110 protein-coding genes and 2 pseudogenes (1 of these 112 only partly in view) are annotated in these 111,153 nt (G+C 63.8%); 63 read left to right on the top strand and 49 right to left on the bottom strand.

The window, feature by feature from the left end:
- Positions 1-193: 193 nt before the first annotated feature.
- Complete coding sequence (locus EG244_RS05925) at positions 194-781, bottom strand: hypothetical protein (RefSeq protein ID WP_124964089.1); 588 nt, start codon at positions 779-781, stop codon at positions 194-196.
- A gap of 192 nt (positions 782-973) precedes the next feature.
- Between EG244_RS05925 and EG244_RS05920 the strand changes: the two genes are divergently transcribed.
- The 3 genes from EG244_RS05920 (at position 974) to trpE (ending at position 5,623) form a co-directional block, all read left to right on the top strand.
- Positions 974-2,161 carry an aminotransferase gene (locus EG244_RS05920; protein WP_124964088.1) on the top strand — a complete coding sequence of 396 codons (1,188 nt, stop codon included), beginning with the start codon at positions 974-976 and terminating at the stop codon, positions 2,159-2,161.
- 82 nt (positions 2,162-2,243) lie between these two features.
- Positions 2,244-4,088, top strand: a complete 1,845-nt coding sequence (locus tag EG244_RS05915) for a peptidylprolyl isomerase (protein WP_124964087.1) — start codon at positions 2,244-2,246, stop codon at positions 4,086-4,088.
- Between the two features lie 26 nt (positions 4,089-4,114).
- Positions 4,115-5,623 carry an anthranilate synthase component I gene (gene trpE, locus EG244_RS05910; RefSeq protein ID WP_124964086.1) on the top strand — a complete coding sequence of 503 codons (1,509 nt, stop codon included), beginning with the start codon at positions 4,115-4,117 and terminating at the stop codon, positions 5,621-5,623.
- A gap of 6 nt (positions 5,624-5,629) precedes the next feature.
- On the opposite strand, the pseudogene EG244_RS20850 reads toward trpE, so the two are convergent.
- The 4 genes and pseudogenes from EG244_RS20850 to EG244_RS05895 all read right to left on the bottom strand — a co-directional run.
- Positions 5,630-6,032: pseudogene (locus EG244_RS20850) on the bottom strand (IS5/IS1182 family transposase); the annotation flags it as partial.
- 140 nt (positions 6,033-6,172) lie between these two features.
- On the bottom strand, positions 6,173-6,571 hold the full coding sequence (mutT, locus tag EG244_RS05905; RefSeq protein ID WP_124964085.1) for an 8-oxo-dGTP diphosphatase MutT: 399 nt from the start codon (positions 6,569-6,571) through the stop codon (positions 6,173-6,175).
- A gap of 85 nt (positions 6,572-6,656) precedes the next feature.
- Complete coding sequence (gene argJ, locus EG244_RS05900; RefSeq protein WP_124964084.1) at positions 6,657-8,033, bottom strand: bifunctional glutamate N-acetyltransferase/amino-acid acetyltransferase ArgJ; 1,377 nt, start codon at positions 8,031-8,033, stop codon at positions 6,657-6,659.
- A gap of 7 nt (positions 8,034-8,040) precedes the next feature.
- Positions 8,041-8,877 (bottom strand): peptidylprolyl isomerase, encoded by an 837-nt coding sequence (locus EG244_RS05895; RefSeq protein WP_124964083.1) that lies wholly within the window; start codon positions 8,875-8,877, stop codon positions 8,041-8,043.
- A 193-nt stretch (positions 8,878-9,070) separates the two neighbouring features.
- On the opposite strand from EG244_RS05895, the gene secA reads away from it, so the two are divergent.
- The 8 genes and pseudogenes from secA to EG244_RS21435 all read left to right on the top strand — a co-directional run.
- Positions 9,071-11,755, top strand: coding sequence for a preprotein translocase subunit SecA (secA, locus tag EG244_RS05890; RefSeq protein ID WP_124964082.1), 2,685 nt, complete (start codon positions 9,071-9,073; stop codon positions 11,753-11,755).
- Positions 11,756-11,885: 130 nt separating this feature from the next.
- The gene (locus EG244_RS05885) at positions 11,886-12,839 is read left to right on the top strand and encodes a hypothetical protein (RefSeq protein WP_124964081.1); all 954 of its coding nucleotides are present in this window, start codon (positions 11,886-11,888) and stop codon (positions 12,837-12,839) included.
- A gap of 20 nt (positions 12,840-12,859) precedes the next feature.
- Positions 12,860-14,311: an OmpA family protein gene (locus EG244_RS05880; RefSeq protein WP_124964080.1), complete on the top strand. Its 1,452-nt coding sequence runs from the start codon at positions 12,860-12,862 to the stop codon at positions 14,309-14,311.
- A 336-nt stretch (positions 14,312-14,647) separates the two neighbouring features.
- Positions 14,648-15,151, top strand: a complete 504-nt coding sequence (locus tag EG244_RS05875) for a type III secretion system chaperone family protein (protein ID WP_124964079.1) — start codon at positions 14,648-14,650, stop codon at positions 15,149-15,151.
- 60 nt (positions 15,152-15,211) lie between these two features.
- Positions 15,212-16,024: a pyrroline-5-carboxylate reductase gene (proC, locus tag EG244_RS05870; protein ID WP_124964078.1), complete on the top strand. Its 813-nt coding sequence runs from the start codon at positions 15,212-15,214 to the stop codon at positions 16,022-16,024.
- Positions 16,021-16,356 (top strand): tRNA-binding protein, encoded by a 336-nt coding sequence (locus EG244_RS05865; RefSeq protein ID WP_124964077.1) that lies wholly within the window; start codon positions 16,021-16,023, stop codon positions 16,354-16,356. The genes proC and EG244_RS05865 overlap by 4 nt, the downstream gene beginning before the upstream one ends.
- 2 nt (positions 16,357-16,358) lie before the next feature.
- Entirely contained in the window at positions 16,359-17,312 is a 954-nt protein-coding gene (locus EG244_RS05860) for a 2-hydroxyacid dehydrogenase (RefSeq protein WP_124964099.1), read from the top strand.
- Positions 17,313-17,473: 161 nt separating this feature from the next.
- A pseudogene (locus EG244_RS21435) lies at positions 17,474-17,663 on the top strand (IS5/IS1182 family transposase); the annotation flags it as partial.
- Positions 17,664-18,086: 423 nt separating this feature from the next.
- Here EG244_RS21435 and EG244_RS05855 read toward each other — a convergent pair.
- Together EG244_RS05855 and rpsU are read right to left on the bottom strand one after the other, a co-directional pair.
- On the bottom strand, positions 18,087-19,655 hold the full coding sequence (locus EG244_RS05855; protein ID WP_124964076.1) for a 2-isopropylmalate synthase: 1,569 nt from the start codon (positions 19,653-19,655) through the stop codon (positions 18,087-18,089).
- Positions 19,656-20,465: 810 nt separating this feature from the next.
- Positions 20,466-20,672 carry a 30S ribosomal protein S21 gene (gene rpsU / locus EG244_RS05850; RefSeq protein ID WP_124964075.1) on the bottom strand — a complete coding sequence of 69 codons (207 nt, stop codon included), beginning with the start codon at positions 20,670-20,672 and terminating at the stop codon, positions 20,466-20,468.
- 112 nt (positions 20,673-20,784) lie between these two features.
- Here rpsU and EG244_RS05845 point away from each other — a divergent pair, with 112 nt between their 5' ends.
- On the top strand, positions 20,785-21,417 hold the full coding sequence (locus EG244_RS05845; protein WP_124964074.1) for a COQ9 family protein: 633 nt from the start codon (positions 20,785-20,787) through the stop codon (positions 21,415-21,417).
- Here the strand turns inward: EG244_RS05845 and EG244_RS05840 are convergent.
- Together EG244_RS05840 and EG244_RS05835 are read right to left on the bottom strand one after the other, a co-directional pair.
- Entirely contained in the window at positions 21,411-21,908 is a 498-nt protein-coding gene (locus tag EG244_RS05840; protein WP_124964073.1) for a MarR family winged helix-turn-helix transcriptional regulator, read from the bottom strand. The two genes, EG244_RS05845 and EG244_RS05840, sit on opposite strands and share 7 nt — an antisense overlap.
- 71 nt (positions 21,909-21,979) lie before the next feature.
- Positions 21,980-22,255, bottom strand: coding sequence for an FAD assembly factor SdhE (locus EG244_RS05835; protein WP_124964072.1), 276 nt, complete (start codon positions 22,253-22,255; stop codon positions 21,980-21,982).
- A 160-nt stretch (positions 22,256-22,415) separates the two neighbouring features.
- On the opposite strand from EG244_RS05835, the gene EG244_RS05830 reads away from it, so the two are divergent.
- Positions 22,416-23,618, top strand: a complete 1,203-nt coding sequence (locus EG244_RS05830) for a pyridoxal phosphate-dependent aminotransferase (RefSeq protein WP_124964071.1) — start codon at positions 22,416-22,418, stop codon at positions 23,616-23,618.
- Between the two features lie 103 nt (positions 23,619-23,721).
- Positions 23,722-24,129, top strand: coding sequence for a hypothetical protein (locus EG244_RS05825; RefSeq protein WP_124964070.1), 408 nt, complete (start codon positions 23,722-23,724; stop codon positions 24,127-24,129).
- Here EG244_RS05825 and EG244_RS05820 read toward each other — a convergent pair.
- Complete coding sequence (locus EG244_RS05820; RefSeq protein ID WP_124964069.1) at positions 24,120-24,911, bottom strand: enoyl-CoA hydratase; 792 nt, start codon at positions 24,909-24,911, stop codon at positions 24,120-24,122. The genes EG244_RS05825 and EG244_RS05820 overlap by 10 nt on opposite strands.
- Before the next feature lie 64 nt (positions 24,912-24,975).
- On the opposite strand from EG244_RS05820, the gene EG244_RS05815 reads away from it, so the two are divergent.
- Positions 24,976-25,395 carry a PaaI family thioesterase gene (locus EG244_RS05815; RefSeq protein ID WP_124964098.1) on the top strand — a complete coding sequence of 140 codons (420 nt, stop codon included), beginning with the start codon at positions 24,976-24,978 and terminating at the stop codon, positions 25,393-25,395.
- Between the two features lie 57 nt (positions 25,396-25,452).
- Here EG244_RS05815 and EG244_RS05810 read toward each other — a convergent pair whose 3' ends face one another.
- The 3 genes from EG244_RS05810 to EG244_RS05800 form a co-directional block, all read right to left on the bottom strand.
- Complete coding sequence (locus tag EG244_RS05810; protein ID WP_124964068.1) at positions 25,453-25,914, bottom strand: bactofilin family protein; 462 nt, start codon at positions 25,912-25,914, stop codon at positions 25,453-25,455.
- Between the two features lie 126 nt (positions 25,915-26,040).
- Positions 26,041-27,465: a protein adenylyltransferase SelO gene (locus EG244_RS05805; protein WP_124964067.1), complete on the bottom strand. Its 1,425-nt coding sequence runs from the start codon at positions 27,463-27,465 to the stop codon at positions 26,041-26,043.
- 62 nt (positions 27,466-27,527) lie between these two features.
- Complete coding sequence (locus EG244_RS05800; protein WP_124964066.1) at positions 27,528-28,148, bottom strand: thiamine phosphate synthase; 621 nt, start codon at positions 28,146-28,148, stop codon at positions 27,528-27,530.
- Positions 28,149-28,318: 170 nt separating this feature from the next.
- Between EG244_RS05800 and EG244_RS05795 the strand changes: the two genes are divergently transcribed.
- A complete protein-coding gene (locus EG244_RS05795; RefSeq protein ID WP_124964065.1) occupies positions 28,319-29,032 on the top strand; it encodes an RNA methyltransferase in 714 nt (237 codons plus the stop codon).
- A 3-nt stretch (positions 29,033-29,035) separates the two neighbouring features.
- On the opposite strand, the gene EG244_RS05790 is transcribed toward EG244_RS05795, so the two are convergent.
- The 9 genes from EG244_RS05790 to EG244_RS05750 all read right to left on the bottom strand — a co-directional run bounded on the left by EG244_RS05790 (position 29,036) and on the right by EG244_RS05750 (position 37,225).
- Positions 29,036-29,959, bottom strand: a complete 924-nt coding sequence (locus tag EG244_RS05790; protein WP_124964064.1) for a bifunctional riboflavin kinase/FAD synthetase — start codon at positions 29,957-29,959, stop codon at positions 29,036-29,038.
- A 29-nt stretch (positions 29,960-29,988) separates the two neighbouring features.
- Positions 29,989-30,432, bottom strand: coding sequence for a MaoC family dehydratase (locus EG244_RS05785; protein ID WP_124964063.1), 444 nt, complete (start codon positions 30,430-30,432; stop codon positions 29,989-29,991).
- Between the two features lie 122 nt (positions 30,433-30,554).
- Positions 30,555-31,433: a TIGR01459 family HAD-type hydrolase gene (locus tag EG244_RS05780; RefSeq protein ID WP_124964062.1), complete on the bottom strand. Its 879-nt coding sequence runs from the start codon at positions 31,431-31,433 to the stop codon at positions 30,555-30,557.
- A gap of 66 nt (positions 31,434-31,499) precedes the next feature.
- Positions 31,500-32,420: a manganese-dependent inorganic pyrophosphatase gene (locus EG244_RS05775; RefSeq protein ID WP_124964061.1), complete on the bottom strand. Its 921-nt coding sequence runs from the start codon at positions 32,418-32,420 to the stop codon at positions 31,500-31,502.
- A gap of 131 nt (positions 32,421-32,551) precedes the next feature.
- On the bottom strand, positions 32,552-33,955 hold the full coding sequence (dnaA, locus tag EG244_RS05770) for a chromosomal replication initiator protein DnaA (protein WP_124964060.1): 1,404 nt from the start codon (positions 33,953-33,955) through the stop codon (positions 32,552-32,554).
- A 425-nt stretch (positions 33,956-34,380) separates the two neighbouring features.
- Positions 34,381-34,653: a 30S ribosomal protein S20 gene (gene rpsT / locus EG244_RS05765; protein ID WP_124964059.1), complete on the bottom strand. Its 273-nt coding sequence runs from the start codon at positions 34,651-34,653 to the stop codon at positions 34,381-34,383.
- Positions 34,654-34,906: 253 nt separating this feature from the next.
- On the bottom strand, positions 34,907-35,683 hold the full coding sequence (locus tag EG244_RS05760; protein WP_124964058.1) for an enoyl-CoA hydratase: 777 nt from the start codon (positions 35,681-35,683) through the stop codon (positions 34,907-34,909).
- Between the two features lie 53 nt (positions 35,684-35,736).
- The gene (gene mutM, locus EG244_RS05755) at positions 35,737-36,660 is read right to left on the bottom strand and encodes a bifunctional DNA-formamidopyrimidine glycosylase/DNA-(apurinic or apyrimidinic site) lyase (RefSeq protein ID WP_124964057.1); all 924 of its coding nucleotides are present in this window, start codon (positions 36,658-36,660) and stop codon (positions 35,737-35,739) included.
- Positions 36,638-37,225: a hypothetical protein gene (locus EG244_RS05750; RefSeq protein WP_124964056.1), complete on the bottom strand. Its 588-nt coding sequence runs from the start codon at positions 37,223-37,225 to the stop codon at positions 36,638-36,640. Before EG244_RS05750 ends, mutM begins: the two co-directional genes overlap by 23 nt.
- A gap of 88 nt (positions 37,226-37,313) precedes the next feature.
- Between EG244_RS05750 and ubiE the strand changes: the two genes are divergently transcribed.
- Both ubiE and ubiB read left to right on the top strand, forming a co-directional pair.
- Positions 37,314-38,066 (top strand): bifunctional demethylmenaquinone methyltransferase/2-methoxy-6-polyprenyl-1,4-benzoquinol methylase UbiE, encoded by a 753-nt coding sequence (gene ubiE / locus EG244_RS05745; RefSeq protein ID WP_124964055.1) that lies wholly within the window; start codon positions 37,314-37,316, stop codon positions 38,064-38,066.
- Positions 38,067-38,069: 3 nt separating this feature from the next.
- Positions 38,070-39,620, top strand: a complete 1,551-nt coding sequence (ubiB, locus tag EG244_RS05740; protein ID WP_124964054.1) for a 2-polyprenylphenol 6-hydroxylase — start codon at positions 38,070-38,072, stop codon at positions 39,618-39,620.
- A gap of 3 nt (positions 39,621-39,623) precedes the next feature.
- Here the strand turns inward: ubiB and EG244_RS05735 are convergent, their stop codons facing one another.
- Positions 39,624-40,073, bottom strand: coding sequence for an NUDIX domain-containing protein (locus EG244_RS05735; RefSeq protein ID WP_124964053.1), 450 nt, complete (start codon positions 40,071-40,073; stop codon positions 39,624-39,626).
- 82 nt (positions 40,074-40,155) lie between these two features.
- On the opposite strand from EG244_RS05735, the gene EG244_RS05730 reads away from it, so the two are divergent.
- Positions 40,156-40,932, top strand: coding sequence for an esterase/lipase family protein (locus EG244_RS05730; protein WP_233588916.1), 777 nt, complete (start codon positions 40,156-40,158; stop codon positions 40,930-40,932).
- 36 nt (positions 40,933-40,968) lie between these two features.
- On the opposite strand, the gene EG244_RS05725 is transcribed toward EG244_RS05730, so the two are convergent.
- Positions 40,969-41,196, bottom strand: coding sequence for a DUF1150 family protein (locus tag EG244_RS05725; protein ID WP_124964052.1), 228 nt, complete (start codon positions 41,194-41,196; stop codon positions 40,969-40,971).
- A gap of 53 nt (positions 41,197-41,249) precedes the next feature.
- Positions 41,250-41,663 carry an Hsp20 family protein gene (locus EG244_RS05720; RefSeq protein WP_124964051.1) on the bottom strand — a complete coding sequence of 138 codons (414 nt, stop codon included), beginning with the start codon at positions 41,661-41,663 and terminating at the stop codon, positions 41,250-41,252.
- Between the two features lie 197 nt (positions 41,664-41,860).
- Here EG244_RS05720 and EG244_RS05715 point away from each other — a divergent pair, with 197 nt between their 5' ends.
- From EG244_RS05715 to EG244_RS05705, 3 genes are all read left to right on the top strand, one after another.
- Positions 41,861-42,079 (top strand): YdcH family protein, encoded by a 219-nt coding sequence (locus EG244_RS05715; RefSeq protein ID WP_124964050.1) that lies wholly within the window; start codon positions 41,861-41,863, stop codon positions 42,077-42,079.
- 78 nt (positions 42,080-42,157) lie between these two features.
- On the top strand, positions 42,158-42,658 hold the full coding sequence (gene purE / locus EG244_RS05710) for a 5-(carboxyamino)imidazole ribonucleotide mutase (RefSeq protein ID WP_199737811.1): 501 nt from the start codon (positions 42,158-42,160) through the stop codon (positions 42,656-42,658).
- Between the two features lie 51 nt (positions 42,659-42,709).
- Positions 42,710-43,783 (top strand): 5-(carboxyamino)imidazole ribonucleotide synthase, encoded by a 1,074-nt coding sequence (locus EG244_RS05705; protein WP_124964049.1) that lies wholly within the window; start codon positions 42,710-42,712, stop codon positions 43,781-43,783.
- Positions 43,784-43,930: 147 nt separating this feature from the next.
- Here the strand turns inward: EG244_RS05705 and EG244_RS05700 are convergent, their stop codons facing one another.
- Complete coding sequence (locus EG244_RS05700) at positions 43,931-45,292, bottom strand: ammonium transporter family protein (RefSeq protein WP_124964048.1); 1,362 nt, start codon at positions 45,290-45,292, stop codon at positions 43,931-43,933.
- A 29-nt stretch (positions 45,293-45,321) separates the two neighbouring features.
- Entirely contained in the window at positions 45,322-45,660 is a 339-nt protein-coding gene (locus EG244_RS05695) for a P-II family nitrogen regulator (RefSeq protein ID WP_124964047.1), read from the bottom strand.
- A gap of 277 nt (positions 45,661-45,937) precedes the next feature.
- Between EG244_RS05695 and EG244_RS05690 the strand changes: the two genes are divergently transcribed.
- Positions 45,938-48,196: a transglycosylase domain-containing protein gene (locus EG244_RS05690; protein WP_124964046.1), complete on the top strand. Its 2,259-nt coding sequence runs from the start codon at positions 45,938-45,940 to the stop codon at positions 48,194-48,196.
- An 11-nt stretch (positions 48,197-48,207) separates the two neighbouring features.
- On the top strand, positions 48,208-49,587 hold the full coding sequence (locus EG244_RS05685; RefSeq protein WP_124964045.1) for an L-serine ammonia-lyase: 1,380 nt from the start codon (positions 48,208-48,210) through the stop codon (positions 49,585-49,587).
- A gap of 84 nt (positions 49,588-49,671) precedes the next feature.
- Here the strand turns inward: EG244_RS05685 and murJ are convergent, their stop codons facing one another.
- From murJ to EG244_RS05670, 3 genes are read right to left on the bottom strand one after another with little or no spacing between them, the layout of a single operon-like run.
- Complete coding sequence (murJ, locus tag EG244_RS05680) at positions 49,672-51,216, bottom strand: murein biosynthesis integral membrane protein MurJ (RefSeq protein WP_124964044.1); 1,545 nt, start codon at positions 51,214-51,216, stop codon at positions 49,672-49,674.
- Positions 51,213-54,032: a [protein-PII] uridylyltransferase gene (locus tag EG244_RS05675; protein ID WP_124964043.1), complete on the bottom strand. Its 2,820-nt coding sequence runs from the start codon at positions 54,030-54,032 to the stop codon at positions 51,213-51,215. The genes murJ and EG244_RS05675 overlap by 4 nt, the downstream gene beginning before the upstream one ends.
- Positions 53,992-55,167, bottom strand: a complete 1,176-nt coding sequence (locus EG244_RS05670) for a penicillin-binding protein activator (RefSeq protein WP_124964096.1) — start codon at positions 55,165-55,167, stop codon at positions 53,992-53,994. The genes EG244_RS05675 and EG244_RS05670 overlap by 41 nt, the downstream gene beginning before the upstream one ends.
- Positions 55,168-55,251: 84 nt before the next feature.
- Between EG244_RS05670 and rsmI the strand changes: the two genes are divergently transcribed.
- From rsmI to gshB, 3 genes are all read left to right on the top strand, one after another.
- Positions 55,252-56,154 carry a 16S rRNA (cytidine(1402)-2'-O)-methyltransferase gene (gene rsmI / locus EG244_RS05665; RefSeq protein ID WP_124964042.1) on the top strand — a complete coding sequence of 301 codons (903 nt, stop codon included), beginning with the start codon at positions 55,252-55,254 and terminating at the stop codon, positions 56,152-56,154.
- The gene (locus tag EG244_RS05660) at positions 56,154-56,507 is read left to right on the top strand and encodes a YraN family protein (RefSeq protein ID WP_124964041.1); all 354 of its coding nucleotides are present in this window, start codon (positions 56,154-56,156) and stop codon (positions 56,505-56,507) included. The genes rsmI and EG244_RS05660 overlap by 1 nt, the downstream gene beginning before the upstream one ends.
- 75 nt (positions 56,508-56,582) lie before the next feature.
- Positions 56,583-57,518 carry a glutathione synthase gene (gene gshB, locus EG244_RS05655; protein WP_124964040.1) on the top strand — a complete coding sequence of 312 codons (936 nt, stop codon included), beginning with the start codon at positions 56,583-56,585 and terminating at the stop codon, positions 57,516-57,518.
- Here the strand turns inward: gshB and EG244_RS05650 are convergent, their stop codons facing one another.
- Positions 57,519-59,036, bottom strand: a complete 1,518-nt coding sequence (locus EG244_RS05650) for a YifB family Mg chelatase-like AAA ATPase (RefSeq protein WP_124964039.1) — start codon at positions 59,034-59,036, stop codon at positions 57,519-57,521.
- A gap of 83 nt (positions 59,037-59,119) precedes the next feature.
- Entirely contained in the window at positions 59,120-59,995 is an 876-nt protein-coding gene (locus tag EG244_RS05645; RefSeq protein ID WP_124964038.1) for a glutathione S-transferase, read from the bottom strand.
- A gap of 93 nt (positions 59,996-60,088) precedes the next feature.
- On the opposite strand from EG244_RS05645, the gene coaBC reads away from it, so the two are divergent.
- The 7 genes from coaBC (at position 60,089) to ccoS (ending at position 67,344) form a co-directional block, all read left to right on the top strand.
- Positions 60,089-61,303: a bifunctional phosphopantothenoylcysteine decarboxylase/phosphopantothenate--cysteine ligase CoaBC gene (coaBC, locus tag EG244_RS05640; protein ID WP_124964037.1), complete on the top strand. Its 1,215-nt coding sequence runs from the start codon at positions 60,089-60,091 to the stop codon at positions 61,301-61,303.
- Between the two features lie 3 nt (positions 61,304-61,306).
- Positions 61,307-61,774 carry a dUTP diphosphatase gene (dut, locus tag EG244_RS05635; protein ID WP_407644034.1) on the top strand — a complete coding sequence of 156 codons (468 nt, stop codon included), beginning with the start codon at positions 61,307-61,309 and terminating at the stop codon, positions 61,772-61,774.
- Positions 61,774-62,829, top strand: a complete 1,056-nt coding sequence (locus tag EG244_RS05630; RefSeq protein ID WP_124964035.1) for a HesA/MoeB/ThiF family protein — start codon at positions 61,774-61,776, stop codon at positions 62,827-62,829. Before dut ends, EG244_RS05630 begins: the two co-directional genes overlap by 1 nt.
- 254 nt (positions 62,830-63,083) lie before the next feature.
- Positions 63,084-64,514 (top strand): cytochrome c oxidase accessory protein CcoG, encoded by a 1,431-nt coding sequence (ccoG, locus tag EG244_RS05625; protein ID WP_124964034.1) that lies wholly within the window; start codon positions 63,084-63,086, stop codon positions 64,512-64,514.
- A gap of 3 nt (positions 64,515-64,517) precedes the next feature.
- Entirely contained in the window at positions 64,518-64,976 is a 459-nt protein-coding gene (locus EG244_RS05620) for a FixH family protein (protein ID WP_124964033.1), read from the top strand.
- Between the two features lie 3 nt (positions 64,977-64,979).
- Positions 64,980-67,181 (top strand): heavy metal translocating P-type ATPase, encoded by a 2,202-nt coding sequence (locus tag EG244_RS05615; protein ID WP_124964032.1) that lies wholly within the window; start codon positions 64,980-64,982, stop codon positions 67,179-67,181.
- A 4-nt stretch (positions 67,182-67,185) separates the two neighbouring features.
- The gene (gene ccoS, locus EG244_RS05610; RefSeq protein ID WP_124964031.1) at positions 67,186-67,344 is read left to right on the top strand and encodes a cbb3-type cytochrome oxidase assembly protein CcoS; all 159 of its coding nucleotides are present in this window, start codon (positions 67,186-67,188) and stop codon (positions 67,342-67,344) included.
- A 195-nt stretch (positions 67,345-67,539) separates the two neighbouring features.
- Here ccoS and EG244_RS05605 read toward each other — a convergent pair whose 3' ends face one another.
- Positions 67,540-68,391: a universal stress protein gene (locus tag EG244_RS05605; protein WP_124964030.1), complete on the bottom strand. Its 852-nt coding sequence runs from the start codon at positions 68,389-68,391 to the stop codon at positions 67,540-67,542.
- A 260-nt stretch (positions 68,392-68,651) separates the two neighbouring features.
- Here EG244_RS05605 and ccoN point away from each other — a divergent pair, with 260 nt between their 5' ends.
- The 7 genes from ccoN (at position 68,652) to EG244_RS05570 (ending at position 75,199) form a co-directional block, all read left to right on the top strand.
- Complete coding sequence (ccoN, locus tag EG244_RS05600; protein WP_124964029.1) at positions 68,652-70,259, top strand: cytochrome-c oxidase, cbb3-type subunit I; 1,608 nt, start codon at positions 68,652-68,654, stop codon at positions 70,257-70,259.
- A gap of 15 nt (positions 70,260-70,274) precedes the next feature.
- Positions 70,275-71,018 (top strand): cytochrome-c oxidase, cbb3-type subunit II, encoded by a 744-nt coding sequence (ccoO, locus tag EG244_RS05595; protein WP_124964028.1) that lies wholly within the window; start codon positions 70,275-70,277, stop codon positions 71,016-71,018.
- A gap of 11 nt (positions 71,019-71,029) precedes the next feature.
- Complete coding sequence (locus EG244_RS05590; RefSeq protein ID WP_124964027.1) at positions 71,030-71,224, top strand: cbb3-type cytochrome c oxidase subunit 3; 195 nt, start codon at positions 71,030-71,032, stop codon at positions 71,222-71,224.
- A gap of 3 nt (positions 71,225-71,227) precedes the next feature.
- Positions 71,228-72,100, top strand: a complete 873-nt coding sequence (ccoP, locus tag EG244_RS05585; protein WP_124964026.1) for a cytochrome-c oxidase, cbb3-type subunit III — start codon at positions 71,228-71,230, stop codon at positions 72,098-72,100.
- A 171-nt stretch (positions 72,101-72,271) separates the two neighbouring features.
- Positions 72,272-73,501, top strand: coding sequence for a DNA (cytosine-5-)-methyltransferase (dcm, locus tag EG244_RS05580; RefSeq protein WP_124964025.1), 1,230 nt, complete (start codon positions 72,272-72,274; stop codon positions 73,499-73,501).
- Positions 73,494-73,955, top strand: coding sequence for a very short patch repair endonuclease (locus EG244_RS05575; protein WP_124964024.1), 462 nt, complete (start codon positions 73,494-73,496; stop codon positions 73,953-73,955). Before dcm ends, EG244_RS05575 begins: the two co-directional genes overlap by 8 nt.
- Complete coding sequence (locus EG244_RS05570) at positions 73,952-75,199, top strand: type II restriction endonuclease (protein WP_124964023.1); 1,248 nt, start codon at positions 73,952-73,954, stop codon at positions 75,197-75,199. Before EG244_RS05575 ends, EG244_RS05570 begins: the two co-directional genes overlap by 4 nt.
- Here the strand turns inward: EG244_RS05570 and EG244_RS05565 are convergent.
- The gene (locus tag EG244_RS05565; protein ID WP_124964022.1) at positions 75,178-76,314 is read right to left on the bottom strand and encodes an alpha-D-ribose 1-methylphosphonate 5-triphosphate diphosphatase; all 1,137 of its coding nucleotides are present in this window, start codon (positions 76,312-76,314) and stop codon (positions 75,178-75,180) included. The genes EG244_RS05570 and EG244_RS05565 overlap by 22 nt on opposite strands.
- A 64-nt stretch (positions 76,315-76,378) precedes the next feature.
- On the opposite strand from EG244_RS05565, the gene EG244_RS05560 reads away from it, so the two are divergent.
- On the top strand, positions 76,379-77,074 hold the full coding sequence (locus tag EG244_RS05560; RefSeq protein WP_124964021.1) for a DUF1045 domain-containing protein: 696 nt from the start codon (positions 76,379-76,381) through the stop codon (positions 77,072-77,074).
- On the opposite strand, the gene phnN is transcribed toward EG244_RS05560, so the two are convergent.
- From phnN to phnG, 8 genes are read right to left on the bottom strand one after another with little or no spacing between them, the layout of a single operon-like run.
- Positions 77,035-77,568 (bottom strand): phosphonate metabolism protein/1,5-bisphosphokinase (PRPP-forming) PhnN, encoded by a 534-nt coding sequence (gene phnN, locus EG244_RS05555; RefSeq protein WP_124964020.1) that lies wholly within the window; start codon positions 77,566-77,568, stop codon positions 77,035-77,037. The two genes, EG244_RS05560 and phnN, sit on opposite strands and share 40 nt — an antisense overlap.
- A complete protein-coding gene (phnL, locus tag EG244_RS05550; RefSeq protein ID WP_124964019.1) occupies positions 77,558-78,247 on the bottom strand; it encodes a phosphonate C-P lyase system protein PhnL in 690 nt (229 codons plus the stop codon). The genes phnN and phnL overlap by 11 nt, the downstream gene beginning before the upstream one ends.
- Before the next feature lie 4 nt (positions 78,248-78,251).
- Positions 78,252-79,028 (bottom strand): phosphonate C-P lyase system protein PhnK, encoded by a 777-nt coding sequence (phnK, locus tag EG244_RS05545; RefSeq protein WP_124964018.1) that lies wholly within the window; start codon positions 79,026-79,028, stop codon positions 78,252-78,254.
- A gap of 2 nt (positions 79,029-79,030) precedes the next feature.
- Positions 79,031-79,873: an alpha-D-ribose 1-methylphosphonate 5-phosphate C-P-lyase PhnJ gene (locus EG244_RS05540; RefSeq protein WP_124964017.1), complete on the bottom strand. Its 843-nt coding sequence runs from the start codon at positions 79,871-79,873 to the stop codon at positions 79,031-79,033.
- The gene (locus tag EG244_RS05535; RefSeq protein WP_124964016.1) at positions 79,870-80,463 is read right to left on the bottom strand and encodes an HAD family hydrolase; all 594 of its coding nucleotides are present in this window, start codon (positions 80,461-80,463) and stop codon (positions 79,870-79,872) included. The genes EG244_RS05540 and EG244_RS05535 overlap by 4 nt, the downstream gene beginning before the upstream one ends.
- Complete coding sequence (locus EG244_RS05530; protein ID WP_124964015.1) at positions 80,460-81,548, bottom strand: carbon-phosphorus lyase complex subunit PhnI; 1,089 nt, start codon at positions 81,546-81,548, stop codon at positions 80,460-80,462. The genes EG244_RS05535 and EG244_RS05530 overlap by 4 nt, the downstream gene beginning before the upstream one ends.
- A complete protein-coding gene (gene phnH / locus EG244_RS05525; RefSeq protein WP_124964014.1) occupies positions 81,548-82,111 on the bottom strand; it encodes a phosphonate C-P lyase system protein PhnH in 564 nt (187 codons plus the stop codon). Before phnH ends, EG244_RS05530 begins: the two co-directional genes overlap by 1 nt.
- Complete coding sequence (phnG, locus tag EG244_RS05520; protein ID WP_124964013.1) at positions 82,108-82,542, bottom strand: phosphonate C-P lyase system protein PhnG; 435 nt, start codon at positions 82,540-82,542, stop codon at positions 82,108-82,110. The genes phnH and phnG overlap by 4 nt, the downstream gene beginning before the upstream one ends.
- A 103-nt stretch (positions 82,543-82,645) precedes the next feature.
- Here phnG and phnF point away from each other — a divergent pair, with 103 nt between their 5' ends.
- Entirely contained in the window at positions 82,646-83,359 is a 714-nt protein-coding gene (gene phnF, locus EG244_RS05515; RefSeq protein WP_124964012.1) for a phosphonate metabolism transcriptional regulator PhnF, read from the top strand.
- A gap of 29 nt (positions 83,360-83,388) precedes the next feature.
- Here the strand turns inward: phnF and EG244_RS05510 are convergent, their stop codons facing one another.
- Positions 83,389-84,723: an aspartate aminotransferase family protein gene (locus EG244_RS05510; protein ID WP_124964095.1), complete on the bottom strand. Its 1,335-nt coding sequence runs from the start codon at positions 84,721-84,723 to the stop codon at positions 83,389-83,391.
- A gap of 162 nt (positions 84,724-84,885) precedes the next feature.
- Between EG244_RS05510 and EG244_RS05505 the strand changes: the two genes are divergently transcribed.
- The 6 genes from EG244_RS05505 (at position 84,886) to EG244_RS05480 (ending at position 90,436) form a co-directional block, all read left to right on the top strand.
- The gene (locus EG244_RS05505; RefSeq protein ID WP_124964011.1) at positions 84,886-85,812 is read left to right on the top strand and encodes a 3-hydroxyacyl-CoA dehydrogenase family protein; all 927 of its coding nucleotides are present in this window, start codon (positions 84,886-84,888) and stop codon (positions 85,810-85,812) included.
- A 48-nt stretch (positions 85,813-85,860) separates the two neighbouring features.
- Entirely contained in the window at positions 85,861-86,778 is a 918-nt protein-coding gene (locus EG244_RS05500; RefSeq protein WP_124964010.1) for a LysR family transcriptional regulator, read from the top strand.
- A 127-nt stretch (positions 86,779-86,905) separates the two neighbouring features.
- Positions 86,906-87,805, top strand: a complete 900-nt coding sequence (locus tag EG244_RS05495) for a metal ABC transporter substrate-binding protein (RefSeq protein WP_124964009.1) — start codon at positions 86,906-86,908, stop codon at positions 87,803-87,805.
- 41 nt (positions 87,806-87,846) lie between these two features.
- Complete coding sequence (locus EG244_RS05490) at positions 87,847-88,746, top strand: manganese/iron ABC transporter ATP-binding protein (RefSeq protein WP_124964008.1); 900 nt, start codon at positions 87,847-87,849, stop codon at positions 88,744-88,746.
- Entirely contained in the window at positions 88,743-89,606 is an 864-nt protein-coding gene (locus EG244_RS05485) for a metal ABC transporter permease (protein WP_124964007.1), read from the top strand. The genes EG244_RS05490 and EG244_RS05485 overlap by 4 nt, the downstream gene beginning before the upstream one ends.
- Positions 89,603-90,436, top strand: coding sequence for a metal ABC transporter permease (locus tag EG244_RS05480; protein ID WP_124964006.1), 834 nt, complete (start codon positions 89,603-89,605; stop codon positions 90,434-90,436). Before EG244_RS05485 ends, EG244_RS05480 begins: the two co-directional genes overlap by 4 nt.
- On the opposite strand, the gene EG244_RS05475 is transcribed toward EG244_RS05480, so the two are convergent.
- Positions 90,427-91,296 carry an SMP-30/gluconolactonase/LRE family protein gene (locus tag EG244_RS05475; protein WP_199737808.1) on the bottom strand — a complete coding sequence of 290 codons (870 nt, stop codon included), beginning with the start codon at positions 91,294-91,296 and terminating at the stop codon, positions 90,427-90,429. The two genes, EG244_RS05480 and EG244_RS05475, sit on opposite strands and share 10 nt — an antisense overlap.
- Before the next feature lie 80 nt (positions 91,297-91,376).
- Between EG244_RS05475 and EG244_RS05470 the strand changes: the two genes are divergently transcribed.
- Positions 91,377-91,973 carry a TetR/AcrR family transcriptional regulator gene (locus EG244_RS05470; RefSeq protein WP_158617245.1) on the top strand — a complete coding sequence of 199 codons (597 nt, stop codon included), beginning with the start codon at positions 91,377-91,379 and terminating at the stop codon, positions 91,971-91,973.
- Positions 91,974-92,105: 132 nt separating this feature from the next.
- Here the strand turns inward: EG244_RS05470 and EG244_RS05465 are convergent, their stop codons facing one another.
- The gene (locus tag EG244_RS05465) at positions 92,106-93,080 is read right to left on the bottom strand and encodes a tripartite tricarboxylate transporter substrate binding protein (RefSeq protein ID WP_199737805.1); all 975 of its coding nucleotides are present in this window, start codon (positions 93,078-93,080) and stop codon (positions 92,106-92,108) included.
- A 316-nt stretch (positions 93,081-93,396) separates the two neighbouring features.
- Here EG244_RS05465 and EG244_RS05460 point away from each other — a divergent pair, with 316 nt between their 5' ends.
- From EG244_RS05460 to EG244_RS05420, 9 genes are all read left to right on the top strand, one after another.
- Entirely contained in the window at positions 93,397-94,167 is a 771-nt protein-coding gene (locus EG244_RS05460; protein ID WP_124964004.1) for an enoyl-CoA hydratase/isomerase family protein, read from the top strand.
- A gap of 127 nt (positions 94,168-94,294) precedes the next feature.
- Entirely contained in the window at positions 94,295-95,506 is a 1,212-nt protein-coding gene (locus EG244_RS05455) for an acyl-CoA dehydrogenase family protein (RefSeq protein WP_124964003.1), read from the top strand.
- Complete coding sequence (locus EG244_RS05450; protein ID WP_124964002.1) at positions 95,503-96,453, top strand: acyl-CoA dehydrogenase family protein; 951 nt, start codon at positions 95,503-95,505, stop codon at positions 96,451-96,453. Before EG244_RS05455 ends, EG244_RS05450 begins: the two co-directional genes overlap by 4 nt.
- Positions 96,454-96,465: 12 nt before the next feature.
- Entirely contained in the window at positions 96,466-97,233 is a 768-nt protein-coding gene (locus EG244_RS05445) for an SDR family NAD(P)-dependent oxidoreductase (RefSeq protein ID WP_124964001.1), read from the top strand.
- Positions 97,234-97,255: 22 nt separating this feature from the next.
- The gene (locus tag EG244_RS05440; protein ID WP_124964000.1) at positions 97,256-98,440 is read left to right on the top strand and encodes an SDR family oxidoreductase; all 1,185 of its coding nucleotides are present in this window, start codon (positions 97,256-97,258) and stop codon (positions 98,438-98,440) included.
- Positions 98,437-99,225, top strand: coding sequence for a carboxymuconolactone decarboxylase family protein (locus tag EG244_RS05435; protein ID WP_124963999.1), 789 nt, complete (start codon positions 98,437-98,439; stop codon positions 99,223-99,225). Before EG244_RS05440 ends, EG244_RS05435 begins: the two co-directional genes overlap by 4 nt.
- Positions 99,222-99,680 (top strand): tripartite tricarboxylate transporter TctB family protein, encoded by a 459-nt coding sequence (locus tag EG244_RS05430; RefSeq protein ID WP_124963998.1) that lies wholly within the window; start codon positions 99,222-99,224, stop codon positions 99,678-99,680. Before EG244_RS05435 ends, EG244_RS05430 begins: the two co-directional genes overlap by 4 nt.
- Entirely contained in the window at positions 99,677-101,176 is a 1,500-nt protein-coding gene (locus tag EG244_RS05425; RefSeq protein WP_199737802.1) for a tripartite tricarboxylate transporter permease, read from the top strand. The genes EG244_RS05430 and EG244_RS05425 overlap by 4 nt, the downstream gene beginning before the upstream one ends.
- A 99-nt stretch (positions 101,177-101,275) precedes the next feature.
- Entirely contained in the window at positions 101,276-102,052 is a 777-nt protein-coding gene (locus tag EG244_RS05420; RefSeq protein ID WP_124963997.1) for an enoyl-CoA hydratase/isomerase family protein, read from the top strand.
- Between the two features lie 55 nt (positions 102,053-102,107).
- Here EG244_RS05420 and EG244_RS05415 read toward each other — a convergent pair whose 3' ends face one another.
- The 4 genes from EG244_RS05415 to EG244_RS05400 all read right to left on the bottom strand — a co-directional run bounded on the left by EG244_RS05415 (position 102,108) and on the right by EG244_RS05400 (position 107,273).
- Complete coding sequence (locus tag EG244_RS05415) at positions 102,108-104,162, bottom strand: 3-hydroxyacyl-CoA dehydrogenase NAD-binding domain-containing protein (protein ID WP_124963996.1); 2,055 nt, start codon at positions 104,160-104,162, stop codon at positions 102,108-102,110.
- 63 nt (positions 104,163-104,225) lie between these two features.
- Positions 104,226-105,404, bottom strand: a complete 1,179-nt coding sequence (locus tag EG244_RS05410; RefSeq protein ID WP_124963995.1) for a CaiB/BaiF CoA transferase family protein — start codon at positions 105,402-105,404, stop codon at positions 104,226-104,228.
- 3 nt (positions 105,405-105,407) lie between these two features.
- A complete protein-coding gene (locus EG244_RS05405) occupies positions 105,408-106,199 on the bottom strand; it encodes a flavin reductase family protein (protein WP_124963994.1) in 792 nt (263 codons plus the stop codon).
- Between the two features lie 12 nt (positions 106,200-106,211).
- On the bottom strand, positions 106,212-107,273 hold the full coding sequence (locus EG244_RS05400) for an LLM class flavin-dependent oxidoreductase (RefSeq protein ID WP_124963993.1): 1,062 nt from the start codon (positions 107,271-107,273) through the stop codon (positions 106,212-106,214).
- 102 nt (positions 107,274-107,375) lie between these two features.
- Between EG244_RS05400 and EG244_RS05395 the strand changes: the two genes are divergently transcribed.
- The 4 genes from EG244_RS05395 to EG244_RS05380 form a co-directional block, all read left to right on the top strand.
- A complete protein-coding gene (locus EG244_RS05395) occupies positions 107,376-108,332 on the top strand; it encodes a LysR family transcriptional regulator (protein WP_124963992.1) in 957 nt (318 codons plus the stop codon).
- An 88-nt stretch (positions 108,333-108,420) separates the two neighbouring features.
- Positions 108,421-109,242 carry a CoA transferase subunit A gene (locus EG244_RS05390; protein ID WP_124963991.1) on the top strand — a complete coding sequence of 274 codons (822 nt, stop codon included), beginning with the start codon at positions 108,421-108,423 and terminating at the stop codon, positions 109,240-109,242.
- A complete protein-coding gene (locus tag EG244_RS05385; protein WP_124963990.1) occupies positions 109,239-110,000 on the top strand; it encodes a CoA-transferase in 762 nt (253 codons plus the stop codon). Before EG244_RS05390 ends, EG244_RS05385 begins: the two co-directional genes overlap by 4 nt.
- 106 nt (positions 110,001-110,106) lie before the next feature.
- Positions 110,107-111,153, top strand: partial view of an acetolactate synthase large subunit gene (locus EG244_RS05380; RefSeq protein ID WP_124963989.1) — the 5' portion only. 507 nt of this gene lie beyond the right edge of the window; only the first 1,047 of its 1,554 coding nucleotides appear in the window; it begins with the start codon at positions 110,107-110,109; its stop codon lies off the right edge, out of view.

The following is a 111,153-nucleotide window of genomic DNA, read 5'->3' as shown; positions in this document are numbered from 1 at the left end:
GCCGATGGTGCCGATGTTGACGTGCGGTTTGTTCCGTTCAAACTTGGACTTCGCCATATTGCGGCCATCCCCATTCAAGGGGGCCGCCGCAAGAAACGGACGGCCCGATTCAATACCACGGCGCATTTATCCCTGCCGCCGCGGATTTTCAAGGCGTTGTGGAAAAAACTGACGTGATTCAGCCGCGTTATGCTTACTGAGCCGCAGCGCCGGCTTCCCGGACGAGGGGTTTTGCGCTCGGATCGAAGAACTGCGGGTTTTTACCGAGCCAGTCTTCGATCGCCAGCGCGGTGTTGAAGGCGAGGTTCTCAAGCTGCTCTTCGGCGGATTTCGTCAGGCCCGAGCCGATGGCCGTGCCCGCAGAAAGCGTCTCAAAAACGGTGAGCTGTTCGGGCTTTTCGTTCAGCTTTTTGCCGCCCGCGGTGTCCGACATCAGCGTGACCGAGACGATCATCACCGATTTCGGCGAGACGACCAGCGGCACACCGGGGGGCGCCAGGGCATAGCCGTCAACATTGATGCCCAGGTGATAGAAGGCATTGCCATCGAGGCGGGTGAAGCGGTCTTTCACCGCTTTGCTGACCGCGGCCTCAAGCTGCGCGGAAGTGGCATCGCGTGAGATCGGCGCTTTGGTCGCGTTTTCGGCGATCACCACCGCGTGGCCGAGCTTGAAATGCTGGGTCAGCATGGCCGGCGGCGGGGTCAGCCCGGTGCGGGTTTCGCAGGCCGAGAGGGCCAGGGCTGCGATCATCAGGGCGGCGGGCAGACGAAAACGGGTCATGTAACTCTCCGGCAGACAGCTTTGGGATAGCGGATGCCCGGGCTTCGGGCAACGAAGTTGCGCAAAGGCACGGCGATTTCCGCCCCCTGCGACAAGCCTTCGACCCGCAGGGTGGTTCCGGAAGGGGTGCAGATCGCTCTTGCAGAGACGCGGGTCCGGGGGCAATTTGCCCTGATACAGGAGACCTGACTGATGATCCGTCCGCTGAATCCCGCCATGGCCGCCACTTTTGCCCCGCCGGTGATGGAGGCGCACCGCTGGCGGGCGTCCACGGTGCTGCCCGCCGGGCTGTCGCTGATCAATGTCTCGCAGGCGGCGCCCACGGATGTGCCGCCGCTGCCGCTGCGCCAGGCGATTGCGGATGCGGCCCTGAACCTGCCGGCGGCGCATCTTTATGGTGCGGTTCTGGGCATGGATGAGTTGCGCGCAGAGATCGCGCAGCAGTGGTCGCAGGCCTATGCGGGGCAGATCACCGCCGCGCAGGTGGCGATCACCCAGGGGTGCAATCAGGCCTTCTGCGCCGTCCTGGCCACCCTGGCCGCCCCCGGCGATGAGGTGATCCTGACCGTGCCGTGGTATTTCAACCACAAGATGTGGCTCGATATGCAGGGCGTGAAGGCCGTTCCGCTGACCCCTGGTGCGGGGCTGATCCCTGAGGCAGAGGCCGCCGCGCGGCTGATCACCGATCGCACCCGCGCGATTGTTCTGGTCTCGCCCAATAATCCGGGCGGCGCGGAATATCCCGCTGAGACGATGGCTGCGTTTCGCGATCTCTGCCGCGCGCGCGGCATCACGCTGATCGTCGATGAGACCTACCGCGATTTCGACAGCCGTGACGGTCGGGTGCATGATCTTTTCATGGATCCGGACTGGTCGGATGTTCTGGTGCAGCTTTACAGCTTTTCAAAGGCATATCGCCTGACCGGGCACCGCGTGGGGGCCATCGTCGCCTCAGAGGCGCGGATGGCTGAGGTGGAGAAATTCCTTGATACCGTGGCGATCTGCCCGGGGCAGCTGGGCCAGATCGCAGCGCTTTGGGGGATGCGGAACCTTGGGCCCTGGGTTGAGGGCGAGCGTCAGGAAATCCTGAACCGCCGCCGTGCCGTGGAAGCTGCCATGGCCGATCTGCCGGGCTGGGAGCTGATGGGGGCCGGGGCATTCTTTGCCTATGCGCGCCATCCCTTTGCGGGCAGGGGGCCGGAGATCGCCAGGGCGATCCTTGCACAGCAGGGCATCCTGATGCTGCCGGGCACGATGTTTAACCCCGAAGGCGCGGCAGAGGCCCATGGACAGATGCGGATCGCCTTCGCCAATTGCGATGCTGCGGGGCTGCAGGAGATGGCCTCGCGCCTCGCGCGGCTGACGCTGACGCGCCGTTGAACCGGCGCTGACATGGCTAAGGGATTGCTCCGGCAGGCTGCAACCCTTAGACAAACGGAAAGTTTTCAGACCGGAGGGGTTGATGGCGAAGGGTGGCAAGGCGGGACAGCTGTTCGTCTGGGTTCTGATGGCATTGCTCATCATTGGCCTCAGCGGGTTTGGCGTCAGCAATTTCGGCGGCAATGTGCGCAACATCGGCTCGGTCTCGGGCGAGGATATCTCGACCACTGAGTATTTCCGGGCTTTGCGCTCGGATCTGAATGCGCTTTCTGCGCAGACGGGCAAGCCGCTGAGCTTCAATGAAGCTGCGGCCTTTGGCTTTGACGGTGCGGTGCGCCAGCGTCTGGTGACGCAGGGCGTGCTTGATGCCGAAGCGAAGCGCATCGGGATTTCGGCCGGCGATCAGCGTCTTGCGACGGAGATCCGCCTGACCCCCTCGTTTGCCGGGGCCAATGGCCAGTTCGACCGCGGGGCCTACAGCGGTATGCTGCGCGACAACGGCTGGTCGGAAGCTGAGTTTGAAGGCCGGATGCGCCGGGATCTGGCCCGGGGCCTTCTGCAGACCGCTGTGGTCGCGGGGATGCCCGGCTCGGATGTCGCGGCCTCGACTTTCCTTGATTACATCGAAGAGCGCCGCAGCTTCAGCCTGCTGCGTCTGAGCGCCGAAAACCTGCCCGCGCCGGTGGCGACCCCGGATGCGGCTGCAGTGAAGGCCTGGTATGACGCGCATCCCGCGGAGTTCACCAAGCCGGAAACCCGCCGCATCACCTATATCACCCTGATGACCGATGATGTGGCCAGGACCACTGAGGTGGATGAGGCTGAACTGCGCCGGCTCTATGAGCAGCGTCTGTCCGACTACGTCCAGCCCGAGCGTCGTCTGGTTGAGCGGCTGATCTATCCCGATCAGGCTGCCGCAGAGGCCGCAAAGGCCCGTCTTGATGCGGGCAGCGTGACGTTTGATGACCTGGTGACCGAGCGTGGCCTGACGCTGAACGACATCGATCTGGGCGATCTGAGCCGCGACGATCTGGGCGAAGCGGCCGAGGGCGTGTTTGCTCTCACCGCGCCTGGCGTGGCAGGCCCGCTGCCGACCCCGCTGGGCCCGGCACTCTTCCGGATGAACGCGGTTCTTGCGGCCGAAGAAGTGACCTTTGAGCAGGCGAAAGCCGATCTGGTCTCGGAGTTTGCGCAGGATGCGGCCCGCCGCGCCATTGCCACCCGCGTCAACGAGCTGGAAGACATTCTGGCCGGTGGCGTGACCCTGGAGGATGCCGCAAAAGAAGCCGGCATGACCCTCGGCAGCATGCAATTGACCGCCGACAGCGATGAAGGTCTGGCCGCCTATCCCGCCTTCCGCGCCAAGGCGCTGGAGGCAGGCGAGCGTGACTTTGCGCATGGCTTCCTTCTGGAAGACGGCAGCCTTGTGGCGCTGCGCCTCGACGGCATCGACGCGCCCGCGCTTCAGCCGCTGGACGCGGTGAGCGAGCAGGCGAAAGCCGCGGCCTTTGCCGCTGCCGAGCGTGAGGCGCTCGCGGCGCGCGCCGCTGAGCTGCAAAAAGCGATCACCGAAGGTGCCGATCCGGCCAGCCTCGGCGTTGTTGAGGTGCACAGCGATATGCCGCGCGGCGGTCGTGTTGACGGCGCCCCTGCCTCGCTGCTGGCGGATGTCTTCGCGCTGCAGGCCGAAGGGGATCTGACCACCGTCAGCGCCGGCGATTTCACCGCCGTTCTGCGCCTCGACACCATCCGCAAGGCGGATCACGACAGCGAAGAGGCCCGTCTGCTGGTCTCGACCGTCTCGTCGCAGATCGGCCAGGACATGGGGCAGGATGCCTTTGCGCTGCTGGCAGCGGCACTGGAAACAGGGGCGGATATCTCGCTCGATCAGGCGGCGATTGAAGCCGTCCATGCGCAGATGCGCTGAAATCTGACTGTAGAAGGCTGACCGACATGACACTGGTTCCTGGTTTCGACGCTTTTGAAAAAGGCTGGAATGAGGGCAGGAACCAGGTCGTCTGGACCCGGCTTGCGGCAGATCTCGACACGCCGGTCTCGCTGATGCTGAAGCTCGCGGAAGCGCGCTCGGATACTTTCATGCTGGAATCGGTGACCGGCGGGGAGATCCGCGGCCGCTATTCGGTGGTCGGCATGAAGCCCGATCTGATCTGGCAGTGCCACGGCGCGCAGAGCCGCATCAACCGCCAGGCCCGCTATGAGGCCAATGCCTTTGAGGATCTGGAGGGTCATCCCCTTGAGACCCTGCGCGCGCTGATCGCGGATTGCGCCATTGATATGCCGCCGGCACTGCCGCCGATCGCGGCGGGGCTCTTTGGCTATCTGGGCTATGATATGATCCGTCTGGTCGAGCATCTGCCGAATGTGCCGCAAGACACCCTGGGCCTGCCCGATGCGGTGCTGATGCGGCCTTCGGTGATTGCGGTTCTCGACGGGGTGAAGGGTGAGGTGACTCTGGTCGCCCCGGCCTGGGTGGCCTCGGGCCTTTCGGCGCGGGCGGCCTATGCCCAGGCGGCAGAGCGGGTGATGGATGCGCTGAAGGATCTCGACCGCGCACCGGCGGCGCCGCGCGATCTGGGCGAAGTGGCGCAGGTTGGTGAGCTGCGGTCGAACTTCACGCCCGAGGGCTATAAGGCCGCTGTGCTGAAGGCCAAGGATTACATTAAAGCGGGCGATATCTTCCAATGCGTGCCGAGCCAGCGCTGGTCGCTGGATTTCCCGCTGCCGCCCTTCGCGCTTTACCGCTCGCTGCGCCGGACCAATCCGTCGCCCTTCATGTTCTTCTTCAACTTCGGCGGCTTCCAGGTGGTCGGGGCCAGCCCCGAGATTCTGGTGCGTCTGCGCGAGGGGGAGGTGACGGTCCGCCCGATCGCCGGAACCCGCAAGCGGGGGGCCAATGAGGCAGAGGACAAGGCTTTGGAGGCCGATCTGCTGTCGGATCCCAAAGAGCTGGCCGAACATCTGATGCTGCTGGATCTGGGGCGCAATGACGTAGGCCGGGTGGCAAAGATTGGCACGGTGCGTCCGACCGAGAAGTTCATCATCGAGCGCTATTCCCACGTCATGCATATCGTCTCCAACGTTGTGGGCGAGATTGCCGAGGGTGAGGATGCGCTTTCGGCGCTGCTGGCGGGGCTTCCGGCAGGGACGGTCTCCGGCGCGCCCAAGGTGCGGGCCATGGAGATCATCGACGAGCTGGAGCCGGAAAAGCGCGGCGTTTATGGCGGCGGCGTCGGCTATTTCGCCGCCAATGGTGAGATGGACTTCTGCATCGCGCTGCGCACGGCGGTGGTGAAAGACGAGACCATGTATATCCAGGCCGGGGGCGGTGTTGTTTACGACAGCGACCCGGAAGCGGAATTTGAAGAGACGGTGAATAAATCCGGAGCCCTCCGGCGCGCGGCGCAGGATGCGGGGCTTTTTGTTCGGCGCGGCAATCACTGAGACGGTGAGCGCGCCGCGCGCCTGCCCCGCACGAAGAGTCTGTGTCAGCAGCCACTCAACGCCCTTCTCCCCAATCCGACCGCGCCAGCGGGTCAGAGAGGCGGGCTCAATCGAAGGGCGGTGCTGAAGAAAACCTCTCCGGTGAAATGCTGATCGCAGGGGGGGCTCAACCTGGCGGGCCACCACCGCCTCATCCGAGGCGTGCTGCAGATAAAGCAACCCGCCAACAGCCGCGGTGACGTCGCAGGACGGCCGCAGTGGGGCGGGAAGAAGCCGGAGCATTCCGGCTCGAACAGATCCCGGTCGATCATACCGGCCAGTTTCACCCGCTCATGCCGCGGATTGATCAGATCGACCAGGCGGGGATGAAAAGATCATCCTGTTCTTCGGCGCGAGGACCATGCTTCATGGTCGGAGCCCTGCAATGAAATGTGAGAAAAATCGCGCTGATTGTACATAAATACAAACACTTACGGATTGTTCAGGACGACCTGAATACTCTCGGGTGGGGTCCGGGGAGGGCAGACAGCCCTCCCCCGGCTTTATCACTCAGAGCCAGTCGCGCAGAATGGGGATCAGCGGGATATCCGCCGGCGGCATCGGATAGTCCTTCAGTGCCGTCGGGGCCACCCATTTCAGCACCTGCCCTTCGCGCGGCTCAGGGGTGCCCTGCCAGCGGCGGCAGACGAAAAGCGGCATCAGCAGATGGAAGTTTTCATAATGATGTGAGGCAAAGGTCAGCGGAGCGAGGCAGGAGGACCAGGTATCGATCCCCAGTTCTTCCTTCAGCTCGCGGATCAGAGCCTCTTCCGGGGTCTCTCCCTTTTCGACCTTGCCGCCGGGGAACTCCCAGAGCCCGGCGAGGGATTTCCCTTCGGGACGCTGCGCCAGCAGCACGCGGCCATCTGTATCGATCAGCGCAACGGCCGAGACCAGAACCAGTTTCATCTTATCGCTGTCCCTGAAATGCGAAGGCCGGGGGCGCTGCCCCCGGACCCCCGGAGTATTTTTAAAAGCCAAAGCCGCGGTGGCGTCAGGAGCGGTAATCGGCGTTGATGTCGATGTAGCCATGGGTCAGGTCACAGGTCCAGACGGTACGCGATGCACTGCCGAGGCCCAGATCAACGCTGAGGACAAGGTCATCATTTTTCATATAGGCAGAGGTTTCTGCCTCGGAGTACTTCGGGTTCCGCCAGCCTTTTTCGGCCACGAGAATATCGCCAAAACGGATGGAAAGAAGATCGCGGTCGGCCTTTGCGCCGGATTTACCGACGGCCATCACGACGCGGCCCCAGTTTGCATCCTCGCCCGCGATTGCGGTTTTCACGAGGGGTGAATTCGCAATCGCCATGGCGACCCGGTGGGCATCCTGTGCATCCGCAGCACCGGTGACGCGGATTTCGATGAATTTTGACGCACCTTCACCGTCGCGCACGACCTGTTTTGCCAGATCGAGCATGACTGATTTCAGCGCGGCATCGAAATCCTTTGCCACTTTTGAGCGCATATCGGTGATCGGAGCTGCCGGCGATTTGCCGGTGGCTGCAAGGATCAGCGCGTCGGAGGTGGAGGTGTCACTGTCGACCGTGATGCAGTTGAAGGTCTCATCCACCTGGCGGCTGAGCATCTTTTGCAAAAGCGCCGGCGCGATTTTCGCATCCGTAAAGATATAGACCAGCATCGTCGCCATATCGGGCGCGATCATCCCCGAGCCTTTGGCGATGCCGGAGATTCGGATTTCGCCGCCTTCGCCCTGCAGGGTGGCTGAGGCGCCCTTGGGGAAGGTGTCGGTGGTCATGATGGCGCGCGCCGCGGCGGTGATGCCTTTGGCGTCGAGGGTCGTACTGAGGCCGTCCAGCGCTTCGACGATTTTTTCATGTGGCAGCGGCTCGCCGATCACCCCGGTGGAGGAGGTGAAGACGCGCGCGGCGGGAAGGCCGAGCTTTTCGCTGACGGCTTTGGCGATGGCATCCACGGAGGCCTGGCCCGCAGCGCCGGTGAAGGCATTGGCATTCCCGGAGTTCACGAGGATCGCTGCGCCCTCAGTGCTGTCTTTGGGCGAGAGCTTCGCCTGGGCGTCGAGCACGCAGGCGGCGCGGGTTGAGGAGCGCGTAAAGGCGCCCGCAATTGCCGTGCCGGGGGCGAGGCGCGCCAGCATCACATCGGTGCGGCCCTTGTAGCGCACGCCTGCTGCTGCGGCGGCGAAGTCCACTCCGGCGATTTCCGGCAGATCGGGGAAAGCGGCCGGGGCAAGCGGCGAGACCGGGTGGGCCTTTTTCGCTGCCGCTGCAGGTGCGCAGACCGCGCCCGCAGCGACCGGGGGGGAGGCCTGAGCCTCCACCTGGTCTTTGAGTTTTTTAAGTTTTTTCTTCAGAGCCTTCGCCCGCGACTTCCAGTCTTTGCCGGCCATGGCGCCCTCAGTTCTTGAAGAGGTCAGATTTAAGGATCGCAGGATCGATCCCGTCCGACTTCCGCTCAATCTTCGCAGCCGCTTCGGCCGCTTTGATTTTGTCATCCACGGCGGCCTGTTCCAGCTCCATGGTCAGCTCGGCTTTGACGTCTTCGAGCTTTGGGGTTTCGGCCTGACGGGTCTCATTCAGTTTGACGATATGCCAGCCGAACTGGGTCTGCACCGGAGCCGAGATTTCGCCCGCCTTGAGGGCCAGCACCGCGTCTTCAAAGGGCTTTACCATCATTCCAAGGCCAAACCAACCCAGCGAGCCGCCGCCCTGAGCCGAGCCGTCGGTCGAATGGGCACGGGCGAGTTCCGCGAAATCGGCACCATTGTCGAGCTCGGCCTTCAGCTTCTTCGCCTCTTCTTCCTCGGCCACGAGGATATGCGAGGCGTTATACTCAGTCGCCGGTGCCGCATCTTTATAACGGGCGTCCCAGGCTTTTTGCAGTTCCTCATCGGTCACTGCGGCTTTCACGGCGGTCTGCAGCGCGAGGCCCGCCAGATAAGCGCGGCGGTCGTTCTCAAGGGTCAGCTCATCGCGTTTGGCGATCAGGCTCTCGCCTTCGGTGGCCAGCGCGGTCTGCTGGATCACCTGATCAAGCAGGCCTTTGAAAAGAACATCGTCGGGCAGCTGGCGATATTGCTCGGAGAGCTGGTCGCGAAGCACGGAAAGGTGACCCAGCGTAATTTCCTGACCATTCACCGTAGCAACAACGGTCGAGGCGTCCTGCGCCAGGGCCGGAAGGGCGGCTGTGGTGGCCAGAAGGGCCAGTGCGAAGCCGCATGCGCGCATTTTCATCGGTCTTTTCTCCCCAAACCGCACAGGTCGGCGGCGTTGACACCTTGCAGACGGCCACTTACATCGCGAAGGTCGCAATGCCGGACCGCGTGCCCTTTGTGCTTCTTCTAGGCAAGGGCGGGAAGCGGAGCAAGTCCGGCGTCGTGGCGGACGCATCACGAACGGCTCAGCCGTTCAGAGGAGACGAGATAATATGCTGGGATTCGGAGCACTGGCGCGCAAAATGTTCGGCTCGCCGAATGACCGCCTGGTGAAGTCAGTTCGCCCGCTGGTCGCACAGATCAACGCGCTTGAGCCCGAGTTTAAGGCGTTGTCGGATCAGGGGCTGATCGACAAAACCGAAGAGCTGAAAGCCCGCGTGGCCAAGGGTGCCTCGCTGGATGAGATTTTGCCGGAAGCCTTTGCAAACTGCCGTGAAGGCGCACGCCGGGCCATTGGCCTGCGCGCCTTTGACACCCAGCTGATGGGCGGCGTTTTCCTGCATCAGGGCAATATTGCTGAGATGAAGACCGGTGAGGGCAAGACCCTTGTCGCGACCTTCCCGGCCTATCTGAACGCGCTTGCGGGCAAGGGCGTTCATGTCGTCACCGTCAACGATTATCTGGCAAAGCGTGACGCGGAATGGATGAGCAAGGTTTACGGCGCTCTGGGTCTTTCGACCGGTGTGGTCGTGCCCTGGCAGCCCGAGGATGAGAAGCGCGCGGCCTATGCCTGCGATATCACCTATGCCACCAACAACGAGCTGGGCTTCGATTATCTGCGCGACAATATGAAGATGCGCGTTGAAGAAATGGCCCAGCGTGGTCACTTCTTTGCGATCGTCGATGAGGTCGACTCGATCCTGATCGATGAGGCGCGCACGCCGCTGATCATCTCGGGCCCCTCGCAGGACCGCTCGGATCTTTATAAGGCCGTGGATGTTCTGATCCCGCTGGTCGTGGAAGAGCATTACAAGCTTGATGAGAAACAGCGCTCGGTGACCTGGACCGAAGAGGGCAATGAGTTCGTTGAGAACAAACTGCTGGAAATCGGCCTGCTGCCCGAGGGGCAGTCGCTTTATGATCCCGAAAGCACCTCGCTGGTTCACCATATGACCCAGGCGCTGCGGTCGCATAAACTTTACCTCAAAGACCAGCATTACATCGTCCGTGACGGTGAGGTCATGCTGATCGACGAATTCACCGGTCGGATGATGAAGGGCCGCCGTCTGTCGGAAGGTCTGCATCAGGCGATTGAGGCCAAAGAGAACGTGCAGATCCAGCCGGAGAACACGACCCTCGCCTCGGTGACCTTCCAGAACTACTTCCGCCTTTACGACAAACTCTCGGGCATGACCGGGACGGCGGCGACGGAAGCTGAGGAATTTGCCGAGATTTATCGACTCGGCGTGGTCGAAGTGCCGACCAACCGCCCCGTGCAGCGCAAAGATGAGCATGATGCCGTCTACCGCTCGGCGGCGGAGAAATACAAAGCCATCGTCGAAGAGATCAAAAAGGGCCATGCCACCGGCCAGCCGATGCTGGTGGGCACCACCTCGATCGAAAAATCCGAGATGCTCTCGGCCATGCTGACCGAAGCCGGGGTTCCGCATAACGTGCTGAACGCGCGTCAGCACGAGCAGGAGGCCCAGATTGTGGCCGATGCCGGTAAACTCGGCGCGGTGACGATTGCGACCAATATGGCCGGTCGCGGCACCGATATTAAACTCGGCGGCAATGTTGAGTTCAAAGTGATGGAAGCCATCGCCGCGAACCCCGAAGCCGATCCCGATGCGATCCGCGCGCAGATTGAGGCTGAGCATGAAGCCGCTGAGGCGGAAGTCAAAGCCGCAGGCGGTCTCTTCGTTCTGGCGACCGAGCGTCACGAATCGCGCCGGATCGACAACCAGCTGCGCGGCCGTTCGGGCCGTCAGGGGGATCCGGGCCGCTCGGCGTTCTATCTGTCGCTTGATGACGATCTGATGCGCATCTTCGGCTCGGAGCGTCTCGATAAGATGCTCTCGACGCTGGGCATGAAAGAAGGCGAGGCGATCGTTCACCCCTGGGTCAACAAATCGCTGGAGAAGGCGCAGGCCAAGGTTGAGGCCCGCAACTTCGACATCCGCAAGCAGCTGCTGAAATACGACGATGTGATGAACGATCAGCGTAAAGCGATCTTCAGCCAGCGTCTCGATATCATGCAGGCCGAAGATCTGGGCGAGATCGTTGAGGATATGCGCGTTCAGGTCATCGAAGATCTGGTCGATCAGTATATGCCGCCGAAGACCTTCCCCGATCAGTGGAACATGGATGGTCTGGCCGAAGCTCTGCGCGAAAAGCTGACCATGGATCCGCCGATTGCGGACTGGGCCCGCGAAGACGGCGTTGATCAGCAGGCCATGACGGACCGCCTGATCGAGGCCTCGGAAAGCATGATGGCTGAAAAAGTCGCGGCTTTCGGCGCGGAGACCATGCGCGATATTCAAAAGCAGGTTCTGCTCCAGGCGATTGACGCGAAATGGCGTGAGCATATTCTGCGCCTCGATCATCTGCGCTCGGTCATTCACTTCCGCGGCTATGCACAGCGCGATCCGCTGAACGAATATAAGACCGAAGCCTTTGCTCTCTTTGAGACGATGCTTGAGGCGCTGCGCGGTGATGTCACCCAGCACCTCTCGCGCATCCGCCCGCTCTCGGATGAAGAGCGCGAGCAGATGATGCGTCAGATGCTGGCCCAGCAGCAGGGTCTTGCCGCCCCCGCTCCGGAGCCGGAAGCCCCCGCCGCTGCACCGGGTTTTGATGAGGCCGATCCCGCGACCTGGGGTAACCCCAGCCGCAACGATCTCTGCCCCTGCGGTTCGGGAGAGAAGTTCAAGCACTGCCACGGCCGTCTCGACTGAGACAACTGCGGCGGCATTGTGAAGCTTTCAGGCGGGCCGGGCGGAATCTTTCCCCCGGCCCGCCATTGTCTTGCCGCTTTCGCGGCTCAGAAGGTTGAGAGATCGTAAAGGGAGCGGGAGAGGTCGGGCCATGACGAAGCAACAGATGATCCGCGTAGGGGCCATTGTCACCGTAACGGCGGTGTCCTTCGTCGCGCTGCAGATGGCAGGTGATAAAGGCGGGCCCGCCGCCCCTGTGCAGATGGCGGCCGCGGCTGTCCCCGCCGCAGACCCGGCCCCCGCAGCCGCCGCCCGCGTTGAACCCGCCCGCGCTGAACCCGCCGCCCCGGCTGCGGTGGTCACCTCTGCTCCGGTCATCATAGAGCAGACAGCAGACAGCAGTCTCGACGCGCCTCTCGCGGACAGCCCTGTCATCGCCGACTGCCGCGAAGATATGGCGCTGATCCCTCAGGCCGGTGCGATGCTGGATCTGGGGCTGCTGGCCCCCTGCCGCCCGAATGAGCGCGTGGTGATCCGCCACGGCGGTCTGGTCATCACCGGCCAAACCTCGCAGGCGGGCACGCTGATCGCCTCTGTCCCGGCCTTTACCGCCCCGGCAGAGGTGCGGATGGACTTTGCCGACGGCACCTCGATTTCGCAATCCGTTGAGATCGAAGGCCTGGATGATTTCGACCGCTTTGCCGTGCAATGGATGGAGGGCGATGCCTTCTCGCTGCACGCCCTGACGCCGGGTGCGGATTACGACAGCGTCTGGCATCTTTCCGCGATCAACCCCGGTCGTGGCTCGGAAGAGGGGCATTTCATCTCGGTGCTGGGCGATCCCTCAGCCGAGCGTCCGCTGATGGCAGAGGTTTACACCTGGCCCAAAGGGCAGGCCGCCGCCGACAGCGCGATTGCCTTTTCGCTGGAGGCCGCCGTCACGCCGCAAAGCTGTGGCCGTGAGATGCCCGCCGAAACCCTGCAATTCAGCGGCGGCAAGCTTCTGGTGCGCGAGCTGTCGATCTCGATGCCGGACTGCACCGCGACCGGGGAATTCCTGGTCTTGCCAAATCCCGTCAGCCCGGAGAAACTTGCCGCCAACTGACCCGGCGTGCTGGATATCTTATGGCTTCCCTGTTTCGCGCGGCGGTAATTTCCGCCGCGTTTTTCGTATCCGCTCCGGGTCCTGCCCTTGCTGACGATGTGACGCTCCGCGCCCGCTCCGGCCCGATGGAGGTCTCCGGCACGCTGGTCTCTTTTGATGGTGAGACCTACCGCCTTGACAGCCGCTGGGGCCGCCTGACGCTGGAGGCCGCCGCCGTAGACTGCGAGGGACCTGGCTGCCCGGAACTACAAAGCTTTGCCCCCGAGCTGCGCGTGATGGCGGATGAGACCCTTGGCGATCACCTGCTCCTGCCGCTCCTCACAGCCTGGGGCGAGCAGGAGGGGCTGACGCTCAGCTCTGCCGGTCCCCGTCACACCCTGGCAGGCCCGGACGGCACAGCGCGGCTGCATCTGCGCCGCCTTGCGCCCGCGACTGATCTCACAGCGGCTCTGGCCGCGGGAGAGGCCGATGCCGCCCTGGTGCTGCCGCCTGCGGGCGGCGGGCGCGCCACGGGTCGCCCGGTTGCCCGCCTGCCGCTGGTGCTGGCCTCGGCCCCCGATGCGCCCCAGGGCATTCTGACCCGCGAGGCGCTGCGCAAAGCCCGCAGCACGGACGGCAACTGGAGCGCCCTGACCGGCAGCGGGCACCCCCTGGTCTGGCACAGCGCGGGCCGCTTTGCCGATCTCGCGGCCCTCGACCGCTTTGGTCCTACCCGCTTTGCCCCGCAAACCTCCGCGGATACGGCGGCGGTGGTTGCGGCGCTGAAGCGGGATCCCTGGGGTCTGGCCCTGCTGCCCGCCCCCCTGCCTGAGGGGCTGGTCGAGCGCGCGGTGGCCGACAGTTGCGGGCTGATCCGCGATGCCTCGCCCTTCGCCCTGGCCGCCGGAGAGCACCCCCTCGCGGTCACGCTGCTCTGGCAGGGCGCGGGCCGCCGTCTGCCCGCTGAGGCGCGCCGCTTCGCAGATTTCGCGACCAGCCGCGTCGTGACCGGGGCCCCGATGGCTGAAGCGCTGCCCCTGACAGGCCAGGGCACCCGGCTCAGTAATGCGCTGCGCGTGCGCAACCCCGATGTCAGCCTTCAGGATCTGCAGGAGGCGGTGGAGCTGTTGTCCCCCGGTCGCCGTCTTCCGCTGACCATCCGCTATGACAGCAGCGGCGCCCCCGACAGCGATGGCCGCGCCGCCATGGAGGCGCTGATCGCGCTCAGCGATGCCGGAGCCTTCCGGGGCCACAGCCTTCTCTTCGCGGGCTTCACCCCCTCGGCGGGCAAGGGCCCGGCCAATCGCAAAGCCTCCGCCGCCATGGCCGCAGCACAGCGCCGCCTCTTTGAAGCGGGCCTGCCCGAGGGTCGCCCGCGCCCCGAAACCGCTGAGGCGGGCTTGGGCGAAGCTCTGCCCATCGCCTGCGACGACAGCCCCGAGGGCCGCGCCCTGAACCGGCGTGTTGAGATCTGGCTGCTGCCCGCGCCGTAAAGTTATCCCCGTTTTCCCCAGGGGCTCACTTTCCTGGGGACAGTTCTCACCTTCGACTCTGCCCCCCTCACCGGACGCGGTACAAGCGGTTCCGGCCCCGGATTCGCGCCATTTCGGCGGGTTTTCGCGGGCTGGGACCGCTTTTTTTCACTCCCGGGGTTATCCGAAGTCTTGTCCACAGAATTCTGGAAACTGTCCCCCGATGTTTTGCTTTACAGGGTTTCCACCGACTGCCACCATATCTAGTAATATCCCACATGATGTTGCGGATCGCGGCGGCTGAGAGCCTGGTAGTATGGGTGGTCGGCGCGATTCTTTTCAGGGGAAGGACCTCCCGTGGCGATTGCCGAAGACTTCGACTTCCACGATGACCTGCACCCGATCGACATGGTTGAGTCGCTGGCCGCGCATCACGCCTGGGATTTCGACCGGGTGACGGATGATCAGATCGCCATGACGGTGGACGGGCAGTGGCGCAGCTATGCGCTGACCCTGGCCTGGTCAGAGCGCGATGAGACGCTGCGCCTTCTGTGCACCTTCGAGATGGAGCCTCCTGAGGGCCGCGAGGCGGAACTCCTCAACATGCTCAACCGCGTGAATGATGACTGCTGGACGGGCTCGTTCAACTGGTGGTCGGACCAGAAGATGATGGTCTGGCGGTATGGGCTGATCCTCAGCCCCGGCCATGGTGCCAGCATGGATCAGCTTGACCGTATGATCCGCTCGGCGGTGGGTGCGGCAGAGCGTTTCTACCCGGCCTTCCAGCTTGTCTCCTGGGGCGGTCAGTCGCCCGATGACGCGCTGAAGATCGCCATGGCCGACGCCTGGGGCCGCGCCTGAGCCCTTGCCCCTCGCCGGTCGCGCGCTTAGGCTGAGCCCGTGCGACCAGAGGGGCAAGAGATGGATTTCTCAGAGATTTCGCAACGCGGCCTCGTGCTGCTTGGCGCGGGTAAAATGGGCTCGGCCCTGCTGCAGGGCTGGCTGGCCCGGGGCCTTGCCCCGGATGCTGTCTACGCCGTCGATCCCCATCCCTCTGACTGGCTGAAGGCCCAGGGCGTGCAGATCAACGCGCCTCTGCCTGCCGATCCCGCCGTGGTCCTGGTGGCGGTCAAGCCGCAGATGATGGGCGCGGCACTGCCGCAACTGCAAAGCTATGGCGGCGGGCGCACGCTCTTTGTCTCCGTGGCCGCAGGCACCACCATCGCCGCCTATGAGGCCGTGCTGGGCGGCGCCACCCCCATCGTGCGCTCGATGCCCAATACGCCTGCTGCGGTGGGCCGTGGCATCACCGCCATCATCGGCAATGCCCATGCCACAGCCGCCCATGTCGACACCGCAGAGGCGCTTCTCAGTGCTGTGGGTCAGGTCGTCCGCCTTGAGACCGAGGCCCAGATCGATGCGGTCACCGCCGTCTCGGGCTCCGGCCCGGCCTATGTCTTTCACCTGATCGAGGCGCTGGCCGCCGCAGGTGAGGCTGAGGGGCTGCCGCCGGAAATGGCCATGCAGCTTGCCCGCGCCACCATCATCGGCGCGGGAGAGCTGGCCCGCCAGGCCCCTGAAAGTGCTGCGCAACTGCGCATCAATGTCACCTCCCCCGGCGGCACCACCGCCGCCGCCCTTGAGGTGCTGATGGAGCCCGGGACCGGCTTCCCGCCGCTTCTCAAACGCGCCGTCAAAGCCGCGGCCGACCGCGGAAGGGCCCTCGGAAAATGACCATCTCATGGGAGGAATTTGAGAAGGTCGACATCCGCTCCGGCCGCATCATCGCGGCCGAACCCTATCCGGAAGCCCGCAAACCCGCGATCAAACTGCAGGTCGATTTCGGCCCCGGGATCGGCGTCAAACGCTCCTCCGCGCAGCTGACGGCGCATTACACCACTGAGAGCCTGATCGGCCGCCAGGTGCTGGCCGTCGTCAACTTCCCTCCGCGACAGATCGGCAAATTCCTCTCCGAGGTTCTGGTCCTCGGCCTGCCCGACGCCCAGGGCGATGTGATCCTCGTGCAACCCGACATGCCGGTCCCGGACGGAGTGAAACTCTTCTGATGCTGAAGCTCCTGATCAGTCGAACCCTGCCCGAGCGTATCGAGGCTGAGGCCCGCAGCCTTTACGATGTCACCCTGCGCCGCGAAACCACGCCGATGACCGAAGCAGAGGTCAGCGCCGCGCTGCAAAGCTATGACGCCATCCTCTGCACCCTGGGCGACAGCTTCTCCGCCGCCGCCATCAAAGCCGCAGGTCAAAGCCCCCGCTGCCGCCTGATCGCCAATTTCGGCGTCGGCTATAACCATATCGCGACGCAGGCCGCCAAAGCCGCCGGGATCGCGGTCACCAATACCCCCGGCGCCGTCACCGATGCCACCGCCGACATCGGTATGACGCTTCTGCTGATGACCGCCCGCCGCGCGGCCGAAGGCGAGCGCCTCGCCCGCTCCGGCACCTGGACCGGCTGGCAGCCCACCCAGATGCTCGGCCAGCATGTCAGCGGCAAAACCCTCAGCATCATCGGCATGGGCCGCATCGGCAAAGCCATCGCCAAACGCGCGCATTACGGCTTTGGCATGGAGGTGCGCTTCTTCAACCGCTCTGCGGTCCCCGATCCCGGCCTGCCCGCCACGCAGCTTGGCACCCTGAGAGAGGCGATGCGCTCTGACTTCGTCGTGATCGCCGTCCCCGCCAGCCCCGCCACCCGCCATCTGATCGATGAGACAGCCCTTGCCGCCATGCCGCCACAGGGCATCCTCATCAATATCGCCCGCGGCGATATCATCGACGAAAGCGCCCTCATCAAGGCGCTGCAGGCGCGCTGCATCGCCGGCGCGGGCCTCGACGTCTATGAGTTTGAGCCCGCCATCCCTGACGCCCTCCGCGCCCTCGACAATGTGACGCTCCTGCCGCATCTCGGCACCTCGGTTCTCGAAGTGCGCGAAGACATGGGCCGCCTTGCGCTGCAAAATATCGCCGATTTCGCCGCCGACCGCCCGCTCTCCACACCGGTCTGACAGCAAAAGACGAGGCTTCGCGGACTTTGGTTTCTCTTAAATCCTAGCCTTGAATAATCCGTAAACGCTTGTTTTTGTGTTAAATCTGCGTGATTTTTCACGTATTTCATTGCAGGGTTTCGAATATTTTCTTTCGAAACCCTGCAGGTTCGGCTCCGACCATGAAGCATGGTCCTCGCGCTGAAGAACAGGATGACCTTCTTCGCCCCGCCTGGTCGATATAGTCGATCCACGGCATGAGCTGGTGAAACTGACCGCCATGATCGACCGGGAGGTGTTTGAGCGGGAATACTCCGGCTTCTTTCCGCCCCACCGCGGCTGGTGGCCGGGGTGCTTTATCTGCAGCACGCCGTCTTCTGCCGGATCTCCCCCTAGGCGACCTCCGCCAGGCTGGCGCTGATCCCAGGGGCGATGGCAGGATCTATGCTCTGCACGCCCCGAAGTGGACTGCATCGCAAAGGGCAAGGCACGGGTGCGCTAGGGGTTCGGCTGTAAACTCAGCATTGCCACCAGCCTCGATGAGGGCCTTGTGCCCCGCATGCGCCGCTTTGTCGGTAACCCTATGACGGTCATAGGCTTTGCGGGCGCTGAAGCAGGGCGAAATCCTCACCGACCAGCGCCCCGAACTGTCGGTGTCGATCGCGGCTATCGCGGCCGCAGTGGCGTTCGAACCGCGATGCATTTGGCTGGCTGAAGGCTTTGTTCTGAGAAAAGCCAAAAACAAGAGCCGCGCCCGGTTACCGGCCGCGGCTCTTTATGTCGTTGCGGCAAAGATCAGACTTTGTCGTGATAGGCGATGATCTTCACATCTGCGCCCGGGGTACCCTTCGCGCGCCGGGTTGCCAGGCGGTTCAGCGCATTCAGATAGGCCTTGGCGGAAGCCACAATGGTGTCAGTATCTGAGCCGTGCCCCATCGAGACGAAGCCGTCTTCCTCAAGGCGCACAGAGACTGTGGCCTGGGCGTCGGTGCCTTCGGTGACGGCACCCACCTGATAGAGCTGCAGATTGGCCTGATGGGGCCACAGGGCTTTGATTGCGTTGAAGGTCGCATCGACGGAACCATCGCCGGTGGCATCGGTGCTTTTCTCAACACCCTCGATCACCAGGGTGATCTCGGCTTCCTGCGGGCCTTCGGTGCCGGAGATCACGCGCAGCCGCTTCAGCTTCAGGGTGTCGCTTTCGGTATTGGCAGCCTGATCCGCGACCAGAGCGACCAGATCGTCGTCATAGACTTCCTTCTTGCGGTCCGCGAGCGCCTTGAAGCGAACGAAGACATCGTTCAGCTGGTTGTCGGCCAGCTCAAAGCCGAGGTCTTTCATCTTCGAGCGCAGAGCGGCGCGGCCCGAGTGTTTGCCCATCGCGATGTTCTTCGCGGTCAGGCCGATGTCTTCGGGCTTCATGATCTCAAAGGTTTCGACGTTCTTCAGCACGCCGTCCTGATGGATGCCCGATTCGTGCAGGAAGGCGTTTTTGCCGACCACGGCTTTGTTGAACTGCACCGGGAAGCCGGAGACGGCCGAGACACGGCGGCTCAGGTTCATGATTTTGGTGGTGTCGATGCCGGTGCGGTAGGGCAGGATGTCGTTGCGCACGCGCATCGCCATGACGACTTCTTCCAGCGCCGTATTGCCCGCGCGCTCGCCCAGACCGTTGATGGTGCATTCGATCTGGCGGGCACCAGCCTCCACGGCGGCCAGCGAGTTGGCGGTCGCCATGCCGAGGTCATTGTGGCAGTGGGTGGCGAAAATCACCTCATCCGCGCCGGGAACTTTTTCCAGCAGCATGCGGATGATTTCAGCCGATTCAAAGGGATAGGTATAGCCCACGGTGTCGGGGATATTGATGGTCGTCGCACCCGCTTTGATCGCAATTTCCACCACGCGGCAGAGATAGTCGCGTTCCGTGCGGGTGGCATCCATTGCCGACCACTGCACATCCTCGCAGAGATTGCGGGCATGGGTGACGGTCTGATGGATCAGATCAGCCATCTGGTCCATATTGAGGTTCGGGATCGCGCGATGCAGCGGCGAGGTGCCGATAAAGGTATGGATGCGCGGTTTGGCGGCGCTGCGCACCGCTTCCCAGCAGCGGTCGATGTCTTTGAAATTGGCGCGCGACAGCCCGCAGATGGTCGAGTTTTTGCTGCGCTTTGCGATTTCGGAAACGGCGGCGAAATCGCCCTCCGAGGCGATCGGGAAACCGGCCTCAATCACGTCGACGCCCATCTCATCGAGCAGGCCCGCGATTTCCAGCTTTTCAGCATGGGTCATGGTCGCGCCGGGCGATTGTTCGCCGTCACGCAGAGTGGTGTCAAAAATGATTACGCGGGGTTGATCGGTCATCGCCTGAACTCCTTTGGGTTTTGCTTCTGTCTTCGGGCGCTGGTCACCTCTGAGCGGTCGCGCCCGTGGGCACGCTCAGAGGAGCGTAAGAAGAAGCAGACCCCGGGAGAGGCTGAGCGCGGCGGGAGTGCCGGCATGCGCGATATGTTGGTCCCGTGTCATACCTGGAACTATACTCAGCCTGATGCGGTTGAAAAGACCGAATATTGCTTTTCAACGCGCTAAATTTTTCGAATTTTCGGCTCAGCCTGCAGGCGTTGCGGGACATGCGTCTCCCGGGAGGCACCGGCGGGGGAGGCAGACTGAGGCATGCCGGTGCGGATCGCTGCCTGCTGCGGGACGGCTTTTCCCGGGCGGGCTGTGCGCCGGTGATGTGTTTCGTCAAAGATGTCGGAGACTGATTTTGCGGCAGGTGGCCAGGGGCCTGTTCGTCAGACTATTTCGCTCTGCTGCAGGGATGCCCTGAAATGGCGCGGTATGACGCCGATTGAGGAAGGGCAGATCGGGCAGGCGCGGGTCGACCGGGGCGATTCTGACGAAGAGAGGCATATGCTGGCGGCACAGGATGGTCTGCCTTGCGGCACTTAAAGCCCGGGGCAGTCTGAGAACGTTCCGGACGAAAGACGCGCGGCTCTGGCGGTCCGGATGCCGTGCTGAGGAAATATTCTTCCGGGCGGGGCTGGGAGTGCCAGGGGTCTGTCCGATGTTTTTGGGGGCCGAGCGGACAGGATCGGGCAATGAAAAACCCCCGAAGGCCAGGCCCTGGGGGTTCACCATCGGTGACCTAAGTCACCCAGTGTTCGAAATCGCTCAGAGAGCGCCTTCGCGCTGCGCTTTCTTGCGCGCGAGTTTACGCGCACGGCGGATCGCTTCGGCTTGCTCACGGGCTTTTTTGACGGACGGTTTCTCGAAATGCTGCTTGAGCTTCATTTCGCGGAAGACGCCTTCGCGCTGGAGCTTTTTCTTCAGAGCCCGGAGGGCCTGATCGACGTTATTGTCGCGAACGCTGACCTGCATGTGGTTTTCACCACCTTTCTAGGTTTGAGTTGCACTGAATGTGCAGGCCTGGCGCCTATAGCAAAAGGCGGGGAAGTTGTCTACCCTGCCGGTCTGCAAAGCGGAGGCTGAGATGACCGGGCTGAAAGCAAAACTGGCACGGGCGGCACTGGATCACGTGCCATTTGATGGCTGGTCGGATGCGACTCTGGCGGCCGCTGCCCGCGATATTGGCATCGATCCGGCCCTCGCGCGCGTGCATATGCCGCGCGGCGGCGCAGATCTGGCGCTGACCGCGCATCGCCTGGGCGATGAAGCGCTGCGCGACAAAGCGGCTCAGATCGATCTCAGCGCTTTGCGGTTTCGCGAGCGAATCACTGAACTGGTCATGATGCGCCTCGAGGCTGCCGGTGACCGTGATGTCGTGCGGGCGGCCAGCGCGCTTCTGGCGCTGCCGCATCTGGCGGCAGAGGGGGCTTCGGCCATCTGGCAGACGGCGGATCTGATCTGGAAACTCGCCGGAGACAGCGCCACGGGCTTCAGCCATTACTCCAAGCGCGCCACGCTTTCAGCGGTCTATGGCGCAACCGTTCTTTACTGGCTGGGTGATGAGAGTGAAGGCGCGGCGGACACCCGGGGCTTTCTCGACCGCCGCATCGCCTCGGTGATGCGGTTTGAGCAGGCCAAGGCAGATCTGCGGAAAAATCCGCTGACGGTCCCTCTGCGCATTTTGAAACGTGCAACCGCGCGGCCCGGCGTTCAGTAAATATACCGGATCTGCTCAGTCCAGTAGCGCTCCATCCGGCGCAGGGCTGAGTTGACCGTCTCCATCGAATCGGGGTTCACGATACTGCGGGCCACCAGACTTTCTGCGTGGCGGGCGAAAAGCTCATGCATCAGGATGCGCACTTCGCGGCCCTTGTCGGTTAGCCGGACCCGGACTGAGCGGCGGTCAATCTCAGACCGCTGGTGGTGCATATAGCCCAGTTCCACCAGCTTTTTCAGATTATAGCTGACGTTGGAGCCCTGGTAATAGCCGCGGGTTTTCAACTCTCCGGCCGTTACCTCATTCTCGCCGATGTTGAAGAGCAGCAGGGCCTGGACGGAGTTGATCTCCAGCATGCCCAGCCGTTCAAATTCATCTTTGATGACGTCCAGCAGCAGGCGGTGAAGCCTTTCCACCAGGGCAAGGTTTTCAAGATATCCGGGCATCAACCCGCGGACGGAGGGATCGGGAACGCGGCTTTGAAACGACATGGAGGACTCCGGCTGAACGCGAAAGTTCAGGCAGAATCACCGCAAATGTCCAGGATAGGGTAAACCGCGCGTCAGTGATGTGCGCGAAGCCGCGCCCGGGCAAAGACGCCGATCTCCGCGATCAGATCGCGCAGCGCCTCCGGGGCCTCCGCCTGGCCGAGAACCCAAGGGAGAAGGTCCTGATCGTTCTCATCCAGAAGCTGCTCATAGGTGTCGAGTTTCGCGCCACTCAGATCCGCCAGATGCACATCCGACCAGGGCCCGAGCACCAGATCCATCTCTTTGGTGCCGCGCCGCCAGGAGCGCATGGAAAGCCGCTTGAGGCGGTGTTCGTGAAGTTCGGACATGGGGCTCCCCTCGGAATGGCGACGGCGCCCTGAATGGCGTCAAAGCAGGCAGTGCGCAAGGGGCCCGGGGCATTGCAGGGGGCCTGGGGGCGATAAGCCTTGAACCGTTTCCCCCGTGGTCCTATGAGATCGTCTCGGAAAGTTCAAACCGAGGCCGATCATGTCCTTCCTCTCCGAGACGCTTGCCCGCGTGAAACCGTCTGCCACCATCGCGATTTCGAACAAGGCGCGTGAGCTGACTGCCCAGGGGCGCGACGTGATCGCGCTGTCGGCAGGCGAGCCTGACTTCGACACGCCGCAGAACATCAAAGATGCTGCGAAACGCGCGATTGATGCGGGCAAAACCAAATATACCGCCGTTGACGGCACCCCGGCGCTGAAAGCCGCGATCTGCGCAAAATTTGAGCGCGAGAACGGTCTGACCTATAAGCCCTCGCAGGTGACCGTTGGCACCGGCGGCAAGCAGATCCTTTATAACGCCCTCGTGGCCACCATGAACCCCGGCGATGAGGTTCTGATCCCGGCGCCTTACTGGGTGTCTTACCCGGATATGGTTCTGCTGGCGGGCGGCACCCCGGTCTCGGTCGAATGCCCGGCGCAGACCGGCTACAAGCTGACCCCTGAGCAGCTGGAAGCCGCGATCACGCCGAAGACCAAATGGTTCATCTTCAACTCGCCGTCGAACCCGACGGGTGCGGGCTATACCCGCGCTGAGCTGAAGGCCCTGACCGATGTTCTGATGCGTCACCCGCATGTCTGGGTCATGACCGATGACATGTATGAGCATCTGGTGTTTGACGATTTCGAATTCGTCACCCCCGCTCAGGTTGAGCCTGGCCTTTACGACCGCACCCTGACCTGCAATGGCGTCTCGAAAGCCTATGCCATGACCGGCTGGCGCATTGGCTATGCCGCGGGTCCGGAAGAGCTGATCAAGGCCATGGGCAAGATCCAGTCGCAATCGACCTCGAACCCCTCGTCGATCAGCCAGGAAGCCGCCACTGAGGCGCTGAACGGCCCGCAGGATTACATCGTCGAATCGCGCAAAGTCTTCCAGCGCCGCCGCGATCTGGTGGTGAAGATGCTCAACGAGGCCCCTGGCGTGATCTGCCCGGTTCCGGAAGGCGCTTTCTACGTCTATCCGACCATCAATGGCTGCATCGGCAAAACCTCTGCCTCGGGCGTGAAAATCGAAAACGACGAAGATTTCGCCAATGCGCTGCTGGAAGAAACCGGCGTGGCGGTGGTCTTCGGCGCGGCCTTCGGCCTCAGCCCGGCGTTCCGCGTCAGCTATGCGACCTCGGATGAGATCCTGGTCGATGCCTGCACCCGCATTCAGACCTTCTGCAAAGGCCTGAAATAAGCCTTTCAGAGATCCGACGGATCAGGGCGGCCCTTCGGGGTCGCCCTTTTTCTTGACCGCAGGCGCTCTGCCGCTCAGGTTGCGGGCGAGAGGGAGGCCCGTCATGTCTGAAACTGCCGTCACGCATTACTTCCGCCACCGCGACAACGGGGCTTCGGTCTTTCGCATCGCGCCTGAAAACCGGCTGCGGCGGGTGGAGCTGGTGGAGATTGCCTTTGTGAATGTCAAAAACGGCAATATCCGCGCCCATGGCGGGGCGGTGCTGACGCCGGAGGATCATGCCGCCATCGCCTGCTGGCTGGAGGAGCGGCGGGGCGAGCTGGCCGCGCGCGAGGCTGAGGATGCGCTGCGCCTTGCCGATGCGCTGAATGCCACCGCCCATTGGGTGCAAAGCCGCGCCACAGCCGCGGAGGCTGAGGTGGTGACGGACCGCCTGCTCTATGCCATGCAGGATCTGCGCGAGGCCCTGGTGCGCCGCCGCGCGGAAGCCATCGCCAAAGATCAGGAGTGATCCCAGGGCATGGCGCGCTTTTCCAAAAAGGCCTGCATGCCGGCCGCCGTCTGCGGCTCCATCAGGTTGTCGGTGATGGCGCGGCTGCCGGTGGCCCAGGCCTCTGCGAGCGGCTGGTCGAGCTGCGCGTAAAACGCGGGCTTGCCGATGCGAAGGGCTGCGGGAAGTTTCGCCGCCAGGACATCGGCCATGGCCCCGACCTCTGCCTCCAGCGCCTCGGCGGGGACGGAACGGTTGATCAGACCAAGCTCCGCCGCGCGGCTGGCCGGAATGAAACTGCCGGTCGCCAGCATCTCAAAGGCCTGTTTGCGCGGGATATTGCGGCTCAGCGCCACCATGGGGGTTGAGCAGAAAAGCCCGATATTGACGCCATTGACGCCGAATTTCGTCTCCTCGGCTGCGATCGCCAGATCACAGACGGCCACCATCTGACAGCCCGCCGCCGTGGCGATGCCATGCACCTGTGCGATGACCGGCTGCGGCAGGTTGCGGATCTGCTCCATCATCTGCGTGCAGCGGGCAAGCAGATCCTGGTAGGCCGCGCGGCCCCCGTCGGGACGGCTGCGCCAGCTTTGCATCTCGCGCAGATCATGCCCGGCGCAAAATCCCCGTCCCGCCCCTTTCAGGATCACCACACGGCTGTCGCCTGCTGCGATGCGGCTCAGGGCCGCGCTCAGCGCTGCGATCATCGCCTCTGACAGCGCGTTCAGCGTGGCGGGACTGTTGAGGGTGAGTGTCGTTACGTCACCCCTGCGGGTTTCGGTCAGAATGCTCTCAATCATATTGCGCCTCCCTGCGTCTGTGCAAAACTCTACAACAGAGGGACGCGGGAGGAGACAGCAAATGATGGCGGCAACGCTGGGGCCGGAGGATCTGACCCAACTGATGGATCAGGTTTTTCCACAGGTCTCAAAGGGATTCGTAATCGAAGAGGTGACGCGCAGCGGCGTGCAGGTGCGGCTGGTCACCACCGAGGAGCATCTGCGGCCGGGGGGCACGCTCTCGGGGCCCTCGATGTTCGCGCTGGCCGATGTGGGGGTCTATCTCGCGATCCTGGCACGTCTTGGTCCGGTGACGCTGGCGGTGACCACCTCCTCCAGCATGGACTTCATGCGCAAGCCTGAGGCCGGGCGCGATCTCATTGCGGATGTAACGCTTTTAAAACTGGGGCGGATTCTGGCGGTTGGCGATGTGCTGATCCGCTCGGACGGGCGTGAAGAGGTGGTGGCGCGGGCGACCATGACCTATTCCATCCCGCCGCGCTGACGGCTGAACCCGGGGGACGCTGCGCGCCCTCCGGGTCTCTGCTTTAAATCGGCAGGATCACTCCGCCGGGGTGTCGAGGCTGTCGTCCTCGCCGGTTTCCTGCGCTGTCTCGCCGGAGGGGATGGCAGAGGTCTGCGGGGCCGGGGCAGGCTCCGCCGTTGCCGCCGGGGCAGGGCGCGAGAAGCGGCCTTCCACTTCGGCACCGGATTCGATGATCAGGCGGGGGCTCTGCACATCGGATTTGAGCCTGGCCGACTGGCGCAGCGTCAGTGCCGAGCAGGTGATCGCGCCTTCGACATAGCCCAGCACATCCACCAGACCCGCCTGGATGCGGCCCTTCATATGGCCATCGGGGCCGACGGTCAGAACCGAAGCCGCCATTTCCCCATCCACCTGGCCGTGCAGCTCAATGCTGCCCTCAGAGGCAACCACGCCGGTAATGATAAGGTCAGAGGCCAGAACCGAGACCTGGCCGCGGGTGGCGGCGGGGCTGCGTTCGTCCTGGGACTTGCTGAACATGAAGGGTTCTCCATTTGAGAGCGGCCACCGGATCCTCCGGTCTGACGCGCATTTGACGGTGTTTCAGGGCCGCCGGTCAAGACCGCTGCCGCAAAGGCGGGCGGGGACTTGCCGGGGCAGGGGGGGTCAGGTGCCGCAGAAGGTCTGGCGCACGATCTCATTTTGCAGGGGCGCATGACGCAAAGGGTCATCCGCGGCGGCGGTGAAGGGGGTCTTCAGCGCGGCCTCCAGGCGGTGGAAGGGGGCGATGTCCCCGGCCACGGCCGAGGCGATGGCGCCCTCAATGCGGTGGTTGCGCGGGATGAGGGCCGGGCTGACCGCGGCGATACGGGCGCGGGCCTGCTCAACCGGGCTGCCTTCGCGGGCCAGACGGGCCAGCCATTCGGCCTCCCAGGCGTCAAAAGCCTCAGGCTCTGCGAATTCGTCGCGGGCCCTGCCTTCTGCAAGGCCGCGGAAGGTGCGGGTGAAATCGGCGTTCAGCTTTGCCATGCGGTCCAGAAGCCGGTGGATCAGGGCGATATCGCCCTCTTCTTCCGTCAGCAGCCCCAGTTTGGCGCGGAAGCGCCGCGCCCAGGCCGCCTGATAAAGCTCGGCATAGCGGTGCACGATGGCCGTGGCACGCTCAACCGCTTTTGCCTCATCGGTATCCATCAGCGGCAGCAGCGCCGAGGCCAGCTGCGCGATATTCCAGACCGCGATCTGCGGCTGGTTGGAATAGGCATAGCGCCCGTTGCGGTCGATCGAGGAGAAGACCTTATCGGGGTGATAGCCATCCATGAAAGCGCAGGGGCCATAATCGATGGTGATCCCGCCGACATGGGCATTGTCGGTATTCATCACGCCGTGGATGAACCCAAAGCTCATCCATTGCGCGACCAGTTCGGCCTGGGCGAGAGTGGCGGCCTCCAGCAGGCCTTCGGCCCCGCTGACACCCGGATAATGCCGCGTGCAGGCAAGATCGGTCAGCAGGCGCAGCGCCTCCAGGTCCTCGCGGGCGGAGAAATACTGGAAGGTGCCGACACGGATATGGCTTGGTGCGATGCGCGACAGGATGGCACCCGGGAGGGCGCCTTCGCGCCAGACCGGCTCTCCGGTGGTCACGGCGGCCAGCGCGCGGGTGGTGGGCACCCCAAGGGCATGCATCGCCTCAGAGATCAGATATTCGCGGATCACCGGCCCCATCCAGGCCCGGCCATCGCCGCCGCGCGAAAAGGGCGTGCGCCCTGCACCCTTCAACTGCCAGTCCTGATGGCTGCCATCGCGGGCGATCAACTCGCCCAGCAGCACCGCGCGGCCATCGCCCAGCTGCGGCACCCAATTGCCGAACTGCTGCCCGGCATAGGCCTGCGCCAGCGGCTCGGCCCCCTCGGGCAGGGCGTTTCCGGCCAGAACGGCCAGACCTTCGGGGCTTTTCAGCCAGTCGGGATCAAGGCCCAGCTTCCGCGCCAGGGTGTCATTAACGGCAATCAGCCCGGGCTCGGCCACAGGGGTGGGCGGGACCCGGGCAAACATCCGGTCAGGAAGGCGGGCATAGAGGTTATCGAACTGCATGGGCGGCCTCTCGCGCTGACCGGGATCCGCCAGGGGCGCAGGGCCCCCGGCGAGGGGGCCTGTCAGCCCATGGCTTTCAGAAGAACGGCCAGAGCGGCGGCCGGATCCTCATGACGCCAGATCTCTTCGCCAAAAGCAAAGAAATCGGTCACCGGAGTAAGCTCACGCACCAGATCTTCGGTCAGCGCGCCTTCGGCCACGACCGGCACTTCGATCATATCCGACCACCAGGCGAAGAGATCGATATCGGCCTTGCTGCCGTCCCCGAGCACGGTCTCACCGACCGGGCCGAAGGCCACGTAATCGGTGCCGGCTTCAGCCGCGCTGATGCCTTCGTGGCGGGTATTGCCGCAGAAGGTGCCGATGATGGCATCGGGGCCCAGATCCTTGCGGATCTTGCGCACATTGCGCGCGCCATCGGTCAGATGCACACCGTCAAGGCCAAGGCGCTCAACCAGCTGCACATGTTTTTCGATGACCAGCGCCACGTCACGGGCATGAGCAACCTCGCGCAGCGCATCAGCGGCGCGGGCGATTTCATCCTCATCGCGGCTGGAGAGCGACAGGCGCAGGCAGGCAATCTCAGCGCTGTCGAGCACCGAGGCGAGTTTGGCGGGGAACACCTCGAGATCAAAGGTCGGCGGGGTGATCAGGTAAAGCTGGGGGCGATCGGCTTCAGTCATGAGACGTCCTTTCCGTTTGGCCCCCCTTTAGCGCATCGCCTGCGGCTTGGCTACGGGGCGCGGTGGCCGCAAAGCCTGCGTCACAGGGACCACCGGCCCCCGGTTTTGCTTGCGGAGGGGACGGTGCGGGCCTATCACCCGCGCCAGTTTACGCCGCGAAGGGAAATGCGATGAGCCAGCCCATGATGATCCTTGTCCGTCCGCAAATGGGCGAGAATATCGGGGCCGCAGCGCGCGCCATGCTGAACTTCGGGCTTGATGGCATGCGCATCGTCGATCCGCGCGATGGCTGGCCCAACCCGAAGGCGGTGGCCATGGCCTCGGGCGCGGGACGGCTGCTGGATAGGGCCGGGGTGTTCCCGGATGTGGCCGCAGCCGTGGCCGACTGCCAGTATGTCTTCGCCACCACCGCCCGCCCGCGCGAGTTGATCAAGCCCGTGCTGACGCCGGAAGAGGCCATGGGCCAGGCCCGCGCCATGATCGCCAAAGGCATGAAGGTCGGCGTTCTGTTCGGCCCCGAACGCACGGGCCTGGAAAATGACGATGTGGCGCTGGCCAATGCCATTATCACCGTGCCGGTGAACCCCGAGTTTGCCTCGCTGAACCTTGCGCAATGCACGCTGCTGACCGCCTATGAATGGCGCCGCCAAACCGATGGCGCGATCCCGGTGCCCGAGATCGACCTTGCCACCGGCATTGAGGTTGAAAAGCTCGGCGATCACTACGAAGAGGTGCTGGACAAGGCCGGCTTCTTCTTCCCCGGGACCAAGGCCGCCAATATGAAGCTGAACCTGCGCTCCATGTGGTCGCGCCTCGCCTTGACGCGGGCAGATGTTCAGACGCTGCACGGCATGCTGCGCCAGATCATCCGCCGTCAGGGCTAAGGCTCAGGCCACCGCGAGACTGCGGCGCGCGTCCTCACAGTCGCGCGCCATTTGCTCAATCAGCGCGGGAAGGGTGGTGAATTTCACCTCGCCGCGCAGATAATCGACCAGCGAGACCGACAGGCGCGTCCCGTAAAGATCGCCTTTGAAGTCCATGAGATAGGTCTCAAGGTTCGGGGTGTTCTCGCCAAACATCGGCCGCACGCCCAGGCTGGCAGCGCCGCTGTAAAGGCCCTTATGCGGCCCCTCGAGCACCTCAACCCGCACCGCATAAACACCCAGCTTTGGCAGATGCAGCCCCTCGACCGCCATATTGGCCGTCGGAAAACCCAGTTCCCGGCCGCGCTTTTCGCCATGGATGACGGGGCCTTCAAAACGGTGCCAATGCCCCAGAAGCCGCGCGGCTTTGCGCGGATCCCCGGCGGTCAGCGCCGCGCGGATCGCGGTTGAAGAGATCACCCCATCCACATCGCAAAGCTTGCGCGCCACGGTGACGCCAAAGCCATATCGCGCGCCAAGGGTCTTCAGCAGCTCAGTCGAGCCACTGCGCTTTGAACCAAAGGTGAAGTCATCGCCGACCACGACATGGCGCACGCCCAGCCCTTCGACCAGAACCTCCCGCACGAAGTCCTCAGCCGAAAGCGCAGCAAGCTCGGTGAAGGGCAGCTCATAAACCAGCTCAATGCCTTCTGCGGCAAGAACCCCTGCGCGGGTCTCAGCATCCATCAGCCGAAAACTCTCGCCGCCGGCGCTGAAATATTGCCGGGGATGGGGCTCAAAGGTCACAACCCCCGTTGGGCCGCCCTCAGCCTTCGCAAGATCCAGAAGCGAGCAATGCCCGCGGTGCACCCCGTCGAAATTCCCCATGGCGACTGAGGCTCCGCGATCTTGCGCGCTCAGGTTCTGCCAATGCGTCAGTCGTTTCATCTTGCCCCGATGGCGGGCCGCCCGCCGTCTCAGTCGAACTTACGGCTCGGCGCCAGAACCAGCGCTTCGCCCTTAAGGACAAGGGTATCACCCACGCGGGCAAGGGTTTCAAGGGTGACACGACGCCTCGCATGATCGATCGCCGTGACGGCCACTTCCGCCGTCACCCGATCCCCGGGGCGCACGGGGGCCATGAACTTCAGACTTTGCCCCAGATAGACCGTGCCATAGCCCGGCAGCTGCTCGCCGATCACGGCCGAAATCAGCCCGGCCGTCAGCATGCCATGGGCAATCCGGCCCTGAAACATGGTGTCGCGGGCATAGTCCTCATCCAGATGGACGGGGTTCCGATCGGTCGAGACCTCGGCAAACAGCTCAATATCCGTATCGGTGATCACCTTGGAGCGGTCACGGCGCATGCCGATTTCCAGATCCTCAATGCAAATCGTGCCGCGCGGAAGATTATCGAGCATCTCAGCCTCCTGAAGGACCAAAGCCCTCAGAGACTGCCATATGCTGCGTTGCAGCGCAAGTCCGCAACGCAACTATTGGTCCGATACTGCAGTCAGAGGGAAATTTTATTTCCCGACCACTTTCAGCGCAGCCGCCCCATAACCCAGGCAGGCGCCATCTGATGCCGGTCAAGCCAGGGCTGCAGCAGTGCGGCCTGCGGGTTCTCAACATCCGGCCCGAATTCCGCCGCCGCCAGACCGCCGGTCAGAAAGATCGTATCCAGCGATTCGCCCGCACCCCCGGCCACATCGGTCAGAATGCCGTCGCCGATGCACAGGATCCGCGCCTCCGGCACATCGCCCGCCAGCGCCTGCAGACGCCGCCGCGCCAGATCATAGATCGGCGGATGCGGCTTGCCGAAGTACAGCGCCTCACCGCCCAGCTCTTCGTAAAACTTCGCCAGCGCCCCGGCACACCACTGCCGACGCTCGCCCACATCCACCGAGATATCGGGATTGGCACAGAGCAGCTTCAACCCGCGCTCTTTCGCCAGCATCAGCTGCCCGCGGTAATCCTCCGGGTTCTCATTCACCGAATCGTTCAAATCGGTGCAAACGATGCCCTCAGCCGCTTCAAAAGACACCAGCTCAATCGCCTCACCCGGCATATCCGCCCCGCGCTCGGTAAAGAAGCTGCGGTCCTTTTCCGGCCCGATATGCAGAACCTTATGCCCGACAGCCCCCGAAAACAGCGCAAACTGCGCCGCATCGCCCGAGGTGACCAGATCATCCCAAGTGTCTTTCGGCACCTGCAGATAGTCCAGCTGCCGCTCAACCGAGGGCTTCGGGCGCGGCGAATTGGTCAGATAAATCACCCGCCCGCCTTTTGCGCGAAACGCCTGCAGCGCCGCCACTGCGGCGGGCCAGGCGGTAATCCCATTGTGCACACAGCCCCAGAGATCACAAAAAAGCGCATCATATTGATCAGAAATCTCAGCGAGCGACGACAGAATGCGGGTCATGATTTTGGCTTTTCCAAATACTCTGCAGGGGGTCCGGGGGACGCAAAGTCCCCCGGCTTGCGCGGCTTACAGCGTCAGCGCCGGAAGGATCTGTTTCTTACGGCTCATAACACCCGGCAGCACCACGGTGTCACCCGTAACCGCCACCCCGAAGGAGGCTTCCGCCATGGCCTTCACCAGATCATTCGGCACCAGCAGCGTGGCTTCTTCGCGCAGAATATCCACCACAAAGAGCAGCACCTGATCGGCCCCATCTTCTTTGGCCACATCCACCATCGAGGCCATCAGGCTGTCTTTACGGTCCAGCACCACCTGCGGTGCCGTGGTCTCCAGCACCGAGACGCGCAGCTCTTTCCCGGCGACGGTATATTCTTTCGAATCCATCCGCAGCAGCGCCGCATCCGAGAAGGCCGAGACATCGGATTTCGCTTCAAACATCGCCGAAGCCAGCTCCGCAATCTCCACCCCCAGATCTGCCGCCAGCTTTTCGGCCACCGCACGGTCATGCGCCGTGGTGGTCGGCGAGCGGAATTCCAGCGTATCCGACAGGATGCACGACAGCATCGCGCCCTTGATCCCGCGCGGCGCATGCGCCAGATCCGCACCCATCAGATCATGCATCAGCGTCGCCGTGCAGGCCAGCGGGCGGATGGTGATCTCAATCGGACCACGGGTCTTCAGACCGCCGACCAGCATGTGGTGATCGATGATCCCCTCAATCGAGGCCTCGTGGATCGAGGCCGGCAGCTCCGCCGGGTTGTTGGTGTCCACGATGACCACCTTCGTACCCGCCTCAACATCCGCGATGATTTCGGGCTTCGCCAGATCCCAATGCGTCAGCACGAAAGCGGCTTCCGTGTTCGGCTCACCCAGCAGCACCGCTTTGGCGGGCACGCCTTTCACTTCGTTCAGATACCAGGCCCAGATGATCGGCGAGCCGGTGGAATCGGTGTCGGGAGATTTATGGCCGAAAACGAGCGTGGTCATGGAGCCCTCAGGGGAAGAGAATTTTCCCGCGCGTTATAGGGCGGCAGCGCCCGCTTGTCACCCGACAAGCAAAAGGCCCGCGCAGGTGGGTCACACCGGCACGGGCCTTTGCTGAACTCAGAAGAAAGGCCTCAGCCCTCCAGCAGACGGCGCAGCATCTGCAGATCATCGGCCAGCTGGCTGTCGGTCGACATCAGCTCTTCGATCTTGCGCACACCGTGCATGATCGTGGTGTGATCCCGTCCGCCAAACCGACGCCCGATCTCGGGCAGCGAGCGCGGGGTCAGCTGCTTGGCCAGATACATCGCCACCTGACGCGGCCGCGCCACGGTGCGCAGACGCTTTGGCCCGATCATATCCGCCAGACGGATGTTGTAATGCTCGGCCACCTTGCGCTGGATTTCCTCAATGGTGACCTTGCGGTCCGAGGCGCGCAGAATATCCGCCAGACAGTCCTGCGCCAGCTCCAGCGAGATCTCCCGACCCACCAGCGAGGCAAAAGCGAAAAGCCGCGTCAGCGCGCCTTCCAGCACCCGCACGTTGGTCGAGATGCGATGCGCCAGAAACTCCAGCACGCCGGAGGCAATTTTCAGCCCCTCATATTGACCGCGGTAGAAATCAGCCTTCTGCTGCAGAATACCCAGACGCAGCTCATAATCCGTGGGATGCAGATCGACGATCAGACCACATTGCAAACGGCTCGCGATCCGCTCTTCCAGACCCTTGATCTCGCCCGGCGCGCGGTCCGCGGAAATCACGATCTGACGGTTCTGATCCACCAGAGCGTTGAAAGTATGGAAGAACTCTTCCTGCGTGCTGTCCTTGCCGGCGATGAACTGAACGTCATCCACCATCAGCACATCCACCGAGCGGAAGAGTTCCTTAAAGGACATGATCTGCTTGTCGCGCAAAGCCTGGACAAAGCGGTACATGAACTGCTCAGCCGAGAGATAAAGGATACGGGCCTCCGGATTGCGCGCGGTGATCTCATGCGCAATCGCATGCATCAGGTGCGTTTTACCAAGGCCGACACCGCCATAGAGAAACAGCGGATTGAAGGTCACCGGACCGCCCTCCGCCACACGCCGCGCCGCGGCATGAGCGAGCTGGTTCGGCTTGCCGACCACAAAGCTGTCGAAGGTGAACCGCGCATCAAGCGGCGCACTTGCCAGCGCACTCTCCTCTGAGGAAACCACTGCCGGGGTTGCCACGGAGGAGGGGGCCGCGGCGGCTGCCGGGGCCCTGCGGGCTGCGGGCACGGCCGCATGTGCCGCAGGCTCTGCCTTTGGCATATCTTTCAGGACGGTGAATTCCACCCGTGCGACCTGCAGGCCGGCCGAGCCCAGCTCACGGCGGATGGCTTCCGCAAAATTGCGGCTCACCCAGTCACCATGAAAACCGGTCGGCACCGCAAAGCGGGCCACACCTTCCGTGAGGTCACGAAACCGAAGGGGTTCGATCCAGGTCAGATAATTGTTGCGACCGACCTGCCTGATAAGCCCTTCGCGCACCTGCCCCCATGTCTCTTCGGTCATTTGTCCCGTTCCGAGTTCTGGATTATTATACTTATGCCGCCCGCGGGCATCTCTGCCCGGGAACTGATTAAAAGGGCCGATCCGACCATCTGACAGGGAAACGCAAAAGCTCATCCCGCCCGGGCAGCCGTTTTCGGCTTTACCCAAAGCTTGCAGAGCCATCACTTGACGCGCAGCAGTGCAGAACCCCGTTCAACGGAACAGGCTTCGCCAGTCTGAAACATCCCCCCCGGGAGACGACGTGAATCGCAAGTCTGAAGCTAGCAAGTCCGCAGCGGGGGCTGCAACAGATCTTCTCTGTTGACTCCCTCAAACGCGGGAAGAATCCGGCCTGTCAGGATTCTGGCCTGCTGGCGCAGCAGGAAACAAAACGGGCGCCGATCCGGCGCCCGCCTGTAACCTGTTGCCGGTCTGATAAAATCAGATCAGGCTTTGACCGCCACAGCTTTCACACGTGCGTTCAGGCGCGAGATTTTGCGCGACACGGTGTTCTTGTGGACGAGGCCTTTCGAGACAGCACGGGTCAGTTCGGTCTGTGCGCCTGCGAAAGCAACCTTCACTGCCTCAACGTCACCCGAAGCAATTGCTTCTTCGAGCTTGCGCACATAGGTGCGAACGCGCGAACGACGGGCTTTGTTGACGGCAAAGCGGGCTTCCGACTGACGGGCGCGCTTCTCGGACTGTTTCGTATTTGCCATGGGCTATTCTGCTTTCAGAGTCTGTTGCGTTTAAGTTGCGCAAAAGCCCCGAAACCGGACCATAAGATGTCCGGATCGAATCTTGCCTAAGCGGGCCCACGCGCATGTAAGCCGTCTCCTACACGCTGCCGCCCCGAAAGGGAAGACCCCTCCCGCGGCAGAGTTGCCGCAGTCTGCGGCTTTGGCTTTTTCCAAATACTCCGCGGGGGCCCGGGGGCGCGAAGCCCCCGGGGTCTGCCACGGCTCCGCCGCCTCAGCGGTCGCGGAACTGCGGCTGGCGCTTCTCAGAAAACGCCGCCATCCCCTCTTTCTGATCTTCCGAAGCAAAGAGCGCGTGGAAGATCCGGCGCTCATAAAGCACACCCTCGCGCAGAGTGGTCTCATAGCTGCGGTTGACGGTCTCTTTCACCACCTTCACGGCGACCTGCGATTTCGAGGCGATCTTACGCGCCGCATCCATCGCCTCTTTCACCAGATCCGCCACCGGCACCACCCGCGAGACCAGCCCCGAACGCTCGGCCTCAGCCGCATCCATGAAGCGGCCGGTCAGATGCATATCCATGGATTTCGACTTGCCGACAAAGCGGGTCAGGCGCTGCGTGCCGCCGATGCCTGCCACCACGCCCAGATTAATCTCCGGCTGGCCGAATTTCGCGCTTTCCGAGCAGATGATGAAATCGCACATCATCGCCAGCTCACAGCCGCCGCCCAGAGCATAGCCGGAAACCGCGGCGATGATCGGCTTTCTGACCCGCAGCAGGGTCTCGGAATCGGCGGTGAAGAAATCTTCCGTGAACATATCCACGAAGCCCTTCGTGGACATCTCCTTAATATCCGCCCCCGCCGCAAAGGCCTTGTCCGAGCCGGTCAGCACGATGCAGCGCACCTGATCGTCGCGGTCGAGCTCCGTCAGCGCGCGGGCAAGCTCCGACATGAGCTGCGAATTCAGCGCATTCAGCGCCTCCGGACGGTTCAGCCGCACCAGTGCGACATTGTCCTCAACCTCAACGATCAATGTATCCCAGGCCATGGTAGTCCCCCTCTTAACGTCGCAGAAAGTTCTGGCAGGCCGGGGCTTTGCAATCAAGCGTTTCGCGGGCTGCGCGCTGATTTCGCCGCCGGGGCTTTTGCGGGGGCGGGCAGGAACTGGCACTGCGGGCACCAGAAGCTTGAGCGCCCCGACTGCACATCCCGGCGGATCACCCCGTCACAGCCCGGCGTCACACAGGCCCCGCCCTCGCGGCCATAAACGCGAAAGCTGTGCTGGAAATAGCCAAGCTCTCCATCCGCCTGGCGGTAATCCTTCAGCGATGAGCCCCCGGCCTCAATGGCCTCGGCCAGCACATCCCGGATCAGCGGCACAAGGCCCGCGACCTCCGCCTCTGAGAGGTCTCCCGCCAGCCGCAGGGGGCTGATCCCGGCGCGGTAGAGCACTTCACAGACATAGATATTGCCAAGCCCTGCCACATTCGCCTGATCCATAAGCGCGGCTTTGACCGGGGTCCTGCGCCCGCGAAACCGCTCAATGAGCCAGCTTTCTGAGAAATCATTGCCAAAGGGCTCCGGCCCGATAACGGCCAGAAGCGGATGGGCCTCCGCGCCCTCGGTCGGCAGCAGATCCCACATGCCAAAGCGGCGCGGGTCGTTAAAGGCCACCTGCGCGCCATTCTCCATCTCCAGCAGGATATGATCGTGCTTGCCGGGCGCCGCATGGGCGTGGACATAATCTGCCGTCTCCTGACGATCCTCACCGGGCGGTGTGATCAGCATCCGGCCTGACATCCCCAAATGGATCAGCAGCGTCTCGCCGCTGCTCAGATCGGCGAGGATATATTTGGAGCGCCGCCGCATCCGCTCAATCCGCACGCCCGTCAGCCGCGCGGCCATATTCTGCGGCAGCGGCCAGCGCAGATCGGGGCGGCGCACTTCGGCGCGGGCGATCATCTGACCCTCCATCAGGGGCAAGAGGCCCCGGCGGACGGTTTCAACTTCGGGAAGTTCCGGCATCAGAGGCAGATCCTTGCGCAGCGGCGATCCAGTGCTCTGCGATCTGCAGCAATTCTCCGCGGCCTTCAATATGTTTGGGGATCACAAGCGCGCTGCCATCGGCGAAATGCAGCACCAGCGACAAAGGGTCATCGCGGCTCAGCCCGCTCAACTCGCGCCACATCCGCCCCTCGCGCCGCCCCGCAGGTCCGGCAGGCCAGGACAGGCCCAGCTGATCAAAGCGCAGCTCCCAGGTCTGCGCCGCAAGGCTTTGCCAGATCACCACGGCCAGCAGCACCGCCGCCGTCCAGAACAAAAGGCTTTGCTGCAGATCCTGCAGCGCGCTCAGCGACAACAGAAGGCTCAGCGACAGCAGCACAATCAGCCGCCGCATCCCCGCAGAGGTGCGCAACACCCGCTCCTGGCGCAGGCTGCCCGGCGGGCGAAGCCCGTAAGCCTGTCCCGGGGGCACCGACCAGAGGGGCGCGGGGGCAGGGCGCAGATGCAGCCGTCTCCTGCGCAAAAGGCCAAAGGCCAGCAGCGCCAGGACCAGCAGGCTCAGGGAAACTGCGGGCATAACAGTCATGTCAGGCCTCCTTTTGCGAAAGCCGGTTTTCCAAGCGGCCCTCAGAGGCTATATGCCGGATAAGGCAGATTTCGGGCGAGGACGCGGCATGTCGGGCGAACACGAGGCAACAACGCATTTCGGATTTCGCGACGTAAAGGAGTCCGAGAAGGCCGGCATGGTCCATGAGGTCTTCACGTCCGTGGCGTCGAAATATGACGTAATGAACGATCTGATGAGCTTTTCGATCCATCGGATCTGGAAAGACGCCATGATGGACTGGCTGGCCCCGCGCCCCGGTCAGCGGCTTTTGGATGTCGCGGGCGGCACCGGGGATGTGGCCTTCCGCTTCCTTGAGCGCGCAAAGGGCAGCTCAGCCGTGGTCTGCGATATGACCGAGCAGATGCTGATCGCGGGCCGTCAGCGCGCAGAGGCGGGCAATCTCTCAGAGCGTCTGGACTGGGTGGTGGGCGACGCCATGGCGCTGCCCTTCCCCGACAACAGCTTTGACACCTATACGATCAGCTTTGGCATCCGCAACGTGACCCGGATCCCCGATGCGCTGAAAGAGGCTTACCGCGTGCTGCGCCCGGGTGGCCGTCTGATGGTGCTGGAATTCAGCCAGATCCCAAATGATATGATGCAAAAGGTTTACGACTGGTATTCCTTCAATATCATCCCGCCGATGGGCAAAGTGGTAACGGGCGATCGCGACAGCTACCAATATCTGGTTGAATCGATCCGTCAGTTCCCGGATCAGGAGGCTTTCGCCGCCATGATCCGCACCGCGGGCTTTGAGCAGGTGAAATATCGCAATATGACCATGGGCATTGCGGCGCTGCATTCCGGCTGGAAAATTTAAGTCATGCGCGGACCTCACAATATCTGGCGGCTGATCCGCACGGCAGCCACCATGGAGCGCACCGGCGCGGCCTCTGTCCTGCTGGAGGCTGTGGAGGCACCGCCCGCGCTGCGGATGGCGGCGCGTCTCTTAGGCTGGCCCTTTAAGTGGCTGGGGCTGAAGGGCGATGAAAGCCTGCCGCCCGCCACCCGCGCCATCACCGCGCTGGGCCCGGCCTATATCAAATTCGGCCAGATCCTTTCGACCCGCCCCGATGTGGTGGGGCCGGAACTGGCGCAGCAGCTGAAAATGCTGCAGGACCGCCTGCCGCCGTTCCCGACCGCAGAGGCCCGCCGCATCATCGGGATCGATCTGGGGGTCTCGGTTGAGGAGACCTTCTCTGAGTTCTCCGAGCCGGTGGCCGCGGCCTCCATCGCCCAGGTCCACCGCGCCCGTCTGCGCGAGACGGGGCAGGAAGTGGCCGTCAAAGTGCTGCGCCCCGGCATCGCCAAAGCCTTCCGCAAGGACATCGACGCCTTCTATCTGGCGGCGACCTGGATGGAGCGTCTTGCGCCCTTCTCGCGCCGCCTGCGGCCCACGGATGTGGTGGCGCATTTCGACAGCGTGGTGCAGGCGGAGCTTGATCTGCGCCTTGAAAGTGCCGCGGCGGCTGAATTTGCCGCCAATACCGGCAAGGATGCAGGTTTCCGCGTGCCCCGCCCGATCTGGGAGCTGTCGGCCCGTCAGGTCATGACCCTCGACTGGGTCGAAGGGATGAGCCTTGCCGATACCGCCTCGATCGATGCGGCGGGCCTCGATCGTCAGGCGCTGGCGGCGCGGGTGCTGCAGCTTTTCCTCAGCCATGCGCTGCGCGACGGCTATTTCCATGCGGACATGCACCAGGGCAACCTGAAGGTCGATCTTCAGGGCGAGATTATCGCCTATGATTTCGGCATCATGGGGCGGCTCGATGAATATACCCGCCGGGTCTATGCCGAGATCCTGTTTGGCTTCATCAAGCGCGACTACCGCCGGGTGGCGGAGGTGCATTTTGAGGCCGGTTACGTGCCCGCCGACCGCGATATCGACGAATTCGCCTCCGCCCTGCGGGTGGTGGGCGAGCCGATCTTCGGCATGGATGCGACCCGTATCTCCATGGCACGCCTGCTGGCCTATCTCTTTGAGGTGACCGAGCGGTTCGGCATGGAAACCCGGACCGAGCTGATCCTTCTGCAGCGCACCATGGTGGTGGTGGAAGGCGTGGCCCGCACCCTCGATCCGCATATCAATATCTGGGATGTCGCGCGTCCGGTGGTGGAAGACTACATCCGCTCGAGCATCGGGCCGAAGGCGGTGGTGCGTGATCTGATGCGCACCGCGCGGGTGCTGTCGCGCTTTGGTCCGCGGCTTCCGGCCATGGCCGATGCCGCGCTGCGCCGCCAGGCCGCAGAGGAAGAGCGCCGCTTTGCCCCGCCGCGCCGTCCCCGCAACAGCGGGTTCATGCAGATGATGGGCGGCGGCACGCTGGCTCTCGCCGGGGTGGCGCTGGGCGTCTGCTTTGCGAAATTCCTCTGAGCCTCAGCGGATCAGCAGTTCGAGGGGGTCGTAAGAGATCCCCTCATCCCCCCAGGCCACGGCGGCAAGGCTGTCAGGCTTATGAGGCAGACCGGCCAGCTCATCGCGGCTGACAAAGCGGCGGCGGGTGACAATGGCCTCAGGGTCCACCCAGGCCTCATCCAGCGCGCCCGCCAGGATTTCGCAGCGGAAATAAAGATCGACCTGGTGAAACCCGCGCTCGGGGTCGTGAAACTCATTGATCAGGCAGGGCGCACCGACCCGCACATGCAGCCCGGTTTCCTCAAAGACCTCGCGCGCAAGGTTCTCATGCAGAGAGCTGTGCGGCTCTGCCCCTCCGCCGGGGGCACACCACAATTCCGTCCCCCCGGGCGGATAAGCATTCACGATCAGCAGGCGATCCTGCTGTAAAATGACGGCGCGGACGGCAAGGCGGGGCGGGCGTGGTTTCATAAGCCAGTTCTCGCCTGCCGCCGGGGCGCTGTCGAGCCGCAAGTGACTTGCGGGCGCGCACAGACAGGATCAGTCTCAGGCTATGAAAAAGCTTCTCACCGCCGTCACGTTTGCCCTCGCCCCGGCGGGGGCACTGGCCGATACGGCCGCACAGCCGGGCGACTGCGTGGTCCTGTTGCACGGGCTTGCGCGCACGGAGGTCTCGATGCTGGTAATGCAGGCCGCGCTGGAGGCGAGCGGCTATTATGTGGTGAACTCGGGCTATCCCTCAACGGCGGGCAGCGTCTCGGCCCTGGCGGGCGGCTGGGTTGGCCCTGCGGTGGCGGAATGTGAGGGACGGGGCAGGGTGCATTTCGTGACCCATTCCATGGGCGGCATTCTGCTGCGGCTCTGGCTCACACAGCACCGCCCGAAGAATCTCGGCCGTACGGTCATGCTGGCCCCGCCGAACAAAGGCTCTGAACTGGTTGATAAGCTGGGCACCGTGCCGGGCTTTTCCCGGCTGAACGGCCCCGCCGGGATGGAGCTGGGCACCGGCCCGCGATCCCTGCCCAACCGCCTGCCACCCGTGGATTTTCCGCTCGGAGTGATTGCGGGCAGCCGCTCGCTGAACCCGCTTTACTCCGCGCTGATCGGTGCGGAAAACGACGGGAAAGTGTCGGTGGAAAGCACGAAAGTTGCGGGCATGGCCGCGCATCTGACGCTGCCTGTCACCCATACCTTCCTGATGAATTCGCCCCTCGTCATCGTGCAGGTGCTGAATTTTCTGCACCACGGTAGCTTTGAGCCGAACCTCGACTTTCTTGAGGCCTCACGCCGCCTTGCAGCGCTTGGCACAGAGGCGCTGAAAGGCGAATAAGCACGGCCCCGACAGGTCGCCGGGGCCGCAAAATCTTCAGTGCACGCTGACCGGCGCGAACTCATGCTCACGCGCAAGGGTAAAGGCCAGACTGCGGTCCTTCACCAGGGCCAGCCGCTCACCATCGGGGCTGTGCACAGAGTAAAGGACATCGACTCCGGGAACCTGCTCGCGCACCTCATCGGGGAGATCCGCCACGGCAACCTCGCGGATATAGACGATTTTATCGCCTTTCTCCGGGCCGAAGGAATAGGGATGGTTCATGATCGTCTCCTTTCAGGCGCTCTCTTAACAGGCAGGGAAGGCGCTTCGCCGGATCAGGCCGTTACGATCCGGATCTGCTGTACCACCACATCGGGGACCGAGCGTTTCAGATCGACGTGCAAAAGACCGTTCTCCAGCCTCGCACCCGCGACCTCCACCCCTTCCGCCAGCACGAAACTGCGCTGGAACTGCCGCGCGGCGATCCCGCGGTGCAGAAAAACCCGCTGCTCAGGCCCCTCGTCCTGACGGCCGCGAATCACCAGCTGACGGTCTTCGACGGTGATCTGCAACTCCGCCTCCCGAAAGCCTGCCACGGCCAGGGTGATGCGGTAGTCATGCTCGCCCAGGCGTTCAATATTGAACGGCGGATAGCCGTCGCCTGAACTTTTCGCCGTGCGTTCCACCAGCCGTTCCAGCTGCTCAAACCCAAGGAGGAAGGGATATCCCCCGAAACTTTTCGTCGTCATTCCGATGCCCTTGAAGCAAGCGACATATCGCAGGCCGCCGGTCACCGGCCGGCCCGTCAGAGTTTAATATGGGGCGCGCGTCGGCCTGCAACAACCCCTTGCCGCAGCGCAAAGCCAAAGGCGCATGGCCTTCCCGCAGAGGCCCCTTTCCGCTATGGTTGCGCCGAAGAGGCGTGATTCACTTTGGAAGGCCCCCGATGAGCATCCCCGCTGAGATGAGCCAGGAAGATGTTTTGCAGGTCCGCCTTGGACTTCTGCAGCGTGAGCACCGCGATATGGACGCCGCGATCCTCGCCCTTGAGCAATCGGGCCGCGCCGATCAGCTGACCCTGCGCCGCCTGAAAAAGCAAAAGCTCTGCCTGAAAGATCAGATCGCCGTCATCAGTGACCGGCTGATCCCCGATATCATTGCCTGAAATCCCTCTCTGCACCGCGCCGCGCCTTGCCCTGACGGGCGTGGCAGGCTATGCGGCGCTGACGCCGCGGAGGGTCTGATGAGCGATATGAACAAAGCCATTGAAGTGGGCATCATTATGGGCAGCCAGTCCGACTGGCCGACCATGAAAGAAGCGGCAAAGATCCTCGACGAGCTGGGCATTGCCTATGAGGCGAAGATTGTCTCGGCACACCGCACGCCCGACCGGCTCTGGACCTATGGCAAAGAGGCCGCAGGCCGTGGCCTGAAAGTCATCATCGCCGGCGCAGGCGGCGCGGCCCACCTGCCGGGCATGATGGCCTCCAAAACCCGCGTGCCGGTGATCGGCGTGCCGGTCCAGACCAAAGCGCTCTCGGGCGTCGACAGCCTTTATTCGATCCTGCAGATGCCCAAAGGCTTCCCGGTTGCCACCATGGCCATCGGCGCTGCGGGCGCTGCCAATGCGGGGCTTATGGCGGCAGGGATCCTTGCGATCTCGGATCCGGCTCTGGCTGTAAAGCTGGACGCCTGGCGTGAGGCGCTCTCCGCCTCCATCCCCGATGAGCCCTCCGACGACTGACCCTGACCCCAGGGGGCCGCGCCTCGGGCCATTCGGGGGCAGGTGCATAAGATGACCATGCCGCTTCCCACCGGTGCAGTGATCGGGATCCTCGGCGGAGGACAGCTCGGGCGGATGCTCGCCGTGGCTGCCGCGCGACTGGGCTATAAAACCCACATCTATGAGCCCGCCGCCAATCCCCCCGCCGCCGACGTGGCCCATGCGCTGACCACGGCCTCCTATGAGGATGCCGCCGCCCTGCAGGCCTTCGCCGGGGCCGTGGATGTCATCACCTATGAGTTTGAGAATATCCCCACCTCCGCGCTTGATCTGCTCGAAAGCCTGAAGCCGATCCGCCCGGGCCGCCGCGCTCTGGCCGTCAGCCAGGACCGGGTGGCAGAGAAAACTTTCCTCAATGATCTCGGCCTCACCACCGCCCCCTGGGCCCCGGTTGAAACCGCCGCCGATATGGCCGCCGCCGTCGCCAAAATCGGCGCGCCTTCCATCCTGAAAACCACCCGCCTCGGCTATGACGGCAAGGGCCAGGCCCGCCTGCGCGACGCCTCCGACGCTGAGGCCGCTTTTGAAGCCATGCAGGGCGCGCCTGCCGTGCTCGAAGGCTTCGTCCATTTCACCCATGAGGTCTCGGTCATCGCTGCCCGGGGCCTTGATGGCCAGGTCTCCGCCTATGATCCGGGTGAGAATATCCACCGCGAAGGCATCCTCCACAGCACCACCGTCCCCGCCAGCCTGCGCCCGGCGCAGCGCCAGGACGCGGTGCTGATCGCGGCCCGCATCCTCAATGCGCTTGATTACACCGGCGTCATGGGGGTAGAGCTTTTCGTCACGCCTCAGGGCCTTCTGGTCAATGAAATCGCCCCGCGCGTGCATAACTCCGGCCACTGGACGCAGAACGGCTGCGCGGTCGATCAGTTTGAACAACATATCCGCGCCGTGACCGGCTGGCCGCTCGGCGATGGCAGCCGCCATTCCGATGTGGTGATGGAAAACCTGATCGGCGAGGATATCACCCGCCTCGCTGACTACGCCCGCGAGCCCGGCACTGCCCTCCATCTCTACGGCAAAGCCGAGGCCCGCCCGGGCCGCAAAATGGCCCATATCAACCGCGTCAAACCGCGCAGCTGATCTGGCCCGGCACTGACAAAAAGGCGCGCCCCTGCCACCGGGCGCGCCTTTTGCTTTGGCTTTTCCCAAATACTCATCTTTGCAACCGGGCAGCAAAAAGCCCCGGATGCCTGATGCACCCGGGGCTTTTCAGATCCATTTTTCAGATCAGCGGTTGGTGAATTCCGGATAGGCTTCCATGCCCAGCTCCGACTTATCCAGACCGTTGATCTCATCTTCCGCGCTCGGGCGCAGACCCATGACCGCTTTGATGACCAGCCAGGCGATGGCCGAGGTGACGATCACAAAGAGACCGATGATCACGATGCCCTTCAGCTGCACAAAGAGCGAGGCATCGGGGTTGGTGAAGACCACCGCAATGGTGCCCCAGATACCAGCGCCCAGGTGAACCGGGATCGCACCGACCACGTCATCGATTTTGAACTTATCCAGCAGCGGCACCAGGAAGACCACCAGCGCGCCACCCACGGCACCGATCAGCGTGGCCGAACCCAGACCCGGGGTCAGCGGCTCTGCGGTGATCGACACGAGGCCGGCCAGCGCACCGTTCAGCACCATGGTCAGATCGACCTTTTTGAACACCAGCTGCGTCAGGATCAGCGCGGCAATCGCACCACCGACGGCAGCAGCATTGGTATTGGCCATCACGCGGCCGACATCCGCAGCATCCCCCACCGAGGAAAGCGCCAGCTGCGAGGCCCCGTTGAAGCCAAACCAGCCCATCCAGAGGATAAACGTGCCCAGCAGCGCCAGCGGCAGGTTCGAACCCGGGAAAGCGGTGACGCGGCCGTCTTTATATTTGCCCAGACGCGGACCGACGATCAGCGCACCGGTCAGAGCCGCCCAGCCGCCCACCGAGTGCACAAGGGTCGAGCCTGCGAAGTCGAGGAAGCCCGCTTCATCAAGGAAGCCACCGCCCCATTTCCACGAGCCCTGCACCGGGTAGATCGCAATGGCGAGCACCAGGGTGAAGACGAGGAAGGGCCAGAGTTTGATCCGCTCCGCCACAGTGCCCGAGACGATCGAGGCGGCGGTGGCGCAGAACATGACCTGGAAGAAGAAATCCGAAGAGGTCGAGGCATAATCATAGGCATCCGCCGCATCACGCGACAGGCCAACGGCTTCCAGCGCTGCGGCACCGAATTTGCCGAAGATGCCGGCAATGGTCCAGTCATCGCCCGGATACATGATCGAATAGCCGATGATGTAATAGGCAAAGCAGGCCAGGGCGAACATCGAGACGTTCTTCAGCAGCTGCATGGTGACGTTTTTGGAACGCACCAGACCGGCTTCCAGCATGGCGAAACCGGCCGCCATCCAGAAGACCAGGATCCCGCCCAGCATCATGATCAGCGAGTTCATGATGAAGACCATATCGGTCGGGGTTTCCACCGCCACAGCCGCCACGGCTTCAGCGGCGGCGGGGGCATCCTGTGCAAGGGCGGGAAGACCGCCTAAGATCAGCGCGCTCGCGGCGACCAGCCCGGAAATTTTAAGATCTTTCAGCATTTTTGCTTTGTCCTTCGCGGTCAGGCGGGTCAGAGGGCGTTGTCGTCGGTCTCGCCGGTGCGCACGCGCAGCGCGGCTTCAACGTCGAGCGTGAAAATTTTGCCGTCGCCGATCTTGCCGGTCATGGCAGCGGCCCGGATGGTCTCGGTGACCTGGTCGGCCATGCTGTCCTGAACCACCAGCTCAAGCTTTACTTTCGGCACAAAATTCACGGCATATTCGGCGCCGCGATAGATCTCGGTGTGACCGGACTGGGTGCCGAAGCCTTTGATTTCAGTGACCATCATACCGCGCACACCAATTTTGGTCAGTGCTTCGCGGACTTCTTCCAGCTTGAATGGCTTGATCGTCGCAATGATGAGTTTCACGTCTTCCCCCTTTGTGGGCTGCCTGAATGGCCCTCGCGGTTCTGTGACTTCACGACAAAGCAAAAAGCCGCCGATGCACAGATTGAGCTGGTCCGAAAAAGGGGCAGAATCCCGTGAAATTGCACAATTTTTGCACAGAGAGGCCCTCGTGCTTAATCCTTGGGCGGGGTTGTGACGCGAATCGTGATGGGTTTTGAGCTTCGCCTCAGCCCGCTTCCGGTTTAATGTGCGCAAAACCAATCAGGGGCCGCCGGTGCGTCCGGGGGCGTTAGGCCGAATGACGAGCAGACCGAGTAATCGTACCCCGCTGGTGGCGCCGCGCCGTGCAGTCAGCGCCCGGAAACCTGCGGCCGCAGCACCGCGTAAACCTGCCGCCAAGCCCCGCCGCACAGGCGGTGGCTCGGGCGGTGGCGGGCGTCGTGGGGGGCCGGTGGGTCGCTTTTTCGGCGCGATTTTCGGGGCAATTTTCCGGGTGTTCTGGGGTCTGATCTGGCGGGTCGGGGCCGTGGTTGCCCTCGGCATCTTTGCGGTGACCTTCTATTTCTATTCACAGCTTCCTGAGTTGAACGCGCTTCTTGATGGCCGCGCGCGGGGCTCGGTCACGATTTTGGACAATGAAGGCGATGTCTTCGCCTGGCGCGGCGAGACCTATGGCGGCGATGTGCGCGCCGAGAAGGTCTCAAAATATCTGCGCAATGCCGTGATCGCCACCGAGGATAAGCGCTTTTACGGCCACTGGGGCGTCAGCCCGCGGGGCATTGCAGGCGCGATCCGCATCAATATGTCCGAAGGGCGCAAACCCTTTCAGGGTCACGGTGGCTCGACCATCACGCAGCAGGTCGCGAAACTTCTGTGCCTTGGGGTCGACTACGATGCGACCCGCTGGAAGAATGAGACCGAATATGAGACCGACTGCCGTCGCGGCTCGCTGGTGCGCAAGCTCAAGGAAATGCCCTATGCGCTGGCGCTGGAGTGGAAATACTCCAAAGACGACATTCTGACGATCTATCTGAACCGGGCCTATCTGGGCGCGGGCACCCGCGGCTTTGAGGCGGCGGCGCAGCGCTATTTCGCAAAATCCGCAGCCGAGCTGAACGCGCAGGAAGCCGCCATGCTGGCGGGTCTGCTGGTCGCGCCCTCGACCTATGCGCCGACCAGCAATCTGGCGCGGTCGCAGGCGCGGGCGAATGTGGTTCTGGGCCTGATGCAGGAGCAGGGCCTTCTGAGCAAAGCTGAGGCCGATGCGGCGCGCGCCTCTCCGGCCACGCTTTCGCCCCAGGCGACGCAGCCTGCGGGGGGCTATTTTGCCGATTGGGTGATGGATTCGGTGCCCTCTTATCTGGCACGCGGAACCACGGAAGATGTGATTTTGCACACCACGCTGGATCAGCATCTGCAAAAGGCCGCCGAAGATGCGGTCAGCTATATCTTCACCAATAAGGTCCGTGAGGGCTCGGTCGCCCAGGCCGCGGTGGTGGTGATGTCTGCTGATGGTGCGGTGCGTGCCATGGTGGGCGGGCGCAATAAAGCGGCACCGGGCAGTTTCAACCGGGCGTCTCAGGCGCGGCGGCAGACCGGATCGGCCTTTAAGCCCTTCGTCTATGCGGCGGCCCTGGATCTGGGCTATTCGCCGATGGATTTCGTCGACGACAGCCCGCTGACGCTGAATATCCCCGGCTCGGGTCCCTGGACGCCGCAGAACTACACCCGGCGCTTTTCGGGCATTGTGACCCTGGCAGAGGCGGTGAAGCAGTCGCTGAACATTCCCGCCGTCAGGGTCTCGGAATCGGCTGGCCGTGAGGCGGTGCGCAAAGTGGCCGAAGATTTCGGCATCGTCTCGGATCTGGCCAATGGCCCGGCGCTGGCGCTTGGGGTGTCAGAGGCGACGCTTGTGGAGATGACCGGGGCCTATGCCGGGATCCTGAACGGCGGCTCGGCCGTAAAGCCTTACGGCATGATCGATCTGACGCTGCGGGGCGAAAAGAACCCGCTGCTGACGCAGAGCGGCGGTATCGGCGAGCGGGTGATCCAGGAAGACGCGGCGCAGTATCTGACCTGGATGCTGAAACAGGTGATCGAGGGCGGCACCGGGACGCGGGCGAAACTCCCGGGGCGGGAGGCCGCGGGCAAAAGCGGCACCACCCAAGGGGCGCGTGATGCCTGGTTCCTGGGCTTTACGGCGGATTACGTTGCCGGGGTCTGGATGGGCTATGACGACAACCGTCCGCTGACCGGCGTGACGGGCGGCGGTCTTCCCGCTGAGATCTGGCAGGAGGTGATGACCCGCGTTCACAAAGGTCTGCCCGCCCGCCCGCTGCCCGTGAAAGTGCCCGAGCCGCGTGCGCGGCCCGATACCAGCAATACCTCAACCGCGCAGTCGGATGGCTATGGTGATCCGAATTATAACCCCGGCTATAATCCCAACGATCCGAACGCCCAGGGCGGCTATATTGAAAGGACGCCAATCGGTCCGGCTCCGAGCCTTGGGGATCAGATCAATGGCGTGCTCGACAATCTGCTTGGCGGACGCTGGTAAGGCCGGGCGCGATGTTTCTTTCTGTCTTTGATCTGTTCAAAATTGGCATCGGCCCCTCCTCCAGTCATACCATGGGGCCGATGGTGGCGGCGGGCCGCTTTCTCGGGCGGCTGCGCGCCAGCCCCTTTCAGCCCAAAGCGCTGCGGGCGCGGCTTCATGGCTCGCTGGCGCTGACCGGGGTGGGTCATGCCTCGGACCGCGCGGTCATTCTGGGGCTCGCGGGCTTTCTGCCCGAGACCTTTGATGCGGTGGCGGCAGAGGCGGCGATGGCCGCGATTACGGCCAGCGCGCGGATCCCGGTCGAGGGGCTGGGGGAGCTGAAATTCGACCCCCGGCGCGATCTGGCGATGGATTTCGGCCCCTCGCTGCCGGGGCATGCCAATGGGATGGTGCTTCAGGCGCTCGACGCTCAGGGCGATCTGCTGTTCGAGGAGACCTATTATTCGGTCGGCGGCGGCTTTGTGCTGACCGCGGCGGAGTTGGCGGCGGGGCAGTCGGGGCTTGGTCCCCGGGGGCCTGTGGTGCCCTATCCCTTTGATAAGGCGGCCGGGATGCTGGCCATGGCGAAATCCACGGGGCTGAGCATCGCGGCGCTGAAGCGCGCCAATGAGCTGGCGCTGCGCAGCCCGGAGGATCTTGATGCCGGGCTGATGCGGATCTGGCGGGTGATGCGCGACTGCATGGACCGCGGTCTTGCGGGAGAGGGGATCCTGCCGGGCGGGCTGAAGGTGCGCCGCCGCGCGCGGGGCATCCATCAGGCGCTGCTGGCGGAGCGCGGACTGAATGTCTCGGCGCCCCATATCATCAACGACTGGATCAGCCTTTATGGCATGGCGGTGAATGAAGAAAACGCAGCCGGGGGCCAGGTGGTGACCGCGCCCACCAATGGCGCGGCGGGGGTGGTGCCTGCGGTGATCCGCTACTGGCTTGATCATGTGCCGGGGGCTTCGGAGGCGCGGGTCGGGGAATTTCTGCTGACGGCGGCGGCGATTGGCGGGCTGTGCAAGCATAATGCCTCGATCTCAGGCGCGGAATGCGGCTGTCAGGCGGAGGTCGGCTCTGCCGCAGCCATGGCGGCGGCGGGGCTTTGTGCGGTGCTGGGCGGCAGCCCGGAACAAGTGGAGAATGCCGCTGAGATCGCGCTGGAGCATCACCTTGGGATGACCTGTGATCCGGTCGCGGGGCTTGTGCAGGTGCCCTGTATCGAGAGGAACGGGCTGGGCGCGATCAAGGCGGTCGCGGCGGCCTCTCTCGCGTTGCGCGGGGACGGGCAGCATCTGGTCTCGCTCGATGCCTGTATTGAGACCATGCGTCAGACCGGGCGCGATATGGATACGCGCTACAAAGAGACCTCTCTGGGCGGTCTCGCGGTGAATATTCCGGAGTGTTGACAGACGGGCGGGGCAGGGCGGGGGCGTGCCCGCCCCCGCACCCCCGGCTTCAGGGGGCCCTCAGGCCCCCTGAAAACCCCCGCGTCAGCCCCGGCGGCGCAGGGCGCTTTGGAAATCCGACAGCCGGAAGGCGCGCAGGGCAAAGCCCGCCGCGAAATAGCTGAGCATCCCCGTTACGACCAGAAGTCCGAGCACCGGCCAGCGCATCCCGCGCGCCGCCAGCAGATCGGCCAGGGCGATCTGTGCGCCGTAAAGCACCGCGCCCATCACCAGGCAGGCGAGAAGGATGCGCCAGATCCGCGACTTCAGCCGCGCATCGGCGCGGGCCGCCTCCCCCATGGCGCGGGTGCCCGCCCAAAGCTGCAGCACCATGAACCAGCCTGCGAGCGTGGTGGCCAATGCGGCCGCCGCAAAGCCGATCAGCGGTTGCAGGCCAATGGCGATCCCGAGGTTCACACACATCGACACCAGCGCAAAGCGGAAGGGGCGGCGGGTGTCTTCGCGGGCGTAATAGAGCGGCTGCAGGGTCTTTTGCAGCACGAAGGCCGGAAGCCCCGCGCCATAGATCGCCAGCGCCAGGGCCGTATTGGTGATATCGGTCGCGCCAAATTCGCCGCGCCCGTAAAGCACCGCGATCAGCGGGGTGGCGATGACCATCAGTGCCACGGCGGCGGGCAGGGTCAGGGCCAGTGACAGCTCGGTCGCGCGGTTGAGGGAATTGCGGCCCCCTTCCAGGTCATTGGCGCTGAGGCGGCGCGAGAGGTCGGGCAGCAGCACGGTGCCGATGGCAATGCCCACCACCCCAAGCGGCAGCTGATAGAGCCGGTCGGCATAGGCGAGCCAGGCCACCGCGCCTTCGGTAAAGCTTGCCACCTGGCGGCCGACCAGCAGGTTCACCTGCACCACGCCGCCGGCCAGAACGGCGGGGGCCGCGATGACAAAGAGGCGTTTCAGTTCGGGCGTCAGCCTCGGGCGGCGGGGTTTCAGCACATAGCCCGCCTTCGCCGCCGCAGCCCAGGTCAGCGCGAATTGCGCAACCCCCGCCACCGGCACCGTCCAGGCCAGGGTCAGCCCCATATCCCAGCCGAACTGCGCCGCCATCCACATGGCCGCGATGAACAGAAGGTTCATCAGCACCGGCACAAAAGAGGCCTCGGTAAAGCGCCCCATGGTATTGAGCACACCCGAAATCAGCGCCACCAGCGAGATAAAGAGGATATAGCAAAAGCCGATCCGCCCGTAGAGCACGGCCAGATCGAAGCGCGCGTCCCCCGCAAAGCCCGCCGCCATGGCCCAGACGAGCCAGGGCATCAGCGCGGTGCCGATCAGCGAAAACAGCGTCAGAATCGCGGCCATACCGCCGAAAGCATCCTCGGCAAAGCCCTTTGCATCCTCGCCGTTTTGCATCTTTTTGGCGAACATCGGCACGAAGGCCATGTTGAAAGCGCCCTCGGCGAAGAAGCGGCGGAACATATTCGGCAGCGAAAAGGCCACCAGAAAAGCCTCAGCCGCGGGGCCTGCGCCGAGATAGGCGGCCATCATCATATCGCGGGCAAAGCCCGCGCCGCGCGACAGCAGCGTCCAGGACCCGACCACCACGGCCGAGCGGATCAGTCGCACCGGCTTCATGCCTGATGCGCCCGTTCGGCACCGTCGATGATGGCCTGGCGCAGCTTTTTCTCCAGCGCTTCGAGTTTGGGTTTGCTGTGCAGCTTCAGCCCGAAGGCGTCTTTGATGTAGAAGGTATCGACCACCTGGGCCCCGTAAGTCGCAATCACCGCCGAAGCGATATAGATGTTATTGGCCGCCAGGGTGCGCGTCAGATCATAAAGCAGACCCGGGCGGTCACGGCTTTCCACCTCAATAAGGGTGTAGATATCCGAGCCTTCATTGTCGAAGGTGATATTGGTCGGAAAGCGGAAGGCGCGGTCGCGCTTTTTGATCTTATCGCGGTCTTTCAGCGCCTCACGGGCGACGACCTCGCCGCGCAGGGTCTTGTCGATCATGCTGCGCAGACGCGGCAGGCGGCTGACCTCATAGGGGTGGCCATCGGCGTCCTGCACCCAGAAGACTGCCGTGGCATAGCCATCCTTTGAGGTATAGGTCCGCGCATCGACCACATTTGCGCCGACCAGTGCCAGCGCCCCCGCCAGACGCGAGAAGATACCGGGGTGATCTTCCAGCACAAAGGCCGCGCGGGTGGCGTCGCGCGCCTCATCGGGGTGCAGGTCGATCCGCACCTCATCCGAGGCAATCCCGCGCAGCATCTGCGCAAAGATCGCATGGGTCTCAGAGGGCAGCCCCTGCCAATAGGGGCCGTAATGGCGGTCGGTCTCGGCCTTCAGATCCGCGCGCGACCAGTCCTTCAGCGCCTCGCGCAGCGCCTTTTTCGCCTCATCCTCGCGCATCGAGCGGGTGACGCCCTCAAGCCCGTTCTCCAGAGCCTGGACGGTTTCATGATAAAGCGTGCGCAGAAGCTGGCTTTTCCAGTTGTTCCAGGTGCCCGGACCCACACCGCGGATGTCGCAGACGGTCAGCACCGTCAGCAGATCAAGCCGTTTGCGGGTTCCCACCAGCCGGGCAAAGCCCTTGACCGTGCGCGGATCGGAAATGTCGCGCTTTTGCGCGGTATCCGACATCAGCAGGTGATAGCGGATCAGCCATTCGACGGTCTCACATTCCTCAGGCGTCAGCCCCAGACGCGGGGCCACCCGCCGCGCGATCTGTGCGCCAAGGATCGAGTGATCCTCGGGGCGCCCCTTGCCGATGTCATGCAGCAAAAGTGCCACGTAAAGCACTTTGCGGTTGATCCCGGCCTTCAGAATATCGGTGGAGATGGGGGATTCGCCCTTCAGATCGCCGCGCTCAAGCTGATCGAGGACCGAGATGCACTGAATGGTATGCTCATCCACCGTGTAGTGATGGTAAACGTTGAACTGCATCATGGCGACGATGGGTTCAAACTCGGGGATATAAGCCGACAGAACCCCCAGCTCATTCATCCGCCGCAACGCCCGCTCGGGGTTGCCGTGTTTGAGCATCAGATCGAGGAAGATCCGCTGCGCCTCAGGCGTGGCGCGCATGTCGTCATCGATCAGCTGCAGATTGGCGGTGACCAGTCGCATGGCATCGGGATGGATCAGAAGCCCGGTGCGCAGCCCCTCCTCAAAGAGGCGCAGCAGGTTCAGTTTGTCGGCCAGAAATCCCGTGGGGTCTGCGACCATCAGCCGGTTGTGCAGCACCTTATAGCCGGGCTTCACCTTGCGGCGGCGCGAGAAAAGCCCCTCCAGCAGTGGCGCTTTTTTGACGTGGCGGTCTTCCAGCGCGGTCAGAAAGACCCGCGTGAGTTCGCCCACATGGGTGGCGAAGCGGAAGTAATCCTGCATGAAATGCTCAACCGCGCGGCGGCCTTCGCGGTCGGTATAGCCCATACGTTCGGCCACTTCGACCTGCAGATCAAAGGTCAGCTGGTCCATGGCGCGGCCCGCGAGGTAATGCAGATGCGCCCGCGCGGTCCAGAGAAAGGTCTCGGCGGCGCGGAAACGGGCATATTCCTCCGGGCCGAAAAGGCCGTCTTCCACCATCATGGCGGCGGTCGGCTTGCCGGTCATATATTTGCCGATCCAGTACAGCGTCTGCAGATCGCGCAGCCCGCCCTTGCCCTCTTTGACATTGGGCTCAAGCACATAGCGCTGACCGCCCTGTTTGCGGTGCCGCTCGGCGCGTTCGGCGAGTTTGGCTTCAATAAATTCCGGAACGGTCGAGGCGAAAAGCTGTTTGCGCAGGGTGCCGGCCAGGGTCTCGCTGAGGGCGGCATCGCCGGTGATATGGCGCTTTTCGATCAGTGAGGTGCGGATGGTGATGTCTTCACGCCCGAGCCGCAGGCAGTCTTTGACCGAGCGGGTGGCATGTCCCACCTTCAGCCGCAGGTCCCACAGCAGATAAAGCATGCTCTCCACCACCTGATTGGCGGCGGGCGAGGGGTCGTCTTCGGTCAGAAACAGCAGATCCACATCGGATTGCGGCGCCATCTCGGCGCGGCCATAGCCGCCGACGGCCAGGACGGCCAGCACCGGATCCGGGGTGCCGGACGGCAGAAACCGGCTGCGCGCCACGTCATAAGCCGTCGTCACAAGCGCATCCGTCAGCCAGGTCTGCGCCGACAAAAGCCCCCGCACGGCGCGGGGGCTTGCCAGATAAGCTGCCGAGAGTTTGGCGGTGGCGTCTTTTTTCGCCTCTGCCAGATGTTTCGTCACCAAAGCGCGGCGCGCGGCAGGGTCCAGATCGGCGGGGGCCTGGTCCAGATCCGCAAAGATGCGCTGGCGCAGATCTGCCGGATCAAAGAGCTTTGCGGTCTCCTCCGAGCGACGAAAGTCGTCCCGGAGGGTCAGTTGCGCGTCAGCCTCAGAAGAGGGAGCCGGAGAAGTTTCTCGGAGCAGGGTCAATCACTACCACCTGTCTGTTGCGGATCTCTGCCACGGCAAGAGCCCGCTCATTGGTGCCGTCGGGACGCAGTCGGAACACGCCGCCCACGCCCGCGAAACCCGAGGACTGGGTGAGCGAATTGCGCGACAGCGCATCGGCGCGGCCGGATTTGATCAAGGCGCCTACCGCGGCGATACCATCATACGCAAGGCTGGCCACCGGATGCGGAGCCGAGCCGTAAGCCGCCTGATAACGGCCCTGGAAGGCGTTATAAAGCGCAGGATCGGGCAGCGCAAACCACCCCCCCTGCAGACCCGGCAGCGAGAGTGTGGCCGCAGGAATATCCCAGCGGGTCAGGCCCAGATAGCGCGCCTGGTCCGGGGTGAGCCCCTGCTCGCGCAGCAGCTGCGTCATCATCGGCAGCGAGCCCGCGGTATCCGCCGTGAAGAACAGCGCATCCGCCCCTGAGCTGCGTGCCGTGGCCACGATCGAGGGGGCCGCCTGGGTCACGCCGTTTTGCGAAAACTCATAGCCGCTCTGGGCGACAACCGTCGCACCGCTTCCTGCGGCGGCGCGGGCGATCGCGTTACGCCCGGCTTCACCGCCCGGCGTTCTGTCGTGAATGATCATTACCCGGCGCTGACCCTGACCCGCCGCATAGCGCACAAGGCGGTTGGCGGTGTTCTCAAAGGTCGGGCCAAGCACGAAGACGTTGCCGCCTGCGATGTCGGTGTTATTCGAGAAGCTCATGACGTTCACGCCGGTGGCCGCCACGGCGACGCCTGCGGCATTGGCTTCCTGGGCAAAGAGCGGACCAAGGATCACCCGGGCGCCTTCGGCCACCGCGCGTTGGGCGATGGGACCGGCAGAGCCTGCCTGACCGCTGGTCTGATAGACGCGCAGATCGATCTGCACACCGCCGAGATCGGCAATCGCCAGCCGCGCGGCATTCTCCAGCGAGCGTGCGAGCAGCTGGTCACTGGCCTGACCCGAAGCGCCTGGAACCAGCAGCGCCACCGGCACCGGGGCGTTGGGATTGATCGCAGGACCAGTCCCGCCCATGGAAACCGGCTGACAGGCCGCAAGAATGCCGGCAGCTGCGGCAAGACCAAATGCGGCCACAGACTTGCGGGCGCGTTGCAAAAGGGCAATCATCATCACTCCCCGGAGATGGCGGTCGGTCATCGGACCCTATGCCTTTATCCTGCATGTGTAAACTTTCCAGAGCCTGAATCTGCCATGAATGACCCAAACCTGCCGATACCCCTTACCGGGGGGCGGCGGCCCGAGCCGGGGCTGCATCTCGTGGCCACGCCGATCGGCTCGGCCCGCGACATAACGCTGCGGGCGCTCGACACCCTTGCGGGCGCCGATGTGCTGGCCGCTGAAGACACGCGCACCCTGCGCCATCTGATGGAAATCCACGGGATCCCGGTGAATGGCCGGCTGATGATCCCCTACCACGACCACAACGGCGAAGCCGCGCGCCCGCGCATCCTGGGTGTGCTGGCCGAAGGTAAATCGGTGGCCTATGCCTCAGAGGCGGGCACGCCGCTGATCGCGGACCCGGGCCTGAAGCTCGCCCGTGTGGCTATGGAAGCGGGCTATAAAGTCATAGCAGCCCCCGGCGCTTCGGCCGTTCTTACGGCGCTGACCGTGGCCGGGCTGCCCACGGACCGCTTTTTCTTCGCGGGCTTCGCGCCGTCATCCGCCGGTGCAAGACGCAGCTGGCTGAGCGAGCTGAGCGCGGTTCGTGCGACCGTGGTGATCTATGAAAGCCCCAAGCGCACAGCCCGGATGCTCGGTGAACTTGCAGAGATTTTTGGGGCCGGCCGTCAGGCGGCGGTCTGCCGTGAGCTGACGAAGCGGTTTGAAGAGACCCGCCGCGGAACGCTGGCCGAGCTGGCCGCTCATTATGCCGAAGCGGATCCGCGCGGCGAAGTGGTGCTGGTGATTGACCGCAGCGATGAGGTGGTGGTCGAGGAGGCCGATGTCGAAGCCGCCCTGCGCGCGGCTCTGGGCGCCGGGGCACGGGTCAAAGAAGCGGCTGCAGAAATCGCCCTGAAATTCGGGCTTGCGAAACGGGATGTTTACCAATTGGCCCTTACCCTGCAGGAGGATGAGCCACCTTCGGAGGCGTGATGCAGGGCCAGGTCAGAACTCTCTACGGCGAAGCCGCCGAATTTTCTGTTGCCCGCCTTTATGAGGCGGGCGGCACCCGGATTGCGGCACGCCGCTGGCGGGGGCGGCGCGGCGAGATTGATCTGATCGCACGGGAAGGCGATCTGGTGGTTTTCGTCGAAGTGAAGGCGGCGGTTACCCATGACGCGGCGCTTCACCGTCTGCGCCCGGCACAGATCCGGCGGATCCGGCAGACCATCGACGAATTTCTGGCCGGTGAGCCGAAGGGTCTGATGACCGAGATCCGCTTTGATCTGGCGCTCGTCGATCGATACGGGCGGATCGAAGTCAGACCCAATATCCTCGCCGCCTGACCGCAGCCCCGCGCCTTTCTTGCATGTTGTCCCGGCCTGTTGCATCAACGTGGCAAAGTTGCGCGGAGGTCGGTGATGAAAGTAGCCTTGCAGATGGACCCGATCGGGTCTGTAAATATTGACGGGGACAGCACGTTCCGCATCGGGTTTGAGGCCCAGGTGCGCGGGCACAGTCTGTTTTACTACACGCCCGACAAACTCGCCTATCAGGAAGGTCGTGTCACCGCGCGTGGCCATTGGATTGAGCTGCGCCGCGTGAAGGGCGATCACGTCAGCTATGGTCCGGAAGTTGAGGTCGATCTGGCCGATATGGATGTGGTCTGGCTGCGCCAGGACCCGCCCTTTGATATGGGCTATATCACCACCACCCATCTGCTCGACATGATCCACCCGAAGACCCTGGTGGTGAATGACCCGTTCTGGGTGCGCAACAGCCCTGAGAAGCTGCTGGTGCTGAACTTCCCGGATCTGACGCCGCCGACCACCATCGCGCGCGATCTGGAAACCATCCGGGCCTTCAAACAAAAGCATGGCGATATCATCCTGAAGCCGCTTTACGGCAACGGCGGTGCCGGGGTGTTCCGGCTGGATCCGAACGATCGCAACCTCTCGTCGCTTTATGAGCTGTTCACCGGCATCAACCGCGAGCCGATGATCGTGCAGAAATTCCTTCCCGACGTCGCGAAGGGCGATAAGCGCGTCATCCTGGTCGATGGTGAGCCGGTGGGCGCGATCAACCGCGTCCCCCAGGCGGGCGAGACCCGTTCGAACATGCATGTCGGCGGGCGTCCCGAAAAAGTCAGCCTGACGGAACGCGATCTGGAAATCTGCGCCCGAATCGGTCCGGTTCTGCGTGAAAAGGGCCAGATTTTTGTTGGCATCGATGTGATCGGCAATTGGCTGACTGAGATCAATGTCACCTCGCCGACCGGCATCCAGGAGCTTGAGCGCTTTGACGGCACCAATACGGCCGCAAAAATCTGGGAAGCCATTGAGGCCAAACGCGCCTGATCAATCCTGACCGTGGCGCCCTGCGGCGCCGCGGTAGCCCAGAGCCTCGGCCATATGGGCGCTCATGAGCCGGTCTGACAGCGCCAGATCGGCGATGCTGCGGGCCACGCGCAGCACGCGGTGATAGCCCCTTGTGCTCAGGCCAAAGCGCTCGGCCGCCCGGGTCAGCAGGGCCATGGCCTCAGGCTCAGCCATGGCGCGGGCTTCGAGATCGGCGGCGCCTGCGCGGGCGTTCAGAAGCGGGCTTCCCCAGCGGTCGGCCTGCCTTGCGCGGGCCTCGATCACACGGGCGCGGATGGTGGCTGAGGCTTCACCGCGCGGCGCAGCGCTCATCTCACTGGCGCTCAGCGGCGGGACCTCAATCCTCAGGTCAAAGCGGTCCCGGAGCGGGCCGGATATTCTGCCCAGATAATCCTCCGAGCAGCGCGGCGCGCGTGAGCAGGCCCGGGCCGGATCGGCCGCATGACCGCAACGGCAGGGATTGGCGGCGGCGATCAGTTGAAAGCGGCTTTGATAGCGGATGCGGGCTTCGGCGCGGGCGATCAGAATCTCGCCGGTTTCCAGAGGCTGGCGCAGCGCATCGAGGGTTCGGGGCGCAAATTCGGGGAGTTCATCCAGAAAGAGCACGCCGTTGTGCGCCAGGGCCACCTCTCCCGGTCTGGCATTGCGGCCACCGCCGCAGATTGCGGCCTGGGAGGCACCGTGGTGGGGATCGCAAAACGGCCGTCTGGCACTGACCACGCTCTCGCCGCTTTTGCCGGAGACCGAGCGGATCACGGCGGTTTCCAGCATTTCCACCGGCGTCAGTTCCGGCAGCAGTGAGGGAAAGGCCCGGGCCAGCAGGGATTTTCCCTGGCCGGGGGGGCCGGTCATCAGCAGATGGTGCCCGCCAGCGGCGGCGATCTCCAGCGCGCGCTTGGCCTTTTCCTGGCCACGGATGCCGTTGAGATCCGGGCCGGGCTCTCTTGGCTCAGCTGCCGTGAGAGAGGCCCGGACCCGGGGCAGGGGGCGCTTTCCGGTCAGATGGTGAAGGGCCTCCTCCAGCGTTGCGGGGGCTGTCACCGAGGCGGCCCCCACCCAGGCGGCCTCGGGGCCGTTTTGCGCGGGCACCAGCATCTGCCGCTCAGAGCCTGCCGCCGTTAACGCGGCGGGCAGGCAGCCGGCGACCGGGAGCAGTCTTCCGTCGAGGGTCAGTTCGCCCAGCGACAGCGTGGTGGCCGCGATCTCACGCTCCAGAAGGCCCAGTTCTGCCAGAAGCGCGATGGCGATTGGCAGATCGTAATGCGCGCCCTCCTTTGGCAGATCCGCGGGGGCGAGGTGGAGGGTGATGCGTCTGGCAGGCAGCGCGAGTGCCAGCGCATTCAGCGCCGAGCGTATGCGCTCTCTCGCTTCAGAGACGGCTTTATCGGGCAGGCCCACCATGTGAAAGGCCGGCAGCCCCGCCATGGAGGCGCATTGCACCTCAACCAAGCGGGCCTCTGCCCCCTGGAGGGAGACGGTGAAGGTAGTGCTGACCACGGAATTGCCTGTTCTGCCTGAGGTGAAAGCCTCGCAGAACAGGGTTTATGAAGGGTTAACCGATCAGGCGTATCGAGCCGCTCTCAGCCCTGGAAGATCGCCATAAACTTTGGCCAGGCCTCGGGATCGGCAACGGTTTTATCCCGACAGAAGGGATTGCAGAAACCATAGACCCCTGCGCCGATGCGGGCGAAATCCGTCACCGCCCTGCCGGAATAGGGGCAGGCGGCATTCACCGAGGGTCCGGATGGCACAGGTTCAGCGCTTAAGGGGGTGGGGCCGGGCCAGGGGCGGGTTTCCCAGGGACGGGCATAGAAGGGCTGGTCGGCCCCGTCGCAGAGTCCCATCGCGCGCCACATCCGGAACGAGGGATGCGCGAGATGCGCCGCGACATAGCTTTGCGCCTCGGGTGAGACGGGCAGATTATAGCCCGCGATCCGCGCCGCAACCGGGGCAAAGAAGGCATCGGCCACGGAGTAATCCCCGCAAAGCCAGGGCGTGCTGCTGCCGCTTTCGCGCCGCGCCCAGGCCCAGATTTCCGACAGCCGTGCCAGATCCGCCAGCACCTCCTGCGGCGGCGCGCAGTCCTGATAAGAGACCCGCAGGTTCATCGGGCAATGGCTGCGCAAAGCGCCGAAGCCCGCATGCATCTCAGCCGCCAGCGCCCGGGCGATGGCGCGGGCGCGCGGGTCGCGGGGCCAGTGGCCGGCCTCGGGGTGGCGGGTGGCAAGCTCTTCGGCAATGGCGAGGCTTTCGGAGATCACCGGACCCTCGGGCAGCCGCAGGGCAGGCGCGGTGCGGGCGGGCGCAAACTCCGCCATCAGGCGCGGGAAATCATCGGTATAAAGCCGCCCCTGCCGCGTGGTGACCGGCAGGCCGAAGGCGTGAAACAGCAGCCAGCCGCGCAGGGACCAGCTGGAATAGGCGCGATCGCCGATTGCAAGTTCATAGTCCGACATCTTTGCGCTCCTCTGCCTCAGGGAACAGAACCGCATTTCCGAGCGCGTTGAAAGGATGTTATGCAAAGTTCAAGGACCCGCGGGGAGGCTTTCATGCTGGCAGGCAAGCGCATTCTTCTGATCATCGGCGGCGGTATCGCGGCTTATAAATCGCTCGAACTGATCCGGCGGCTGCGCGATCAGGGGGCCGAGGTGGTGCCCGTGCTGACCGAAGCCGCAAAGCAGTTTGTGACGCCGCTTTCGGTGGCGGCGCTCTCGGGCAATCCGGTGCATCAGGATCTCTTTGATCTGACGACCGAGGCTGAGATGGGCCATATTCAGCTTTCGCGCAGTGCCGATCTGGTGGTGGTGGCGCCCTGCACGGCCAATCTGATGGCGAAGATGGCGGGGGGGCATGCGGATGATCTGCCCTCAACCCTCTTGATGGCGACCGATAAGCGGGTGCTGATTGCGCCTGCGATGAATGTGCGGATGTGGACCCATCCCGCCACGCAGCGCAATCTGGTGACGCTTGAAGGCGACGGCGTGCTGACCTGTGGCCCCGATGACGGCTCCATGGCCTGTGGCGAGTTTGGCCCCGGCCGCATGGCCGAGCCTGCGATGATCCTGCAGGCGATTGACCGCGCTTTGGGCGGCGGCAAACTGGCGGGAAAGCGTATCCTTGTCACCTCTGGTCCCACGCATGAGCCGATTGATCCGGTGCGCTATATCGCCAATCGCTCATCCGGGGCGCAGGGCACGGCGCTGGCGGCGGCTTTGCGCGATCTGGGTGCCCATGTGGTCTTTGTGACCGGCCCCGCCGATGTCCCGCCGCCCCAGGGCGTTGAAGTGGTGAAGGTTCAGACCGCGCGTGAGATGCTGGAGGCGGTGCAGGCCGCGCTGCCCGCGGATGCGGCGGTGATGGCGGCGGCGGTGGCCGACTGGCGCGTGGTCAATGCGGCGGGCTCTAAGATGAAGAAAGACGGCTCGGGCAAGGCCCCGGGGCTGGAATTTGCCGAGAACCCCGACATTCTGGCCACCGTTTCAAAATCGGGCGATAAGCGGCCCGGTCTGGTCGTGGGCTTTGCTGCTGAGACCGACACGGTCGTCGAATATGCCACCGCCAAGCGGCTGCGCAAAGGCTGCGACTGGATCGTGGCCAATGATGTCAGCCCGGCGACGGGCATTATGGGCGGCACGTCCAATGCCGTGACCATCATCACCGATCAGGGCGCAGAGGCCTGGCCGATGATGGCAAAAGAAGAAGTGGCGCGCCGCCTGGCGGCGCGGATTGCCGCGGCGCTCTCAGAGCCCCGCGTGAAAGGATAAATGATGGTTAGTATCGCCGTTCGCCGTGAGTCCTGGGCCGATGAGGGAATTGAGCTTCCCGCCTATGCCACCCGCGGGGCCGCCGGGGCCGATGTGCGCGCCAACCTGCGCCCTGAAGACCGCGCCGCAGGTCTGGTGCTGGCACCGGGCGCACGGGCGCTGATCCCGACCGGTCTGGTGATGGAGATCCCCGAGGGCTGGGAGGTGCAGCTGCGCCCGCGCTCGGGCCTTGCGCTGAAAAACGGCGTTACGCTGCCGAATACGCCGGGCACCATCGACAGCGATTATCGCGGGACGGTGGGGGTGATCCTGATCAATCTCTCGGATGTGCCCTTCACCGTGGCCCATGGCGAGCGGATCGCGCAGATGATCGTCGCTCCGGTGGTTCAGGCACGCTTTGTGCTGAGCGAGCAGGACTTCAGCGCCACGGAGCGCGGTGCGGGGGGCTTTGGCTCGACCGGAGTGAAGTGATGAACCCCTGGGTCTTCCTGTTGGTCGTCGTCGCCGTTGCGACGATCCTGATGCCAAAAAAGCTGCGGCTGGTGCCGCTGGCATTGGTCTTTCTTGTGGCGCTGCAGATCGTCACCGAGATTGTGGAAGGCCGCTTTTATACCCGCGCGGCCGATTTTCCGGAGCGGCTCATGAGTGGTGCCTGGATCTGGTGGTCGCTGGGTCTCTTCATCATCGTCCTGCTGGCAAAGAAGGGGCTGCGCTGGATCCGCGCGCGGGCTCCGCAGCCTGACATCCTGCCCTCAGCCGCGCAGGAGGGCCCGTTGCAGCCGGTCGAGCTTGAGCGCTATTCGCGCCATCTTCTGCTGCGCGAAGTCGGTGGTCCGGGACAGGTGCGGCTGAAGAACGCGAAGGTGCTGGTGGTGGGGGCAGGGGGGCTTGGCTCTCCGGTCATCCTTTATCTGGCGGCGGCGGGGGTGGGGGAGATCTTCATCGCCGACGACGACCGTGTGGAGAACAGCAATCTTCAGCGCCAGATCATCCACACCGACCAGCGTCTGGGCGAGGCGAAGGCCGTCTCGGCGGCGGGCGCTGCGCTGGCGCTGAACCCTTTCATCAAAGTCCATCCGCTGGTGACGCGGCTTGATGAAACCAGCGGTCCGGATCTGATAGCCGGGGTGGACCTGGTGCTGGATGGCACCGATAATTTCGACACCCGCTATCTGGTGAATACGCTCTGTGTGGCCGCCGGTAAGCCGCTGATTTCGGCGGCGATTACCCAGTGGGAAGGCCAGATCAGCCTGTATCATCCGGCGGGCGGTGCGCCCTGTTACGCCTGCGTCTTCCCGACCCGTCCCGCAGATGGTCTGGCGCCTGCCTGTTCAGAGGCCGGGGTGATCGCGCCGCTGCCGGGGGTGGTCGGCTCGCTTATGGCGCTGGAGGCGGTCAAATATCTGACCGGCGCAGGCCAGAGCCTGAAGGGGCGGCTGATGATGTTCGACGGCCTCTGGCAGGAAAGCCGCACGATCGGGGTGAAACGCCGCGCGGATTGTAAGGTCTGTGGCGTGCCGCATTAACCCTCACCGCGACGATTCCTTTTGTCAGGCCGTGCGGGTGCCCCCTCGCGCGGCCTGCGCATTTCAGGGGCAGATCCCCTGCGAAGGGATGCGACAAAACGCCCCGCGCAGCCATGATTTGTTATGTTTTCGTTTCAGGATACAGTCTTGCGGCAAATGGCTGCATCGTTTTTCGATTGATTTGATGCAGGTCAATCCCAGCACCCTGCGAATGTGCAAGGTACGGCCCATTCATCGGATCCGGAGCCAGACCCGTGAGCGAAGACATCAACACGCCGCCCAGCCTGTATACCGCACGGGAGCCCGTCTTCCCGCGCCGCGTAAAGGGCGCTTTCCGCTCTTTGAAGTGGTGGATCATGGGGGTGACCCTTGCGATCTATTACGTCACGCCCTGGCTGCGCTGGGATCGGGGGCCGCATCTGCCCGATCAGGCCGTCCTCGTTGATCTGGCAAGCCGGCGCTTTTTCTTTTTCATGATCGAGATCTGGCCGCACGAATTCTATTTCGTGGCGGGCCTGCTGATTATGGCGGGGCTGGGGCTCTTTCTCTTCACCTCGGCTGCGGGCCGGGTCTGGTGTGGCTATGCCTGCCCGCAGACCGTCTGGACCGACCTTTTCATCCAGGTCGAGAGGTGGATCGAGGGCGACCGCAACGCGCGGCTTCGGCTGCACCGCCAGAAGTGGGATGGCGAAAAGCTTGCCAAATATAGCGTGAAATGGCTGTCCTGGCTTTTGATCGCTCTGGCAACGGGCGGTGCCTGGGTTTTCTATTTCTCTGACGCGCCGACGCTGCTGAAGGATCTGGTGACGCTGACCGCCCATCCTGTGGCCTATGTCACGGTGGCGATCCTGACCGCGACGACCTTTGTTTTCGGCGGCTTCATGCGCGAGCAAATCTGCATTTATGCCTGCCCCTGGCCGCGCATTCAGGCCGCGATGATGGATGAAGACACCATCACCATCGGCTATCGCGACTGGCGTGGTGAGCCGCGCGGCAAGCTGAAAAAGGACGAAAGCCCCGAGATTAAGGGCGACTGCATTGATTGTATGGCCTGTGTGAACGTCTGCCCGATGGGCATCGACATCCGCAACGGCCAGCAGTTGGCCTGCATCACCTGTGGTCTGTGCATTGACGCCTGCAATGATGTGATGGATAAAATCGGCAAGCCGCGCGGCCTGATCGATTATCTGGCGCTGACCGATGAGACGGCCGAGCGTCAGGGCGAGAAGCCGATCCCGGTCTGGAAGCATATCCTGCGCCCGCGCACCATTCTTTATACCGTGCTCTGGGCCGGGATCGGGATTGCGATGCTGGTGGCGCTTTTCCTGCGCGCCGATGTCGATGTGAACGTCTCTCCGGTGCGTAACCCGGTCTTTGTGACGCTGTCCGATGGCTCAATCCGCAACACCTATGATGTGCGTCTGCGCAACCAGTTCCACGAGGCGCGTGAGTTCCGCATCAGCCTTGAGGGGGCCGAGGGCATCCGGCTGGAGCTGGAAGGCGCTGAGGGCGATATCGTCCGCGTCGGAGCCGACCAGACGCTGCAGCAGCGCGTTTATCTGATCGCCCCCGCAGGGTCTGAGGTGGCAGAAAGCGGCCGCATCGATCTGACGATCTGGTTTGAAGCGGAAGGCTCGGGCAGCCGCGTGAAAGCGGGCACGGTCTTCAACGGCAAAGGAAACTGACCGATGACGCGCAAGCTGACCGGCCGCCATGTTTTTTTGATCCTGCTGGCCTTCTTTGGCACCATCACGGCCGTGAACGTCTTTATGGCCTCGATGGCGATCAGCACCTTTCCGGGGCTGGAGGGGAAAAACACCTATAACGCCTCGCGCAGCTTCGATTCAGACCGCCGCGCCCAGGTGGCGCTTGGCTGGCAGGTGGAGGATGCTTACCGCGACGGCCATCTGATCCTGACGATCAAAGACGGTGAAGGTCAGCCCGCGAAGGTGAAAGACATCAGCGTTCTGGTTGGCCGCGCCACGATTGCGGAATTTGATGAGCGCCCGGTCTTCATCCGCGAGGGGGCAGATTTCATCGCGCCGGTCGCGCTGAATTATGGTAAGTGGATCCTGCGCATTGAGGCGCTGGCCGAGGATGGGACGCCCTTCCGTCAGTCCCGCAACCTCTATGTGCCGAAGGGGTGATCCATGTCGCTTGCCGCTGATCCCGAAGGTCCGATCCCGCTTTCGGCCTGCCCGGCCTGCATCGCAGCGCCCGCCGCGGAGGATCTGGCACGCCGTGCGCAGCCCAAAGCGGCGCGGCTGACCCTCTCGATCCCGGAGGCGCATTGCGCGGCCTGTATCTCGACCGTTGAGAAGGGGCTGGAGAAGCTGGAGGGCGTGAAATCCGCCCGGGTCAACCTGACCCTGAAGCGGGTCTTTGTGGAGGCCGATCCTGGAATCGCGGCGGCGGATCTGATCGCCCCGCTGAAGACGCTGGGCTATGAGGCGCATGAGCTTGATCCGGGTCTTCTGAGCAGCACCGAGAACGACCGCAAGGGGCGCGAGCTGATCATGCGGATCGGCATCTCGGGCTTTGCGATGATGAACGTGAACCTTTTGTCGGTGGCGGTCTGGGTCGGTGCGACCGATGCCACGCGGGATATGTTTCACACCATCGCCGGGCTGATCGCCATTCCGACGGTGATTTTCTGTGCGCAGCCCTTCTTTAAATCGGCCTGGGACGGGCTGAAGGCGGGCCGTGTGGTGATGGATTTCCCCATCGCGCTGGCCATGGTGCTGGGCTGTGCGATCTCGATCTTTGAGACGCTGAACTCCGGCCCGCATGCCTATTTCGACGGCATCGTCATGCTGACCTTTTTCCTTTTGATCGGGCGCTGGCTCGATCACCGTACCCGCGCCATGGCGCGGTCCGCGGCGCAGGAACTGGCCGCACTTGAGGTGCCCCGCGCCATCCGGCTGCGGGAGGGCGTGGAGGAAACGGTCGGCATCGCCGATCTGGCGAAGGGCGATCTGGTGCTGGTGCGCCCCGGTGGCCGGATGCCGGTCGATGGTGAGATCGTGGCGGGCACCTCAGAGCTGGACCGCTCGCTTCTGACCGGCGAAGTGCTTCCCGTTTTTGCCGCGCCTGGCCAGGTGGTCAGCGCGGGCGAGGTGAACCTGACCGGTCCGCTGACCGTGCGGGTAGAGGCGGCGGGGCGCGACAGCTCGCTCTCGCGCATGGCCGAACTGGTGGCGGTGGCTGAGACCGCAAAGACCCGCTACACCGGGCTCGCCGATGCGGCGGCGCGGCTTTATGCGCCGGTGGTGCATACGCTGGCCTTTGGCGCGTTCATGGCCTGGCTCTGGATTTCGGGCGGCGATCTGCGGCTGGCGGTGAATATCGCGGCTGGCACGCTGATCATCACCTGCCCCTGTGCGCTTGGTCTGGCGGTGCCTGCGGTGCTGACGGCGGCCTCGGGGCGGCTCTTTAAGCTGGGCCTTTTGATCAAATCCGGCACGGCGCTGGAGCGGATGGCAGCGGTTGACACGGTTCTTTTCGACAAAACCGGCACCCTGACCATGGGCCGCCCTGAGCCTGTGAATTTCACCGATCACAGCGCAGAGGTGCTCTCGGTGGTCGCGGGTCTGACGGGGGCCTCCTCGCATCCGCTGGCCCTTTCGCTGAGGGCACGCAGTGAGGCGGATGGTATTGCACCGCTTCAGATCAGCGATCTGCGCGAAGTCCCGGGCTTTGGCATCGAAGGGCTGCTCGACGGTCTGCGCGTGCGTCTGGGCCGCGCGGCCTGGGTCGGCGCGGAAGAACGCGCTGAGACCGCGACCTATCTGATGCTGCCCGATGGCTCGACCCATGCTTTCACCTTTACCGATGCGCTGCGCCCAGGGGCGGAAGAGCTGATCTCGACGCTGCAATCGCGCGGGCTCACGGTGAAGCTGATCTCGGGCGATACGCCTGCGGCTGTGGCCTCGCTGGCCGGGCGGCTGGGCATTTCGGACTGGGCCGCAGAGGCCCGCCCCGAGGATAAGGCTGCCGAAGTAGAGCGTCTGCGCGATGCGGGCCGTCATGTGCTGATGGTGGGCGACGGGCTGAACGATACGGCGGCGCTGGCGGCGGCACATGCCTCGATCTCGCCCTCGACGGCGCTGGATGCGGCGCGGGTCGCCTCGGATATTGTTTTGCTGAGCAAGGATCTGACCCCGGTGGCCGAGGCTTTGCGTCTGTCGAAAGTGGCCACCCGGCGCATGCAGGAAAACTTCGTGATCTCAGGCGCTTACAATGTGATTGCGGTCCCTGTGGCCCTTCTGGGCTATGCCAGCCCGCTTTGGGCGGCGGTGGCGATGTCGCTGTCGTCGATCACCGTGGCTCTGAACGCCCTGCGCACGAGGTGAGGATATGGAAGTTCTGACGATCCTGATTCCGGTCTCGCTCTTTATGGGCGGGATCGGGCTCGTGGCCTTTCTCTGGTCGATGAAGAACCGGCAGTACGATGATCCGAAAGGGGATGCGAACCGCATCCTGTCACCGGACTGGGACGACCGCCCCAAGCCCTGAACAGGCAGGGGAAGACTGCCCTGAACACATGTCCCGCCGGCCCGAGAGGGGGCGGCGGGGTTTTGAAATTCTGACTGAGTTCTGACCGTGAACGCGACCTGTAGCGCCAGCCCCGCAGATCTGCTGCCCCTGTGCCCCCCGGTGATTGCCGAGGGGCAGGGTGCAGTCATGCTCTGCGGTGATGCTGCGCTGCGCTCAGCGCGCCATCAGAACAGGAACCGGCGCGTTTTCCAGAAGCTCGCGGGTGGCACCGCCGAGAATCGCTTCGCGAAAGCGCGAATGGCCATAGGCGCCCATCACCAGAAGATCGGCCTGACGGTCGCGCAGATGGCGGATCAGCACCTCCGAGACGCGGGGCAGGGTGCGGGCGAGCACCGAAATCTCGGCCCGCACGCCGTGACGCGCCAGCCACTGCGCCAGAGCGCCGCCGGGGTCCGAGCGTTCGGGGCCGTAGTCCTCGGGATCAATGATCGCGATATCCACGGCTTCAGCACGGATCAGCAGCGGAAGTGCGGCGCGGATCGCGGCCAGCGCCTCGGGCGAGCGGTTCCAGGCCACGACGATCCGGCCCGGATTGGCCGGGATGGCCTGGCCTTCGGGCAGCACCAGCACGGGCACATCGGCGTCAAAAAGCGCGGCCTCCAGCACGGCGACATCGACGGGATTGCGACCCGCGCCATAGGGGCGGCTGAGCACCACCAGATCGCTGAAGCGCGCGCGCTGCGAGACAACCGTGCTCAGCGTGGCCTGCTGGCTCAGCGCGGTATCGACGCTCCAGCGGATATCTTCGCGGCTCAGGCGGGCTTTCAGGCGCTTTTCCTCAAGGCGGGCGGCTTCGAGCGCGCGGTCGGGGGCGTCCTGCAGCACCGCGATATTGGTGTCGCCGTAAAAGAAGCCCCAGGGCGTGTCGTCGATCCCGATGCAGAGCGCCTCAAGATGGGCGTTTTCGCTGCGCGCCAGCCCGATGGCAGCTTCGAACGCGCTCAGATCGGGTTCGGGTCGGGCCGCATGGGCGGTGATGACCGTCAGCAGAGTTTTACAGGGCATGATCCTGACCTTTCACAAAGACATCCCGGCGCTCAGACCCGGGATCAGGTGTCACATTGCACACCACCACGCTTTCACGCTTTGACAAAGATCAAAGCTGATCAGAGTTTCCCGCGTTTCTGTGGTGCCTTAGCGCCGGTGAAAAGCGGGAGCTTGACCTGGATCAAGGCAGACCCCGGCATTTCTGCGCCAGGGAGTTCAGGTCGGATAACGTCTGTCGCGACGGCTGTGTCGCGCCGGATCAGACAAAGGGACGCATAATGTGGGATTACGTTAAACTGGTCGCGTTCGGCGTGATCGCGGTGCTCGCCGCGATTGCTGCCAATTATGCGCGCGACGAGGCTTATCTGGTCAACGCGCTCACCGTCATGATTGCAGCCGCAGTGGTCTTTATCTGGCTCCTGCGCAACATGGGTGAGGCGAAAGAGCCGGTAAATGAAAATGAATATCTGGACGGCGTTGTCCGTGCAGGTGTGATCGCGACCGCCCTCTGGGGCGTCGTGGGTTTTGCCGTTGGTGTTCTGGTGGCCGCGCAGCTGGCCTTCCCGAGCCTCAACTTCGACTGGGCGCATGGCTATCTGCACTTCGGCCGTCTGCGCCCGATCCATACCTCGGCGGTGATCTTTGCCTTCTGCGGCAATGCGCTGATCGCTTCGGGCTTTTACGTGGTGCAACGCACCTGTGCGACGCGCCTCTGGGGCGGCAACACCGCCTGGTGGGTGTTCTGGGGCTGGCAGCTCATCATCGTGATGGCGGCGACCTCTTACATCTTCGGCGGCTCGCAGGGCAAAGAATATGCCGAGATGCCCTGGCACATTGACCTGCTGATCGTTGTGGTCTGGCTGGGTCTGCTGGCGGTTTACGCCGGCACCGTGATGCAGCGTAAAGAGCCCCACATCTATGTGGCGAACTGGTTCTACCTCGCCTTCATCATCACCATCGCGATGCTGCATGTTGTGAACAACGCGGCCCTGCCGGTCTCGATCTTCGGCTCGACCTCGGTGCAGGCCTATGCCGGTGTTCAGGATGCGATGATCCAGTGGTGGTATGGCCACAATGCTGTGGGCTTCCTGCTGACCGCAGGCTTCCTTGGCATGATGTATTACTTCGTGCCGAAACAGGCGGAGCGTCCGGTTTACTCGTATAAACTGTCGATCATCCACTTCTGGGCGCTGATCTTCCTTTATATCTGGGCCGGTCCGCACCACCTGCATTACACCGCGCTGCCCGAATGGGCGACGACGCTGGGGATGATCTTCTCAATCATGCTCTGGATGCCGAGCTGGGGTGGCATGATCAATGGTCTGATGACGCTCTCGGGCGCATGGGACAAGCTGCGCACCGATCCGGTGCTGCGCATGATGGTGATCGCGATCGGTTTCTACGGCATGTCGACCTTTGAAGGTCCGGTGATGTCGATCAAAACCGTGAACTCGCTGTCGCATTACACCGACTGGACCATTGGTCACGTCCACTCCGGCGCGCTTGGCTGGAACGGCATGATCACCTTTGGTGCGCTTTACTTCCTGGTGCCGCGTCTGTGGAACCGTGAGGGGCTTTACTCGGTCCGTCTGGTCTCCTGGCACTTCTGGCTCGCCACTCTGGGCATCGTGCTTTACGCCGCCTCGATGTGGGTTGCCGGGATCATGGAAGGTCTGATGTGGCGCGAAGTGGATGCCAATGGCTTCCTCGTGAACGCATTCGCTGACACCGTGTCGCCGAAACATCCGATGTATGTTGTCCGTGCCCTGGGTGGCCTGATGTTCCTCTCCGGTGGTGTCATCATGTGCTACAACCTGTGGATGACGGTCCGCGCACAACCTGCGAAGGCTCCGGTCAACGCAAACAACTTCCTGCCTGCGGAATGATCGGAGCGCAAACTCATGGGCATTCTTGATAAACACAAAAAGATCGAAACTCACGCCACCCTGCTGATGGTGCTGAGCTTCATCGTGGTCACCATCGGCGGTCTGGTTCAGATCGTGCCGCTGTTTTACATCGAAAACACCATCGAGAAGGTGGAAGGGGTTCGCCCCTACACCCCGCTCGAACTGACCGGCAAGCGGATCTATGAGCGGGAAGGCTGCTATGCCTGCCACAGCCAGATGATCCGCCCGATGCGCGATGAGGTTGAGCGTTACGGCCACTACTCGCTGGCGGCTGAGACGATGTATGACCGTCCGTTCCAATGGGGCTCCAAGCGCACCGGCCCGGATCTGGCCCGCGTGGGTGGCCGCTATTCGGATGAATGGCACCAGGACCACTTCCGCAACCCGCCGGCCGTGGTGCCTGAATCGATCATGCCGAAATACGGCTTCCTGTTTAACCGTGAAATCGACGGCAAATATGTCGCCGACTTCCTCTCGACCAGCGCGATCTTTGGTGTGCCTTACACCACCGCGATGATCGAGAACGCGACCGCCGACTTCCGCGCTCAGGTTGATCCTGAGGGGGATGCCGAAGGTCTGGAAGAGCGTTACGGCAAGGCCGCCTTCGGCACGCCGGTCAATGTGCGCAACTTCGACGGTCAGGCCAAACTGACCGAAGCCGATGCGCTGATCGCTTACATGCAGGTTCTGGGGACGATGGTTGATTTCTCGACCTTCCAGCCAGACCTGTCCCGCTGACGGAGGATGTGATGGAAACCTACGCGTTTCTGCGCAACTTCGCAGACAGCTGGCACCTGCTGTTCATGACGCTGTTCTTCGTCGGTGTCTTTGTCTGGGTCCTGCGCCCGGGCAGCCGCAGCGTGCATGACGAGGCCGCGCAGTCGATCTTCCGCAATGATGACACCCCGGGCAGCCTGCATGTCCGGCCCGCAAAGGAGGCGTGACAGATGAGCGCCCATCACGACAAAGAGCACAAGCCCGGCGAAGTGCCGACCACGGGTCACTCCTGGGATGGTATCGAGGAACTCGACAACCCGATGCCGCGCTGGTGGCTCTGGACCTGGTATGCCTCGATTTTCTGGGCGGTGCTGTATTCGATCGCCTATCCGGCATGGCCGCTGATCAACGGGGCAACCCAGGGGATCCTTGGCTACAACCGTGTGGAAGAGCTGCAGTCGAATATCGACAAATTCACCACGCTGAACGCGCCGATGCGTGAAAAGCTGGTGAAGGCCGAGCTGACGGAAATCGGCACCGATCCGGAGTTGCAGTCCTTTGCCAAGCAATCGGGTGCCGCGGTCTATAAGACCTGGTGCGCGCAGTGCCACGGCTCGGGGGCTGGCGGCAATGTCGGCGGCTATCCGAACCTGCTCGATGACGACTGGCTCTGGGGCGGTTCGATGGAGGATATCCACCTGACCGTCACCCACGGCATCCGCAACACCCAGAGCGAAGAAGCCCGCTTCTCGATGATGCCGGCCTTTGGCGACATGCTGGAGAAAGAAGACATCACCAGCGTCGTGCAATATGTCCGCCAGATCTCGGGGCAGGAGCATGATGCTGCGCTTGCCACCGCTGGTGAGACGGTCTTTGCCGACAACTGCTCGGGCTGCCATGCCGAAGACGGCAGCGGTGACCGCAGCCAGGGTGCGCCGGATCTGACGGATGCGATCTGGCTTTACGGCGGCGATGTTGCCTCGCTGACCCATACCGTCACCTACGCCCGCGCAGGCGTGATGCCGGCCTGGAATGAGCGCCTGACGGAAGCCGACATCCGTTCGGTCGCAGTCTACGTCCACAGCCTCGGCGGCGGCGAATAAACACAGTCAAAGCGTCCCTTGACGAAAGGCCCGGCACTGAGAAGTGCCGGGCCCTTTTTGTTCCCGCAAAGTGGCGGTTGCCCCTTGTGGCCTGGGGCGCGTTTTGGCAGAATGTCAGAAATATTCCCCCCGACAGGAAGCGGCCCGCCTCGGGCACAAGGAGCCCGTGCGATGACCGAATTCGAGGACCTGCTGTTGAAGGCGGGTCTGAACGTATCTGATGCGGCCCGTATTCTTGATTACTCAGAGGGTCATATCTACCGTTTCAAAAGTGGCAAAGAGCATCCGCGCGAAGGCGTGCTGGAGCTTTTGCGCATGAAGGTGGCCGCGCGCACCCCGGCGGAAGATGCCGGCGCGGCTTTCACGTTTATTGACCTTTTTGCCGGGATCGGCGGGTTGCGCCGCGCGATGGAATCTGCGGGCGGGCGCTGCGTCTTTACCTCTGAGTGGGACAAATACGCCCAGCAGACCTATCTGGCGAATTACCCCGATAACCGCCCCGTGGCGGGCGACATCCGGCAGGTTGAGGCGCAGGATATTCCGCCCCATGACGTGCTGGTCGCGGGCTTTCCCTGTCAGCCGTTTTCCATCGCGGGGGTGTCGAAGAAGAACGCGCTTGGCCGTGCGCATGGCTTTGAGGATGAAACGCAGGGTACGCTGTTTTTTGATGTGCTGCGCATCCTGAAGCACCACCGCCCGGCGGCCTTCATGCTGGAGAACGTGAAAAACCTCACCAGCCACGACAAGGGCCGCACCTTTGAGGTGATCCGGCGCAAGCTGACCGAGGACCTGGGCTATACGTTGCACTTCCGCATCCTTGATGCCGGTCACTTCGTGCCGCAGCACCGGGAGCGGATCGTGCTGGTGGGCTTTCGCGATAAGGTGAAATTCACCTGGGACGACCTGTGTCTTCCGGCCTATGGCGGGCGGCGGATGAATGCGGTGCTGCATCCTCAGAACGGCACTGAGGCACCGGAAGGTCATTTCACCCTTGGCCCCGATGCCGAGGTGAGCCCGAAATACACCCTGACCGACAAGCTCTGGGCCTATCTGCAAAGCTATGCTGCCAAGCATAAGGCCAAGGGCAATGGCTTTGGCTTTGGTCTGGTCAATGCGCAGTCGATCGCCCGCACGCTCTCGGCGCGGTATTATAAGGACGGCTCAGAGATTCTGGTGGACCGTGGCCCGGGGCAGAACCCGCGCCGCCTGACGCCCAGGGAATGTGCGCGGCTGATGGGCTATGGCGACAGCTTCCGGATTCCGGTCTCGGATACCCAGGCCTATAAGCAGTTCGGCAATTCGGTGGCCGTTCCGGTCTTTGCCGAAGTGGCCCGGATCATGCGCCCGCATATCCTGGAGATCATGGCAAAGCCCGCATCCAAGCGGCGGAAGCGTGGCTGACGTTCACGACGCCCCCACCAGATCGCGCAATATGGCGGCGATCCGGGGGGCGGATACCGGCCCGGAACTGCTGATCCGCCGCGCGCTTCATGCGCGCGGCTTTCGCTATCGGCTGCATGTGAAAACCCTGCCCGGAAAGCCCGATCTGGTCTTTCCGGCCCGCCGCGCGGTGGTGTTGATCAATGGCTGTTTCTGGCATGGCCATGACTGCCCGCTGTTCAAATGGCCAAAGTCGCGCGAAGACTTCTGGCGGGCCAAGATCGGCGGCAATATGGCCCGGGATGCGGCCCAGGCCGCGGCTTTGCGGGCCGGGGGCTGGCGCATCGCCCGGGTCTGGGACTGCGCTTTGCGCGGGCGCAGCCGCCCGCCCTTTGAGACGGTTATTGAGCGCTTAAGCCTTTGGCTGTGCAGCGAGATGCCTGAGACAGATCTGACGGGCAGGGGGGCGGAATGATCACGCGGGGCTCGCTTTCAAAATATTTCATTGGTGCGGCGGCCAAGGGGCTGAAGGCGGTTGAGGTGGATCCCACCGCCTCAAAGCAGCATGAATTTCAAAGCGTTGACGTCTTTCGCACCTATCTCGGCACACCCTCTGACAAGGTGGTGATCCCGGTCACCTATCTGTGGATGGACGACGAAGATGAGGCCCCCTTGCGCATTGAGGCCACCGGGACCTGGTATAACACCCGCAAGCGCACCCCGCATCGCCCGCCTGAATACCGCCTGTATTACCCCCATGCCGCCAATCCGGTGGTCTATCGCGCGCGCCCTGGCGATACGCTCTTTTTGTGCATGACCACTTCGGGGCGGCTGCTGGCGATCCTGTGCCCGAGCGGCAGTTCGACCGAACAGAAACTGCTCTGGCTCTTTGGGCTGGAGCTGAGCCTCGATTTTGCGCTGGTGCAGCGCGATCTGACGGAAGGCGCGCGGGGCATCGATTTTGCCGCGAGCTTTATTCTCGAAGAGCTGGGCATTGAGCCGGAGATCCCCGAGACCGAGGCCTTCGCGCGGCTGGTGAAGAAATTCGGCCTGACCTTCCCGCGCACCGATGAATTTTCGGCCTTTGCGCGGGCCTGTGTGACCCAGGCCGATCCGGTGGGGGACCCCGATGGCACGCTGCTGGCCTGGATGGACCTTGATGAGGCGCTCTTTCGCAGGCTTGAGCGCGAGGTGGTGGCCGAGCGGCTGAAAGAGGGCTTCCTCATCGGTGACGAGGCCGATGTGAACGGCTTTCTGCGCTTTTCTCTGTCCGTGCAGAACCGCCGGAAATCCCGCGCGGGCTTTGCCTTTGCGCATCATATTGAGGAAATCCTCAAGGCCAATGGCATCCGCCACCGCCGTGAGGCCACGACCGAGAAACGCGCCGCCGCCGACTTCCTGTTTCCGGGAGAGGCCGAATATTCAGACCCGCTTTATCCGGCGGAGAACCTGCGCATGCTGGCGGTGAAAACCACCTGCAAAGACCGCTGGCGGCAGGTTCTGGCCGAGGCGGACCGCATCACCGACAAGCATCTTCTGACGCTGGAGCCCGCGATTTCGCGCGCCCAGACCGCCGAGATGCAGGCGCATAACCTGCATCTCGTGCTGCCAAAGGCGCTGCATGCCACCTTCCACCCCGAGCAGAGGCCCTGGCTGATGAGTTTTGCTCAGTTCATCGCCTCGGTGAAGGCCGAGGCTCAGCCGACGCGTCTGCCCTGAACCCAGACCCCGCGCAGCCCGCCGTGGCGCCCGATCCGGCGCACCCGCAGCAGATCGGCGCGTGTGCCGATCTCAAGGCGGCCGCGGTCGTGCAGGCCCGTGGCCTCTGCGGGCGCGCGGGTCACGGTGGCAATGCCACGCGCCATATCGCCCCAGAGATCGCCCAGATGCAGCGCCGCCGACAAAAGCGACGAGGGCACATAATCCGACGACAGGATGTCCAGAAGATCGAGCCCCGCCAGCTCCTCTGCTGAGACATTTCCTGAGTGAGAGCCGCCGCGGATCACATTGGGCGCGCCCATCATCACCTGAACCCCCTCTGCGCGGCAGGCCTTTGCGGCCTCAACCGTGGTGGGGAATTCGGCAAAGCTGACGCCATGGGCCTTTGAGACCGCCACCTGCTCTGCGGTGGTGTCATCATGGCTGGCCAGCGCCGCGCCATAGCGGCTGGCTTCGCTGACGGCGATTTTCTCATGCAGATCGCCAAAGCGCGCGCGCATCGCCTGCTGGTTTGCGACATGGGCCTGGAAATCCGCTTCAGACAGGCCGCGCTTGCCCATGACGTAATCGCGCAGCTTGGCAATATCGCGGAACTGCCGCTGGCCGGGGGTGTGATCCATCAGGCTGACAATGCCGATGCGGTCCTCAGGGCCGAATTTCGCCATTTCTTCAACCAGGGTTTCCGAGCAGACCTCGGCGCGCAGATGCAGGAAATGGCTGACCCGCAGAGCACCCTCGCGGCGCAGATCGAGGATCCCGGTTGCCACGGCACGGGCATATTCTGAATAGCCGGTCTTATTGTCGGTGATGACCGATCCCACCCGCAGCGCATCAAAGACCGTGGTGATCCCCACCCCCGCAAGCTCTGCATCATGGGCAAGGATCGCGGCCTGATGCGGCCAGTCCACCTTGGGGCGGGGCTGCAGATGGCGCTCAAGATTGTCGGTATGCAGCTCAATCAGACCAGGCATCAGCAGATCGCCCTCACAGTCTTCGGCGCCTGCGGGCACATGGCTGCCCTGTTCGATCGCCGCGATGCGACCGTCCTTAAGATGCAGCGCGCCGCGCAGGACTTCGCCGGGCAGAACGAGGGTGGCATTTGCAAGAAGTGTCATTATCAGTCTTTCTGTCGGACGGTCAGGCGCAGAGACGGAACGGAAAATGGGAAGCGGGCAGGCAATGGGTGGAATGAAACGATATGCGGTCTATTACGCGCCGCCGCCCGGGGCCTTTGCAAGCCGCGCCGCCCGCTGGCTGGGGCGCGACGTTGAGGCAGGCCGCGCGCTGCCGCATCCGGAGGCCGGATTTGATGTGGCCGCGCTGACGGGTGAGCCGCGCCGCTACGGCTTTCACGCCACGCTGAAGCCGCCCTTCCGTCTGGCCGGGGGCCAGGAGGTGGCGGGGCTGCATCAGGCGCTGCAGGATCTCGCGGCAGAGCTTGCGCCGGTGACCCTTGCGGGGCTGAGCCTCGCGCAGATCGGCCGCTTTCTGGCGCTGATCCCCGAAGGGGACACCGCCGCGCTGGAGGGGGTCGCGGGCGAAATCGTGACCCGGCTTGAGCCCTTCCGCGCGGCCCTGACAGCGGCTGAGACCGCACGCCGCCGCCCTGAGACCCTGAGCCCGCGGCAAAGGGAATTGCTGGGGCAGTATGGCTATCCCTATGTGCTGGAAGAGTTTCGCTTTCATATGACGCTGACCGACGGCACCCCCCGGGCGGCTGAGGCGGTGCCCTTCCTGCGCGAGTGGTTCGCCCCGGTGCTGCCGCGCCCCTTTGAGATCGCTGAGATCTGCCTTTTCGCAGAGCCGCAGGAGGGGCCGTTTGAACTGCTGCACCGCTACCCCCTGACCGGCTCAAGGGCGGCGAGAAAGCGCTGAAGCCCGGTGGCGGGATCGGCGTCATTCACCACCGTGACGGCGCGGATCCCCTCGGGCAGCGCGAATGAGGCCCGCGCCACGCGGCGGGCCTGATCCTGGGCATCCTCGCGCCCGCGCCCGGCGAGCCTTGCGGCCAGCACCTCGGGCGGCGCGGTGATCCGCACCACGCGCAGCCCCGGCCAGAGCCTTGCGGCCTCCTCCAGCACCGCGCGGGAGGCGTTGAAAAGCAAAGTCCCGCCCCCCGTCAGCTCAGATTTGGGAAGGCCGTAGCGCAGCCCATGGGCGGCCCAGGTCAGGGCGAAGTCCCCGGCGCTCAGGCGGCGGTCAAACTCCGCCTCGCTGATGCCCTCAAAGTCCTCGCCTCCGGCCTTTGTGGGGCGGGTGATGACCCGGCGCACGGCGCGGATGCCGGGGGTGCCGGCGCAGGCGGCCTCCATCAGGGTGTCTTTGCCCGCGCCCGACGGCCCGACGACGGCCACAAGATCAGGCGTCATGGCGCAGCCCCGGTGTGAAGCCTGTCACATCAACCAGCCGGTCACAGACCCGCGTGCGCGCCGCTTCGTCGTGGAAAATGCCAAGGATGGCCGCGCCGCGCGCCTTTGCCTCTTCAATCAGGTTCAGCACCACCTCCCGGTTGGTGGCGTCAAGGCTGGCGGTCGGCTCATCGAGCAGCAGCACCGGATAGTCATGCACAAACCCCCGCGCGATATTCACGCGCTGCTGCTCGCCGCCCGAGAAGGTGGTGGGCGAAAGCGACCAGAGCCGCTCGGGGATATTGAGGCGCGAAAGCAACTCTGCCGCCCGCGCTTCGGCGGTCTGCCGCGGGACTCCAAGGCGCAGCAGCGGCTCGGCCACCACGCCTGAGGTTGGCACGCGGGGGATGACGCGCAGGAACTGGCTGACATAGCCCAGATGCGTGCGTCTGAGTGCCAGGATCTCACGCGCAGAGGCGCCGGTCACCGCATGGCCCGCCACCCGGATTTCCCCCGAGGCCGCCAGGTAATTGCCGTGGATCAGCCGCATCAGGGTGGATTTTCCCGCACCCGAAGGCCCGGTCAGCGCGACGCATTCCCCGCGTCCGACATGCAGATCCGCGCCCGTCATGACCGGGATCACCGCGCCGCCCTGATTGTGCAGGGTGAAGGTCTTGCTGAGGTTTTTGACAATAATCATGGCATCACACCTGCAAAACCGAAGAAACAAGCAGCTGGGTATAGGCGTGCTGCGGATCATCAAGCACCTGATCGGTCAGCCCTTCTTCAACCACCCGGCCATCTTTCATCACCATCAGCCGATCCGCCAGCAGCCGCGCCACCGCAAGATCATGGGTGACAATGATCACCGAAAGCCCCAGATCGCGCACCAGCCCGCGCAGCAGATCCAGCAGCCGCGCCTGGACCGAGACATCAAGCCCCCCCGTCGGCTCATCCATGAAGACGAGTTTGGGGCCCGTCACCAGATTGCGCGCGATCTGCAACCGCTGCTGCATCCCGCCGGAGAAAGCCGAGGGGCGGTCATCGATCCGCGCGGCATCGATCTCTACCCGCGCCAGCCAGTCGAGGGCGCTCGCGCGGATCCCGCCGTAATGCCGCGCGCCAAGCGCCATCAGCCGCTCGCCGATATTGGCACCGGCACTCACGCCCATGCGCAGCCCGTCGCGGGGGTTCTGATGCACATAGGCCCAGTCGCTGCGCATTAGCCGCCGCCGTCCGGTCTCGGGCAGCGACAGCACGTCCTGGCCCTGCCAGAGGATCGAGCCCCGGTCAGGGCGCTGCTGCCCGGCCAGCGAGGAGAGCAGCGTCGATTTCCCCGAGCCGCTTTCCCCGACGATGCCCAGCACCTCGCCGCGGTAAAGATCAAAGCTTACCCCGGCGCAGCCGGTGCGGGGCCCGTAAAGTTTTGTCAGCCCTGACACCTGCAAAAGCGGTGCGCTGTTGTCTGTGGGTGCGGCCATGCTCAGGCCTCCGTTGCGGATGGGGCCTGACGAGAGGCGCAGAAATCGGTGTCGGAGCAGCAGTAAAGCCGCGTGCCGCGGTCATCGGTGATGAGCTCATCAAGATAGCTCTCCTGCGCCCCGCAAAGCGCGCAGCTGTGATCGGCGCGGCCCGGACGGAAGGGGTGATCCTCAAAGTCCAGCGGCACCACTTCGGTATAGGGCGGCAGCGCATAGATGCGGCACTCTCGCCCGGCCCCGAAAAGCTGAATGGCGGGATTGCCGTTTAATTTCGGGTTGTCGAATTTCGGGATCGGAGAGGGGTCCATGACATAGCGCCCCCCGACCTTCACCGGATAGGCATAGGCGGTGGCAATCTCGCCATGCCGCGCGATGTCCTCATAAAGCTTCACATGCATCAGGCCGTAGTCTTCCAGCTCATGCATGCGGCGGGTCTCGGTTTCACGCGGCTCAAGGAAGCGCAGGGGTTCGGGGATCGGCACCTGATAGACCAGGATCTGCCCCTCCTGCAAAGGCTGCTCAGGGATGCGGTGGCGGGTCTGGATCACCGTGGCCTCTGCAGTGGAGGTGGTGGTCGCAACCCCGGCCGTGCGTTCGAAAAAGCGCCGGATCGAGACCGCATTGGTGGTGTCATCCGCGCCCTGATCGATCACTTTCAGCCGGTCCTGCGGCGTCAGGCAGGCGGCAGTCACCTGCACGCCGCCGGTGCCCCAGCCATAGGGCATCGGCATTTCGCGCGAGGCAAAGGGCACCTGATAGCCGGGAATGGCCAGCGCCTTCAGCAAAGCGCGGCGCAGCATGCGCTTGGTCTGCTCATCGAGGTAAGCGAAGTTATAGCCGCTCATAAAAGCCCCCTCAGGGTCAGCTCGCGGCGCAGATCTGCTGCGCCGGTAAAGGGAAGGGCGTCCATACCGGCGGCTTTCGCCCCGGCGGTATTGGCGGGGAGGTCGTCAATAAACAGGCAGTCCTGCGGCGCGACATCCGCGCGCGCACAAAAGAGCCGGAAGATCGCCGGATCGGGCTTCAAAAGCCCCTCGCGCCCCGAGATCACCAGACATTCAAAGGTACTGGCCAGATCGGGGTGCAGCCGCAGCGCCTCGGGCCAGGTCTCTTGCGACCAATTGGTGATCGCATGGATGCGGTGGCCGCGGGCCTTCAGATCCCGCAGGATCTGCCAGCTGCCGGGGACCGGAGCGGCAATGCTGCGCGCAAAGCGGGCCGGATAGCTGCGGATCAGTGCGGCATCCGTCGGCTCACTGACCGCGCGGGCGAGATCGGCGAAAGCGGTGCCCTGATCGGCGCGCAGGTTCAGCGCGTAAAACCCCGTGCGCTGCAAAAAGGCGTCAAACTCAGCCGCCTCTGGATAGGCGTCGTCAAACGCGCGGTGCAGATCCCAGGCGATCAGCACATTGCCGATGTCAAAGATGATATTCATTCCTGTGGCTCCGCCCCGGATCCGGCGGCGGCGCGCAGGCGGCGGATCAGTTCAAGCTCGGCCTGGAAATCGACGTAATGCGGCAGTTTGATGTGTTCGAGAAAGCCGGTGGCCTGCACATTGTCGCAATGGCTGAGGACGAATTCTTCGTCCTGGGCCGGAGCGCCGGTGAAATCCTCGCCCAGCTCCTGCCAGCGCAGGGCGCGGTCGACCAGCGACATCGAGATGGCCTTGCGCTCGGACTGGCCGGGGACCAGACCATAGCCGCGGGTGAACTGCGCAGGCTCGGTCTTTGAGCCTTTGAACTGGTTCACGCTTTCGCATTCGGTCAGTTCGATCTCGCCGATCTCAATGGCGAAACCCAGCTCCGGCAGATCCGCCTCCACCGCGACGGTGCCGATGCGCAGCTCTCCGACAAAGGCATGGGTGCGGCCATAGCCGCGCTGGGTGGAATAGGCGAGCGACAGAAGAAACCCCTCATCCGCGCGGGCCAGCGCCTGAAGGCGAAGCGCACGGCTGGCGGGAAGCTGCAGCGGGCTGCGCGTGAGGTCGGGGGCGGGGGTGTCGGAGGCGGGCTCTTCTTCGATCAGCCCGTCGAGGCCCAGAAGGGCGGTGACATGGGGCAGGGGATCGCTTGAGGGCTCTGCCACCGGGGCGGGGGGCGGCGGTGCCAGCCCCTCGGCGGCCAGGGCGAAATCGAGCAGGCGGTGGGTGTAATCAAAGGTCGGCCCCAGGATTTGCCCGCCCGGCAGGTCCTTGAAGGTGGCCGAGATCCGCCGCGTCACCGCCATCTGCGCGGTATCGACCGGGCGCGAAGTGCCAAAGCGCGGCAGGGTGGTGCGATAGGCGCGCAGCAGAAAGACCGCCTCCACCAGATCGCCCCGCGCCTGTTTCAGCGCGAGAGCTGCGAGGTCGGGATCATAAAGCGAGCCCTCGGCCATGACGCGGTTGACCGCGAGGCTCATCTGTTCGCGGATCTGCGCCGGGCTGAGGTCCGGGACCGCTGGATCGCCGCGGCGTTCTTCCGCAAGCCAGGCATGGGCGGCATCAATCGCGCGCTCGCCCCCTTTAACGGCCACATACATCAGAGCGCCTCCGTGCGGGTGCTGCGCGGCAGGGCTGCAAGCTGCGCCCCGGCCGTGAAAATCACATCAAAGCCCAGCGGAAAGCGGGCGTGATTGACCTGAAACGCTGCGGTCTCGGGCAGGTTCAGCAGGGCGTGATCGCGGATGCCGGGGCCGCTCAGGCGGTGGCCCTGTGCCGCAAGCGCGCTGCGCTCAACGAGAAGGGTGGCGGAGCGGTCGGGATAGGCGGGCTCGCCGGCGCGAAAGCGGCTGACGGGCTGCAGATCCTGCCAGTCGCCAAGCGCAAAGGCGGCTGCTTCGGGCGCAGCAAAGGGCGCGCCGCAGTGAAAGGCGATCCAGGCCCGGACCTCCGCGCAGTCATAGCGCCCGGCCAGAAACAGCGGCGTTTCATGATCGCAGAGCGTCAGCAGCACCACGCCTGCCGCCACCGACAAAGGCGCAGGTGGCGCAGCACCCGTCACATCAAAGATGCGTCCCGGCCGTGCCATGGCTTCCAGAACGGCGCGAAAGCCTGTGGCCGCTTCTGTGGCGGGATCGATGAAGCCCCCGGTCAGACGTGTCATGCGTCTTCTCCGCGCATCAGTGTGAAAAACTCAACCCGGGTGGCAGCGGCCTTTGCGGCGCGGGCGGCCTGTCGCGCCTCTGCCTCAGCCCGCAGGGGGGTGAGAACCTCTGCCTCAAGGGTCGGGGCGGCGGCGGTCTGCATCAGCGCATCAAGGGCCGCCGTGCGCAGCGCGTGGTCGCGGTCGCGGCCCTGCACCAGGGCGTGCCCCACGCTTCCGCAGTCCAGTTGCAGCGAGGCGCGGGTCACCGTCATCTCGCCCAGCGAAAAGGGCGCGCCGGTGCCGCCCGTGCGGCCCTGCACCATGACAGAGCCGATCTCAGGGGCGCGCAGCACCAGATGCGGCGGCAGCTCAGGAAACAGCGCCGCAAGCCGCGCCGGAGGGGATTTGGCAAGCAGTGAGAGCCAGCTTTGCCGTGCAGTGGCGGGCATGAAAACCTCAACATCTTCGGAAGATGTCTATATAGACAACTAGACAAATGTTAGGATCCGCGTCACAAACCGGCAAGTGAAACTTTTGTGGCAGTGAGACATTATGGGTCGGAAAGTCTTGTGGCGCGCCATTGCGGGCACCCTTTCAGAAGAGATCGCGGCCGGGCAGTATCACCCCGGCGACCGCCTGCCGACCGAGGCGGATCTGGCCGCGCGTTTCGGGGTGAACCGCCATACCGTGCGGCAGGCGCTGGCGGATCTGGTCCAAAGGGGCATCGTGCGCACAAGGCGTGGGGCGGGGACCTTTGTGGCGTCAAAACCCACGGATTATCCGCTGAGCCGCCGCACCCGCTTTCATCAGAATGTGCTGGCGTCCGGGCGCAGCCCCTCGCGCCGCTTTACCCGCTCTGAGACCCGCGCCGCCGATCCGCGCGAAGCTGAGGCCCTGGCGCTGGAGCCGGGCGCTCTGGTGCATGTGGTGGAGGGGATCTCGCTGATCGATGGCCAGCCGGTGGCGGTGTTTCGCTCGGTCTTTCCCGCCGGGCCGCTGCCGGGGCTTTGCGAAGAGATCGCTGCGCGGCAGTCGGTGACGCTTGCGCTCGCGGCCTGCGGGGTGGCGGATTACACCCGCAGTGCGACGCGGATCACGGCGCGGATCGCGCGCGGCACGCTGGCCCTGGCGCTGGAGCTGGCCGAAGGCGCCCCGCTGCTGCGCTCAGATGCGGTGAATGTGGATGGTGCGGGGCAGCCGGTCGAATATGGCCGGACCTGGTTTGCCGGAGACCGCATCACCCTGACGCTGGCCCCCGACAGCTGACGGCCGCCCCGGGGGGCGGCCGGACGTGCTTACATCTGTGCGAGAGCCGCCTCAAAGGCGTCGAACAGCTCATCAATCTGCGCCTCGGTGATGACCAGCGGCGGGCAAAGCGCCAGAGTGTCGCCGATGGCGCGCGAAATCAGGCCCTGCTCCTGCAGCAGACCGACCAGCTTCGCGCCGCGTGCGCCGACCGCGCCCTCCTGGGGCTTCAGCTCCAGGCAGCCGATAAGGCCGACCGAACGGGCATCAAAGGCCAGCTCATGCTGAGCCAGCTTCGCCAGACGGGCGGCGAATTTCGGCGCCAGCGCGCGGACATTGCCGACCAGATCGCGCTCTTCGATGATCTTCAGGTTTTCCAGCGCCACGGCAGCGGCCACCGGGTGACCGGCGGCGGTGAAACCATGGCCAAAGGTGCCGATCTTTTGCGATTCGTCCGCCAGCGGCTGATAGACCCGATCGTTCACCAGAATCGCCGACATCGGCAGATAAGACGAGGTCAGCTGCTTCGAGCAGACGAGGATATCGGGCTCCATCCCATAGGTGGTCGAGCCGAACATATTGCCGGTGCGTCCGAAGCCGCAGATCACCTCATCGGCGATCAGCAGGATGTCGTATTTCTTCAGCACGGCCTGAATGGCGGCCCAATAGCCTTCCGGCGGGATGATCACACCGCCTGCGCCCATCACCGGCTCGCCGATGAAGGCGGCGACGGTCTCGGGGCCTTCCGCGAGGATCAGATCTTCGAGCTCTTTTGCGAGACGCGCCACGAATTGCGCCTCGGTCTCACCGGCTTCGGCGAAGGCTTTGTAATGCGGGCAGAGGGTGTGTTTCACCATCGGCAGCGGCAGATCAAAGGAGCGGTGGTTGTTCGGCAGACCCGTCAGGCTGGCCGAAGCAATGGTCACGCCATGATAGCCCTTGATGCGGGCGATGATCTTTTTCTTCTCCGGCTGGCCGAGCGCGTTGGCGCGGTACCAGATCATCTTCATGGCCGTGTCATTGGCCTCAGACCCTGAGTTGGTGAAATGCACTTTCGACATTTTTACCGGCGCCATTTCCAGCAGCTTTTCGGCCAGCAGGGTGGCGGGCTCATGCCCCTTCTGGGTGAAGGTGTGGTAATAGGGCAGCTTCGACATCTGCTTTGCAGCCGCTTCCACCAGGCGCGGCTCATTAAAGCCCACGGCCACGGACCACAGGCCCGCCATCCCCTCGATATAGCGTTTGCCGTTGGTGTCGAAGACATAGATCCCCTCACCGCGCTCGATCATCAGCGCGCCTTCGGCTTCGGCTTTGCGCTGGTTGGTATAGGGGTGCAGATGCGCAGCGATGTCGCGGGCTTCGAGCGAATTCGGGCGGGGGGTCAGATCAGACACGGTCTCTACCTCAGGTGAAATTGCAGCAGGGGCAGGCAGCACCCGCCAGGCTGCGGTGATTTGACGCGATCCTGGGCCGTGCGTCCAGAGGAAAGGCTGGTTTTGCTGCTTTGCCCGCCCTAGCCTTAAGACGCAGACTGAGAGGGGAAGAGGATGGAATTTCCGCAGATTGCCGTGCTGGGCGCGGGGGTGATCGGCGCCAGCTGGGCGGCGCTTTTTGCAGCCTCCGGGCGGCAGGTGGTGGTGGCTGATCCCGAGGCCGAGGCTGAGGAAAAGCTGGCTCGCTTTGTCGAAGAGGCGGCCCCCGTGCTGCGGGCGCTCGGCTGGGAGGGGGCGGGGGATCTGTCGCGCATCCGCTTTGTCACCCGCGCTGAAGAGGCGGTTGAAACGGCTGACTTCATTCAGGAAAACACCCCTGAGCGGCTGGAGGTCAAGCACAGTCTTTTTGCACGGATTGCGCCGCTGCTGAAGAAAGAGGCGACTTTGGCAACCTCTTCTTCGGGGCTGAAACTCTCGGAAATGGCGAAAGCTCTGCCGGATGCGGGCGGGCTGATCCTGGCCCATCCGTTCAATCCGCCGCATCTGATCCCGCTGGTGGAGCTGATGGGCACCCCTGCGACGCGGGCCGGGGTGCTTGAGCAGGCCGAGCGGTTTTACACCTCGCTGGGCAAGACCTGTGTGCGGCTGAACCGCGAGGTCACCGGCCATATCGCCAACCGCCTGCAGGCCGCCGTTTTTCGCGAAGCCGTGCATCTGGCGCTCAGCGGCGTCGCGGATTTCGGCGAAATCGACAAGGCGATGACCGCAGGGCCGGGGCTGCGCTGGTCGGTCATGGGGCCCTCGACGCTTTTTCACTTAGGCGGTGGGGCGGCGGGGATGGCGGGCTTTCTGCAGCACCTCGGGGATCCCATGCAAAGCTGGTGGGATGATCTCGGCCGACCCGATCTGACGCCCGGGGTGCGCGCAAAGATCGCCGAAGGGGTCAGTGCCATGCTGGCGGGCCAGAGCATCAGCGATCTGGCCGCCACCCGGGACCGGGCAATTCTGGCGGCGCTGACGGGCGGGCGCTTGCCGCAGTAAGGGCTTTCGTGGCAAAGCACGCGCAGAAAAGCCTTGCCGGGGGTCGCCATGCGCCGCAGCCTGTTGCCCGATCTCGCCGCCCTTCAGACCTTTGAATGCGCCGCGCGGCACGAGAATTTCTCGCGCGCGGCTGAGGAATTGAACCTCACGCAAAGCGCGGTCAGCCGTCAGATCCGCGATTTTGAAGAGCGCATCGGCCACCGGCTCTTTGAGCGCGTGCGCCAGAGGGTGGTGCTGAGCGAGGCGGGAGAGCGGCTTTTGCCCCAGGTCCGCCGCCTGCTGCGCAACGCCGAGGATATGATGACCGGGGCGCTGTCGCTGTCTCCGGCGCAGCAGGTGTTGCGGGTGGGGGTGCTGCCGGCTTTCGGGGCGCGCTGGCTGGTGCCGCGGCTGCAGAATTTCACCGCCACGCATCCCGGCCTTGCCCTGGCGCTGGAAACCCGGGACGGGCCGTTTAACTTCGCCGAAACGTCGCTGGATCTGGCGATCCATTATGGTCAGGGCATCTGGCCCGATGCCGTCGCAACCTATCTTTGCAGCGAGGCGGTGGTGCCGGTGGTCTCGCGCGATTTCGCGGCGCGCTGCCGGTTTGAAGAGCCGCAGGATCTGACCGGGCTGCCGCTTTTGCATATGTCGGGGCGGCCCTCGCTCTGGGCGGATTGGTTTGCGGCGCGGGGTCTTCCGGATCAGACCGCCTGGGCGGGGATGCGGTTTGATCAGTTCGCGCTGATTATCGCGGCTGTCAGCGCGGGGCTGGGGGCCGCGCTTTTGCCCTCATATCTCATCGAGCGCGAAATGGCGGCGGGCGATCTGGTCGCCCTCGATGTCGAGCCGACGGTGACCGAGAACAGCTATTACGTGGTGATTCCCGAAGGCCGGCAGACCAATCCCGCGGCCCTGGCGCTGCAGTCCTGGCTTTTGTCGCAGGTCCGTCCGCAGTCCCGCCGCTCTTTGCCGGAAATTTAAGCGAAACGTCACAGACCTGTAACCCTTGATCACAAATATGGGTGTCCGGGCGCGCGGGTGCAGCCTCACCGTTGACTTTTGAGAATGATTTGCATTTGCATTTATGCGGGGAAACGGAGACTTCAGAATGACGTTGAAAACCTACTGCCTGGCCGGGGCTCTCACCCTTGCTGCCGCATTGCCCGGGGCGGCGCAGGCGGAGAAGATGAAGGTGGTCACCACCTTCACGGTGATCGCAGATATGGCCCGTCAGGTGGCGGGCGAGGCGGCAGAGGTGGTCTCCGTCACGCGGCCCGGTGCCGAAATCCACGGCTATGAGCCGACGCCCCGCGATATCGTCGGGGCCTATGGTGCGGATCTGATCCTGTGGAACGGCATGGGCCTTGAGCTGTGGTTTGAGCAGTTTCTGCGCAACCTCGGCGAGGTGCCCTCGGTCACCGTCAGCGAAGGGATTGAGCCGATCGCCATCTCGGAGGGCGCCTATAGCGGCAAGCCCAATCCCCATGCCTGGATGGGCCTTGAGAACGCTTTGATCTACATCGACAATATTGAGCGTGCCTTTGCGCAAAAAGATCCGGAGAATGCGGCGATCTATCACAGCAATGCCGCCGCCTACAAAGAGCAGCTCAAAGAGGCCCTGGGCCCGCTGCGCGACCGCATCGCGGCTCTGCCCGAAGACCGCCGCTGGCTGGTGACCTGTGAGGGGGCTTTCAGCTATCTCGCCCGCGATTTCGGGTTGAAAGAGCTTTATCTCTGGCCGATCAATGCCGATCAGACCGGCACGCCGCAGCAGGTGAAGGCGGTGATCGACGGCGTGCGCGCGCATAATATTCCGGCCGTCTTTTGCGAAAGCACCGTCAGTGCCGCCCCGGCAGAGCAGGTCGCCCGTGAAACCGGGGCGATCTATGGCGGCGCGCTTTATGTCGACAGCATCTCCGAGGCCGATGGCCCGGTTCCGGGCTATCTCGAGCTGCTGCAGGTCACTGCGCGGACCATTGCAGACGGCCTTGCACCTGCCACAGAATGAGCGCGACCGGATCTCCGGCTGAGCCAGCGAATGAAAAGATCATGAGCCAGACTATCACGCCTGCGCAGGACGACCCTTCAGATGGCAGCGGCATCCTGGCAGCAGGGGTCACCGTCACGTATCGCAACGGGCTGACCGCGCTGCGCAATGCCAGCTTTCGCATTCCCAAAGGCACGGTGACCGCGCTGGTGGGGGTCAACGGGGCCGGGAAATCCACGCTCTTTAAATCCATCATGGGCTTCGTGCCCCTGGCGAAGGGCGAGATCCGCCTGCTGGGCCTGACGGTGCCGGAAGCTTTGCGCAAAAACCTCGTTGCCTATGTCCCCCAGTCTGAGGAGGTCGACTGGACCTTTCCGGTGCTGGTCGAGGATGTGGTGATGATGGGCCGCTATGGCCATATGGGCTTTCTGCGCCGCCCCAAAGCCGTCGATCATGAGGCGGTCACCACGGCACTGGCCCGGGTCAATATGCTGGACTATCGCCACCGCCAGATTGGTGAGTTGTCGGGCGGGCAGAAAAAGCGGGTCTTTCTGGCCCGCGCTCTGGCGCAGAACGGCCAGGTGATCCTGCTCGATGAGCCTTTCACCGGCGTCGATGTCGGCACCGAAGAGCAGATCATTCAGCTGCTGCGAGAGCTGCGCGATGAGGGCCGGGTGATGCTGGTCTCCACCCATAATCTCGGCTCGGTGCCCGAGTTCTGCGACCGGGTGGTGCTGGTGAAGGGGACCGTGCTGGCCTATGGGCCGACCGCCACCACCTTCACCCATGAGAACCTTGAGACGGCCTTCGGCGGCGTGCTGCGCCGCATGACCCTGAGTGGTCGGGATCTGCATGACGACGATGATCCGCGCCATGTCTCAATCCTGTCCGATGATGAGCGTCCGCTGGTGCAATATGGTCATCAGACCCGGACCACGGGGCAGGGTGGGGAGGCACCATGAGCCTGCTGCTGGAGCCCTTCACCTATGGCTATATGCTGAACGCCATGTGGGTCTCGGCCCTGGTGGGCGGGGTCTGCGCCTTTCTTTCGGCCTATCTGATGCTGAAGGGCTGGTCGCTGATCGGCGATGCGCTGTCGCATTCTGTCGTGCCCGGGGTGGCGGGGGCCTATATGCTGGGGCTGCCCTTCGCGCTGGGGGCCTTTCTCTCAGGCGGGTTGGCGGCGCTGGCCATGCTGGTGCTTTCCGATCGCAGCGGGCTGAAGTCTGATGTGATTATCGGGCTGATCTTCAGCGCCTTTTTCGGGCTTGGGCTTTTCATGATCTCGGTCTCGCCGGTCTCGATCTCGGTGCAGACCATCACCATGGGCAATATTCTGGCGATCACTCCGGGAGATACGCTGCAACTGGTGCTCATTGCCGGGGTGTCGCTGCTGATCCTGACGCTGAAGTGGAAAGATCTGATGGTGGTCTTTTTTGACGAAAGCCATGCGCGCTCGATCGGGCTGCGTCCGGGGCTTTTGAAGGGGATTTTCTTCACGCTGCTCTCGGCCTGTGTGGTGGCGGCGATGCAGACGGTGGGGGCTTTTCTGGTCATCGCGCTGGTCGTCACGCCCGGGGCCACGGCTTACCTTTTGACCGACCGCTTTTCGCGGCTGATCGGGCTTTCGGTTCTGATCGGCACGCTGAGTTGCTTTATCGGCGCCTATCTGAGCTATTTTCTGAACGGGGCGACGGGCGGGATTATCGTCTGCCTGCAGACGCTTGTCTTCCTGCTGGCCTTCTTCTTTGCGCCCAAACACGGGCATCTGGCCCTCAGGCGCAAAGCGGCTGAGGCCCTGCGCGCGGAGGCCGGGGTATGATCGAGGCGCTGACCTTTCCCTTTGTCTTTCCCTTCATGCAGAATGCCTTTTATGTGGCGCTGCTTCTCAGCGTGCCGGCGGGACTGTTGTCCTGCTTTCTGGTGCTGAAAGGCTGGGCGCTGATGGGGGATGCGGTCTCGCATGCCGTGCTGCCGGGGATCGTTCTGGCCTGGGTGGCGGGGGCTCCGCTGATCCTCGGGGCCTTTCTGGCGGGGATGCTGACCACGCTCTCGACCGGCTGGCTGGCGGGCAACAGCCGGGTGCGGCAGGACACCGTGATGGGGGTGGTCTTCTCGGGCATGTTCGGCGTGGGGATCGTGCTGCATACGGCCATCGGCTCGGGGCTGCATCTCGATCACATTCTTTTCGGCAATATCCTTGGCATCGGGCCGGAGGATCTGCGCACCTCGGCCCTGATCGGACTGCCGGTGGCGGCTTTTCTGGTGCTGAAGTGGAAAGACCTGATGCTGCAGGCCTTTGACACGGTGCAGGCGAAAGCCTCGGGGCTGAGGACCGGGCTTTTGCACTACGGGCTTTTAACGGCGCTGTCGCTGATGGTGGTGGCCACGCTTTCGGCCACGGGTCTTATTCTGGCGGTGGGGCTGCTGATCGCGCCGGGGGCGATTGCCTTTTTGCTGGTGCGCAGCTTTGGCAAGATGCTGGTGGTGGCCTCCGCCGCCTCACTTTTGTCGATGTGCGGCGGAATTTACCTCAGCTTCTTTCTCGATTCGGCGCCGGGGGCGACGATCATTCTGGTGCTGACCGCGCTGTTTTTGCTGGCCTTTGCCTGGCGGCGGCTGCAGATCGCGCGGGCGACCACTCAGCCCTGATAAAGATCCAGTGGCAGGCCGCGGCGGCCGTGTCCGGTGATCTTCAGCACGGCCCCGTCAAGCGGGCCGTCGGCCTTCAGTCGGCCGCTGTCGGAGATGGTGGTGAGGTAAAGATCACTCAAATCCGGCCCGCCAAAGCAGAGCGCAGCGGCATGTTTCACCGGCACATCAATGCGCTGCGTGACCTGACCTGCCGCATCCAGCCGCACAAGTGCCGAAGCCGTCACAAGCGCGGTCCAGAACCCGCCCTCGTCATCAAGACAGCAGCCGTCGGGCGGAGAGTTCAGCGCGGTGAAATCGGCATAAAGCTGCGCCGGGCCAAGGGTGCCATCGGCCGCGAACTCATAGCTTTCGGCGCGGCGGGCGGTGCTGTCGCAGATGGTAAAAAGCCCGCTTGCCGGATGGATCAGCGGCCCGTTCGCCACGCCCAGGGCCGGGCCGATGCGGGTGAAGCTGTGATCGGTCCCAAGGCGGTAGATGCCGCCCAGCGGCGCCTCGCCCGGCGCGCGCAGCGTGTGCATGGTGCCAAGGATAAAGCTGCCGTCGGGCATGGCCGCGCCGTCATTGAGCCGCATATTCGGGTGATGCACCTCAAGGCGGCCCACAGTCTGGCGGCTGCCATCGGGATCGATGAGAATCACCTCATCGCGCAGGGCGACAACCAGACCGCCGCCCTGACGCAGCGCGAAGGAGCCTGCCGGGGCCGGGACCTCTGCCTGGAGCGTCACCGCGCCGTTTTGATCGAGCGAGACGATCAGGCCCTTGCGGCAGTCCATCATCCACAGCTTTTCGCCGTCCCACATCGGGCATTCGCCGAGATCGGTGTGGAAACTCCCGAAACGCTCAATGTGCAGCGGCATGACGGCTCCCTCCGGCAGTTGTTCACAGGCTGCGCCTCCCTTAAAGCAGCGGGAGGAGCGCCGCCAGCATGAGGGGGAAAATGCGGGAACCATCCGCAGACAAGGTCACAGCCATTTTAGAGACCGCCGCAGAGCTTTTCGCCTCCAGGGGATATGAAGCCACCTCGATGCGCGACATTGCTCAAGGCGCCGGGGTCTCTAAGTCTTTATTATATCACCATTTTACCGACAAATATCAGATTTTCACCCGAATCACCTCGCAGTCCGGGCTGGGGTTGAATGAGGCGGTGGCCAGGGCGCTTCCGAAAGACGCCACGGCCTCGGAGCAGCTGGAGGTCTTTATGCGGACCACGGCGACCTTTTTTGAGGAAAACCGGCTGTCCTGGATTTCGGCCTCGCAGGAGTTCTGGACCTCAAATGAGGCGCAGATGTCGCTGCAGATGAAACTGCGGCGCGATTCCTTTGAGCATATGCTGCGGCGGATTCTGGAAGACGGTGTGAAGCGCGGCGAGTTTCAGGTGAGCGATGTCCGGCTTGCGGGGCGGATGATTCTGTCGTCGCTGAACTGGATGTATCGCTGGTATAACCCCGCAGGCAGCCGCGATGCGGCGGAGATCGCGGGGGAATATTACCGCATGATCGCCTTTGGCATTACGCCCCGGGGGGAGGCAGACTGAGGCGGCCTGGCTGATTCGGGGGTCTTTACCGGCCGGGCTTTGGCCTTTTAAGCAGCCCCGGGGAGGGCTGCCTGCCCTCCCCGGACCCCGCCCGGGAGTATTTTAAAAAGCCAAAGCGGGCGGGGGTGGCGCTCAGTTCAGTTTGAGGCCCTGGTCTTCGATCACTTTGCCCCAGACCTCTTTGTCTTTGGCGAGCTGTGCATCCAGTGCCTCGGGGCCGCCGGCTTTTTCATATTGACCGTTTTTCGACAGGAGGTCGCGGTAGGCCTCAGATTGCACGGTTTTTACGGCCGCGGCTGAGAGGCTGTCGATGATCTCCTGCGGCGTGCCTGCGGGGGCATGAAGCGCCGTCCAATAGGTCGCCTGAAGTTGCGGATAGCCGAGTTCGGCCACGGAAGGCACCTCCGGGAAGGCGGGATCGCGTTCTGCGGTGGTCAGGGCGAGCATCCTGAGATCGCCGGTTTTGACATATTCAGTGAGCGCAATGGGCGTGGCGTTCGACATCTCCGCCTGACCGCCGATCAGATCGACCAGCGAGGAGGGGTTGTTTTTATAGGCGACGGCGCGGACATCAAGGCCGAAGGTTTTGCCAAAGATCGCGCCGTAGAGATCGGTCACGGAGCCGGGGCCGAGCGTGCCGTAACGCACCGGCTTTCCGTTGGTTTTCGACCATTCGGCCAGTTCTTCGACCGAATTGACGCCCAGCTCTGTCGGCACGGTGATGGTCAGCGGGCCATCGAACATCATGGCGACAGAGGCGAAATCCTCCAGCTTATAGGGCAGTTTCGCACGCAGCATGGTGTTCAGCGAGACCGGACCGGTGCCGCCCAGAAGCAGGGTCGAGCCGTCTGCTTTGGATTTTGCGACAAAGGTGGCGCCGATGATGCCATTGGCGCCAGGTTTGTTCTCTACAAAGACGTTGCGGCCAAGTTCTTTGGCCATGCCGTCCGCGAGCATACGGGCGAAAGCGTCATTCGTGCCGCCTGCGGCATAGGGCACGACAATGGTCAGCGGCTTGTCGGAGGCCGCGGCTGCGAGCGGGGCACTAAGGGCAACTGCGGCGGTGAGGGCTGCAGTGAAGGTGCGGCGCGTCAGTGTAAGGATCATCTTTTCCCCTCCGTCATGGGTGCAAGGGCAGGGCTGACCGAGTGGTCGGTTTCCGGTTGACGTGAACGTCGCCTTTGCGGGGCCTGCGGTAAAGTGAAGCGATGAGGAAGGTCAACTGCGGCGTCGGCTGTGACGTTACGGCACATTGAGCCTGGGGGTGAGAAAGGTGATCAATCATTGATGCCAGTGCTCTGTGCTGCATTTGCTGCAGATCTGTTCTGCGGGTTGAACGGGCCGCGCAGGCTTGTTCCCACTGTGCCGCAATTATAGCCAAAACCAGCCCTGACCGATCGGTCAGTTGATGGGGAGGTTATCAATGGCAGACCAATTCGTTCGTCTTGAAGTGTCGGACTACGTGGCTCTGGTCACGCTGGACCGGGCTCCGGTGAATGCGCTGAGCCGGGACATGCGGCGGCAGATCGTCGCGACCTTCGATGCCATCTCTGAGCGTGAGGACATCCGCTGTGCGGTTCTGACCAGCACCGGCAAAGCCTTTTGCGCGGGCGCTGATCTGAAAGACCGCCCCTCGGCTGACATTGCGGGCGACTTCCTTGAGCACAACCGCATCACCCGCGAAACCACCAATGCCATCCGCGAATGTGCCAAGCCGGTGATTGCCGCGCTGAATGGCACGGCGCTTGGTGCGGGCTTCGCGCTGGTGGCGGCCTGTGACATCATCTACGCCTCGGAAGAGGCTTCCGTGGGCATGCCGGAGATCAACGTCGGTCTGGCCGGTGGTGCGTCGATGCTGAAGACGCTCTTTGGCCGCTCGACCATGCGGCGGATGTTCTTCACCGGTCAGCGTCTCTCGGCCCATGATCTGCTGAAGCGCAATGTGATTGAAGACGTGCTGCCCGCGGATGAGCTGCTGCCGGTCTGCATGGAGCTGGCGCGTGAGATCGCCTCGAAAGCGCCGCTTGCGACCATCTATGCCAAGCGTTCGGCCAATATGGTTGATGTCATGCCGCAGCGCGATGCCTACCGCTTTGAGCAGGAATTCACCATGGCGCTGGCGAAAACCGAGGATGCCCGCGAAGCGCGTATGGCTTTCCTCGAAAAGCGCAAACCCGTTTTTAAGGGCCGCTGAGCCCGCCTTTACGTCGCTTCTGCGACCCTCACGCGCCCTTCCCGGACAGATGGAAGGGCGCGCCGATGCACAGACGCGCGGGTGTGGCTCTTTGGGGCCGGACCCCCCGGCAACACTGAGGCCTGCCATGAGTTTTGACACCAATGTGACCCTGCCTGATCCGGCCACGGATCGCGGCGCTTTCCGCGCCCATGCCCGCAAGTGGCTGGCAGAGAACCTGCCTTCGACCCTGCAGGCCGACAGCCTGGATTTCAAATATCCCTCGCTGGAGGAAGCCCGCGTCTGGGAAGCCGCGATGCATAAGGCGGGCCTCTGGGGCATGACCTGGCCGAAAGAATACGGTGGCCACGGATTGTCGCTGCGCGAGCATCTGGCGGTCAACAAAGAGGTTGGCGCCCTGTTGATGCCGGAATCGGTGGGCTCGATCGGCAAAGAGCTTGCGGGTCCGGTCATCATGGCCGTGGGCACCGAGGCGCAGAAGAACCACTTCCTGCCCAATATCCTGACCATGTCGCATATGTGGTGCCAGGGCTTCTCAGAGCCCGAAGCGGGCTCGGATCTGGCCCGTCTGCGCACCCGTGCGGTGCAGCAGGAAGACGGCTCCTGGCGCGTCAACGGCCAGAAGATCTGGACCTCAGGTGCGGCCAAGGCCGATTACTGCCTGCTGCTGACCCGCACCGGCACCGTGGCGGACAAGCACCGCGGCATGCTGATGTTTGCGGTTCCGATGAACACGCCCGGTATCCGCGTGGTGAACATCAAATCGATCGACGGCAAAGACAGCTTTGCGGAAGTCTTCTTTGATGATGTCGTCATCGCCGATGACGCCCGTCTGGGTGCCCCGGATGAGGGCTGGTCGGCGGCGATCCGCGTGCTCTCGATTGAGCGTGCGACCAACCGCATGTATCGCCCCTGGCGCTTTGAGGCGGAGCTGAAGTTCCTGGTGAAGGCGCTGAAGTCCGATCCGGACCTCGCACAAAAGCTGGAAGAGGCGGATGTGCAAAAGCGCATCGGTCAGATCGTGACGGAAATCGACGGCCTGAAAGGTCTGATCGAGCGGGCGGTGGATCAGATGATGGGCGGTGCGCCGATCGGTGCGCGCGGCTCGCTGTCAAAGCTGTCGTGGTCGGAAACCCACCAGAGCTTCATGGGCTTCGCCTATGAGTTGATCTCGGGGGTGACGCCGCTGAATTCGGCGCTGGCGCAGCGTGCGAAAAAGCATTTCACCACCGGATATCTCTTTGCCCGCGCTGAGACGATTTATGCCGGCACCTCTGAGGTGCAGTGCGACATCATTGCCCAGCGTATCCTTAACCTGCCGACGGAGCTGAAAGCATGAGCGACGACAGCCTCTCGCCCGAAGAATTCGCAGAAGCCGCAGGCGCTGCCATCCTCGACGCCCAGTCGCGCCCGGATGCGACCCGGGATGTTCTGGCCGAAGCCGGGCTCTTCTCGGTCTCGGTGGATGAAGATCACGGTGGCATGGGTCTGGGGATCGCATTCTCGGTCCCGGTCGCCCAGACCGCCGGTGAAAAGCAGCTGCGCTTCCCGATTGTTGAGCAGATTGTGCTGGCCCGCGCTTTCGCCGGCACGGAACAGGGTGAGGCCCTTCTGGGTGGCGCGCTGACCGGCACCATCGCTTTTGCAGGCGCGCTGGAGGCAGGTTTTGCCGCCCGCGCCGCTTTTGCGACCACCGCAGATGTGATGCTGGTGGCCGAGGGTGAGGGTGCGGCGCTGATCGATCTCGCGTCGGTCACCGTGGAAGCCGATGCCACGCTGGACCCGGAGGCCCCCTCGGGCTTCGCGCGTCTGGAAGGGGCTACGGTTCTCGCGCGTCTCGATGCAGCCGGTTATGCGGCGCTGAAGCGCGATGTGACGATCCTCTTTGCGGCCTTTGTGAATGGTGCGGCAGAAGGCGCGCTGAACCGCTCGGCGGAGTATCTGGCGCAGCGCGTGCAGTTTGGCCGCCCGCTTTCGGCGAAACAGGCGGTGCGTCACCACCTTGCGCGCATGAAGCTGGGCACGGAAGCGGCGATTGCCCGTCTGCGCCGCGCGCTTCTCGACAATGAATTCGCGGAAAGCCGCGCCATTGAAACCGCGCTGACCGGTGCGCTGTCGAACGCGGTTTTCGTGGTGGAAAAAGCGGTGCATCTGCACGGCGGCATGGGCTTCACCGAAGAGCTGCCGCTGCATTATTCGCTGCGCGATGTGCGCAAAATTGAGACCGCGCTGCAGGCCGGGGCTCAGACCCGCGCCATCGGCCGCGCTTTCATCGACGCTGCCTGAGGGGGATTTCGCATGACCGTAATCGCACGCGATATGGAAGGCCTTGTGGCGCTGATCACCGGTGCCGGCAATGGCATCGGGCGTGAGACCGCCCTTCAGATGGCGGCCCGCGGTGCCACCGTGGCCGTCAACGATCTGAAGCAGGAATTCGTTGACGCGACCGTTGAGGAGATCACCGCTGCCGGTGGCAAAGCCTTTGGCGTCACCGCCAATGTCGGCACCCGTGAAGGCATTCAGGGCGCTGTGGCTGCTGCCAAAGCGCAGGGTGGCCGTTTCGACATCCTGGTCAATAACGCGGCCTGGGTGCGCTATCAGTCGGTGCCGGAGATCATGCCGGAAACCGTCGACCGGATGCTCGATGTGGGCTTCAAGGGCGTGATCTGGGCGATCCAGGCGGCGACCGAGGCGATGGACGCGGAGCGCGGCGGCGCGATCGTCAATGTGGCTTCTACGGCTGCGGTGCGCTCGACGCTGAATTCGGTGGTCTATTCGGGCATCAAATCGGGGATCCTCGGGATCACCCGCGCGGCGGGTGCCGAGCTTGGTGCGCGCAAAATCCGGGTGAACGCGGTCTGCCCCTCGGCGGTGCCGACCGAAGGCACGCAGCGCAACCGCAACGAAGAACGCGACAACAAGCGTATCGCCGCGACCCCGATGGGTCGTCTGGGGACCGTCACCGATATCGCCCAGGCGATCTGCTATCTCGCAAGCCCGCAGGCGGAGTTTATCACCGCCCAGGCGCTGGTCGTGGATGGCGGTGTGACCTTCACCAATATCTGATGCACGGGCAGGGGGGAGCGCCATGACCGGACGTATTGTTCTGACGGGAGCCGCATCCGGCATTGGCCGGGCTGCCGCAGAGCTGTTTGCAGCCGCAGGCCACGCCTGTCTGCTGCTCGACCGCGATGGCGCGCGCCTCTCTGAGGTGATCAAAAGCCTGCCGGGGGGCGCGGAGCGTCATCTCGGTCTGGCGCTTGATCTGACGGATCCGGCCTCTTTCGCGGAAGTGGCGCAGGTTGCGGGTCCGGTCTCGGCCATCATCAATAATGCCGGCATGTCCGATCCCTCGGGCGTGCCTTTGGCCGAGCAAAGCCCCGACCAGGGCGCACGGCTTTTCGCGCTGAACCTTGAGGCACCGCTGCGCCTCGTTGAAGCACTCTCTGAGCGGCTGGAGCCGGGGGCGCGGATCGTCAATGTGGCCTCGGGTGCGGGGCTTCGCGCCATTCCCTTTCGCGGCGCTTACAGCCCCACCAAAGCCGCGCTGATCGCGCAGTCGCGCGCACTGGCCAAAGCCCGCCCCGATCTTTGCGTGACCGTTCTGTGCCCCGGCTTTGTGCGCACCGAACTGGTTGAGGCGCTGATCGCTGAGGGCCGGATTGATCCCACCAGCGCCACGGCAAAGATCCCCATGGCCCGTATGGCCTCTCCGACGGAGATGGCGCGGGGGCTGACCTTCCTGGCCTCGCCGGAGGCGGCACCGCTTTCGGGCAGCTTTGTGGCGCTTGACGGGGCCTCCTGGGTCTTTGGCGGCTCGATCCGCTTTGACAGTCAGGGCGCGCCGGAACTGGCGGTCTGGGCCGAAGGCACGACATATCTTGTGCAAAATGAGCCGGAGCTTGCGGCCTATCTGCCCGAAGACGGCGCCTATGAGGCGCAGATCCGCTGTCTGGATGCCGGGGCCTGCTATGCCGGGCTGCATGCGGCGGCGGCGGACTTTGTCAAAGCCGGCTCGCGTCCGGCCAGCCTGACGCTGGTGCTGCCGCCCGCTCCCGGCGATCTGCGCGGGGCGGGCGATCATGCGGCGGCAAAGATGGCGGTGGCGACGCTTGCCTGCGAATTTGGCGCGACCGGGCTGCGCATCAATGCGCTGCAGGTGGCACCCCATATCTCCGCCCAGGAAGTGGCGGGCGTGCTGCATTGGATGGCCGGGGTTGAGGCGCAGTTCCTCACCGGCCAGGTGCTTGATCTCGGGAGCCTTGGCCAATGATTGATCTGACCCCCGAGCAGCAGGCCATCAAAGCCTATTTCATCGCTGAGCGCGGCTACTGGCGGCCCTGGACCGAGACGATCCTGCGGATCAACCCCGAGTTCCTGCGCCGCTATGCGACCTATGCGGGCTACCCCGCCCGCACCGGCCCGATGTCCGCGCGGATGATTGAGCTGATCTATGTGGCGCTCGATGCCTCTTCGACGCATCTGTTCACCGCCGGGATCAAAACCCATCTCGATCTGGCGATGAAGGCGGGGGCGACGCCTGCCGATATTTTGGATGTGCTGCATCTGGTGGCGGCCCAGGGTCTGGAGGCGGTCTATAGCGGCGTCTCGATCCTGGCCGAAGAAGCCGGACTGCCCGAGACCTGCCATCTGCCCTCAGAGCAGCGCGCGCGGGTGGCGGCGATTTTTCCTGAGAACGCCCGCCATGTGGCGGCACTGGCCCAGCTTGATCCGGGCTATCTGGATGTTCTTTTGGGCTTTTTGGAATATGGCGATCCCATGGAGGGGCTGCGCCCCACCGAGCGGACGCTCATTGAGATCGCGCTCAACGCCTGTTTCACCGGCCGCAATGAGGAGAGCCTTCGCCGGCACATCCGCATCGCGCTCGATGGCGGGGTGGACCGGGCTGAGATTTTGCAGGCGATCCAACTGGGAGCGCATCTTGCGGTGCATGGCACCGCACTTGGCGCAACCCTGCTGGAAGAGCATCTGACCACATCTCAGAGCGGTGCGGCGCATCAGAACCCGGCAGTGCCGGCGGAGAGGAGGAAGGCATGAACACAAGTCTTCAATCAAGACTACCCGATCTTCTCGGGGCGGGGATCACCCTCGCACTGGGGATCTGGGTTATCGCGGCTTCGGCCGATTACGACATGGGCTCGCTGCGCGATATGGGACCGGGATATTTCCCGCGACTGATCGGCCTGGGCCTTATTCTGCTGGGCGGTCTGCTGGCCGTCCTGACACTGAAAAAGCCCGGCACGCAGTTCGGCTCTGACCGACCGGCACTTTCGTCGGTGCTGCTGATCTCGGCCTCGCTGATTTCCTTTGCGGTTCTCATCGAACGCAACGGGCTTTTCCCGGCGCTCTTCGTGGCGGTTCTGTTGTCGACCTTCGCGTCTGACAACCGCAATGTGGTGCGCTCGGTCATCCTCTCAGCCATCACCGCCGGTGTGAGCTGCGTCGTATTCATCTATGCCCTCGGGCTCAGCATGAAGGTGTTCCAGCTGTGAGCGACGGTCTGCTTTCCAATATCGCGCTCGGCTTCAGTGTCGCGCTGTCCTTTGATGGTCTGCTTTACTGCACCATCGGGGTTCTGCTGGGCACTGTGGTCGGTGTGTTGCCGGGGCTGGGCACCATGGCGACCCTCGCCATTCTGATGCCGATCACCTTCCATATTGATCCGACCTTCGCGGTCATCATGCTGTCGGGGATCTATTATGGCGCGGCCTATGGCGGCTCGACGGCCTCGATCCTGCTGAACCTGCCGGGCACGGTGACCTCGGTCATCACCACGCTCGACGGCTATCCGATGGCGAAGAACGGCAAAGCCGGTCAGGCGCTGTTCATCACCGCGATTGCGTCCTTCGTGGGCTCCTTCCTGGGGGCGGTGCTGCTGGCGGTGCTGACCGTGCCGCTGGCCACTGTTGCCATGCAGTTTGGTCCGCAGGACTATTTCATGCTGATGGCCTTTGGTCTGATCGCAGCCTCGATGCTCTCGACCGGGCAGCCGCTGAAATCGCTGATCATGGTCTTCACCGGCATGCTGCTGGGCGTCGTTGGCCTTGATCTGAACTCGGGCGCTGAGCGGTTCACCTTTGGCTCGCCGGATCTTTTTGACGGGCTGTCGCTGGTGGCGATCGCCATGGGTCTCTTTGGTCTGCCCGAGATCATCACCGCCGCCCGCGGTGGTCCTGAAGGCACCGTGACCGATGAAAAGATCACCCTGCGCTCGATGATCCCCTCGAAGGCGGATATGAAAGCCTCGGCCATGCCGATGCTGCGCGGCACGGGTGTGGGGTCGTTCTTTGGCGCGCTGCCGGGCACCGGTGGTGTGATCGCGACCTTCCTGTCCTATGCGCTGGAAAAGAAGATCTCGAAAACGCCTGAGCGTTTCGGCAAAGGCGCGATTGAGGGCGTGGCTTCGCCTGAGGCGGCCAATAACGCCGCTGTACAGACCGCTTTCATCCCCACCATGTCGCTGGGCATCCCCGGGGACGCGGTTATGGCGATCATGCTGGGCGTTCTGATGGTGCATGGCATCGTTCCGGGCCCGGCGGTGATCTCGGAAAACCCGAGCCTCTTCTGGGGGCTGGTGGCCTCTTTCGTGGTCGGCAACGTGCTGCTGGTGATCCTGAACATTCCGCTGGTCGGCCTTTGGGTCCGTCTGCTGCGGGTGCCCTATCACCTGCTGTTTCCGATCATGGTGGCCTGTGTCTGCGTGGGGGTCTATTCGGTCTCGAATAAGATCATGGATATCTACATCCTGCTGGCCTTTGGTCTGGTGGGCCTGGGTCTGAAGATGCTGCGCTTTGACGGCTCGACGCTGCTGCTGGGCTTTGTGCTCGGCCCGATGCTGGAAGAGCATTTCCGCCGTGCCATGGTCGTGACGGGGGGCGAATTCTCCAGCTTCATCGAGCGCCCGATCTCTGCGGTCTTTGGCTTCCTGACGCTGGCGATGATCATCTGGTTCTCAACCACCGCGCTGTTGCGGCTGACGAAGAAATAAGGTCAAAATCCTTTGCAGCCGGGCTTTCGGGACCGGCTGCATGTTCCGGGGCCCTTCGGGGCCCCTTTGCATAACGACCCCGAAGTTGGGAGAGAGACGATGAGCCAGGCTGCTGATGTGGTCCTTGTAAGCCAGAGCCCCGAGGGTGTGACCCTTGTGACCCTGAATGATCCTGAGCGGCGCAATGCGCTGTCGCTGTCGCTGCGCCTGCGTCTGCTGGAGGTGCTGCGCGCGGAAGCCGCAGATCCGCGGACCAAAGTTCTGGTGCTGACCGGGGCGGGCAAAGGCTTTTGCGCGGGCGGCGATATCTCGGCCATGGGGCAGGGCTCGGGCGTCTCGATCCCGCGGATGAAGATCCTGCATGACATCGCGCGGGAGCTGGCGGTCTATCCCAAGCCGGTGATCGCGGCGGTGAACGGGGCGGCTTTCGGGGCGGGGGTGTCGCTGGCGCTGCTGTGCGACCGCATCTTCCTGGCACCTGATGCGAAGCTGGGTGTGACCTTCGGGAAGATGGGCCTTGCGCCCGATACCGGCTTTTTGTGGTCGGCCTGCCGCCGCCTGCCGCGCGCCCGCGTGTTGCAGATCGTCATGGACAGTGCCGTCTTTGACGCCTCAGAGGCGCTGGATGAGGGGCTGGTGGATGCGGTGGCCGATGATGTGGTGGAAGTGGCCACCGCTGCGGCCCGGGCACTGATCCCGGCGGCACCGCTGCCCTTCGCGCTGGCGCGCCGCGCGCTGGTGGAAATGGATGGCGGGCTTGATCTTTGCCTCAGCCATGAGCTGCGCGATCAGGGCGTGCTTTACGACAGCGCCGATCACCTGGAAGCCGTGGCCGCTTTCAAAGAAAAGCGCACTCCGGTCTTCAGCGGTCGCTGAAAGGTCCGGCTTTAAAGAAAAGGGGCGGTGCTTTGCAGCACCGCCCCTTTTGCTATCAGGCTTTCGCGGCCCAGGCTTTCAGCGCCTCAGAGGGGCCCTCTGCCAGACCTTTGGCGGCCAGGGCCTCAAGGCCCTCAGCCACTTTGGCAAAGCCGATGGCGCGGCCATATTGCACCGGGCCGCCGCGATAGCGCGGGAAGCCATAGCCTGCCACTTTCACCAGATCGACGTCGCTGTCGCGGAAGGCGATGCCTTCGGCCACGATCTTTGCCGATTCGTTGATCATCGGGAACATGATCGCCTCAACGATCTCGGCATCCGAGAAGGTCGCGGGGGCGGTGACACCGGCATCTGCACGGGCCGCGGCAATGGCCTCAGCCACAGCGGCGGGGGTGCCGGGCGCTTCTTTGCCCGCAGTATCATAGTCATACCAGCCGCCATTGGTTTTGCGGCCCAGACGTCCCGCCTCAAACACACGGTCAGCGACCGGGGCCCAGGGGCTCTCGCCACGGCCACGCGCCGCTTTGCGCTGGAAGGCACCGATGTCGAGACCTGAGAGGTCCTGGGTGCGGAAGGGGCCAAGCGCGAAGCCGAACTTCTGCAAAGCGTTATCGACCTGCGAGGGCTCTGCCCCGGCCACCACCAGACGCTCTGCGGTGGTGCGGGTCAGCTTCAGGATGCGGTTGCCGATAAAGCCGTCGCAGATGCCCGCGCGCACCGGCATTTTCCCGGCCTTTGCAGCCAGGGCAAAGCCCGCGGCAATGACATCCGGTGCCGAACCCGAAGTCGGCACGATTTCCAGCAGTTTCATGATATTGGCCGGCGAGAAGAAATGCAGGCCGATGAAACGCTCCGGCCCCGGCAGATCGGCGACGATCTCATCGGGGTTCAGATAGGAGGTATTGGTGGCAAGGATCGCATCGGGTGCGCAGACGCGGGTCAGCTCCGCAAAGACCGCGCGTTTGACATCAAAGTCTTCAAAGACCGCCTCAATGACCAGATCGCAATCGGCCACGGCGGCGTAATCGGCCGCCGAATTAAAGCCGCCGATCAGATCGGCGTATTTCGCCTCAGAAATCCGGCCTTTTGCCAGATCGCCTTTGAGGATCTTTTCCACATTGGCCTGACCGCGGACCGCAGCCTCGGCATCGCGCTCGATCATCTGCACGGGGATGCCTGCATTGCGCAGTGCCACGGCAATGCCTGCGCCCATGGTGCCGCCACCGATCACACCGATGCGGGTGAAGGGACGGGGCGTCACGCCCTTCAGCTCTGACGGACGCGGCGCGGCGCGCTCGGCGAAGAAGATATGGCGCAGGGCTGCGGCCTGATCGGTTTTGCGCAGACGCAGGAAGGTCTCACGCTCAAAAGCCATGGCCTCAGCGAAGCTGACTTCGGTGGCGTTTTTCAGCGAGGCCAGCGCCTCAACCGGGCCGGTATTGCCCTTGGCGGCTTTCTTTACGCGGGCGGCGGTCTCGGTCCAGAAGGCCTCGTCCTTTTGTCCGGTCGCGCGGGTCGAGGTGATCTCGGGCAGGGCCGCACCCAGGGCTGCGGTGACGAAATCTTCCGCCGCCTGATCGGCAGCCTCAGCGGGCAGGATCGCATCGATCAGGCCAAGCGCCAGCGCCTTATCGGCCTTCACCGGCTTGCCGGAGGTGATGAGATCAGCCGCCGCCTCGGTGCCTACCAGACGCGGGGTGCGCACGGTGCCGCCGGAGCCCGGGATGATGCCAAGGTTCACTTCCGGCAGGCCCATCTGGCTGCCCGGAACCGCCAGACGCCAGCGGCAGGCCAGCGCGATTTCCAGACCGCCCCCCAGAGCGGTGCCGTGGATCTGCGCCGCAAAAGGCTTGGCGCAGGCTTCCAGCGCGTCGAGGACATCGGGAAGATGCGGCTCAACCGGGGGCTTGTCGAATTCGGTGACATCGGCACCGGCCACGAAGGTGCGACCGGCGCAGGACAGAACCACGGCCCGGACCGCATCGTCGGCTTCCACGGCGCGAACCGCGTCCAGAAGGCCCTGACGCACGGCGGCAGAGATCGCATTGACGGGCGGATTGTCGATGATGACGCGCGCAATCGCGCCGTTTTTGATGACGGAAACGGTCATGGTCAGTCCTGAATGCAGGTAAAAAAGGGCGGGGCCACCTCCTGGCCCCGCCCCCGGATTAAATCAGCGGCGCACAAGGCCCTCTGCGGCCTGTGTCCCGGTCAGGCCGAACTCCTCGGTGACCTGATCGGTGTGCTGTCCGAAAGCGGGTGGCGCTTTGCGGTAGGTCGCGGGCGTTCGTTCCAGCTTGATGGGCGAGGCGGTGCCGCGCACGCCCTCAGTGTCGACGATCATCTTGCGGGCATGGGTATGGGGATCCGCAATCACCTGATCGAGCGTGCGCACGGGGGCTGCCGGAACGCCCGAAGTGATGAGCTTTTCGGCAATGGCTTCGGCCGTCCAGGACGACATCGCCGCCTCCAGACGCTCGCGCAGCAGGGGGCGGTTCTCTTTGCGGTTGGCATTGCTGGAGAACCGCTCATCCGCGGGCATATCGTCAAGGCCCAGCACTTTGCACAGATTGGCAAACTGCCCGTTGTTGCCGACCGCCAGGAAGACATCGCCGTCCTGCGCCGCATAGGTGTCATAGGGCGTGATATTGGGATGGGCATTGCCCGAGCGGCCCGGCACCGGCGCGCCGAGATACATATTCGGCAGATGCGGATGCATCAGCGAGAAGCCGCAGTCGTAAAGCGAGGCCTCAACAAACTGGCCAAGGCCCGAGCGGTGACGCTCCTGCAAGGCCAGCATGATGCCAAGGGCGGCGTTCAGCCCGGTCACCATATCGACGACCGGAACACCGACGCGCTGCGGTTTGCCGCCCGCTTCGCCGTTGACCGACATAATCCCGACCAGGGCCTGGATCGCCGCATCATAGCCCGGACGACCACCATAGGGGCCGTCTTCGCCAAAGCCCGAGACGCGGGCATGGACGAGGCGCGGGAAGCGCTTGCGCAGCTCTTCGCGGCCGATGCCCCATTTCTCAAGGGTGCCGGTCTTGAAGTTTTCGATGAAAACATCCGCGCCTTCAAGGAGATGCATCAGGAACTCGCGCCCCTCTTCGCGCGAGAAATCCAGCGCGATGCCCTCTTTGTTGCGGTTCAGCCCCTGGTAATAAGAGGCGCCGTCCCCATGAAAGGGAGGGCCCCAGAGCCGGGTCTCATCGCCCTGCGGCGGCTCAACTTTGATGACGCGCGCACCGTGATCGCCGAGGATCTGCCCGCAGTAGGGCCCGCCCAGCACACGGCTTGCGTCGATGACCAGCAGACCCTGAAGGGCGCCGGTTGCGCTTTGCTCAGTCATGTCTCACTCCTCCGACAGGCGCAGAGTGGTGCCGTCAAACTGCACCATGGGCCGGTCGTCGCGCAGAGTGGTAGTCTCAATGCGGCCCACAAGCAACTTATGGGTGCCCAGAGAAACCTCAGTGATGATGCGGCACTCCATGGCGGCCAGCGCTTCGGTCAGCAGCGGCAGCCCGGTTTTTCCGGCCACCCAGTCCGCGCCTTCGAAGCGGTCCACACCTTGAGCGGATTTGACAAAGCGCCCGACGATGGAGCCGTGATCAAGGCCAAGGATGTTGATCGCCATCCGGCCCTGCTGCTGAAAGAGCGGCAGCGAAGAGGAGGTCTCATTGACGAAAACCCCGACCAGCGGCGGCTCGGCCGAGATCGAGACCACGCTTGAGGCCACCATGCCCACAGGCGCCTCCATGGTGCCGGTGGTCACGGCGCTGACGCCGGCGGCCAGGCGGCGCATGGTGCCGCGGAAATCGTCCAGCGTGATGCGCGCAGGCGCGGCCTCTTCGCGGGTGATATGGGCGCGCACAAGGCCCGCCTCATCCACCCAGCCGGCTTTGGTGGCATAAGCGATCATGCCCTCAAAGCCCTTGTCCCACTCAGGGTCACCCGCGAGCGGCGACAGGAACTTCAGCACGGCCGGGGCGAGACGAATATGCTCTTCGCCCTCAAACCGCCCGATACGGGCCACCAGACGGTTGAGGCGGTCTGCGGGAAGGGGGTCAATCAAAACGTCAAGCCCGCGAAAATTCGCGGGCTCGATCAGCGTGATTGCGCCCGCATCGGTGATGTGGATACGCATTGTCTCTTCGCCTTATGCTGCTTCGCGGTTGCCAAGCTCTTTGCGGATCGCCGGGATGATGGTCGAGCCCCAGAGTTCGATCTGCTTGAGCATGGTCTTCTGATCAAAATCGCCCAGCTGGGTCTGAAGCGCAATATGCTTGGGCTTCAGGATCGAGATTTCCTCCAGCATCTTGTCGATGACCTGGTTGACCGAGCCGACCGGCAGGTTCTTGCGCAGCTGCTCAAACGACAGATCGGTTTCCGAGGGGATCTCTTTGACCATATAGCCGTCGTCGGACTGAGCGCGGCGGTATTTCAGGCTTTCCGAAATGCGGCGCTGGAAGCGGCAGTTATCGAGGTAGGCGTCGATTTCGGCGTTGTTGTCCGAGGCATAACCGCAGCGCAGGAAGCCGAATTTCACGTCGCGGTCGAGGTCTTTGCCCTCTTTGGAGGCGATGCCTTCCATCTTGCCGCGCAGGGTGCGGATCGCGTCATTGCCGTTCAGCAGCGAGGTGACAAAGAGGTTGTGACCATCACGCACCGCGCGGCCCAGCAGGTTCGGGTTGCCCGAAGTGACCCACATCGGCGGCAGCGGCTTTTGCACGCAGCGCACAGCGATCGACGACGGCGGGATGTTCAGGTGCTTACCCTTGTACTCAAAGGTATGCTGGTTCAGGCCCATCGGGATGATGTCGAGGAATTCGTTGTAGATTTCGCTCGCGTTCTCGATGCTGCAGCCAAAGCGCTCGAATTCGAACTCCTGGTAGCCCTGGCCGACGCCCAGCTCCAGACGGCCGTTCGAGACGGTGTCGGCAAAGCCCACCTCTGCGAGGAAGCGTGCGGGGTGATAGAGCGGCAGAATGCAGACCGCGGTGCCCAGACGGATGGTTTTCGTTTTGCCCGCAGCATGGGCAATCGTCATCAGCGGCGAGGGCGAGAGCGAGTAGTTGTTGAAATGGTGCTCGGCGTACCAGGCGGTGTCGAAACCGGCCTGCTCGGCGACAACGGTCTGCTCGATCGAATTGTTGATCACCTCAAACGAGGTCTGATGGTAGCCGCGCTGCTGGGCCAGAATAAAGACGCCGAATTCCATAGGTCCCTCCGAATTCATCTTACCCTGAGTCACTATTCGGTTTGATATCCGACAAAAAGTGGAGCAATAATTCGTTCTGTCCTGCGGAATTTGGAGGTAATGATGGACCGTTTGCGTGCGATGGAACTTTTCCTCTCCGTCTCCCGGACCGAAAGCTTCACGGAGACCGCGCGGCTTTTCGGACTTTCGGCCACCTCAGTGTCGCGGGCGATCTCGGATCTGGAGGATCTGTTGAAGGCGCGGCTGCTGATCCGCTCCACACGGCAGGTGGCGCTGACGGAGGCGGGGCTTGAATATGCCCGCAACGTCGAAGGGGTGCTCTGGACCATTAAAGAGGTGGAGACCTCGGTCTCGGCCATTACGGCGGCTCCGGCGGGGCATCTGCGGGTTCACAGCCGCACCATGTTCGGTATGGGGGTGCTGACGCCGCTGCTGGCGGAGTTTCGCAGGCTTTACCCCGATATCTCGGTGGAGCTGCTGATGGGCGAGAAGAAGGTCGATCTGCGCCGCGAGAAGGTGGATATCGATTTTCGCATCGCCCCCCCTGCCGAGGCCGGTCTGAAGCGGCGGATGCTCTTTTTGTCTGAGCGTCATCTGGTGGCTGCGCCTGACTATCTGCGCAATGCGCCGCCGCTGGAGAATCCCTGGCAGCTGAGCGATCATGCGACCCTGGCATATCTTTTGCCGGGGGGCGGCTTTGCCTGGCGTTTCCGGCGCGGGGACGGGGCCTTTGATGAGGTGCAGATCACGCCGCGCCATGTCTCCAACAGCGGGATGGCGCTGCTGGAGCTTGCGCGTCTGGGCGAAGGCATCGCGCTTCTGGATGACTACACCGTCGCCGCGGATCTTGAGCGCGGTACGCTCGTGCGGCTGCTGCCCGAGCAGCGGGTCAGCAATACGACCTTCGAAGAAGGCATGTATGCCACCATCGTGGATACCCCGGTGGTGCCCGCCAAAATCCGGGTTTTCCTTGATTTTGTCGCCGGACGCGTCTCGGGGACCGAACGGCGCTTCAACCTCTTTCCGCGCCCCGCGGCGGAAGCGCTGCCCCAGGGCTGAGGCGGGGATTTTCCCGCAGCAGACCCCTTTCCTTTCCCGGCGTTTGACGTCAGCCTGCAGCCCTTGAGACAGCAGCCGGGGAGGGGTGATGTCTGAGGCGTTGATGCGCCTGGTGCGGCATGTCCGGCCGGGTATGCGGGTTCTGCTGCCCGTGGATTATGCGGGCGTGGCCATGGCGCTGACCCGGCCCTTGATCGCGCATCTGAGCGCTCAGGGCGGCGCGGGGCTGCATCTGATCTGCGTGCCGACCGGCGGGTTGCAGGCGGATCTGCTGATCGGGGCCGGGCTTGTGGCCTCGATTGAGACATCGGCCATGTCGCTGGGCGAGGCCGGAGGGGCGCCGCAGTTCAATCAGGCCGTCAAAGAGGGGCGGATCGCGCTGCGCGATGCCACCTGTCCCGCGATCCACGCGGGGTTGATGGCGGCGCAGAAGGGCGTGCCATTCCTGCCCATGCGCGGGCTGATCGGCAGCGATGTGCTGCGCCACCGTCCGGATTGGAAGGTGATCGACAATCCGCTTTCTGACACTCCCGATCCCATCGCGCTGATCCCGGCCATTCAGGCCGATGTGGCAATCTTTCACGTGCCGCTTGCGGATCGTGACGGCAATGTCCGGATCGGGCGGCGGCGCGAGCTGGCGGCCATGGCCTATGCCGCAAAGACCACCCTGGTCACCGCCGAGAAAATCACCGAAACCAGCCTTCTGAGTGATGAGGTCAGCGCCGCAGGCGTGCTGCCCGCGCTTTATGTCACCGAAGTCGCCGAAGCCCGTGAGGGGGCGCGGCCCTATGGCCTCTGGGGGCAGTATTCCGGCGATACGCAGGAATTGATCCGCTATGCGAAGATGGCCCGCAGCCCCCAGGGTTTTGCGGACTACCTCGCAGGCTATATGGGCGGGGCTGCGGTATGAGCGCCGCTGTTTTGCCCCGTGAGCTTCTGATCTCCACCATCGCCACTTTGCTGGAGGGCGTGGGGCATGTGGCGGTGGGCGCCTCCTCGCCCGCTCCGGCGGCGGGGGCCATGCTGGCGCGGGCGCTGGCCGAAGAAGCGGGGGCGCGGCTGCGGCTGTCGATCCTTGGCTCGGTTGAGCATAATTTCTTCACCAATGGTTCGGCAGAGCTTTTTGACTGCGCGGCTCAGGGGCGGATCGACGCCTTTTTCCTGGGCGGCGGGCAGATCGACGGGCGGGGCAATGTGAACCTGGTCGGCCTGGGCGGCTATCCGCAGTCGCAGCTGCGCTGGCCCGGCTCCTTTGGCTCGGCCTATCTTTATTATGTGGTGCCGCGGGTGATCCTCTTTCGTGAAGAGCATTCGCCCCGTGTGCTGGTCGGGGAGGCCGAGTTCATCTCGGCCCCCGGCACCAGCCCTGAGGGGGTTCACCGCTCCGGCGGGCCGGTGGCGCTGCTGACCGGCAAATGCCTCTTTCATTTCGATAAGGCGCGGGCGGGTTTCACCCTTGTATCCCTTCATCCCGGCGTGAGCCTCGAAGAGGTGAAGGATCTGACGGGCTTTGCTTTTCAGCATGCCGCCAATGTGCCGCAGACCCCGCTGCCTGAGGGCGCACGGCTTCAGCTGCTGCGCGGGCGGGTCCGGGCGGAGGTTGCGGGCAGCTATCCCGCTTTTGCCACCTCCTGGGGCGCAGAGCTTAAATCTGAGGCAAAAGCCTGAGAGCGCGCCCCCCAAAGAACGGCTGCCTCTGTTCTGCTAAGGCGCAGGGGCGCAGAAAACACCTGGCCCCGGAAGGGGTCGCAAGGACCGACGGAAGGCTTGAGAGATGAACGGCGCTGATCTGCTTTGTGAAACCCTGCTGGCGAATGGGATTGATACCTGCTTTGCCAATCCCGGCACCTCCGAGATGCACTTCGTGGCGGCGCTCGACCGCCAGCCGCGCATCCGCTGCATCCTGGGGCTCTTTGAGGGCGTGGTGACCGGGGCTGCCGATGGCTATGCCCGGATGGCGGAAAAACCTGCCGCAACGCTTTTGCACACCGGCCCGGGTCTGGCGAATGCGCTGGCCAATATGCACAACGCCCGCCGCGCCCGCACGCCGATGGTCAATGTGGTGGGCGATCATGCCTCTTATCACCTGAAGTTTGACGCGCCGCTGACCTCGGATATCGATGGTCTGGCCGCACCGATGTCGGATTGGGTGGGCCGGGCGACGGATGCCGAAACCATGGGCGAGACCACGGAGGCGGCGATCCGCGCGGCGATGACCGGGCAGGGCCAGGTCTGCACGCTGATCCTGCCTGCCGATGCCGCCTGGTCGGAAACCTCGGCCGCCATGCCGCAGGCGATTGCTCTGCCGCAGGCGAAGGCCCCGGATGCGGCGCTGGTGGCCAAAGCGGCGAAGATGCTCGGCAATGGGCAGCAGACGGTGATCTTTGTCTCGGGTCGGGCGCTGCGGGCCAATGCCCTGGAGGTGCTGCAGCGCATCGCCACCAAAACCGGCGCGCGTTTCATGGCCCAGGGCTCCAACGGGCGGGTGGAGCGTGGCGCAGGCCGCGTGGCGATTGAGCGCGTGCCCTATCCGGTCGATCAGGCCGTGGCGGCGCTTGCGGGCACCGGGCAGGCCATTCTGATCGGCGCGAAGGCCCCGGTCGGCTTCTTCGCCTATCCCGGCAAGCCCGGCTCGATGCTGCCCGAGGGATGTGAGATCCTCGATATGGTCGAAAAAGAGACCGATCTGCTGGCGGCCCTTCAGGCGCTGGCCGAAGTCGTCGGGGCAGGCGATGACATCCCGCTGACTCTGAATGAACTGAAGCGCCCCGAAGCCCCGGCGCCGGGCGCGCTGACCCCGGAGGCGGTGATGGCCTCGGTG

Origin of the sequence: Falsigemmobacter faecalis, from assembly GCF_003863335.1 — a bacterium.
Classification (GTDB): domain Bacteria; phylum Pseudomonadota; class Alphaproteobacteria; order Rhodobacterales; family Rhodobacteraceae; genus Wagnerdoeblera; species Wagnerdoeblera faecalis.
The sequence above is the reverse complement of the archived record's forward strand: the minus strand, read 5'-3'. Positions and strand labels throughout refer to the sequence as shown.

Bases quoted from the DNA above. Each gene is read 5' to 3' on its own strand.
- EG244_RS05925 (WP_124964089.1), bottom strand. From the start codon at position 781: ATGACCCGTTTTCGTCTGCCCGCCGCCCTGATGATCGCAGCCCTGGCC.
- EG244_RS05920 (WP_124964088.1), top strand. From the start codon at position 974: ATGATCCGTCCGCTGAATCCCGCCATGGCCGCCACTTTTGCCCCGCCG.
- EG244_RS05915 (WP_124964087.1), top strand. From the start codon at position 2,244: ATGGCGAAGGGTGGCAAGGCGGGACAGCTGTTCGTCTGGGTTCTGATG.
- trpE (WP_124964086.1), top strand. From the start codon at position 4,115: ATGACACTGGTTCCTGGTTTCGACGCTTTTGAAAAAGGCTGGAATGAG.
- mutT (WP_124964085.1), bottom strand. From the start codon at position 6,571: ATGAAACTGGTTCTGGTCTCGGCCGTTGCGCTGATCGATACAGATGGC.
- argJ (WP_124964084.1), bottom strand. From the start codon at position 8,033: ATGGCCGGCAAAGACTGGAAGTCGCGGGCGAAGGCTCTGAAGAAAAAA.
- EG244_RS05895 (WP_124964083.1), bottom strand. From the start codon at position 8,877: ATGAAAATGCGCGCATGCGGCTTCGCACTGGCCCTTCTGGCCACCACA.
- secA (WP_124964082.1), top strand. From the start codon at position 9,071: ATGCTGGGATTCGGAGCACTGGCGCGCAAAATGTTCGGCTCGCCGAAT.
- EG244_RS05885 (WP_124964081.1), top strand. From the start codon at position 11,886: ATGACGAAGCAACAGATGATCCGCGTAGGGGCCATTGTCACCGTAACG.
- EG244_RS05880 (WP_124964080.1), top strand. From the start codon at position 12,860: ATGGCTTCCCTGTTTCGCGCGGCGGTAATTTCCGCCGCGTTTTTCGTA.
- proC (WP_124964078.1), top strand. From the start codon at position 15,212: ATGGATTTCTCAGAGATTTCGCAACGCGGCCTCGTGCTGCTTGGCGCG.
- EG244_RS05865 (WP_124964077.1), top strand. From the start codon at position 16,021: ATGACCATCTCATGGGAGGAATTTGAGAAGGTCGACATCCGCTCCGGC.
- EG244_RS05855 (WP_124964076.1), bottom strand. From the start codon at position 19,655: ATGACCGATCAACCCCGCGTAATCATTTTTGACACCACTCTGCGTGAC.
- rpsU (WP_124964075.1), bottom strand. From the start codon at position 20,672: ATGCAGGTCAGCGTTCGCGACAATAACGTCGATCAGGCCCTCCGGGCT.
- EG244_RS05845 (WP_124964074.1), top strand. From the start codon at position 20,785: ATGACCGGGCTGAAAGCAAAACTGGCACGGGCGGCACTGGATCACGTG.
- EG244_RS05840 (WP_124964073.1), bottom strand. From the start codon at position 21,908: ATGTCGTTTCAAAGCCGCGTTCCCGATCCCTCCGTCCGCGGGTTGATG.
- EG244_RS05835 (WP_124964072.1), bottom strand. From the start codon at position 22,255: ATGTCCGAACTTCACGAACACCGCCTCAAGCGGCTTTCCATGCGCTCC.
- EG244_RS05830 (WP_124964071.1), top strand. From the start codon at position 22,416: ATGTCCTTCCTCTCCGAGACGCTTGCCCGCGTGAAACCGTCTGCCACC.
- EG244_RS05825 (WP_124964070.1), top strand. From the start codon at position 23,722: ATGTCTGAAACTGCCGTCACGCATTACTTCCGCCACCGCGACAACGGG.
- EG244_RS05820 (WP_124964069.1), bottom strand. From the start codon at position 24,911: ATGATTGAGAGCATTCTGACCGAAACCCGCAGGGGTGACGTAACGACA.
- EG244_RS05815 (WP_124964098.1), top strand. From the start codon at position 24,976: ATGGCGGCAACGCTGGGGCCGGAGGATCTGACCCAACTGATGGATCAG.
- EG244_RS05810 (WP_124964068.1), bottom strand. From the start codon at position 25,914: ATGTTCAGCAAGTCCCAGGACGAACGCAGCCCCGCCGCCACCCGCGGC.
- EG244_RS05805 (WP_124964067.1), bottom strand. From the start codon at position 27,465: ATGCAGTTCGATAACCTCTATGCCCGCCTTCCTGACCGGATGTTTGCC.
- EG244_RS05800 (WP_124964066.1), bottom strand. From the start codon at position 28,148: ATGACTGAAGCCGATCGCCCCCAGCTTTACCTGATCACCCCGCCGACC.
- EG244_RS05795 (WP_124964065.1), top strand. From the start codon at position 28,319: ATGAGCCAGCCCATGATGATCCTTGTCCGTCCGCAAATGGGCGAGAAT.
- EG244_RS05790 (WP_124964064.1), bottom strand. From the start codon at position 29,959: ATGAAACGACTGACGCATTGGCAGAACCTGAGCGCGCAAGATCGCGGA.
- EG244_RS05785 (WP_124964063.1), bottom strand. From the start codon at position 30,432: ATGCTCGATAATCTTCCGCGCGGCACGATTTGCATTGAGGATCTGGAA.
- EG244_RS05780 (WP_124964062.1), bottom strand. From the start codon at position 31,433: ATGACCCGCATTCTGTCGTCGCTCGCTGAGATTTCTGATCAATATGAT.
- EG244_RS05775 (WP_124964061.1), bottom strand. From the start codon at position 32,420: ATGACCACGCTCGTTTTCGGCCATAAATCTCCCGACACCGATTCCACC.
- dnaA (WP_124964060.1), bottom strand. From the start codon at position 33,955: ATGACCGAAGAGACATGGGGGCAGGTGCGCGAAGGGCTTATCAGGCAG.
- rpsT (WP_124964059.1), bottom strand. From the start codon at position 34,653: ATGGCAAATACGAAACAGTCCGAGAAGCGCGCCCGTCAGTCGGAAGCC.
- EG244_RS05760 (WP_124964058.1), bottom strand. From the start codon at position 35,683: ATGGCCTGGGATACATTGATCGTTGAGGTTGAGGACAATGTCGCACTG.
- mutM (WP_124964057.1), bottom strand. From the start codon at position 36,660: ATGCCGGAACTTCCCGAAGTTGAAACCGTCCGCCGGGGCCTCTTGCCC.
- EG244_RS05750 (WP_124964056.1), bottom strand. From the start codon at position 37,225: ATGACTGTTATGCCCGCAGTTTCCCTGAGCCTGCTGGTCCTGGCGCTG.
- ubiE (WP_124964055.1), top strand. From the start codon at position 37,314: ATGTCGGGCGAACACGAGGCAACAACGCATTTCGGATTTCGCGACGTA.
- ubiB (WP_124964054.1), top strand. From the start codon at position 38,070: ATGCGCGGACCTCACAATATCTGGCGGCTGATCCGCACGGCAGCCACC.
- EG244_RS05735 (WP_124964053.1), bottom strand. From the start codon at position 40,073: ATGAAACCACGCCCGCCCCGCCTTGCCGTCCGCGCCGTCATTTTACAG.
- EG244_RS05730 (WP_233588916.1), top strand. From the start codon at position 40,156: ATGAAAAAGCTTCTCACCGCCGTCACGTTTGCCCTCGCCCCGGCGGGG.
- EG244_RS05725 (WP_124964052.1), bottom strand. From the start codon at position 41,196: ATGAACCATCCCTATTCCTTCGGCCCGGAGAAAGGCGATAAAATCGTC.
- EG244_RS05720 (WP_124964051.1), bottom strand. From the start codon at position 41,663: ATGACGACGAAAAGTTTCGGGGGATATCCCTTCCTCCTTGGGTTTGAG.
- EG244_RS05715 (WP_124964050.1), top strand. From the start codon at position 41,861: ATGAGCATCCCCGCTGAGATGAGCCAGGAAGATGTTTTGCAGGTCCGC.
- purE (WP_199737811.1), top strand. From the start codon at position 42,158: ATGAGCGATATGAACAAAGCCATTGAAGTGGGCATCATTATGGGCAGC.
- EG244_RS05705 (WP_124964049.1), top strand. From the start codon at position 42,710: ATGACCATGCCGCTTCCCACCGGTGCAGTGATCGGGATCCTCGGCGGA.
- EG244_RS05700 (WP_124964048.1), bottom strand. From the start codon at position 45,292: ATGCTGAAAGATCTTAAAATTTCCGGGCTGGTCGCCGCGAGCGCGCTG.
- EG244_RS05690 (WP_124964046.1), top strand. From the start codon at position 45,938: ATGACGAGCAGACCGAGTAATCGTACCCCGCTGGTGGCGCCGCGCCGT.
- EG244_RS05685 (WP_124964045.1), top strand. From the start codon at position 48,208: ATGTTTCTTTCTGTCTTTGATCTGTTCAAAATTGGCATCGGCCCCTCC.
- murJ (WP_124964044.1), bottom strand. From the start codon at position 51,216: ATGAAGCCGGTGCGACTGATCCGCTCGGCCGTGGTGGTCGGGTCCTGG.
- EG244_RS05670 (WP_124964096.1), bottom strand. From the start codon at position 55,167: ATGATTGCCCTTTTGCAACGCGCCCGCAAGTCTGTGGCCGCATTTGGT.
- rsmI (WP_124964042.1), top strand. From the start codon at position 55,252: ATGAATGACCCAAACCTGCCGATACCCCTTACCGGGGGGCGGCGGCCC.
- EG244_RS05660 (WP_124964041.1), top strand. From the start codon at position 56,154: ATGCAGGGCCAGGTCAGAACTCTCTACGGCGAAGCCGCCGAATTTTCT.
- gshB (WP_124964040.1), top strand. From the start codon at position 56,583: ATGAAAGTAGCCTTGCAGATGGACCCGATCGGGTCTGTAAATATTGAC.
- EG244_RS05645 (WP_124964038.1), bottom strand. From the start codon at position 59,995: ATGTCGGACTATGAACTTGCAATCGGCGATCGCGCCTATTCCAGCTGG.
- coaBC (WP_124964037.1), top strand. From the start codon at position 60,089: ATGCTGGCAGGCAAGCGCATTCTTCTGATCATCGGCGGCGGTATCGCG.
- dut (WP_407644034.1), top strand. From the start codon at position 61,307: ATGGTTAGTATCGCCGTTCGCCGTGAGTCCTGGGCCGATGAGGGAATT.
- EG244_RS05630 (WP_124964035.1), top strand. From the start codon at position 61,774: ATGAACCCCTGGGTCTTCCTGTTGGTCGTCGTCGCCGTTGCGACGATC.
- EG244_RS05620 (WP_124964033.1), top strand. From the start codon at position 64,518: ATGACGCGCAAGCTGACCGGCCGCCATGTTTTTTTGATCCTGCTGGCC.
- EG244_RS05615 (WP_124964032.1), top strand. From the start codon at position 64,980: ATGTCGCTTGCCGCTGATCCCGAAGGTCCGATCCCGCTTTCGGCCTGC.
- ccoS (WP_124964031.1), top strand. From the start codon at position 67,186: ATGGAAGTTCTGACGATCCTGATTCCGGTCTCGCTCTTTATGGGCGGG.
- EG244_RS05605 (WP_124964030.1), bottom strand. From the start codon at position 68,391: ATGCCCTGTAAAACTCTGCTGACGGTCATCACCGCCCATGCGGCCCGA.
- ccoN (WP_124964029.1), top strand. From the start codon at position 68,652: ATGTGGGATTACGTTAAACTGGTCGCGTTCGGCGTGATCGCGGTGCTC.
- ccoO (WP_124964028.1), top strand. From the start codon at position 70,275: ATGGGCATTCTTGATAAACACAAAAAGATCGAAACTCACGCCACCCTG.
- EG244_RS05590 (WP_124964027.1), top strand. From the start codon at position 71,030: ATGGAAACCTACGCGTTTCTGCGCAACTTCGCAGACAGCTGGCACCTG.
- ccoP (WP_124964026.1), top strand. From the start codon at position 71,228: ATGAGCGCCCATCACGACAAAGAGCACAAGCCCGGCGAAGTGCCGACC.
- dcm (WP_124964025.1), top strand. From the start codon at position 72,272: ATGACCGAATTCGAGGACCTGCTGTTGAAGGCGGGTCTGAACGTATCT.
- EG244_RS05570 (WP_124964023.1), top strand. From the start codon at position 73,952: ATGATCACGCGGGGCTCGCTTTCAAAATATTTCATTGGTGCGGCGGCC.
- EG244_RS05565 (WP_124964022.1), bottom strand. From the start codon at position 76,314: ATGACACTTCTTGCAAATGCCACCCTCGTTCTGCCCGGCGAAGTCCTG.
- EG244_RS05560 (WP_124964021.1), top strand. From the start codon at position 76,379: ATGGGTGGAATGAAACGATATGCGGTCTATTACGCGCCGCCGCCCGGG.
- phnN (WP_124964020.1), bottom strand. From the start codon at position 77,568: ATGACGCCTGATCTTGTGGCCGTCGTCGGGCCGTCGGGCGCGGGCAAA.
- phnL (WP_124964019.1), bottom strand. From the start codon at position 78,247: ATGATTATTGTCAAAAACCTCAGCAAGACCTTCACCCTGCACAATCAG.
- phnK (WP_124964018.1), bottom strand. From the start codon at position 79,028: ATGGCCGCACCCACAGACAACAGCGCACCGCTTTTGCAGGTGTCAGGG.
- EG244_RS05540 (WP_124964017.1), bottom strand. From the start codon at position 79,873: ATGAGCGGCTATAACTTCGCTTACCTCGATGAGCAGACCAAGCGCATG.
- EG244_RS05535 (WP_124964016.1), bottom strand. From the start codon at position 80,463: ATGAATATCATCTTTGACATCGGCAATGTGCTGATCGCCTGGGATCTG.
- EG244_RS05530 (WP_124964015.1), bottom strand. From the start codon at position 81,548: ATGTATGTGGCCGTTAAAGGGGGCGAGCGCGCGATTGATGCCGCCCAT.
- phnH (WP_124964014.1), bottom strand. From the start codon at position 82,111: ATGACACGTCTGACCGGGGGCTTCATCGATCCCGCCACAGAAGCGGCC.
- phnG (WP_124964013.1), bottom strand. From the start codon at position 82,542: ATGCCCGCCACTGCACGGCAAAGCTGGCTCTCACTGCTTGCCAAATCC.
- phnF (WP_124964012.1), top strand. From the start codon at position 82,646: ATGGGTCGGAAAGTCTTGTGGCGCGCCATTGCGGGCACCCTTTCAGAA.
- EG244_RS05505 (WP_124964011.1), top strand. From the start codon at position 84,886: ATGGAATTTCCGCAGATTGCCGTGCTGGGCGCGGGGGTGATCGGCGCC.
- EG244_RS05500 (WP_124964010.1), top strand. From the start codon at position 85,861: ATGCGCCGCAGCCTGTTGCCCGATCTCGCCGCCCTTCAGACCTTTGAA.
- EG244_RS05495 (WP_124964009.1), top strand. From the start codon at position 86,906: ATGACGTTGAAAACCTACTGCCTGGCCGGGGCTCTCACCCTTGCTGCC.
- EG244_RS05490 (WP_124964008.1), top strand. From the start codon at position 87,847: ATGAGCCAGACTATCACGCCTGCGCAGGACGACCCTTCAGATGGCAGC.
- EG244_RS05485 (WP_124964007.1), top strand. From the start codon at position 88,743: ATGAGCCTGCTGCTGGAGCCCTTCACCTATGGCTATATGCTGAACGCC.
- EG244_RS05480 (WP_124964006.1), top strand. From the start codon at position 89,603: ATGATCGAGGCGCTGACCTTTCCCTTTGTCTTTCCCTTCATGCAGAAT.
- EG244_RS05475 (WP_199737808.1), bottom strand. From the start codon at position 91,296: ATGCCGCTGCACATTGAGCGTTTCGGGAGTTTCCACACCGATCTCGGC.
- EG244_RS05470 (WP_158617245.1), top strand. From the start codon at position 91,377: ATGCGGGAACCATCCGCAGACAAGGTCACAGCCATTTTAGAGACCGCC.
- EG244_RS05465 (WP_199737805.1), bottom strand. From the start codon at position 93,080: ATGATCCTTACACTGACGCGCCGCACCTTCACTGCAGCCCTCACCGCC.
- EG244_RS05460 (WP_124964004.1), top strand. From the start codon at position 93,397: ATGGCAGACCAATTCGTTCGTCTTGAAGTGTCGGACTACGTGGCTCTG.
- EG244_RS05455 (WP_124964003.1), top strand. From the start codon at position 94,295: ATGAGTTTTGACACCAATGTGACCCTGCCTGATCCGGCCACGGATCGC.
- EG244_RS05450 (WP_124964002.1), top strand. From the start codon at position 95,503: ATGAGCGACGACAGCCTCTCGCCCGAAGAATTCGCAGAAGCCGCAGGC.
- EG244_RS05445 (WP_124964001.1), top strand. From the start codon at position 96,466: ATGACCGTAATCGCACGCGATATGGAAGGCCTTGTGGCGCTGATCACC.
- EG244_RS05440 (WP_124964000.1), top strand. From the start codon at position 97,256: ATGACCGGACGTATTGTTCTGACGGGAGCCGCATCCGGCATTGGCCGG.
- EG244_RS05435 (WP_124963999.1), top strand. From the start codon at position 98,437: ATGATTGATCTGACCCCCGAGCAGCAGGCCATCAAAGCCTATTTCATC.
- EG244_RS05430 (WP_124963998.1), top strand. From the start codon at position 99,222: ATGAACACAAGTCTTCAATCAAGACTACCCGATCTTCTCGGGGCGGGG.
- EG244_RS05420 (WP_124963997.1), top strand. From the start codon at position 101,276: ATGAGCCAGGCTGCTGATGTGGTCCTTGTAAGCCAGAGCCCCGAGGGT.
- EG244_RS05415 (WP_124963996.1), bottom strand. From the start codon at position 104,162: ATGACCGTTTCCGTCATCAAAAACGGCGCGATTGCGCGCGTCATCATC.
- EG244_RS05410 (WP_124963995.1), bottom strand. From the start codon at position 105,404: ATGACTGAGCAAAGCGCAACCGGCGCCCTTCAGGGTCTGCTGGTCATC.
- EG244_RS05405 (WP_124963994.1), bottom strand. From the start codon at position 106,199: ATGCGTATCCACATCACCGATGCGGGCGCAATCACGCTGATCGAGCCC.
- EG244_RS05400 (WP_124963993.1), bottom strand. From the start codon at position 107,273: ATGGAATTCGGCGTCTTTATTCTGGCCCAGCAGCGCGGCTACCATCAG.
- EG244_RS05395 (WP_124963992.1), top strand. From the start codon at position 107,376: ATGGACCGTTTGCGTGCGATGGAACTTTTCCTCTCCGTCTCCCGGACC.
- EG244_RS05390 (WP_124963991.1), top strand. From the start codon at position 108,421: ATGTCTGAGGCGTTGATGCGCCTGGTGCGGCATGTCCGGCCGGGTATG.
- EG244_RS05385 (WP_124963990.1), top strand. From the start codon at position 109,239: ATGAGCGCCGCTGTTTTGCCCCGTGAGCTTCTGATCTCCACCATCGCC.